The sequence below is a fragment of the Anoxybacillus sp. ST4 genome, assembly GCF_019448545.1.
GTDB lineage: Bacteria > Bacillota > Bacilli > Bacillales > Anoxybacillaceae > Anoxybacillus > Anoxybacillus pushchinoensis.
This window is the reverse complement of sequence record NZ_JAHZOE010000005.1, coordinates 1-112356: the sequence shown is the minus strand read 5'-3', so window position 1 is coordinate 112356 and position 112356 is coordinate 1. Positions and strand designations below refer to the sequence as shown.

The 112356-nt window shown below is 43.7% G+C and carries 125 protein-coding genes, 1 tRNA gene, 3 pseudogenes, 2 riboswitches and 1 other annotated feature (1 of these 132 only partly in view); of the genes and pseudogenes, 86 read left to right on the top strand and 43 right to left on the bottom strand.

The features are described 5' to 3' along the window. From K1I44_RS05895 to K1I44_RS05810, 18 genes are all read left to right on the top strand, one after another. On the top strand, window positions 1-488 hold the 3' portion of the coding sequence (locus K1I44_RS05895; RefSeq protein WP_219985584.1) for a CbiQ family ECF transporter T component. It extends 223 nt beyond the left edge of the window; 488 of the gene's 711 nt are visible here — the last part of the coding sequence; its start codon lies off the left edge, out of view; the stop codon is at window positions 486-488. Next, on the top strand, window positions 472-1236 hold the full coding sequence (locus K1I44_RS05890) for an energy-coupling factor ABC transporter ATP-binding protein (RefSeq protein WP_219985583.1): 765 nt from the start codon (window positions 472-474) through the stop codon (window positions 1234-1236). Before K1I44_RS05895 ends, K1I44_RS05890 begins: the two co-directional genes overlap by 17 nt. Window positions 1237-1240: 4 nt before the next feature. After that, the gene (cobJ, locus tag K1I44_RS05885) at window positions 1241-2749 is read left to right on the top strand and encodes a precorrin-3B C(17)-methyltransferase (protein ID WP_219985582.1); all 1509 of its coding nucleotides are present in this window, start codon (window positions 1241-1243) and stop codon (window positions 2747-2749) included. Window positions 2750-2754: 5 nt separating this feature from the next. Then, on the top strand, window positions 2755-3576 hold the full coding sequence (locus K1I44_RS05880; protein WP_219985581.1) for a sirohydrochlorin chelatase: 822 nt from the start codon (window positions 2755-2757) through the stop codon (window positions 3574-3576). 10 nt (window positions 3577-3586) lie between these two features. Continuing rightward, complete coding sequence (gene cobK, locus K1I44_RS05875) at window positions 3587-4363, top strand: precorrin-6A reductase (protein ID WP_219985580.1); 777 nt, start codon at window positions 3587-3589, stop codon at window positions 4361-4363. Beyond that, window positions 4364-5002, top strand: coding sequence for a precorrin-8X methylmutase (locus tag K1I44_RS05870; RefSeq protein WP_219985579.1), 639 nt, complete (start codon window positions 4364-4366; stop codon window positions 5000-5002). Next, on the top strand, window positions 4999-6111 hold the full coding sequence (locus tag K1I44_RS05865; protein ID WP_219985578.1) for a cobalt-precorrin-5B (C(1))-methyltransferase: 1113 nt from the start codon (window positions 4999-5001) through the stop codon (window positions 6109-6111). Before K1I44_RS05870 ends, K1I44_RS05865 begins: the two co-directional genes overlap by 4 nt. Beyond that, window positions 6077-7282 carry a precorrin-6y C5,15-methyltransferase (decarboxylating) subunit CbiE gene (gene cbiE / locus K1I44_RS05860; RefSeq protein ID WP_219985577.1) on the top strand — a complete coding sequence of 402 codons (1206 nt, stop codon included), beginning with the start codon at window positions 6077-6079 and terminating at the stop codon, window positions 7280-7282. Before K1I44_RS05865 ends, cbiE begins: the two co-directional genes overlap by 35 nt. After that, window positions 7279-7980, top strand: a complete 702-nt coding sequence (gene cobI, locus K1I44_RS05855) for a precorrin-2 C(20)-methyltransferase (RefSeq protein WP_219985576.1) — start codon at window positions 7279-7281, stop codon at window positions 7978-7980. Before cbiE ends, cobI begins: the two co-directional genes overlap by 4 nt. Beyond that, window positions 7977-8744 (top strand): precorrin-4 C(11)-methyltransferase, encoded by a 768-nt coding sequence (gene cobM, locus K1I44_RS05850; protein ID WP_219985575.1) that lies wholly within the window; start codon window positions 7977-7979, stop codon window positions 8742-8744. Before cobI ends, cobM begins: the two co-directional genes overlap by 4 nt. Before the next feature lies 1 nt (window position 8745). Then, window positions 8746-9825 (top strand): cobalt-precorrin 5A hydrolase, encoded by a 1080-nt coding sequence (locus K1I44_RS05845; RefSeq protein ID WP_219985574.1) that lies wholly within the window; start codon window positions 8746-8748, stop codon window positions 9823-9825. Further along, the gene (locus K1I44_RS05840; protein ID WP_219985573.1) at window positions 9822-11180 is read left to right on the top strand and encodes a cobyrinic acid a,c-diamide synthase CobB; all 1359 of its coding nucleotides are present in this window, start codon (window positions 9822-9824) and stop codon (window positions 11178-11180) included. The genes K1I44_RS05845 and K1I44_RS05840 overlap by 4 nt, the downstream gene beginning before the upstream one ends. After that, on the top strand, window positions 11173-12678 hold the full coding sequence (locus K1I44_RS05835) for a cobyric acid synthase (RefSeq protein ID WP_219985572.1): 1506 nt from the start codon (window positions 11173-11175) through the stop codon (window positions 12676-12678). Before K1I44_RS05840 ends, K1I44_RS05835 begins: the two co-directional genes overlap by 8 nt. Beyond that, window positions 12678-13703 carry a nicotinate-nucleotide--dimethylbenzimidazole phosphoribosyltransferase gene (cobT, locus tag K1I44_RS05830; RefSeq protein ID WP_219985571.1) on the top strand — a complete coding sequence of 342 codons (1026 nt, stop codon included), beginning with the start codon at window positions 12678-12680 and terminating at the stop codon, window positions 13701-13703. The genes K1I44_RS05835 and cobT overlap by 1 nt, the downstream gene beginning before the upstream one ends. After that, the gene (cobA, locus tag K1I44_RS05825) at window positions 13696-14445 is read left to right on the top strand and encodes a uroporphyrinogen-III C-methyltransferase (RefSeq protein WP_219985570.1); all 750 of its coding nucleotides are present in this window, start codon (window positions 13696-13698) and stop codon (window positions 14443-14445) included. Before cobT ends, cobA begins: the two co-directional genes overlap by 8 nt. Then, window positions 14439-14960 carry a cob(I)yrinic acid a,c-diamide adenosyltransferase gene (gene cobO, locus K1I44_RS05820; protein ID WP_219985569.1) on the top strand — a complete coding sequence of 174 codons (522 nt, stop codon included), beginning with the start codon at window positions 14439-14441 and terminating at the stop codon, window positions 14958-14960. Before cobA ends, cobO begins: the two co-directional genes overlap by 7 nt. A gap of 75 nt (window positions 14961-15035) precedes the next feature. Next, window positions 15036-15335 carry an AbrB/MazE/SpoVT family DNA-binding domain-containing protein gene (locus K1I44_RS05815; RefSeq protein ID WP_219985568.1) on the top strand — a complete coding sequence of 100 codons (300 nt, stop codon included), beginning with the start codon at window positions 15036-15038 and terminating at the stop codon, window positions 15333-15335. Next, on the top strand, window positions 15323-15742 hold the full coding sequence (locus tag K1I44_RS05810; protein WP_219985567.1) for a type II toxin-antitoxin system VapC family toxin: 420 nt from the start codon (window positions 15323-15325) through the stop codon (window positions 15740-15742). The genes K1I44_RS05815 and K1I44_RS05810 overlap by 13 nt, the downstream gene beginning before the upstream one ends. 24 nt (window positions 15743-15766) lie before the next feature. Here K1I44_RS05810 and metH read toward each other — a convergent pair whose 3' ends face one another. From metH to K1I44_RS05795, 3 genes are all read right to left on the bottom strand, one after another. Further along, window positions 15767-19156, bottom strand: coding sequence for a methionine synthase (gene metH, locus K1I44_RS05805; protein WP_219985566.1), 3390 nt, complete (start codon window positions 19154-19156; stop codon window positions 15767-15769). Then, a complete protein-coding gene (locus K1I44_RS05800; protein WP_219985565.1) occupies window positions 19149-20996 on the bottom strand; it encodes a bifunctional homocysteine S-methyltransferase/methylenetetrahydrofolate reductase in 1848 nt (615 codons plus the stop codon). Before K1I44_RS05800 ends, metH begins: the two co-directional genes overlap by 8 nt. A gap of 67 nt (window positions 20997-21063) precedes the next feature. Next, window positions 21064-21166, bottom strand: a riboswitch (SAM riboswitch). A gap of 93 nt (window positions 21167-21259) precedes the next feature. After that, window positions 21260-21751, bottom strand: a complete 492-nt coding sequence (locus tag K1I44_RS05795; protein WP_003395448.1) for a YajQ family cyclic di-GMP-binding protein — start codon at window positions 21749-21751, stop codon at window positions 21260-21262. Between the two features lie 167 nt (window positions 21752-21918). Between K1I44_RS05795 and K1I44_RS05790 the strand changes: the two genes are divergently transcribed. Together K1I44_RS05790 and K1I44_RS05785 are read left to right on the top strand one after the other, a co-directional pair. Then, on the top strand, window positions 21919-22884 hold the full coding sequence (locus tag K1I44_RS05790; protein WP_219985564.1) for a BMP family lipoprotein: 966 nt from the start codon (window positions 21919-21921) through the stop codon (window positions 22882-22884). A 12-nt stretch (window positions 22885-22896) separates the two neighbouring features. After that, window positions 22897-24549, top strand: a complete 1653-nt coding sequence (locus tag K1I44_RS05785; protein ID WP_219985563.1) for a methyl-accepting chemotaxis protein — start codon at window positions 22897-22899, stop codon at window positions 24547-24549. A 32-nt stretch (window positions 24550-24581) separates the two neighbouring features. Here the strand turns inward: K1I44_RS05785 and K1I44_RS05780 are convergent, their stop codons facing one another. Further along, window positions 24582-24707, bottom strand: coding sequence for a DUF3941 domain-containing protein (locus tag K1I44_RS05780; RefSeq protein WP_003395443.1), 126 nt, complete (start codon window positions 24705-24707; stop codon window positions 24582-24584). A gap of 31 nt (window positions 24708-24738) precedes the next feature. Further along, on the bottom strand, window positions 24739-25602 hold the full coding sequence (locus tag K1I44_RS05775) for a DegV family protein (RefSeq protein WP_219985562.1): 864 nt from the start codon (window positions 25600-25602) through the stop codon (window positions 24739-24741). Between the two features lie 87 nt (window positions 25603-25689). Here K1I44_RS05775 and K1I44_RS05770 point away from each other — a divergent pair, with 87 nt between their 5' ends. Continuing rightward, complete coding sequence (locus K1I44_RS05770; protein ID WP_219985561.1) at window positions 25690-26523, top strand: YitT family protein; 834 nt, start codon at window positions 25690-25692, stop codon at window positions 26521-26523. Window positions 26524-26546: 23 nt separating this feature from the next. On the opposite strand, the gene K1I44_RS05765 is transcribed toward K1I44_RS05770, so the two are convergent. From K1I44_RS05765 to K1I44_RS05755, 3 genes are all read right to left on the bottom strand, one after another. Next, window positions 26547-26720 carry a DUF3813 domain-containing protein gene (locus K1I44_RS05765; protein ID WP_219985560.1) on the bottom strand — a complete coding sequence of 58 codons (174 nt, stop codon included), beginning with the start codon at window positions 26718-26720 and terminating at the stop codon, window positions 26547-26549. Window position 26721: 1 nt separating this feature from the next. Beyond that, entirely contained in the window at window positions 26722-26874 is a 153-nt protein-coding gene (locus K1I44_RS05760; protein WP_219985559.1) for a hypothetical protein, read from the bottom strand. A gap of 89 nt (window positions 26875-26963) precedes the next feature. Next, window positions 26964-27770 carry a Cof-type HAD-IIB family hydrolase gene (locus tag K1I44_RS05755; RefSeq protein WP_219985558.1) on the bottom strand — a complete coding sequence of 269 codons (807 nt, stop codon included), beginning with the start codon at window positions 27768-27770 and terminating at the stop codon, window positions 26964-26966. A 109-nt stretch (window positions 27771-27879) separates the two neighbouring features. Here K1I44_RS05755 and K1I44_RS05750 point away from each other — a divergent pair, with 109 nt between their 5' ends. Continuing rightward, window positions 27880-28635 carry an alpha/beta fold hydrolase gene (locus K1I44_RS05750; RefSeq protein WP_219985557.1) on the top strand — a complete coding sequence of 252 codons (756 nt, stop codon included), beginning with the start codon at window positions 27880-27882 and terminating at the stop codon, window positions 28633-28635. 68 nt (window positions 28636-28703) lie between these two features. Further along, a complete protein-coding gene (locus K1I44_RS05745; RefSeq protein ID WP_219985556.1) occupies window positions 28704-29411 on the top strand; it encodes a YwiC-like family protein in 708 nt (235 codons plus the stop codon). 42 nt (window positions 29412-29453) lie between these two features. Here K1I44_RS05745 and K1I44_RS05740 read toward each other — a convergent pair whose 3' ends face one another. Both K1I44_RS05740 and K1I44_RS05735 read right to left on the bottom strand, forming a co-directional pair. Further along, window positions 29454-30137, bottom strand: a complete 684-nt coding sequence (locus K1I44_RS05740; RefSeq protein ID WP_219985555.1) for a Crp/Fnr family transcriptional regulator — start codon at window positions 30135-30137, stop codon at window positions 29454-29456. Window positions 30138-30288: 151 nt separating this feature from the next. Beyond that, window positions 30289-31407 carry an RNA-guided endonuclease InsQ/TnpB family protein gene (locus K1I44_RS05735; protein ID WP_219985554.1) on the bottom strand — a complete coding sequence of 373 codons (1119 nt, stop codon included), beginning with the start codon at window positions 31405-31407 and terminating at the stop codon, window positions 30289-30291. Window positions 31408-31726: 319 nt separating this feature from the next. Between K1I44_RS05735 and argC the strand changes: the two genes are divergently transcribed. The 9 genes from argC (at window position 31727) to clpB (ending at window position 44008) form a co-directional block, all read left to right on the top strand. Continuing rightward, on the top strand, window positions 31727-32752 hold the full coding sequence (gene argC / locus K1I44_RS05730; RefSeq protein ID WP_003395433.1) for an N-acetyl-gamma-glutamyl-phosphate reductase: 1026 nt from the start codon (window positions 31727-31729) through the stop codon (window positions 32750-32752). Window positions 32753-32766: 14 nt separating this feature from the next. Then, a complete protein-coding gene (argJ, locus tag K1I44_RS05725; protein WP_219985553.1) occupies window positions 32767-33993 on the top strand; it encodes a bifunctional ornithine acetyltransferase/N-acetylglutamate synthase in 1227 nt (408 codons plus the stop codon). A 6-nt stretch (window positions 33994-33999) separates the two neighbouring features. Next, window positions 34000-34764, top strand: a complete 765-nt coding sequence (argB, locus tag K1I44_RS05720) for an acetylglutamate kinase (protein ID WP_219985552.1) — start codon at window positions 34000-34002, stop codon at window positions 34762-34764. After that, window positions 34761-35918 carry an acetylornithine transaminase gene (locus tag K1I44_RS05715; RefSeq protein WP_219985551.1) on the top strand — a complete coding sequence of 386 codons (1158 nt, stop codon included), beginning with the start codon at window positions 34761-34763 and terminating at the stop codon, window positions 35916-35918. Before argB ends, K1I44_RS05715 begins: the two co-directional genes overlap by 4 nt. A 49-nt stretch (window positions 35919-35967) precedes the next feature. Continuing rightward, on the top strand, window positions 35968-37035 hold the full coding sequence (locus tag K1I44_RS05710; protein ID WP_219985550.1) for a carbamoyl phosphate synthase small subunit: 1068 nt from the start codon (window positions 35968-35970) through the stop codon (window positions 37033-37035). Next, a complete protein-coding gene (locus K1I44_RS05705; RefSeq protein WP_219985549.1) occupies window positions 37028-40132 on the top strand; it encodes a carbamoyl-phosphate synthase (glutamine-hydrolyzing) large subunit in 3105 nt (1034 codons plus the stop codon). Before K1I44_RS05710 ends, K1I44_RS05705 begins: the two co-directional genes overlap by 8 nt. Beyond that, entirely contained in the window at window positions 40129-41073 is a 945-nt protein-coding gene (gene argF / locus K1I44_RS05700) for an ornithine carbamoyltransferase (protein WP_219985548.1), read from the top strand. The genes K1I44_RS05705 and argF overlap by 4 nt, the downstream gene beginning before the upstream one ends. A gap of 87 nt (window positions 41074-41160) precedes the next feature. Further along, entirely contained in the window at window positions 41161-41340 is a 180-nt protein-coding gene (locus tag K1I44_RS05695) for a YjzC family protein (protein WP_003395421.1), read from the top strand. Between the two features lie 85 nt (window positions 41341-41425). Continuing rightward, window positions 41426-44008, top strand: a complete 2583-nt coding sequence (clpB, locus tag K1I44_RS05690) for an ATP-dependent chaperone ClpB (RefSeq protein WP_219985547.1) — start codon at window positions 41426-41428, stop codon at window positions 44006-44008. 25 nt (window positions 44009-44033) lie between these two features. Here clpB and K1I44_RS05685 read toward each other — a convergent pair whose 3' ends face one another. Continuing rightward, window positions 44034-44213 (bottom strand): YjzD family protein, encoded by a 180-nt coding sequence (locus K1I44_RS05685; protein ID WP_219985546.1) that lies wholly within the window; start codon window positions 44211-44213, stop codon window positions 44034-44036. Window positions 44214-44352: 139 nt separating this feature from the next. On the opposite strand from K1I44_RS05685, the gene K1I44_RS05680 reads away from it, so the two are divergent. The 7 genes from K1I44_RS05680 (at window position 44353) to K1I44_RS05650 (ending at window position 50287) form a co-directional block, all read left to right on the top strand. Continuing rightward, window positions 44353-45054, top strand: a complete 702-nt coding sequence (locus K1I44_RS05680) for a hypothetical protein (protein ID WP_219985545.1) — start codon at window positions 44353-44355, stop codon at window positions 45052-45054. An 84-nt stretch (window positions 45055-45138) separates the two neighbouring features. Next, window positions 45139-46098: a BMP family ABC transporter substrate-binding protein gene (locus tag K1I44_RS05675; RefSeq protein WP_304511208.1), complete on the top strand. Its 960-nt coding sequence runs from the start codon at window positions 45139-45141 to the stop codon at window positions 46096-46098. A gap of 107 nt (window positions 46099-46205) precedes the next feature. Beyond that, window positions 46206-47138: a beta-ketoacyl-ACP synthase III gene (locus K1I44_RS05670; RefSeq protein WP_219985544.1), complete on the top strand. Its 933-nt coding sequence runs from the start codon at window positions 46206-46208 to the stop codon at window positions 47136-47138. Between the two features lie 33 nt (window positions 47139-47171). Next, complete coding sequence (fabF, locus tag K1I44_RS05665; RefSeq protein ID WP_219985543.1) at window positions 47172-48413, top strand: beta-ketoacyl-ACP synthase II; 1242 nt, start codon at window positions 47172-47174, stop codon at window positions 48411-48413. A gap of 72 nt (window positions 48414-48485) precedes the next feature. Beyond that, window positions 48486-49208 carry a DUF2268 domain-containing putative Zn-dependent protease gene (locus K1I44_RS05660; RefSeq protein WP_003395402.1) on the top strand — a complete coding sequence of 241 codons (723 nt, stop codon included), beginning with the start codon at window positions 48486-48488 and terminating at the stop codon, window positions 49206-49208. A gap of 55 nt (window positions 49209-49263) precedes the next feature. After that, complete coding sequence (locus K1I44_RS05655; protein WP_003395399.1) at window positions 49264-49470, top strand: YuzI family membrane protein; 207 nt, start codon at window positions 49264-49266, stop codon at window positions 49468-49470. Between the two features lie 76 nt (window positions 49471-49546). Beyond that, window positions 49547-50287 carry a YjbA family protein gene (locus tag K1I44_RS05650; RefSeq protein WP_219985542.1) on the top strand — a complete coding sequence of 247 codons (741 nt, stop codon included), beginning with the start codon at window positions 49547-49549 and terminating at the stop codon, window positions 50285-50287. 31 nt (window positions 50288-50318) lie between these two features. Here K1I44_RS05650 and trpS read toward each other — a convergent pair whose 3' ends face one another. Together trpS and K1I44_RS05640 are read right to left on the bottom strand one after the other, a co-directional pair. Beyond that, window positions 50319-51308, bottom strand: a complete 990-nt coding sequence (gene trpS / locus K1I44_RS05645; RefSeq protein ID WP_219985541.1) for a tryptophan--tRNA ligase — start codon at window positions 51306-51308, stop codon at window positions 50319-50321. A 51-nt stretch (window positions 51309-51359) separates the two neighbouring features. Continuing rightward, window positions 51360-51588: a binding site (T-box leader), on the bottom strand. A gap of 35 nt (window positions 51589-51623) precedes the next feature. Beyond that, entirely contained in the window at window positions 51624-51953 is a 330-nt protein-coding gene (locus K1I44_RS05640; RefSeq protein ID WP_219985540.1) for a DUF3899 domain-containing protein, read from the bottom strand. A gap of 285 nt (window positions 51954-52238) precedes the next feature. Here K1I44_RS05640 and K1I44_RS05635 point away from each other — a divergent pair, with 285 nt between their 5' ends. The 5 genes from K1I44_RS05635 (at window position 52239) to K1I44_RS05615 (ending at window position 57933) form a co-directional block, all read left to right on the top strand. Then, on the top strand, window positions 52239-53891 hold the full coding sequence (locus K1I44_RS05635; protein WP_219985539.1) for a peptide ABC transporter substrate-binding protein: 1653 nt from the start codon (window positions 52239-52241) through the stop codon (window positions 53889-53891). A 104-nt stretch (window positions 53892-53995) separates the two neighbouring features. Next, complete coding sequence (gene opp3b, locus K1I44_RS05630; protein ID WP_003395390.1) at window positions 53996-54925, top strand: oligopeptide ABC transporter permease; 930 nt, start codon at window positions 53996-53998, stop codon at window positions 54923-54925. Then, window positions 54925-55935 (top strand): oligopeptide ABC transporter permease, encoded by a 1011-nt coding sequence (gene opp3C / locus K1I44_RS05625; protein WP_255573238.1) that lies wholly within the window; start codon window positions 54925-54927, stop codon window positions 55933-55935. Before opp3b ends, opp3C begins: the two co-directional genes overlap by 1 nt. Before the next feature lie 13 nt (window positions 55936-55948). After that, window positions 55949-57007, top strand: coding sequence for an ABC transporter ATP-binding protein (locus K1I44_RS05620; protein WP_219985538.1), 1059 nt, complete (start codon window positions 55949-55951; stop codon window positions 57005-57007). After that, on the top strand, window positions 57004-57933 hold the full coding sequence (locus K1I44_RS05615) for an ABC transporter ATP-binding protein (protein ID WP_219985537.1): 930 nt from the start codon (window positions 57004-57006) through the stop codon (window positions 57931-57933). The genes K1I44_RS05620 and K1I44_RS05615 overlap by 4 nt, the downstream gene beginning before the upstream one ends. Window positions 57934-58036: 103 nt before the next feature. Here the strand turns inward: K1I44_RS05615 and K1I44_RS05610 are convergent, their stop codons facing one another. Then, window positions 58037-58228: a hypothetical protein gene (locus K1I44_RS05610; RefSeq protein WP_042894256.1), complete on the bottom strand. Its 192-nt coding sequence runs from the start codon at window positions 58226-58228 to the stop codon at window positions 58037-58039. A gap of 250 nt (window positions 58229-58478) precedes the next feature. Here K1I44_RS05610 and spxA point away from each other — a divergent pair, with 250 nt between their 5' ends. Continuing rightward, window positions 58479-58889 carry a transcriptional regulator SpxA gene (gene spxA / locus K1I44_RS05605; protein WP_003395380.1) on the top strand — a complete coding sequence of 137 codons (411 nt, stop codon included), beginning with the start codon at window positions 58479-58481 and terminating at the stop codon, window positions 58887-58889. Between the two features lie 13 nt (window positions 58890-58902). On the opposite strand, the gene cls is transcribed toward spxA, so the two are convergent. Both cls and mecA read right to left on the bottom strand, forming a co-directional pair. After that, window positions 58903-60408 (bottom strand): cardiolipin synthase, encoded by a 1506-nt coding sequence (cls, locus tag K1I44_RS05600; RefSeq protein ID WP_219985536.1) that lies wholly within the window; start codon window positions 60406-60408, stop codon window positions 58903-58905. Window positions 60409-60468: 60 nt separating this feature from the next. Continuing rightward, entirely contained in the window at window positions 60469-61131 is a 663-nt protein-coding gene (gene mecA, locus K1I44_RS05595; RefSeq protein ID WP_003395376.1) for an adaptor protein MecA, read from the bottom strand. Between the two features lie 221 nt (window positions 61132-61352). Here mecA and K1I44_RS05590 point away from each other — a divergent pair, with 221 nt between their 5' ends. Both K1I44_RS05590 and pepF read left to right on the top strand, forming a co-directional pair. Further along, window positions 61353-62537 (top strand): competence protein CoiA, encoded by a 1185-nt coding sequence (locus K1I44_RS05590; protein WP_219985535.1) that lies wholly within the window; start codon window positions 61353-61355, stop codon window positions 62535-62537. A 38-nt stretch (window positions 62538-62575) separates the two neighbouring features. Further along, window positions 62576-64372 (top strand): oligoendopeptidase F, encoded by a 1797-nt coding sequence (pepF, locus tag K1I44_RS05585; RefSeq protein WP_003395372.1) that lies wholly within the window; start codon window positions 62576-62578, stop codon window positions 64370-64372. A gap of 81 nt (window positions 64373-64453) precedes the next feature. Here pepF and K1I44_RS05580 read toward each other — a convergent pair whose 3' ends face one another. From K1I44_RS05580 to K1I44_RS05560, 5 genes are all read right to left on the bottom strand, one after another. Further along, window positions 64454-64618 (bottom strand): hypothetical protein, encoded by a 165-nt coding sequence (locus K1I44_RS05580; RefSeq protein ID WP_003395371.1) that lies wholly within the window; start codon window positions 64616-64618, stop codon window positions 64454-64456. 217 nt (window positions 64619-64835) lie between these two features. Then, window positions 64836-65687 carry a ClpXP adapter SpxH family protein gene (locus K1I44_RS05575; RefSeq protein WP_219985534.1) on the bottom strand — a complete coding sequence of 284 codons (852 nt, stop codon included), beginning with the start codon at window positions 65685-65687 and terminating at the stop codon, window positions 64836-64838. Continuing rightward, complete coding sequence (locus K1I44_RS05570; protein WP_219985533.1) at window positions 65674-66075, bottom strand: globin domain-containing protein; 402 nt, start codon at window positions 66073-66075, stop codon at window positions 65674-65676. The genes K1I44_RS05575 and K1I44_RS05570 overlap by 14 nt, the downstream gene beginning before the upstream one ends. Window positions 66076-66131: 56 nt before the next feature. Beyond that, complete coding sequence (locus tag K1I44_RS05565) at window positions 66132-66737, bottom strand: lytic transglycosylase domain-containing protein (RefSeq protein WP_219985532.1); 606 nt, start codon at window positions 66735-66737, stop codon at window positions 66132-66134. Next, the gene (locus K1I44_RS05560; protein ID WP_219985531.1) at window positions 66734-67324 is read right to left on the bottom strand and encodes a CYTH domain-containing protein; all 591 of its coding nucleotides are present in this window, start codon (window positions 67322-67324) and stop codon (window positions 66734-66736) included. Before K1I44_RS05560 ends, K1I44_RS05565 begins: the two co-directional genes overlap by 4 nt. Window positions 67325-67457: 133 nt before the next feature. Between K1I44_RS05560 and K1I44_RS05555 the strand changes: the two genes are divergently transcribed. The 5 genes from K1I44_RS05555 to K1I44_RS05535 all read left to right on the top strand — a co-directional run bounded on the left by K1I44_RS05555 (window position 67458) and on the right by K1I44_RS05535 (window position 71529). Next, the gene (locus K1I44_RS05555) at window positions 67458-67814 is read left to right on the top strand and encodes a UPF0738 family protein (RefSeq protein ID WP_003395360.1); all 357 of its coding nucleotides are present in this window, start codon (window positions 67458-67460) and stop codon (window positions 67812-67814) included. A gap of 12 nt (window positions 67815-67826) precedes the next feature. After that, the gene (gene yjbM / locus K1I44_RS05550) at window positions 67827-68465 is read left to right on the top strand and encodes a GTP diphosphokinase (RefSeq protein ID WP_219985530.1); all 639 of its coding nucleotides are present in this window, start codon (window positions 67827-67829) and stop codon (window positions 68463-68465) included. Window positions 68466-68471: 6 nt separating this feature from the next. Continuing rightward, window positions 68472-69260, top strand: a complete 789-nt coding sequence (locus K1I44_RS05545) for an NAD kinase (protein ID WP_219985529.1) — start codon at window positions 68472-68474, stop codon at window positions 69258-69260. Between the two features lie 181 nt (window positions 69261-69441). Continuing rightward, on the top strand, window positions 69442-70596 hold the full coding sequence (gene tnpB / locus K1I44_RS05540) for an IS200/IS605 family element RNA-guided endonuclease TnpB (protein WP_219985528.1): 1155 nt from the start codon (window positions 69442-69444) through the stop codon (window positions 70594-70596). Between the two features lie 54 nt (window positions 70597-70650). Then, window positions 70651-71529: an RluA family pseudouridine synthase gene (locus K1I44_RS05535; RefSeq protein WP_091701701.1), complete on the top strand. Its 879-nt coding sequence runs from the start codon at window positions 70651-70653 to the stop codon at window positions 71527-71529. Here K1I44_RS05535 and prpE read toward each other — a convergent pair. The 4 genes from prpE to K1I44_RS05515 all read right to left on the bottom strand — a co-directional run bounded on the left by prpE (window position 71526) and on the right by K1I44_RS05515 (window position 75211). Then, complete coding sequence (gene prpE, locus K1I44_RS05530; protein ID WP_219985527.1) at window positions 71526-72263, bottom strand: bis(5'-nucleosyl)-tetraphosphatase PrpE; 738 nt, start codon at window positions 72261-72263, stop codon at window positions 71526-71528. The genes K1I44_RS05535 and prpE overlap by 4 nt on opposite strands. Before the next feature lie 67 nt (window positions 72264-72330). Continuing rightward, the gene (locus K1I44_RS05525; RefSeq protein WP_042894268.1) at window positions 72331-72717 is read right to left on the bottom strand and encodes a hypothetical protein; all 387 of its coding nucleotides are present in this window, start codon (window positions 72715-72717) and stop codon (window positions 72331-72333) included. A 25-nt stretch (window positions 72718-72742) separates the two neighbouring features. Further along, complete coding sequence (locus K1I44_RS05520; RefSeq protein ID WP_219985526.1) at window positions 72743-73843, bottom strand: amidase domain-containing protein; 1101 nt, start codon at window positions 73841-73843, stop codon at window positions 72743-72745. Between the two features lie 204 nt (window positions 73844-74047). Then, window positions 74048-75211: an FtsW/RodA/SpoVE family cell cycle protein gene (locus K1I44_RS05515; RefSeq protein WP_003395354.1), complete on the bottom strand. Its 1164-nt coding sequence runs from the start codon at window positions 75209-75211 to the stop codon at window positions 74048-74050. A gap of 112 nt (window positions 75212-75323) precedes the next feature. On the opposite strand from K1I44_RS05515, the gene mgtE reads away from it, so the two are divergent. The 3 genes from mgtE to K1I44_RS05500 all read left to right on the top strand — a co-directional run bounded on the left by mgtE (window position 75324) and on the right by K1I44_RS05500 (window position 77980). Then, window positions 75324-76655 carry a magnesium transporter gene (gene mgtE / locus K1I44_RS05510; RefSeq protein WP_003395353.1) on the top strand — a complete coding sequence of 444 codons (1332 nt, stop codon included), beginning with the start codon at window positions 75324-75326 and terminating at the stop codon, window positions 76653-76655. Window positions 76656-76746: 91 nt separating this feature from the next. Beyond that, window positions 76747-77523 (top strand): enoyl-ACP reductase FabI, encoded by a 777-nt coding sequence (fabI, locus tag K1I44_RS05505; protein ID WP_003395352.1) that lies wholly within the window; start codon window positions 76747-76749, stop codon window positions 77521-77523. Window positions 77524-77623: 100 nt separating this feature from the next. Beyond that, window positions 77624-77980: a CotO family spore coat protein gene (locus K1I44_RS05500; RefSeq protein WP_003395351.1), complete on the top strand. Its 357-nt coding sequence runs from the start codon at window positions 77624-77626 to the stop codon at window positions 77978-77980. On the opposite strand, the gene K1I44_RS05495 is transcribed toward K1I44_RS05500, so the two are convergent. Genes K1I44_RS05495 through K1I44_RS05480 form a run of 4 tightly spaced genes read right to left on the bottom strand, consistent with a single transcriptional unit; the run spans window position 77964 to window position 81661 of the window. Then, window positions 77964-79100, bottom strand: a complete 1137-nt coding sequence (locus tag K1I44_RS05495; protein ID WP_219985525.1) for a glycosyltransferase family 4 protein — start codon at window positions 79098-79100, stop codon at window positions 77964-77966. The genes K1I44_RS05500 and K1I44_RS05495 overlap by 17 nt on opposite strands. Then, window positions 79100-80044, bottom strand: coding sequence for an NAD-dependent epimerase/dehydratase family protein (locus tag K1I44_RS05490; protein ID WP_219985524.1), 945 nt, complete (start codon window positions 80042-80044; stop codon window positions 79100-79102). Before K1I44_RS05490 ends, K1I44_RS05495 begins: the two co-directional genes overlap by 1 nt. Next, entirely contained in the window at window positions 80041-81354 is a 1314-nt protein-coding gene (locus K1I44_RS05485; protein WP_219985523.1) for a UDP-glucose dehydrogenase family protein, read from the bottom strand. The genes K1I44_RS05490 and K1I44_RS05485 overlap by 4 nt, the downstream gene beginning before the upstream one ends. Continuing rightward, on the bottom strand, window positions 81329-81661 hold the full coding sequence (locus K1I44_RS05480; RefSeq protein ID WP_219985522.1) for a hypothetical protein: 333 nt from the start codon (window positions 81659-81661) through the stop codon (window positions 81329-81331). The genes K1I44_RS05485 and K1I44_RS05480 overlap by 26 nt, the downstream gene beginning before the upstream one ends. A 124-nt stretch (window positions 81662-81785) precedes the next feature. Here K1I44_RS05480 and K1I44_RS05475 point away from each other — a divergent pair, with 124 nt between their 5' ends. After that, window positions 81786-82118: a DUF1360 domain-containing protein gene (locus K1I44_RS05475; RefSeq protein WP_219985521.1), complete on the top strand. Its 333-nt coding sequence runs from the start codon at window positions 81786-81788 to the stop codon at window positions 82116-82118. A 20-nt stretch (window positions 82119-82138) separates the two neighbouring features. On the opposite strand, the gene K1I44_RS05470 is transcribed toward K1I44_RS05475, so the two are convergent. Continuing rightward, the gene (locus tag K1I44_RS05470; protein WP_219985520.1) at window positions 82139-82813 is read right to left on the bottom strand and encodes a hypothetical protein; all 675 of its coding nucleotides are present in this window, start codon (window positions 82811-82813) and stop codon (window positions 82139-82141) included. 490 nt (window positions 82814-83303) lie between these two features. Next, window positions 83304-84023, bottom strand: coding sequence for a BMQ_0737 family morphogenetic spore coat protein (locus K1I44_RS05465; protein WP_219985519.1), 720 nt, complete (start codon window positions 84021-84023; stop codon window positions 83304-83306). A 158-nt stretch (window positions 84024-84181) separates the two neighbouring features. Here K1I44_RS05465 and K1I44_RS05460 point away from each other — a divergent pair, with 158 nt between their 5' ends. The 16 genes from K1I44_RS05460 to K1I44_RS05390 all read left to right on the top strand — a co-directional run bounded on the left by K1I44_RS05460 (window position 84182) and on the right by K1I44_RS05390 (window position 93057). Next, on the top strand, window positions 84182-84439 hold the full coding sequence (locus K1I44_RS05460; protein ID WP_219985518.1) for a spore coat protein regulator protein YlbO: 258 nt from the start codon (window positions 84182-84184) through the stop codon (window positions 84437-84439). 72 nt (window positions 84440-84511) lie between these two features. Next, on the top strand, window positions 84512-84634 hold the full coding sequence (locus K1I44_RS15340; protein WP_004891743.1) for a hypothetical protein: 123 nt from the start codon (window positions 84512-84514) through the stop codon (window positions 84632-84634). Window positions 84635-84652: 18 nt separating this feature from the next. Next, a complete protein-coding gene (locus tag K1I44_RS05455) occupies window positions 84653-84844 on the top strand; it encodes a phage holin family protein (RefSeq protein WP_003395339.1) in 192 nt (63 codons plus the stop codon). An 84-nt stretch (window positions 84845-84928) separates the two neighbouring features. Then, window positions 84929-85132 (top strand): DUF1657 domain-containing protein, encoded by a 204-nt coding sequence (locus K1I44_RS05450; RefSeq protein ID WP_003395336.1) that lies wholly within the window; start codon window positions 84929-84931, stop codon window positions 85130-85132. A 58-nt stretch (window positions 85133-85190) separates the two neighbouring features. Then, window positions 85191-85646 carry a YhcN/YlaJ family sporulation lipoprotein gene (locus K1I44_RS05445; protein WP_171334693.1) on the top strand — a complete coding sequence of 152 codons (456 nt, stop codon included), beginning with the start codon at window positions 85191-85193 and terminating at the stop codon, window positions 85644-85646. Between the two features lie 12 nt (window positions 85647-85658). Beyond that, on the top strand, window positions 85659-86141 hold the full coding sequence (spoVAC, locus tag K1I44_RS05440; protein WP_003395332.1) for a stage V sporulation protein AC: 483 nt from the start codon (window positions 85659-85661) through the stop codon (window positions 86139-86141). Beyond that, the gene (spoVAD, locus tag K1I44_RS05435; RefSeq protein WP_219985517.1) at window positions 86138-87154 is read left to right on the top strand and encodes a stage V sporulation protein AD; all 1017 of its coding nucleotides are present in this window, start codon (window positions 86138-86140) and stop codon (window positions 87152-87154) included. The genes spoVAC and spoVAD overlap by 4 nt, the downstream gene beginning before the upstream one ends. Beyond that, a complete protein-coding gene (gene spoVAE / locus K1I44_RS05430; RefSeq protein WP_219985516.1) occupies window positions 87151-87507 on the top strand; it encodes a stage V sporulation protein AE in 357 nt (118 codons plus the stop codon). Before spoVAD ends, spoVAE begins: the two co-directional genes overlap by 4 nt. Window positions 87508-87513: 6 nt before the next feature. Beyond that, the gene (locus K1I44_RS05425) at window positions 87514-87720 is read left to right on the top strand and encodes a DUF1657 domain-containing protein (protein ID WP_219985515.1); all 207 of its coding nucleotides are present in this window, start codon (window positions 87514-87516) and stop codon (window positions 87718-87720) included. Between the two features lie 2 nt (window positions 87721-87722). Then, a complete protein-coding gene (locus tag K1I44_RS05420) occupies window positions 87723-88580 on the top strand; it encodes a DUF421 domain-containing protein (RefSeq protein ID WP_219985514.1) in 858 nt (285 codons plus the stop codon). A 295-nt stretch (window positions 88581-88875) separates the two neighbouring features. Beyond that, entirely contained in the window at window positions 88876-89103 is a 228-nt protein-coding gene (locus K1I44_RS05415; RefSeq protein WP_219985513.1) for a helix-turn-helix transcriptional regulator, read from the top strand. A 5-nt stretch (window positions 89104-89108) separates the two neighbouring features. Continuing rightward, entirely contained in the window at window positions 89109-89402 is a 294-nt protein-coding gene (locus K1I44_RS05410; protein WP_219985512.1) for a hypothetical protein, read from the top strand. Window positions 89403-89673: 271 nt separating this feature from the next. After that, window positions 89674-90009 (top strand): hypothetical protein, encoded by a 336-nt coding sequence (locus tag K1I44_RS05405; RefSeq protein WP_370627964.1) that lies wholly within the window; start codon window positions 89674-89676, stop codon window positions 90007-90009. Window positions 90010-90086: 77 nt separating this feature from the next. Beyond that, on the top strand, window positions 90087-90869 hold the full coding sequence (locus K1I44_RS05400) for an ABC transporter permease (RefSeq protein ID WP_219985510.1): 783 nt from the start codon (window positions 90087-90089) through the stop codon (window positions 90867-90869). A gap of 3 nt (window positions 90870-90872) precedes the next feature. Continuing rightward, window positions 90873-92372, top strand: coding sequence for a hypothetical protein (locus K1I44_RS05395; RefSeq protein WP_219985509.1), 1500 nt, complete (start codon window positions 90873-90875; stop codon window positions 92370-92372). A 25-nt stretch (window positions 92373-92397) separates the two neighbouring features. Then, entirely contained in the window at window positions 92398-93057 is a 660-nt protein-coding gene (locus K1I44_RS05390) for an ABC transporter ATP-binding protein (protein ID WP_219985508.1), read from the top strand. A 25-nt stretch (window positions 93058-93082) separates the two neighbouring features. On the opposite strand, the gene K1I44_RS05385 is transcribed toward K1I44_RS05390, so the two are convergent. Next, the gene (locus K1I44_RS05385) at window positions 93083-93403 is read right to left on the bottom strand and encodes a thioredoxin family protein (RefSeq protein WP_219985507.1); all 321 of its coding nucleotides are present in this window, start codon (window positions 93401-93403) and stop codon (window positions 93083-93085) included. 86 nt (window positions 93404-93489) lie between these two features. Here K1I44_RS05385 and K1I44_RS05380 point away from each other — a divergent pair, with 86 nt between their 5' ends. From K1I44_RS05380 to spoVIF, 3 genes are all read left to right on the top strand, one after another. Continuing rightward, window positions 93490-93732 carry a hypothetical protein gene (locus tag K1I44_RS05380; RefSeq protein ID WP_219985506.1) on the top strand — a complete coding sequence of 81 codons (243 nt, stop codon included), beginning with the start codon at window positions 93490-93492 and terminating at the stop codon, window positions 93730-93732. Window positions 93733-93800: 68 nt separating this feature from the next. Then, window positions 93801-93929 carry a YjcZ family sporulation protein gene (locus tag K1I44_RS05375; RefSeq protein WP_009362140.1) on the top strand — a complete coding sequence of 43 codons (129 nt, stop codon included), beginning with the start codon at window positions 93801-93803 and terminating at the stop codon, window positions 93927-93929. A gap of 89 nt (window positions 93930-94018) precedes the next feature. Then, window positions 94019-94273: a sporulation-specific transcription regulator SpoVIF gene (gene spoVIF, locus K1I44_RS05370; protein WP_006322845.1), complete on the top strand. Its 255-nt coding sequence runs from the start codon at window positions 94019-94021 to the stop codon at window positions 94271-94273. A gap of 277 nt (window positions 94274-94550) precedes the next feature. On the opposite strand, the gene K1I44_RS05365 is transcribed toward spoVIF, so the two are convergent. Next, a complete protein-coding gene (locus K1I44_RS05365) occupies window positions 94551-96677 on the bottom strand; it encodes an ATP-dependent helicase (protein ID WP_219985505.1) in 2127 nt (708 codons plus the stop codon). Window positions 96678-96778: 101 nt separating this feature from the next. On the opposite strand from K1I44_RS05365, the gene K1I44_RS05360 reads away from it, so the two are divergent. Next, on the top strand, window positions 96779-96928 hold the full coding sequence (locus tag K1I44_RS05360; RefSeq protein WP_219985619.1) for a hypothetical protein: 150 nt from the start codon (window positions 96779-96781) through the stop codon (window positions 96926-96928). Here K1I44_RS05360 and K1I44_RS05355 read toward each other — a convergent pair. The 4 genes from K1I44_RS05355 to K1I44_RS05340 all read right to left on the bottom strand — a co-directional run bounded on the left by K1I44_RS05355 (window position 96925) and on the right by K1I44_RS05340 (window position 99369). Beyond that, window positions 96925-97602 (bottom strand): DUF421 domain-containing protein, encoded by a 678-nt coding sequence (locus tag K1I44_RS05355; RefSeq protein WP_219985504.1) that lies wholly within the window; start codon window positions 97600-97602, stop codon window positions 96925-96927. The two genes, K1I44_RS05360 and K1I44_RS05355, sit on opposite strands and share 4 nt — an antisense overlap. 65 nt (window positions 97603-97667) lie before the next feature. Then, window positions 97668-98099: a GNAT family N-acetyltransferase gene (locus K1I44_RS05350; protein WP_219985503.1), complete on the bottom strand. Its 432-nt coding sequence runs from the start codon at window positions 98097-98099 to the stop codon at window positions 97668-97670. A gap of 4 nt (window positions 98100-98103) precedes the next feature. Continuing rightward, complete coding sequence (locus tag K1I44_RS05345; protein WP_219985502.1) at window positions 98104-98616, bottom strand: YjcG family protein; 513 nt, start codon at window positions 98614-98616, stop codon at window positions 98104-98106. Window positions 98617-98676: 60 nt separating this feature from the next. Continuing rightward, window positions 98677-99369, bottom strand: a complete 693-nt coding sequence (locus tag K1I44_RS05340; protein WP_219985501.1) for an alpha/beta hydrolase — start codon at window positions 99367-99369, stop codon at window positions 98677-98679. A gap of 102 nt (window positions 99370-99471) precedes the next feature. On the opposite strand from K1I44_RS05340, the gene K1I44_RS05335 reads away from it, so the two are divergent. From K1I44_RS05335 to K1I44_RS05320, 4 genes and pseudogenes are all read left to right on the top strand, one after another. Continuing rightward, the gene (locus tag K1I44_RS05335) at window positions 99472-99987 is read left to right on the top strand and encodes a phosphatidylglycerophosphatase A family protein (protein WP_219985500.1); all 516 of its coding nucleotides are present in this window, start codon (window positions 99472-99474) and stop codon (window positions 99985-99987) included. A 361-nt stretch (window positions 99988-100348) separates the two neighbouring features. Further along, the gene (locus tag K1I44_RS05330) at window positions 100349-100810 is read left to right on the top strand and encodes a cupin domain-containing protein (RefSeq protein ID WP_255573247.1); all 462 of its coding nucleotides are present in this window, start codon (window positions 100349-100351) and stop codon (window positions 100808-100810) included. Between the two features lie 347 nt (window positions 100811-101157). Continuing rightward, window positions 101158-102834, top strand: coding sequence for an RNA-binding domain-containing protein (locus tag K1I44_RS05325; RefSeq protein WP_219985498.1), 1677 nt, complete (start codon window positions 101158-101160; stop codon window positions 102832-102834). Window positions 102835-103200: 366 nt separating this feature from the next. Further along, window positions 103201-103410, top strand: a pseudogene (locus K1I44_RS05320) (cupin domain-containing protein); the annotation flags it as partial. 86 nt (window positions 103411-103496) lie between these two features. On the opposite strand, the gene mscL reads toward K1I44_RS05320, so the two are convergent. From mscL to K1I44_RS05305, 3 genes and pseudogenes are all read right to left on the bottom strand, one after another. Continuing rightward, window positions 103497-103892 (bottom strand): large conductance mechanosensitive channel protein MscL, encoded by a 396-nt coding sequence (mscL, locus tag K1I44_RS05315; RefSeq protein ID WP_219985497.1) that lies wholly within the window; start codon window positions 103890-103892, stop codon window positions 103497-103499. 13 nt (window positions 103893-103905) lie between these two features. Then, window positions 103906-104664: a DODA-type extradiol aromatic ring-opening family dioxygenase gene (locus tag K1I44_RS05310; RefSeq protein ID WP_219985496.1), complete on the bottom strand. Its 759-nt coding sequence runs from the start codon at window positions 104662-104664 to the stop codon at window positions 103906-103908. 170 nt (window positions 104665-104834) lie between these two features. Beyond that, window positions 104835-105371 (bottom strand): annotated as a pseudogene (locus tag K1I44_RS05305) (RNA-guided endonuclease InsQ/TnpB family protein); the annotation flags it as partial. Between the two features lie 316 nt (window positions 105372-105687). Further along, window positions 105688-105795: riboswitch (SAM riboswitch) on the top strand. 72 nt (window positions 105796-105867) lie between these two features. Here K1I44_RS05305 and K1I44_RS05300 point away from each other — a divergent pair. Further along, window positions 105868-106971 carry a methionine biosynthesis PLP-dependent protein gene (locus K1I44_RS05300; protein ID WP_219985495.1) on the top strand — a complete coding sequence of 368 codons (1104 nt, stop codon included), beginning with the start codon at window positions 105868-105870 and terminating at the stop codon, window positions 106969-106971. Window positions 106972-106974: 3 nt separating this feature from the next. Then, window positions 106975-108114, top strand: a complete 1140-nt coding sequence (metC, locus tag K1I44_RS05295) for a cystathionine beta-lyase (RefSeq protein ID WP_219985494.1) — start codon at window positions 106975-106977, stop codon at window positions 108112-108114. A 20-nt stretch (window positions 108115-108134) separates the two neighbouring features. On the opposite strand, the gene K1I44_RS05290 is transcribed toward metC, so the two are convergent. Next, entirely contained in the window at window positions 108135-108671 is a 537-nt protein-coding gene (locus K1I44_RS05290; RefSeq protein ID WP_219985493.1) for an HD domain-containing protein, read from the bottom strand. 121 nt (window positions 108672-108792) lie between these two features. Here K1I44_RS05290 and K1I44_RS05285 point away from each other — a divergent pair, with 121 nt between their 5' ends. The 3 genes from K1I44_RS05285 to K1I44_RS05275 all read left to right on the top strand — a co-directional run bounded on the left by K1I44_RS05285 (window position 108793) and on the right by K1I44_RS05275 (window position 110632). Beyond that, window positions 108793-109425: a hypothetical protein gene (locus K1I44_RS05285; RefSeq protein ID WP_219985492.1), complete on the top strand. Its 633-nt coding sequence runs from the start codon at window positions 108793-108795 to the stop codon at window positions 109423-109425. 101 nt (window positions 109426-109526) lie between these two features. Further along, window positions 109527-109599, top strand: a tRNA-Val gene (locus tag K1I44_RS05280). Window positions 109600-109762: 163 nt separating this feature from the next. Beyond that, window positions 109763-110632 carry an Rpn family recombination-promoting nuclease/putative transposase gene (locus K1I44_RS05275; RefSeq protein WP_219985491.1) on the top strand — a complete coding sequence of 290 codons (870 nt, stop codon included), beginning with the start codon at window positions 109763-109765 and terminating at the stop codon, window positions 110630-110632. Between the two features lie 304 nt (window positions 110633-110936). Here K1I44_RS05275 and tnpA read toward each other — a convergent pair whose 3' ends face one another. After that, window positions 110937-111335, bottom strand: a complete 399-nt coding sequence (tnpA, locus tag K1I44_RS05270) for an IS200/IS605 family transposase (protein WP_219985490.1) — start codon at window positions 111333-111335, stop codon at window positions 110937-110939. Next, window positions 111335-111472, bottom strand: coding sequence for a hypothetical protein (locus K1I44_RS05265; RefSeq protein WP_219985618.1), 138 nt, complete (start codon window positions 111470-111472; stop codon window positions 111335-111337). The genes tnpA and K1I44_RS05265 overlap by 1 nt, the downstream gene beginning before the upstream one ends. A gap of 87 nt (window positions 111473-111559) precedes the next feature. Between K1I44_RS05265 and K1I44_RS05260 the strand changes: the two are divergent. Further along, a pseudogene (locus K1I44_RS05260) lies at window positions 111560-112234 on the top strand (RNA-guided endonuclease TnpB family protein); the annotation flags it as partial. Window positions 112235-112356: the final 122 nt, after the last annotated feature.

The following is a 112356-nucleotide window of genomic DNA, read 5'->3' as shown; positions in this document are numbered from 1 at the left end:
TTTGGAGTAGCGCACCGCTCCTTTTTTCACTTGATGGTGCTGTTGTGGACGTTTCATATGTAGGTACGATTTGGTTACGAGCGTTTACATGCTCGCTCGTTCTCTTTTTTCTTGCCGCAACAACGCCATTTTTTCGCTTGGCATGCGCACTACAAACATTGCGCATCCCGCGTGTACTAATAGAGCTTCTATTGTTAACGTATCGTTTCATTTTCATGTTGGAAAAGGCAGCAAGAGAGCTGTTTGTGACGGTGCGCGTGAGACAAGGGGAACGAAATTGGCGGATCGCTTCACTTGCTGTTGCACAATTGTTACGCCACACATTGCATCAATATGAGGCGATGGTCATTGCGCAACGAGCGCGCCACGTCTCTTTTACAGTTCCGCGGTGCACGGACGAGCAATTGCCAAAAAGGTATGTCATTGAAGCATCGCTTGGCATCGTTGTTTTGTTTATCGTGGAGGGGTTATATGCTGCAGTTTCATGATGTTCACTATACGTACCGAAATGGTGCGCACGTCTTAAAAGGAGTATCGCTTACGATCGAACGTGGAAAAAAATATGCATTGATCGGAAAAAACGGTTGTGGAAAAACAACATGGTTGCTTCATACAAACGGCATTTATCGCCCAACAAAAGGGGAGGTGTATTGGGAAGGAAAACGTGTAAAGGAACATTTACGCCAACATGTCGGCGTCGTTTTTCAAAATCCAGAACATCAATTTTTAGCACCAACGATTGAGGAAGAGCTTGCGCTTAGTCTAAACGGGAATAGTGAACGGCTCGAACGAGCGATAAAAACATTTTCGCTTGCTGAATGGCGAGACGTGCCCATTCACCATCTCAGTCTCGGACAAAAAAAGTGGTTGTCGCTCGCTGTTGCGATGGCCTCTCAACCGGAGTTGCTTATTGTCGATGAGCCAGCTGCTTATTTAGATGCTGCACAGAGCGAGCGCCTCATCATGAAACTAAATGAGTGGCACGAAGCAGGCACGACGCTCGTTGTCATCACCCATGATTTTGATTTCGTATGGCAATGGGCAGACGAAGTGTTTGTCATGCATGATGGACGCATCGTTTTGCATGGCACACCTGCGTTTATATTTTCACAAGCGGATATTTTTCACCAGCTTCGTTTGCCGCTTCCTCTTCTTTTACGCATATGGATGAAGGAAAACCGGACTTGTACAGAACAACAACTGTTTGAATGGATCGAACGATGGAAAAAGGGGTGAAAACATGGTGGGAAAATTGTTTGTCGTTGGTTTTGGCCCAGGAAGTGTTGACCATATGACGAAACGGGCGCGTGAAGCGATTGAAGAAAGCGATGTTATCGTTGGTTATAAAACGTATGTCGATTTAATTAAAGACATCATTCGTGGAAAAGAAGTGATTAGCACAGGGATGACGGAAGAAGTGAGTCGAGCACAAGAAGCTGTAAAGCAGGCAGAACGCGGAAAAAACGTCGCTGTCATCTCGAGCGGGGATGCCGGACTGTACGGTATGGCTGGGCTTGTTTATGAGGTGCTAATCGAAAAAGGGTGGCATAAGGAAACAGGAGTTGAAGTGGAAGTCATTCCAGGCATTTCAGCCATTCATTCTTGTGCCGCTTTGTTAGGGGCGCCGATCATGCATGACGCATGCACGATTAGTTTAAGCGACCATTTAACGCCATGGCATGTGATCGCAAAAAGAATTGAAGCGGCAGCTGCGGCAGATTTTGTCATTGCGCTATACAATCCAAAAAGCGGCCGCCGCACGCAACAAATTGTCGAAGCGCAGCGCATTTTATTGACGTATCGTTCGCCACATACACCAGTTGGTCTTGTAAAAAGCGCGTATCGTGAGCGGCAACATGTCGTGTTAACGAATATAGGCGATATGTTAGAGCACGACATCGGCATGTTAACGACAGTCATTATTGGAAACTCCTCTACGTTCGTTCATGACGGTCTTATGATTACACCGCGTGGCTATGAACGGAAATATAACTTATCTAGTGCCGTCCAGCCGTTAAAACCGCACGAGCGATTGTGTCCAGAAGCAGAGCCGTGGGCGTTGACGCATGTGCGCTCACTAGCGGAAGAGGCGTATGCAAAAGTAAATGTAGAACGATTGGAAGTAGCAGTCAGTCCGGGAATTGCAAAGAAAACGTGGGAGCCTGAACAAATGGTGCAACTTGCCCGCATCGTTGGCGAGCAAGGAACGATCACGTATACACCTGATCACTACTTTAAAGTGACGATGGAAACGGATTGCGCAGATGAAGTTGTACGAGCGCTCGTACAAGCTGGGTTGACCGTCGCACCTGTTGGAGATGTGTTTGTCATGAAAGCTTGTGACTTTTGTGATGGGGAGAAAAAAGATGCGATTCCTTATGCAGAGCAGCTATATAAGCAGTTTGGTGGCATGGAGTTGCCAAAGGAATTGCGTGTAGGATTTAACGGATGCGGTATGGCATGTTATGGAGCCGTTCATGAAGATATTGGAATTGTTTATCGCAAAGGGGCGTTTGACTTATTTTTAGGTGGAAAAACGGTAGGAAGAAACGCTCATCCTGGACAGCTTGTTGCTGAAGGCATTCAGCCGAATGACCTCGTTGAAACGATTGCTCGGATCATTGCGCAATACAAAGAAGAAGGATATGCAAACGAACGATTTCATAAGTTTTTTGAACGAAAAAAAGAAGTCGGTGGCTTCGTTTACGGACAGACGAAGAACGTTGAGCCAGCGGCATGTGGGGAGTGATACGTGTGAAAGCAATTTTGTTTGTTGGACATGGGAGCCGTGATGAAGAAGGAAACGAGCAAGTACGGCAGTTTGTTCAAACGATTCGTCCGCACATTGACGCGACGTTTTATGTGCATACATGTTTTTTAGAATTTGGTATTCCGTCTGTAACAGATGGTATCGTCCATTGTGTCGAACGAGGAGCAACGGAAATAATTGTTATCCCTATTATTTTACTTCCCGCTGGACATTCGAAGTTACATATTCCAGCAGCGATTGATGAGGCAAAAGAACGTTATCCGTACGTCTCATTTACGTACGGACGGCCGCTTGGCATCCACGATGCAACGTTTACGATTTTACAAGATCGTTTGAAAGAGGCAGAGATTGTTTTAGATGAGCATACAGCGGTCATTTTGCTTGGGCGCGGAGGGAGTGATCCAGACGCCAATAGTGATTTGTATAAAATTGCCCGTTTGTTTTGGGAGCGAAATAAACAGGTCATTGTTGAACCAGCGTTTATGGGGGTGACGAATCCGTCATTAGATGAGGCAGTCGTAAAATGTGTCAAGCTCGGAGCGAAAAAAATTGTCGTTTTACCTTACTTTTTATTTACAGGTGTGCTCATTAAACGGTTAGAAAAGCGAGTGTTCGAGTTTCAGAGCATATATCCGCACATGTCGTTTGTGCTAGCGCATTATTTTGGATTCCATCCTTCGCTCCAGACGATTGTACTTGATCGGTTACACGAAGCACTTAGCGACTCGGTGCAAATGAATTGCGATACGTGTCAATATCGGCTTCATGTCGCTGAGCATCACCATCATCACCATCACGATCATTGAGGTGAAACACATGATTATGATGTTATCTGGAACGAGTGATGCACGTCAATTGGCGTTAGCGATTCGCGATGTTGGATACGATGTGTTTGCAACAGTTGTGACAGAGCATGCGGCAGAACAAATGGCACATGTTGGATTGCATGCGCATGTCGGGCGTTTAACAGCGCATGAGATGGTTCAGCTTATCCAGCAACATGGAGTGACAGCAATTGTTGATGCGAGCCATCCGTTTGCAGAAGAAGCGTCGCGTCAAGCGATGAAAGCAGCAGAAGAAGCAAATGTCCCGTACCTTCGTTACGAACGAAAAGAAAGCGTCATTACGTACGAGCGCGTCACATTTGTTGATAGCTATGAAGCAGCAGCGGAGTACGCAGCAAATAAAAAAGGCGTTGTGATGCTGACGACTGGTAGTAAAACGTTACACATTTTTGCAGAGAAGTTGCTTTCGCTTCCTGATGTTCGCCTCATTGCCCGTATGTTACCGCGGAAAGACAATATGGAAAAGTGCGAACAATTGGGTTTTCCACAAGAAAATATTATTGCGATGCAAGGTCCGTTTACGAAACAATTAGATATCGCTTTGATGCGACATTTCGGTGTGACGCTTCTTGTGACGAAAGAAAGTGGGCGAGTTGGTTTCGTCGACGAAAAAATTGCTGCGGCGCAAGAGCTTAGTATCGAAACGGTTGTTATTCGCCGCCCAAAACTTGCTTATCCAAACGTGTACAATGAGTTTTCCGACATCATTCGCGCACTTGAGCGCGAGATAAAAAAGGAGGAAAAGTAAATGTTTCGTCCAATAACTGTGCAACCAGAACAAATTGAGCAAAAAAGCTTTCAAATCATTGATGAAGAAATAGGAGAACACTCGTTTACAAACGAACAATATGCGGTTGTTCAGCGCGTCATTCATGCGAGCGCCGATTTTGAATTAGGGAAAAGTCTTTTATTTCATCCGCGAGCGATTGAAGCGGGAGTGGCTGCGATTCGTGCCGGGAAAAAGATCGTGGCTGACGTCCAGATGGTACAAGTAGGGATCAATAAAGCGCGCATTGAAAAATATGGTGGAAGTATCCACGTGTATATTTCTGATGATGATGTCATGAAAGAGGCGAAGCGATTAAACACGACGCGGGCGATTGTTGCGATGCGCAAAGCAGTAAAGGAGGCGGATGGAGGAATATTTGCGATCGGAAATGCGCCGACAGCGCTTCTTGAGCTTATTCGCCTCGTGAAAGAAGGTGAAGCGCGCCCCGGCTTAATTATCGGTCTTCCTGTTGGGTTCGTTTCTGCAGCAGAGTCAAAAGAAGAATTAGCAAAATTAGACGTTCCGTTTATTACGAACATCGGAAGAAAAGGAGGGAGTACAGTTACTGTCGCCGCATTGAACGCCTTGTCTATTTTGGCGGAGCGAGAATCAGTATGAAGAAGGAAAATTTGCGTGAAGGATATACGACCGGAGCGTGTGCAACGGCCGCGACAAAAGCGGCGTTGCTTGCGCTCATTACAGGCATGAAGCAAACGGAAGCAACGATCATGCTTCCAATCGGTCGCGAGGTCACGTTTCCAGTCGCTGCTTGTGAAATACATCCACATGCAGCAAGCGCCACAGTCATAAAAGACGGTGGAGACGACCCTGACGTGACGCACGGTGCTTCGATCGTTGCAACAGTAAGCTGGACGGAAGAGGGTATTCATATTGATGGAGGAGAAGGGGTCGGAAGGGTAACAAAGCCCGGCCTTCCTGTTCCGATTGGGGAGGCAGCGATCAATCCTGTTCCTCGTCAAATGATGACGGACGTTGCTCGGCAATTGCTTACAAAATACGGTGTGACAAGCGGCGTGAGCATCGTCATTTCCGTTCCGAACGGAGAAGAAATGGCGAAAAAAACGTTAAACGGACGGCTCGGAATTATAGGTGGCATTTCTATTTTAGGAACGCGTGGCATCGTCGTTCCGTTCTCTACGTCCGCGTATCGAGCAAGTATTGTACGCGCGCTCGAAGTGGCGGTTGCTTGCGGCTGTGACCACGTTGTTGTCACGACAGGTGGAAGAAGCGAAACATATGCGATGAAGCAATATCCTCATTTGAAAGAAGAAGCATTTATTGAAATGGGCGATTTTGTCGGTTTTACGTTGAAACAGTGCAAACGGCTTGGGATTCAAACGGTGTCACTCGTTGGAATGATGGGCAAGTTTTCAAAAGTGGCGCAAGGGATCATGATGGTACATTCGAAAAGTGCTCCTGTCGATTTTCATTTTTTAGCTCGTATCGCTGAACAATGCGGTGCTCCAACACATATGATTGAAGCTGTTAAACAGGCGAATACAGCGTCACAAGTCGGCGATATAATGTACGAGGCAGGATATATGTCGTTTTTCGATTTGTTATGTGACTATTGTTGCCAACATGCGTTACGCGAAGTAGGTGGAGGAATGACGGTTGAAACGACAATGTATACGCTGAAAGGACAGTTGCTAGGAAAGGCGGTGCGAAACGGTGGAGCGAATGAAATTAATCGGAATAGGAGCTGATGGAACAGATTCTCTTCCTTTGTTGTATGAACGATGGATTCATGAAAGTGAGCGGCTCGTTGGTGGAGAAAGGCAACTATCTTTTTTTCCGCACTACAAAGGGGAAAAAATCGTCATTCGAAGCAACTTATCATCGCTTTTAGCAACACTTGTAAACGAGCCGAAAAAAACGGTCATTTTAGCATCCGGTGATCCGCTATTTTACGGGATCGGTAGTTATTTAGCGAAAAAAGTTCCGATTGAAGTATATCCCTCTGTCAGTTCGCTCCAATGGGCGTTCGCGAAAATGGGAGAAAGTTGGCACGATGCGTACGTCGTTAGTTTGCATGGACGTTCGATGAAAGGGCTTGCTCAGCGCATAGATGGAAAAGAAAAAGTAGCCATTTTAACAGATGAAACGAACGATCCGCGTGCGATTGCTTCATATCTTTTAGAATATGGGATGACAGAATATGAGGCGTTTGTTGGGGAGAACCTTGGGGGAGAAAACGAACGCTGTCGCTTTTTTACGTTGGAAGAGATGAAAGACGCTTCGTTCGCTCCATTAAATATTGTCGTTTTGCGAAGAAAAACAGATGGGACGAAGTGGATGTTTGGGATCGACGATGCTGAATTTTTTCAGCGCAAGCCAGAAAAAGGGTTAATTACGAAAAAAGAAGTGCGCGTACTAAGTGTACAAGCTCTCCGTCTTCATGAAAAAAGCATTGTATGGGACATTGGGACATGCACAGGATCGGTAGCGATTGAAGCGGCAAAAATGGCTCGGGAAGGGGCGGTGTTTGCGATTGAAAAAAATGCTTTAGATATAGAAATATGTCAGAAAAATATGAAAAAATTCCGCGCAGACTTTACACTTGTGCACGGGCGGGCGCCTGAAGGATTAGCGCAATTTCCTGACCCGGATGCGATTTTCATTGGTGGAACGTCAGGAAGTTTACACGACATTATCGATGTATGTTGTACGCGTTTAAAAAAAGGTGGGCGCATCGTCATGAATGCCGTCACAATCGAAACGTTATATGAAGCGACAGAGGCATTGCGAACGCACGGTTACGCTGTCGATATTTTGCTCGCCCAATTTGCACGAAGCAAACCGATTTTACAATTGACACGTTTTGATGCGTTAAATCCGATATACATTATTTCAGCACGAAAGGATGAAAGCGAATGATCGGTACGTTATATGGTATTGGCGTCGGTCCGGGAGACCCGGAGTTGCTGACAGTGAAAGCTTTTCGCCGTCTAAAAGAAGCGCATGTCATCGCCTATCCAAAAAAAGCGAACGGGAGTAAAGGCTACGCCCAACACATTGTTGAAGCGTATTTTTCCAAAACGGAAAAACAGATGATTGGTCTCGTGTTTCCGATGACGAAAGATGAACGTGTGTTGCGAGAAAAGTGGAGTGAAACAGTGGAAACGGTGTGGGCTTACTTACGTGAAGGGAAACATGTCGCATTCGTAACGGAAGGAGACCCGCTCTTATATAGCACATGTATTCATTTTATGCGCACGATGCGAACATATCATCCAAACGTGCCGATGGAAATCATCCCAGGCATTTCATCAATGAATGGGGCAGCAGCTCGCTTGCAGTTGCCGCTAGCTGATGGCGATGAGACAATCGCCATCGTCCCAGCCCGAGATGATTATGACGCGATGAAAAAAGCGTTGCAAAATCACGATTGCGTCGTGTTTTTGAAAGTGGCGAAAGTGATGCCGCTCCTTCTCTCGCTTTTAAAAGAGATGAATTTAATCAATGAAGCGGCGGTTGTAACAAAAGTCACATCCCATGAAGAAGTGATATGGGATGTGACGAAGCTCGAACACACATCTTTACCATATTTGACGTTAATGGTGGTGAGAAAGTGAAAATATACATTGTCGGGGCTGGACCTGGGTCGCCGGAACTCATTACTGTAAAAGGAATGAAATTGTTGCAGCAAGCGGACGCCATCTTTTACACCGATTCGCTTGTCAATGATGAACTGCTTACATATGCAAAAGAAAGCGCGCGCATTTTTTGTACATCGGGTATGCATTTAAAGCAAATGGTTGCCATGATGTGCGAAGAAGTGAAAAACGGACGTATCGTCGTTCGTCTTCACACTGGTGATCCATCCATTTATGGGGCGACGATGGAACAAATCGTACTTTTGCGAAAAGAAGGAATTGACGTTGACATTGTGCCGGGAGTTAGTTCAGTATTTGCTGCCGCCGCTGCGGCACAAGTAGAATTGACCGTACCGAATTTAACGCAAACGGTCATTTTAACGCGAGCAGAAGGAAGAACCCCAGTTCCTGAAAAAGAACAGCTCGCTTCGTTGGCGCAACATCATTGTACAATCGCTCTTTTTTTAAGTGCCACGCTAACGAAAAAAGTGACAGCTGCGTTTCTTGAAGCAGGATGGAGCGAGCATACGCCTGTCGTTGTTGTGTATAAGGCGACGTGGCCGGACGAAAAAATTGTGCGCACAACGGTTGGCATGCTTCATGAAGATATGCAGCGCCACGGCATTCGTCAACATGCCCTTATTTTAGCAGGATGGGCGTTTTCGAATGAACTAGATGAATCGTATCGCTCAAAATTATATGATGAAACATTTACTCACGGATATCGCAAGGGAGGGAAGTGAGATGTATGCTGTTGTCGCCATTACAAAACACGGGGTACATATTGCGAGAAAGCTATACGATCAACTTCCGCATGTGCACATTTATTATACGGATAAATTTGCGAAAGGGGACGAACACGAGAAAGGCATTCATTTATTTTCAGGAAATGTTCGATTGTTGTTGCCGCAGTTGTTTTCAACGTATCGCGGGTTGATCCTCATCATTTCGCTCGGTGCCGTCGTACGAATGATTGCTCCGTTGCTAAAAGATAAAAAAACAGATCCTGCTGTTGTTGTAATTGATGATAAAGCGGAGCATGTCATTAGTGTATTATCTGGTCATTTAGGAGGAGCCAATGAGCTGACAAGAAAAGTGGCGAATTTGCTTGACGCTCGTCCGGTCATTACGACAGCATCCGATGTGCAGCAAACGATTGCGGTTGATTTATTTGGTCGCTCGTTCGGATGGGAATGGGAAAATGAAAACAAATTGACGCCTGTGAGTGCTGCGGTTGTCAATGAGCAACATGTCGCGATTGTACAGGAATCAGGCGAGCGCAATTGGTGGACGTATGATGCACCGCTGCCAGCGAACATTCGGTCATATGCTTCGATTGCTGAGGCGCTTGAAGCGAAGCCGGATGCGGCGCTTATTGTTACGCATCGCTTGCTTGAAAAAGAGGAAGAAGCGATTTTACAAAACGGGGTGTTATATCGTCCGAAAGTGATTGTTATTGGCATCGGGTGCAATCGTGGAACAAGCGCACAAGAAATTGAACAAGTCATTTGCGATACGTTGCAACAACTTCGTTTTTCGATCAAAAGCGTGAAAGCGTTATGTACGATTGATTTGAAAAAGGATGAAGAAGGTTTATTCGCTGTCGCAAACAAATATGGGTGGCCGCTTATTTTTTATACGCCCGAACAATTAAACGACGTTCCGATCGATGAACCGTCGGAAACAGTGTTTCGTTACACGGGGGCATATGGGGTAAGCGAACCTGCCGCGAAGCGATATAGCGGACAACAACAGCTCGTTTTAACAAAGAAAAAAAGCGGAAACGTCACGATTTCCGTTGCGCTATGGGAGGGAGAGCGATGAGGCGGATTGTCGTGGCTGGCACGGGGAGCGGAGTTGGAAAAACGACGGTGACGCTCGGTTTAATGAGCGCGTTCAAACAGCGGGGATACGTTGTTCAAGGATTTAAATGTGGGCCGGATTACATTGATCCGACGTATCATACGGCGGTGACGGGAAGGCGCTCCCGCAATTTAGATAGTTGGATGGGAAATGAACAAATTGTGCGCCACGTATGTAGCCGTGGGAGCGAAGGAGCGCATTTGTCAATTATTGAAGGGGTGATGGGGTTATTCGACGGGAAGCAAGCAACGACAAATGAAGGATCCACTGCAGAAATTAGCATTATCACCGAAAGCCCTGTCTTGTTAGTTGTCGACTGTTCAGGCATGGCGCGTAGCGCTGCGGCAGTTGTGCGCGGATTTCAACTGTTTGATAAACGAGTTCGCATTGTGGGAGTTATTGCGAATCGCGTTGGGAGCGAAGGGCATTTTCGTCTCGTCAAAGAAGCGATTGAACAACAATGCGGTATTCCTGTCGTTGGCTATTTGTTAAAAGAAAGCGATTTGACGATTCCAGAGCGTCATTTAGGGCTTGTTCCATCTGTGGAACGTGGAGAGCTTCAACCGTTTTTTGAGGGGCTTGGTGAGCGCATCGCTCAAACGGTCGATTTAGATGCTATATGGAAAATAGCGGAAACGACCGTTCTTCATAGCGAGCCGTTTTTTACACCAAAACAAACGTACGATGTGCGCGTGGCTGTCGCAAAAGATGCAGCGTTTCATTTTTATTACGAAGAAAATTTAGAAATGCTTCAGGCGTATGGGGCGACGCTCGTTTATTTCTCGCCACTTGCAGGTGAACGTGTTCCACATGACGTTCACGGTTTATATATTGGAGGAGGATTTCCAGAGGAATTTGCATCAGAATTGGCACGCCATGAGGAAGTAAAACGGTCAGTTGCTGAAGCAATTCATCGTGGGGTGCCCACCCTTGCAGAGTGCGGGGGTTTTATGTATTTAACAGAAGGCATCGAAACGACTGACGGACAATATTACGAGATGGCCGGCGTCATTCCGGGGCACGTGCGTATGCAGCGAACGCTTGCAGCGCTCGGATATCGCGAAGTGACAGGAACGGAAGGGAACTTTTTATTTGAACAAGATCAAGCGAAAGGACATGAATTTCATTATTCAACGTTTATTCGACGCGAAGAAGAAAAATTTTCATATGAAGCGAAAGGGCTGCGCGGATGCAAACGAGACGGATATATGGATCAGCGGTTAGTCGCTGGTTACATTCATTTTTATTTTCCGTCGAACCCTTTGCTTGTTGAGCGGTGGTTGAAGGCGTGCAGCGAGGTGAAGGAGAATGCGTAAGGCGCTGCCGATTATGTTTCAAGGAACGCATTCCGATGCTGGAAAGAGCGTCATTGCGACCGCTTTTTGCCGCATCTTTGCCCGCAACGGTTGGAAGACGGCGCCGTTTAAGTCGCAAAATATGTCGCTTAATTCATATGTGACGATTGACGGAAAAGAAATCGGACGCGCGCAAGGAGTTCAAGCGGAAGCAGCAGGCGTGTTGGCGACGACGCATATGAATCCGATTTTAATTAAACCGAGCCGCGATCAAGAAGCGCAAATTGTCGTACATGGAAAACCGTACAAAAACATGCAAGCGAGCGCTTATCGAACCGAATTTTTTCATACGGGACTGAACATTATTCAACAGTCGCTCGATGTATTAATGAAACAATACGACCGACTAGTCATTGAAGGAGCGGGAAGCCCTGCGGAAGTAAATTTGAACGATCGTGAGCTTGTAAATATGCGCGTGGCACGCATGGCGAATGCCCCCGTTGTCTTAATTGGTGATATTGAGCGCGGAGGAGTGTTTGCGAGTTTAGTTGGCACATTGCAGTTGTTAGATGAATGTGATCGGAAACGTGTCATCGGGGTGATCATCAATAAATTTCGTGGCGATCTTTCGCTTCTTCAGCCGGGATTGCGTTGGTTCGAGCAATATACAGGCGTGCCGGTGCTTGGCGTCGTTCCGTATATGCATTTGCACATCGATGCGGAAGATTCTGTGACACTTTCTCGTTATGCGACGAAAAAAGATGATACGAAGGCAATTGATATCGCAGTTATTCAATATCCACGCATGTCTAACTTTACTGATATCGATCCGTTTTTTTCTGAATCAGATTGTTCCGTGCGGCTCGTGAACGATTATGCTATGTTAGGTGAGCCTGATATACTCGTTTTGCCTGGGAGTAAAAATACGATCGAAGACGTTTGTTTTTTAAAAGAAGCAGGTTTGTTTTCTGCCATCCGCCGCTTATACGAACAAACGGATGTAACGATCATCGGTATTTGTGGAGGGTATCAAATGCTTGGCGAGCGCATCAAAGACCCTTGCCATGTCGAAACACCGCTTGACGAGGTAGAAGGATTAAGTTTGTTGCCGATGGAGACGACGCTTGCTCGCGAAAAAACAACAGTGTTATGTGAAGGGATATTAACGTTTAAAGGCGAAACGTTCCACGTAAAAGGGTATGAAATTCATATGGGACGTTCAAATGTGAAACGGGGTGAACCGCTCATTTTTATGGATGGGAAAACAGATGGATGCAAAACGAAAGATGAACGTGTCATCGGAACGTATATGCATGACTTATTTCATAACGATGCGTTTCGTCATTATTTGTTAAATGATGTACGGCGAAAAAAGCATGATTCATCACCTATCGAGCGACCGTTTTATCGGCAATTGCGAAACGAAGCGTTTGACGAACTAGCAGATTGTGTGGAAAAACATGTCGCTGTGAGAACGATTGAACGAAAAATGATTGAATTTCAAAGGGGGAAAATATAATGCTTTATGAACAAATCGGAGAAGAAGTGCGCCAATATATCGATCAATTAACAAAGCCGCGCGGTAGTCTCGGAAAGCTAGAGGAACTAGCCATCGAGATTGCGAAAATGACTGGGGAGCGGTTTCCACGTGTGACACCGCCGGGCGTGCTCGTATTTGCAGCCGACCACGGCGTCGCGAAAGAAGGGGTGTCTGCATATCCACAAGAAGTAACGGCGCAGATGGTGCTCAATTTCGTGCGTGGTGGGGCGGCAATTAACGTATTTAGCAAACAAATTGGCGCTATGTTTGCAGTCGTCGATGTTGGCGTTGCGGTTGATATACATGAAGAAAACGTCATCAATGAAAAAGTGGCGTATGGAACGAACAATTTTGCTTATAAACAAGCGATGGCAAAAGAAGAAGCAGAGCAAGCCGTACAAGCAGGATACCGCCAAGCGAATGCCATGATCGATCGCGGCATTCGCTGTCTCATCGTTGGAGAGATGGGAATCGGCAATACGACAACGGCAAGTGCATTGTTAGCAGCGATGAGCGGGCGAAGCGTCGCTGAGCTTGTCGGCAGAGGAACAGGCATTCATGATGAGATGTTCAAGCATAAACAAAGAGTTATTGAACGAGCACTTATGCTTCATCAACCAAATCCATCTGATCCAATAGATTTATTGACAAAAATCGGAGGGTTTGAAATTGCGGCGATGGCAGGGGCGATGATGGCGGCAGCAGAGCGACGCGTTCCGATTTTGCTTGACGGTTTTATTTGTACGGTTGCCGCGTTGATTGCTGAACGACTGGACGAGCGTGTCGTTCATTATATGATTGCGGGGCATCGGTCGCAAGAGCCGGGGCATCGCATCGCTCTTGAGCTGTTGAATAAAGAGCCGCTTCTTGATTTGCGTATGCGCCTTGGAGAAGGAAGCGGAGCGGTGGTGGCGTTTCCGATTGTCAATATGGCGCTGGCGATGCTTCATATGGCGACATTTTCATCAGCGAACGTATCAACTGGGAGCGATCATCATGAATAAAGGGAAAGTATATATTGTTGGAGCAGGTCCTGGGAATGCGAAGCTCATTACGGTATATGGACGCGAATGTATAGAAAAGGCGGATGTCGTTATTTATGATCGTCTTGTAAGTTCACAGCTGTTGACTTACGCGAAAGAAGGAACAGAGCTTTTATATTGCGGCAAAGAGCCGAGAAAGCATGGAAACATTCAACAACAAATTCATGATTGGCTTGTGGAACATGCGTTGCAAGGAAAGACGGTCGTTCGATTAAAAGGTGGCGATCCGTTTATGTTCGGTCGCGGTGGGGAAGAGGCGGAACATCTACGGGCACACGGCATTCCATATGAAATTGTCCCCGGGGTGACAGCTGGTGTGGCTGCGCCAGCATACGCTGGCATTCCTGTGACGCATCGCAATTACGCTGGCGGGGTGACGTTTATCGCTGGACATCAAAGCGGAGAGCGCGATCGCATTCGCTGGGATGCATTAAGTCAAGCGACAGATACGATCGTATTTTATATGGGGATGGCAAATATCGCTTACATTTGTGAACAACTGCAACGTCATGGTAAAGATGGACAGACGCCTGTGGCAGTCATCGAATGGGCAACGACGACAAGGCAACGAACGGTTGTTGGTACGTTGCAAACGATCGTCCATCTCGTGCAGGAGAACAACTTTTCTTCCCCGGCCATCATTGTCGTTGGCGATGTTGTACAATTACATGACAAGTTAAAGTGGGTGGAAGAAATATGGTGATCGTCTACACAGGGGATGGAAAAGGAAAAACAACTGCAGCGGTCGGCCTTGCTGTTCGCGCTGCAGGCCACGGAAAAAAAGTTATCGTCATTCAATTCATTAAGTCACCGCACCGTCCATATGGCGAGGCGAAAACGTTACAGCGACTCGGTATTGACGTACATCAAACAGGTGTTGGATTTACGTGGACGAAAACGCCAGAGGAGCATCGCGAAGCGTTACAAAAAGGATGGGAGCTTGCGAAAAAGCACATCGTTTCCGGACGATATGATGTGATCATTTTAGACGAATTAAATGTAGCGTTAGCGATTACGTCGTTTCCGATCGATGATGTGTTGCCGCTTCAAGATGTTGTGCATACGTTGGCAAATAAGCCAGCGCATACGCATGTCGTTGTGACAGGAAGAGGGGCAAAAGAAGAAATCATTCAACTTGCTGATTTAGTGACGGAAATGAAAGAAGTGAAACATTATTATGGAAAGGGCGTTCATGCGATCAAAGGGATTGATTTGTAGATGATTCGTTATTTCATCTTTACCCTCGAATAATGTAAAGATAAAATAAAAGTAAAGAATATTTGGGGGGATACGATGGAAAATAACACATATGTTTATGCGTCGACGCTTTCTTCGAAACATCAAGTGACGATTCCGACGAAGGTGAGAGAATGGCTTGGAGCAGAACCGGGCGATCAAGTTGTGTTTGTTTATGGTGAAAATCAAGAAGTAACGTTGAAAGTAAGAAAGAAAGATTCGTTGCTATCGCTATTTGGAAGCATGCCACCAAAGCGAGAACAAGGAGAGATGAATTGGGAGGACATTCGAAAAGAAGCTAAAGAACAATGGCTCGCTAGCAAGCAGAAGAAAGAAGATGAACGATGTACATTTTAGATGCAAATGTAATTGTTCGCTTTTTAACTAACGATGATAAAATCCAATCACCAATTGCTTATCGATTATTCGAAAAGGCGGTAAACGGAGAACTGTCGTTTGTACTACATCCGTTAGTGATTGCAGAATGTTGTTGGGTTCTTGAGTCAAAACGTTACGGTTATCGGAAAGAAGAAATAGCTGAACGCTTAACACAGCTTGTTGAGGCCCCATGTATAAAAACGATCGATAAAGAAGTTGTGCTGCAAGCGATAGCGAGTTATGGAAAGTATCGTGTTGACTTTGCGGATGCTTATCTTAGTTCACTTATGAAACATTCTCCTACCGTACAAGCGGTCGTCACATGGAATGAAAGAGATTTTAAAAAGCTAGCATGTGAATATTATTTGCCCGATCGTATTGTGTGAAAAAGCTGATCAAAGTCAGCTTTTTCACAACACGTTAAAATATCTCGCTTCCGGATGGGCGAAGACGATGGCGGATACGGATGCTTCCGGCTCCATCATATATCCTTCTGTTAAATGAATGCCAATGTCCTCCGGTCGTAAAAGGCGGAATAGCTTTTCTTGGTCTTCGAGATTCGGACAAGCAGGGTAGCCGAACGAGAAACGTTGTCCTTGATATTTCGCCGCAAACCGTTCTTCCATTGTAAAATCAGGCGAATCAGGAAAGCCCCAACGGTCGCGCATAATTTGATGAACGCGTTCCGCTAATCCTTCCGCTAGTTCAAGCGCTAACGCTTGAATCGCATGGCTTTTTAAAAACTGTCCTTCTCGTTTAAAACGTTGAGCGAGATCGCGCACACCTGCCCCCGCCGTCACAGCAAATAGCCCGACGTAGTCGACTTGTTCGTCAGAAAGGTAATCCGCTAAACATAAATATGGCGCTTTCGTTTGTCTCGGGAACGTAAACGTTTCAATGACCGTTTGTTGATCGCGCGGATCGTAAATGATCACCGTATCGCCATCGCTTCTGGCTGGGAAAAATTGATATACCGCTTTCGGTGAAAGCGACTTTGTTTGTTTCGCTTCAGCGAGCAGTTCATCGATTAACGCTTTTAACATGATCGCTTTTTCGTTTCCTTCCGCCAACAGCTTTTTTACATTTCCTTTTAAACCGAGATGGTGCCCGAGAAGCATTTGCCAATTGACGTACGGTTCAATATGTGAAAGCGGAATGTCTTTTAATATATGTTTTTCTGTATCGGTCGGAACGTAAATCGGTGCCCGCTTCACATTTGACTTTGTCATGACAGCGACTGCGCTTTGCCGTTCGATTGTTTGTTTCGTTTTTTCTTTTTTCTCATAAGAAATGTCTTGCTGAACGATGCGGTTGGCGAGCGTCAATCCTTCCATCGCATCTTTGGCGTATAAAACGATGCCGTCATATTCGGGTGCAATTTTTGTATCGGTAAACTTGCGCGATAAAGCGGCGCCGCCGACTAAAATCGGCAACGAAATGCCAGCTTGCTTTAAGTCTTGTGCGGTAAGCACCATTTGTTGTGCTGATTTCACGAGCAACCCAGATAATCCGATCATACTCGGCTTCTCGCGTCGCACCGCTTCGATGAGCTGTTGCGGTGTCACTTTAATGCCTAAATCGACGACATGAAAGCCGTTGTTGCTTAAAATGATATCGACTAAATTTTTGCCGATGTCATGCACATCGCCTTTGACGGTCGCAAGAAGCACCTTTCCTTTTACGCTCGTTTCGTTTTTCTCCATATACGGCTCTAAAAAGGCGACCGCCGCCTTCATCACTTCCGCGCTTTGCAACACTTCCGCAACGATGAGCTGGTTGTCGTTAAATAGACGGCCGACTTCATCCATGCCGTTCATAAGCGGACCGTTAATAATGTCGAGCGGACTGTACGATTGCAAGGCGAGCGTTAAGTCTTCCATGAGCCCGTCTTTCGTTCCTTCAATGACGTATGTCGCAAGCCGCTCTTCTAGCGTCATATTCGTATTCGTCTGTTTCGGCTGCTTCGTTTTATCGCGATAAAATTGAATAAATGCGTTTAATGTCTCATCGTTTGTGTTAAATAACAACGCCTCCGCTAAGCGCACTTCTTCTTCTGGAATGGAAGCGAACCGCTCTAATTTTTCCGTATTCACGATCGCATAATCGAGCCCTGCTTGCGTGCAATAGTATAAAAAGACGGAGTTTAACACTTCGCGTCCGACAGGTGGCAAGCCGAACGAGACGTTGCTAATGCCGAGCATCGTTAAGCAGTTAGGTAAATGTTGTTTAATGAGGCGAATGCCCTCAATCGTTTCTTTTGCTGCGCCAATATATTGCTCATCTCCCGTACCGATCGGAAATACGAGCGGATCGAAAATAATGTCGTGCGGGGAAAGCTGATATTTGTTGACGAGCAAATCGTACGAGCGAAGGGCGATGTCAAGCTTTCGTTTCGCATCAATGGCCATTCCTTGTTCGTCAATTGTGCCGACAACAACAGCCGCCCCATATTGATGGAGAAGGGGAACAATTTTTTCAAATCGTTCTTCGCCATCTTCTAAGTTAATGGAGTTAATAATTGCTTTTCCTTGTGAATACGATAAAGCGCAGGCGATGACGTCTTCGTCTGTCGAGTCGATGACGAGCGGCACTTTCACTTTTTTCACGACTTGTTGAATAAATTGTTCCATATCTTTCTTTTCGTCGCGATCTGGGTCGGCTAAACAAATGTCGATGACGTGTGCCCCGTTTTTCACTTGAGCGCGGGCAATTTCTGCCGCTTCTTCATATTTTCCTTCCGCAATGAGCCGCTTAAATTTGCGCGAGCCGATGACGTTTGTTCGCTCGCCGACGAAAAGCGGGCGCATCGTTTCATCGTAAACGAGCGCATCAATGCCAGAGACGGCATGCAGCGGAAACTGTTTCGGAATGACGCGCGGTGGCACGTCGCGAACGGCTTCAGCGATGGCGCGAATATGTTCAGGCGTCGTACCGCAACAGCCGCCGACAATGTTTAACCATCCTTTTTCGGCAAATTGGCGAATTTTTTTCGCGAGCATGTCTGGCGTTTCGTGATAACATCCTTCTTCGTCCGGAAGACCGGCGTTTGGATAACAGCTGACGGCTGTATTGGCGAGGGAAGCGAGCGAGCGCAAATGATCGGTCATAAATTCTGGACCGGTTGCACAGTTTAAGCCGACGGCAAATGGTTTCATATGTTGAATCGAAATAAAAAACGATTCGATCGTCTGTCCGGCAAGCGTTGTGCCCATCGGCTCAATCGTTCCTGAAATCATGAGCGGCACTTGTTTTCCGACCGTTTTAAACGCTTCGGTTATGCCTAGAAAAGCGGCTTTGACGTTTAACGTATCTTGGCACGTTTCTAATAAAAGAAGATCGACGCCGCCAAGTAATAGTCCGCGAGCTTGCTGTTCGTATGCGGCGACAAGTTCAGAAAACGTCGTTCCGCCTGTGACAGATAACGTTTTCGTCGTCGGTCCCATCGAGCCAGCAACGAAGCGTGGCCAATCGCTCGTTGAATATTGCTCCGCGATTCGCTTAGCGAGCTTTGCCGCTTCGATATTTAACTCAAGGGCGATATGTCCGAGATTGTATTCATCTAATACGATGCTCGTTGCGCCAAACGTATTCGTTTCGACGATGTCCGCACCCGCTTCAAAATAAGCTTCATGAATGTGGGCGATGACTTCTGGAGCGGTGATCGTCAAATATTCATTGCATCCTTCGTACGCTTCACCGCCAAAGTCATCCGCTGTTAAGTTGGCGGCTTGAATCATCGTTCCCATTGCCCCGTCAATAATTAAAATTTTCTTTTCGAGCTGTTCGAGTAAACTAGCCATGGTAAACCGTCCTTTCTTTTTTGAGCCGCTCTTTTTCGTGCGTGTAGCGAACGAGTTCGACCGTCATATCGTAACGTAAAAATGGTGTGATGAAATATATGCCTTGGAATAAATCGAACGCCGCATCGATGAGCGCTTTTGCAATCGCTAACCCTTCTTTTGTCGATTGGACAGGGTCGTTTGCGCAAGCAGCCATGCGCGCACGAATGTGATCGGAAAGGGTAATGCCCGGCACTTCATGGTGCAAAAAGTCGGCGTTTCTAGCGCTTGTAAGCGGCATAATGCCGATGTAAATTGGCGTCGATAAATGTTTTGTCGCCTCGTATACGTCTTCAATTTGTTTTTCGCTATATAGCGGCTGCGTTAAAAAATAGTGCGCTCCGCATTCAATTTTTTTCTCTAGCCGTTTCACCGCTTTATCTAAATGGCGTACGTTCGGATTAAAGGCCGCAGCGATGGAAAAGTTCGTTTTTTGTCCGAGCGGTTTTCCAGAATACGAAAGCCCTTCGTTAAATTGACGAATTAACGAAATTAAGTCAAACGATGATAAATCGTAGACGGATGTCGCCCCCGGAAAGTCGCCTACTTTAGACGGATCGCCTGTTAAAGCGAGCACATCGGTCATGCCGAGCGTATGAAGGCCCATTAAGTGCGACTGTAAGCCAATTAAATTGCGGTCGCGGCATGTGATGTGAATAAGCGGCCGCATGCCGAGCTGTTGTTTGACGATCGTTCCGACAGCGACGTTGCTAATGCGCGGTGTTGCTAGCGAATTGTCGGCAAGCGTTAACGCATCAATATGTGCTTCTTTCAACGCTTTGGCGCCTTCTAAAAATGTTGTTAAGCCGAGCTTTTTTGGTGGATCGAGCTCGACGATGATCGAACGGCGCGTGCGGGCAATGTCGTCTAAGGAAGGTTCTTTCGCCTGTTCCGCTTCTTGCACGACGACTGTATGCCGTTGTTTCACTTTTTTTTCATATACAGGTGTGCGGTCGGACAGGGCGCGAGCGATGGCGGAAATATGTTTCGGCGTCGTTCCACAACATCCGCCGATGAGTCGAACTCCTTGATCGCGAAAGGCGCGCGCTGTTTCTTCAAAATATTGTTCGCTCGTTTCATAAACGAATCGTCCGTCGCGATATTGCGGCAAGCTTGCGTTTGGGTACACCGATAAAAAGGCGCGCGTCGGAATCGGCACTTCTTCAAGCGAGCGCAACATATGATACGGACCGAGATGGCAGTTTAAGCCAACGACATCGGCGCCAAGTTGCTCTAATTGATGAAGCGCATCGGCAAGCGAGATTCCATGTTGCAAGACGCCAATGTCATGCAAGGTGACGTGGGCGATGAGTGGCAACGTCGTTTCTTTACGAGCGATGGAAAGAACGGTTTGCAGTTCTTCAAAATCGTAATACGTCTCAAGCAGCAGGCCATCGACGCCTTCGTTTAACAGCGCGTACAGCTGCTCGCGAAACGTTCGTTTCACTTCTTCGAGCGAAATGGTGCTTTTATTTGTGCTGCGGAGTCCCCCGATTGTGCCGAGCACATAGGCGCGTCCTCGCGCCGCTTGCTTGGCGAGCCGAACGGCTGCTTCGTTTATTTGTTTGACGTCATCTTGTAAGCCGTAGCGGGCGAGCTTTACATAGTTCGCTCCGTACGTATTCGTCTGGATGACTTCAGCTCCGGCATCGATATACGCTTCGTGAATGTGAACGATTTCCTCAGGCTTTGTCACATTTAATTCTTCAAAACAGCGATCGATGCCGTGCGCATATAATAACGTTCCCATCGCTCCATCGGCGATGACGATGCGTTCTTTTAAATCATCTAGCAATCCCACGTCCATTCCTCCGTTTCTTTTTCAAATAAAAAAGCCTTCTCCATAAGAAGAAGACGTTGCACGCTCCTTCTTATCTTCCAAGCGAATCGCTTGTCTGGACTTAGCACCTTGACGATCGTCAGGTTGCTGAAGGTTCATCGGGCCAGTCCCTCCCCTTCTCTCGATAAGATGATGTGTATGAAGTTACTCATAAATGTAACTGATTTTTTAGAAATATTCAACTATTTTATTTAAGAAAAGAAAAAAGAAGGCGCATAGCCTTCTTAACGGTAGTTGACGAATTGGACGTCGATCGGTAAGTCTGCTTCGCGAATGGCGGCGATGACTTTTTGTAAATCGTCTTTACTTTTGCCGCTGACGCGAATTTGGTCTTCTTGAATTTGACTTTTCACTTTTAAACCTGTATTTTTAATGATTGTGTTAATTTTTTTCGCGTTGTCTTTGTCGATGCCTTGGACGAGTTTCGCGCGTTGGCGTACCGTTCCGCCTGAAGCAGGTTCTACTTTTCCGTATTGAATGTTTTTCGTTGGTACACCTCGTTTAATAAGCTTTCCGATAAGCACATCTTTCAGTTGTTCTAGTTTGAACTCGTCGTCGGAAATAAGAATAAGCTCGTCTTTTTCAAGCGAAATGTCGCTTTTGCTCCCTTTAAAGTCGTAGCGATTTTGAATTTCTTTTAGTGCGATGTTGACGGCGTTCGTCACTTCCGACAAATCGACTTTCGACACGATATCAAATGAACTTTCTTTTGACATATAGATCACCTCAACATGAATTCGTTGTGCTTCCATTATAGTCGATTGTTGACATATGAACAACTTTACAAAATCTTTATATATAAAAAGTAAACAAAATGTCGATTGTTGTCGATATAATAAACGAAGTGGGATTTGAATGAAAGATAAGGAGATGAGGAAATTTTATGAAAAAAATAATTTCACTCATGATGGCATTCGTGTTATTGCTTGCCGCTGGGTGTTCACAAACGAGTTCATTTCAACCGAAAGAACGTGTCAAAATCGGTATTATGTTGTCAGATGTCGGACTAGGGGATCAATCGTTTAGCGATTCAGCGTTTAAAGGGCTTATGAAAGCGCGCGATGAGCTTGGCATTTTTTTTGATTATCGTGAGTTAAAAGAGACGGGGACGTATGAAAAAGGGCTAACCGAGCTTGTTGAAGCAGGGAACGATCTCGTTATCGGTCTCGGCTTTATGGTACAACAAGATTTAGAAAAGGTAGCGAAAACATATCCGAAACAGCAATTTATATTAATTGATGCCGTATCGGATTTACCAAACATTACATCGATTACGTTTAAAGAAGATGAAGGTAGCTTTTTAGCAGGTGTCGTTGCTGGTATGTTGACGAAAACGAACAACGTCGGCTTTGTCGGAGGGGCAGATGTTCCTCTTATTCGCAAATTTGCAAACGGCTTTATAAAAGGGGTAAAAGCGGTTAGACCGGAAGCGAATGTGCAAGAAGTGTATGCAGGCAACTTCGGTGATGATAAGCTTGGGGCAAAAATTGCAAAACAAATGATCGCAAACGGGGCAGACGTGCTGTATGCCGCCGCCGGATTTACAGGTGTTGGCGTATTGCGCGAAGCAGAGATGAACGGAAAATATGCGATTGGTGTCGATAGCGACCAATATTTTTATGCGGAAAAAGCAGTCGTCACATCGATGTTAAAAAATGTCGATGTCGCGTTATATACGGTCATTAAACAATATGTCGGAAAGAAAGACGTGCCAAAAGGGACGGTTGAACTAGGGTTAAAAGAAAACGGCGTCGATTTAGCGCCTATTCGTGTCGTGACGTTTAGTCCAGAGCAACAAGCAACGTTAGAAAAATGGAAAGAACAAGCGGCAAACGGCATCGCGAAATAAAGGAGGGATACGATGTCTATTCAACAACGACTATTATTTCACTCATTAGCAACGCCAATTATTGCTGGCGCCATTATCGTATTTATTATTATGAATATGCTTTCTATTCAATCGTCGAATCAAGATTTCGTTCCGCTCATGATGAAAGCACAACATTTGCAGGCAGAACTAAAAGCGACGAAGCAAAGTTTAAGCAATTACGCCTACAGCCCGACAGAAGGAAATAAGCAAGAAGTGCTCGTTCATTTGGAAGAATCAGAAAAGTTGTTTAGCGCATTAAACAAAGGATTGACTGCACCGTATGTTCGCTCTTCTCTCGAACGAGCAAACAACAAATTTGCCGCGCTAGCAAATGAATCAAAAGCGGCTCTGGATGCGCAAAATGTGGCGGAAATTCGCCGCCAGTCGATGCGCGCGGAAGGGGTATTAAACGATGTGCATGTCGTAAATACGTATGTAAACGAGTATTACGAACATATGCAAAAGCAATTGCAAAGTCAAATACAACAAGTCATTACGATTTCGCTCATTGCGATCGCGATCGTGCTATTGTTTGCTGGATTTAGCGGTTTTCGCTTAACAAAAAAAATTACGGCACCTCTTCGCAACATTGCGGAAAATGCGAAACAAATTGCGCGCGGCAATTTGCGTATCGAGCCTGTTGTGTATAACGGGAAAGATGAGTTAGCGGATTTAAATGAAGCTTTTACAACGATGGCCAACCAGCTTAACGGATTGCTTCAGTCGGTCGATACGGCAAGCAAGCAAGTCGAGATGTTTGCGAAAGACATTGATGATGAAACGAAAATGTTGACGGAAATTAATAACCAAGTTGCTGTATCAACGAACGAATTGTCGGCAGGGGCACAAAGTATTTCGGAAGACTTGCAAAGCGCGGTGCAGCTCATTGAGCGAATGGAACAAACGGTGCAACAAAATGTCGCACGCACCGAACAAACAGCTCGATATAGCGATGAGGCGGTGGAAGCGATCACGCATGGTCAAGCTGCGCTAGCCGAACAAAAATCGTTTATTGATGAAAATGCGAAAGCGACCGCTTCGATTGAACAATCAACGAAGCAGTTTGCAGCGTATGCAAGCAAAATTGAAGATATGGCTAAAGCTGTATCGGACATTGCTACGCAGACGAACTTGCTCGCGTTAAATGCGGCGATTGAAGCAGCGCGCGCAGGAGAAGCAGGGAAAGGATTTGCCGTCGTTGCGGAAGAAGTGCGCAAGCTTGCAGAAGAATCATCGAAAGCGACAAGCCAAATTTTTGAAATGGTACAACTCATTCAATCTGGTTTAACGAATGTGACAGAAGCGGTTCGTCGTGGGGTCGACATTGCCGAAGCGCAGGCGAAAGCGATTGAAACGACGACGGAGGCGTTTGCACAAATTGAAAATAAAGTGCATCATATTACGACAGATATTCAAACGCTTGTTATCGGCATGAACGAATCAAAAGAACTTGGCAAAAACGTTTTACAAAACGTTGAAAGCATTAGCGCGGTCGTTGAGCAATCCGCAGCAGGAAGCGAACAAATTGCTGCGTCAATGGTTGAACAGTTAGAAGCGTTCAAAAAAATGGGTGAAAAAGTGACGACATTGCGCCAACTGACAGACGACTTACAACAAATGATGGCGAAGTTTCAAATGAAGTAAAAAAGATGCTCCGCGCGAGCATCTTTTTTTGTTTACAAATGATTCGTTTCTTTTGAGTAGGCGCGTTTGCCAGCTTGGCGGTTTTTTTCGCGCTCCATATTTTTTTCGTGTCGTTTCGCGTTATTGTCTTTTGCTTTTTTATCGTTGTCGCTTGTCATCGCTTCGTCACCCCTTTATCGGGTAGTGTAATCAATGCTCAAGCTGTTTATTCAAGAAAAAGAGGGCGATCGTTCCCGGTCCGGCATGCGCTCCGATGGCGCCGCCGATGTCAGAAATGAAAAACTGTTTGCAACCGAACGTTTCTTCAATCATCGCTTTTAATTCGAGCGCCGTTTGTTCATCATCGCCGTGGCTAATGCCGATCAGTTGGTTTTGAACGTCCGCTCCGCGCTCTTGCATTAACTCGACCATTCGTTTCAACACTTTTTTCCGTCCACGCACTTTTTCAATCGGGATTAATTTTCCATCCTCGACGTGAAGAAGTGGTTTAATGTTTAATACTCCGCCGACAAACGCTGCCGTTTTGCTGACGCGCCCGCCGCGCGCCAAATATTGCAAGTCATCGACAGTAAAAATATGTTCCATATGACGGCAATACGTCTCAATCGTCGCTACGACGTCTTCGTACGCCGTGCCGCTTTCAGCGAGCTCAACTGCTTTTTTGACGACAAGCCCTAGCCCGAGCGATGCGCATTTCGAGTCGATGACGGTTAGTTTCGCGTCCGGATATTGTTCAAGCACTTCGTTTCGAATCATGACCGCCGTTTGATATGTGCCTGACAAGGCGGAAGAGAAGGCGATATAAATGGCAGGTACGCGCTCTTTCGCTAGCGTCGTAAATAGCTCTTCCATTTGTGAAGGTTTCGCTTGCGATGTTTTCGGTACATCGCCTGCGCGCATCGCATCGTACACTTGTTTTGGTCGGATGGTCAGTTGATCATCGTAGTCGTTGTCGTTTATATGAACAGCTAACGGCAAAAAAGCAATTTGTTTTTCTTGTATAAAAGAAAGTGGCAAATCGCACCCGCTATCCGCTATAATTTTAATATTCATTTCAATCACCCCTATGTATGTACTTATTTTAAGTGTAGCGATTATTATGAAAAAAAACAATCTTATCGCTTTGTAGGAGGATGTGTTGTGGACGTAAAAAAATTGTTTGTCGTCATTATCGGTGGCTTATTAAACGCGATCGGCATGAATTTATTTTTAATTCCAGCAAACGTATATACGAGCGGATTCGCTGGGGCTGCCCAGCTCATTTCTAAAGTCGTTGGCGACTATACACCGTATGCGATTTCGACAGGTTTATTGCTCTTTTTGTTTAACATTCCTGTCGCCATTTTAGGATGGAAAAAGGTCGGGAAGTCGTTTACGTTTTATAGCTTTTTAAGCGTTGTATTTATGTCGCTATTTCTTGAAATCATTCCTGTTCGTTCGCTTTCTGAAGACATTTTGTTGAACGCGGTGTTCGGTGGGGTGATTGCGGCCGTCGGAACAGGCTGGACGTTGAAATGGGGGGCGTCAACAGGAGGATTAGACATTATCGCGCTCGTATTGTCTCGCGTCAATGATCGTTCGGTCGGGACGTACATTTTTGCGTTAAACTCCATTATTATTTTAACGGCTGGATATATGTATGGGTGGGAAAAGGCGCTCTATACGCTCGTGACGTTATATGTGACGACGCGCGTCATCGATGCGATTCATACGCGCCATCAAAAATTAACTGCGCTCATTATTACGACAAAAGGGGAAGAGATGAAGCAAGCAATTAAGTCGCAAATGATTCGCGGCATTACAGTTATTCCGGCGAAAGGGGCATTTTTAAACGAAGATAAAGATATGCTTATGATCGTCATTACGCGCTATGAGTTGTTCGATTTAAAGCGGATCATTAAAGAAGTCGATCCGAAAGCGTTCACGAACATTATGCAAACGACAGAAGTCGTCGGGTTTTTCCGAAAAGAGTAAAGCTGCGCACACGGCGCAGCTTTTTACAATGCATGAAGTTCATCTTGCAAAGCGTGCAACTGTTTTCGTTCGGCGTCGTTGGCGTTAGCGAAAGCGGATGAGAGCGCATTTTTGGCGACAGCGATGGCGCGTTCCGTGCGCTCTTCTTTTGCTTTAGCGACCGCTTTTTTCGCTTGTTGAAATAACGGATTGCCCATATTAAAATCCCCCAAGGTTTGCATGATCCGCTTTTTCTGCTTTGCGTTGTTCCGCTTCTTCATACGTCATATGATACGGAATGCGCTCATCATGTTTATAAACAGCGTCAGCACCTTGTTGAATAAACCGTTTCGATTTGTTTCGTTTGCCCACACGACATTCCCCCTTGTTTGCCGCTTATGACGCATATGGCGTCGATGATAGTTTGTTCATGTTTGCTCGACAATACGTGAGGGAATTTTTTATAACTTTAATAACGATTGCAAATAAACGGCGATACCGTCTTCTTCATTCGTTTTTGTGACATCATCTGCGACTGCTTTGAGCTGCTCGATCGCATTGCCCATCGCTACGCCTAATCCAGCCCATTTTAACATCTCGATATCGTTATCTTCATCGCCAAAAGCAATCACTCGCTCGCGCGGAATGCCATAGAAAGAGGCGACTTTTTCAAGCCCAAACGCTTTATGGACGCCAGTACGGACGATTTCAATGACGTGCCATGGGGCTGTCCAACTGCGATGGTCGATGACGTTGGCATGCACTTCCGACAAATATGTGCGAATGCGTGCAACGTTTTGTTCATCCGATAAAATTAAAATGCTCGTCGGGTCTTTCCGTAAAATATCGTGCAAATTTCCGACATATACGTTTGGATCTCCTAAATTAAATAAGTCAAGTAGCTGTTCGTCATGTTCGTGAAAATATACATCGTCCATCACTTCCGCTAAAATGTTGCGCACGTTATATTTTCTGCTGACGTCAATAATTTCTTTCACCGTTTCAAGCTGAAGCGGAGTATGATACATCCCCCAGCTATCATCTTTCGGATGATGGACGAACGCTCCGTTAAAATTGACGATCGGCGTTGTTAGTTCCAATTGTTCGTAATACATTTTGCTTGCGCGGTACGGACGTCCTGTCGCGATGACGACGATATGTCCGGCTTGTTTTGCTTTTTGAATCACATCGTATGTACGTTCGGAAATGGTTTTATTGTCTTTTAATAACGTGCCGTCTAAATCAAGCGCAATTAAATGTTTGTCCATAATTGTTCCCCTTTTCGTTAAAATGTTCTACTCTTGTAGTGTATCGTTTTTCCAAAAAACTTGTCTATATGGTAATATAATGTTAAAAGATAACAAGGGAGATGAGAAGATGGTAACGATTATTCGCGAGACAATCGCAAACGTTCCTTGTTTGCACGTTGTAAAAGGTGATGATATTCATCATATGCGACCGCTTGTCATGTTTATTCATGGATTTACGAGCGCAAAAGAACATAATCTTCATTTCGGCTATTTGCTTGCCGAAGCCGGATATCGCGTCATTTTGCCGGATGCGCTGTATCATGGGGAACGTCCGAATCAGCTCTCTGACGATGAGCTTCATTTATCATTTTGGGATATTGTATTAACGACCATTCGCGAGCTAGATGATATAAAAAATGAACTCGTCGAACGAAAGCTTGTTGATCCGAATCGTATTGGCGTCGTTGGGACATCGATGGGAGGCGTCGTGACGTTTGGGGCGTTAACGCAATATGAGTGGATTCGCGTCGCTGGTTCGCTCATGGGGAGTCCGTGCTATCGAACGTTTTTTGACTTGCAGCTGCAATTTGCCGAGCGAAAAGGGATGACATTGCCACTTTCAAACGAGCAGCTCGCTGCGTTGCGCAACACATTAACAACATATGATTTATCGCTGCAGCCGGAAAAATTAAACGGCCGTCCCCTTTTCATTTGGCACGGAAAGCAAGATGATGTCGTCCCGTTTGATTATACATACGCGTTTTACAAACAAATTGAGCCGTTCCATCAGCCGCTCCGTATGTTAGTCGATGAACGAGCAGGTCATAAAGTGACGCGCGAAGCATGTTTACAAACGGTTCAATGGTTTGTCACACATTTATAAAAACATGTGACATCGATCACAAAAAAGAGAAGGGGAGGATGGTACAATGAGACGTGAGGAGGGATAGTATGGTTATTCCGAAACAACATGGCGCATGGGCGATGTTAATCATTCCATTTTTATTCGGCATCGACATCGGTCAAGCGACGTGGCTTCATTTTCCGTTATTTGTCGCATGGTTTTTTCTTTATTTAGCCACATATATATGGATGCTCGTTGTAAAAAAGCAGGCGACCGCTCATCATAAAAAATGGCTTGCCATCTATACGTTTGTTGCCCTCATTTTCGTCGCTATTCCGCTTGCTTACAAGCCGACGCTCGTTTATTTTGGATTAGCTATGGTTCCGTTTTTTGTTGTGAATATATATTTTGCGAAAAAGAAAAAAGAGCGGTCGTTTACGAACGATGTGGCGGCGATTATGAACTTTTCGCTTGGCGGTGTAGGAAGCTATTATCTCGGAACGGGAGCAATCGATGAAAAAGCATTCTTTTTATTTGCTGCCTCCGTTTTCTTCTTCGTCGGAAGCACATTTTATGTGAAAACGATGATTCGTGAAAAAAACAATCCGCGGTATAAATGGGCATCTTGGGGATTTCACATCGGGCTTATTGTCGCATGCATCGCCGCGCGACATGGCTGGTTGGCACTCGCTTACGTGCCGAGCGGCTTGCGTGCGATGTACTTTTATGGGAAAGCGATGTCAATTAAAAAAGTAGGGATTTATGAAATCGTCAACGCTGTTTATTTTGCACTTGTCATCGTTATGTTTTATTAGCGGTTGGGAGGAGAAAATTTCTCCTCTTATTTTGTCTGATCTTTATTTCATATTGCATACGTCAATGGGGCAACCTTCGCAACGAATTTCATCTTTTAAAAACTGCACATCGTGAATCGTTATTTTTCCTTTCTCGACAGAAATGATGCCGAGTTCTTTTAATTCTTTTAATAGACGGCTGACGACTTCGCGTGCGCTGCCGCAAAAGTTGGCAAGCTCTTGATTGGTCATCGGAACATTGATGAGGATGCCGTTTTCTGTTTGAACGCCGTAACTGTTTGCGAGGCGAATGAGCGTCGAATAGAGCGCTCCTTTTTTTCCGTGCAAAATTAAATCGCGTATTTTCGTTTGCATTCGTTGCAATTGCAAATGAACCCATTGCATAAACTGTAACGAAAACGCATGATCCGTCAACAGCTTTTCTTCAAGTTGCTGTTTGTGAATGACAGCTAACGTTCCTCCTTCCATCATTTTTGCACTTACCGTACAGATGCACGTCAATTGAAACGGAACGATCTCCCCAAACGCATCTCCTTGCTCGCAAATGCGAAGCGATAGTTCGCGCCCTTCATCTGTCGTTTTGCTCAACTGCACTTTTCCTGTACATACGACATATAGTTCGCTCGCCACTTCTCCTTCCCGAAACACATATTCTCCTTTTTGCATATCGATCATATGATGAGGGAGGGAAAGAAGGTCGGATAAGGAGATCGGTTGAATAGTCATACAATAACCACCTTTACTGTTCTCTAGTTTCAGTGAACTACCCTCCACTTACCACCCTTTCGAGTTGCTTGAAGTGGGGGCTTCTCGGGTAATCCTGTCTCATGACAGAAAATTGACCGAGCTAACCCTCCTGTTCCAGGAGTTTGTATTTTCATGCTAATGCTAACAAGCACAATCCTTCTTTTTTGATATTAATTGCTGAATTATAATCACGGTCTAATACTAAGCCACAAATACATTTATATACACGTTCGGACAATGGCATTTCTTTTTCGTTTCCACAACGGGAACATTTTTTTGTCGAGGGAAACCATTTGCTTATTTTTACAAGCTGTTTTCCTTGTTCTTTTAACTTGTATTCCAAGAAAGTGGTGAACATACCCCAGCCGTTATCATGAACGCTTTTTCCAAAGTTGAGGGCTTGAGACATGCTTTTCATGTCTAAGTCCTCAACAATCACAGCGTCATAGTTTGCGGCTAATTCTTTTGACTTGTGATGAAGAAAGTTTCTGCGCTGATTAGCTGTCTTTTCATACAGCTTAGCTACTTTCAGACGTTGTTTTTCCCATCTTGTAGAACCTTTCTTTCTTCGGGAAAGTATTCGTTGTGCTTTTGCTAATTTGTCTAAAGCTTGACGATAGTAACGTGGGTAATTGGCTTTCTCACCTCGTTCACTATCGACATATAGACCATCCATCACAAAATCTAAACCAACTACTTTCTGAATCTTTACTGTACTGATATTTTTCTCATATTCTGTCAAAATCGAAATATAATATTTACCTGTCTTTGTTTTAGAAATTGTACAAGATTTGATTTTGTAATCAGCAGGTATTTCTCTATGCTGTTTCACTCTTATTGGCTTTTTGATTTTTGGCAGTTTGATATAACCATTCTCTAGCTTAATATTGTCGTTGACCATGTTGGTTGTGTAAGATTGTTTCTTTTTCTTGGTCTTGAATTTAGGGAACTCTGCACGACCTTCAAAAAAGTTCTCATAAGCATTTTGTAAATGGATTTGTGCATTGGCTAAAGCTAAAGAATCCACTTCTTTTAGGAACGGAAATTCATTCTTATACTTCGCTGGGGTGGGAAACTTTTGTTCTTTAAGCGCCTCTTTGTCGTCTTTGAACTTTTCATATATTTCTTTACGTTCTGCCAGCATCTTGTTGTAGATAAAACGAACGCAGCCAAACGTTTTTGCCAATAACTCTTCCTGTTCTTTATTTGGATATAAGCGAAATTTGAATGCTTTGTTTTGCTTGGTCATACCAATTCACCTCACTTCAGCCCTTGACTTTCAATATTAATAATATCAACTCTCTTATATATCTAATACTGATTATGCCAAAATCTTTGGCTAACGCCAACCGAAATTCATCTCCCCACTTATCGTTGGGCTATCGCCCTTCACACGCTTGAAGTTGGGGACTTCTTTCGGAAATGATGTTAAAAAGAAAAAAAAAGATGACGTCAATATATGGAACAGAAAAATAAAAAATATTTAAATATACATTTGATTTTATTTTTATGCAGTATTATAATGATAACTAAATTTACAACATATATAGAAAGTGGGGAACGGGGAAATGAAAGTCTCCATTATTGGAGCGACAGGCTATGGAGGAGTTGAGCTCATTCGCTTATTGCAACATCATCCGTACATGCGCGTCGTTTCCGTTCATTCATCTTCACAAGCAGGTGTTTCGCTTCGTGATGTGTATCCGCATATGGAAGGTTCATTTGTTTTGCGCGATCTTCGTATGGATGATATGGAGGGCGATCTCGTTTTTTTAGCGACGCCGCCCGGTGTATCGAGCGAATGGACGCCAAAGTTGCTTGCGGCAGGGTATAAAGTCATTGATTTATCTGGAGACTTTCGTTTGCGTGACGGGAGCGTCTATGCGAAGTGGTATAAAAGGCAGGCGCCGAACGAGGAGCTACTAAAAGAGGCGGTGTACGGGCTGACCGAGTGGAATCGCGACCGCATTGCGACGGCGAGCTTAATCGCCAATCCAGGCTGCTATCCGACAGCGACGTTGCTCGGGTTAGCACCGCTCGTCATTGAAAAATGGATCGTGCCGCATCGCGTCATTATAGATGCGAAATCGGGCGTGTCCGGCGCAGGACGAGGAGTATCGCTTGGCGTTCATTTTTCGGAAACGAATGAAAACGTAAAAATATACAAAGTGAATACACATCAACATATTCCTGAAATTGAACAAATGTTATGCGACTGGAATGAACAAATGGAGCCGGTGACGTTTAGCACCCATTTAATTCCGATGACGCGCGGCATTATGGCGACGATGTATGCGGAAGCCGCGCGCCCATTGTCGCTTGAAAGAATAATAGAATTATATAAAGAAACGTATAAACATTGCCCGTTCGTACGCGTTCGGGAGGCAGGATCTTTTCCGTGTACGAAAGACGTGTACGGTTCGAACTATTGCGATATTGGGCTTGCTTACGATGAACGAACAAATCGCATTACTGTTGTGAGCGTAATCGATAATTTAGTGAAAGGGGCGGCAGGGCAGGCCGTTCAAAACGCCAACGTCATGTGTGGATGGGACGAACAAACCGGGTTGACATCGATGCCGATGTATCCGTAAAAGGGGTGGAGAATATGAAGTTGATCGAAGAAAAGGTGAAATATGTAGCAGACGGAACAATTGTAACGCCAAAAGGCTTTCGGGCAGCTGGCATTCATGCAGGATTGCGTTATACGAAAAAAGATTTAGGTGTGATCGTTTGCGACGTGCCAGCCTCATGTGCAGCTGTATACACTCAAAACGTGTTTCAAGCTGCCCCGTTACAAGTGACGAAAGAGAGCATCGCAGTTGAAAATAAGTTGCAAGCCGTTATCGTCAATAGCGCCTATGCTAACGCATGTACGGGCGAACAAGGGCTAAAAGATGCGTACGACATGCGCAAATGGTGTGCAGAAGCGTTTGGACTTCATGAACACCTCGTCGCTGTCGCATCGACGGGAGTGATCGGCGAACGGTTACCGATCGAAAAAATTCGCGCGAGCATTCCGAAGCTTGAACCGACGGCACAATGGAGCGGGGCGGTCGATTTTCAAACAGCCATTTTAACGACCGATCTTGTCATGAAAAAAACGTGTTATGAAACGGTGATCGACGGCCAAGTTGTGACGGTTGCGGGAGCGGCGAAAGGATCGGGGATGATTCATCCGAATATGGCGACGATGCTTGCTTTCATTACGACCGATGCGAACGTTCCGTCAGACGTGCTACAACATGCGCTTCGCTCGATTACAAATGTGTCGTTTAACCAAATTACCGTCGATGGCGAAACGTCAACGAACGATATGGTGATCGTCATGGCGAGCGGATTAGCGGGCAACGAGCCGCTTTCTCCTCAGCATCCCGATTGGGCGAATTTTTATGAGGCGCTTCGTAAAACGTGCGAACATTTAGCAAAACAAATTGCTCGCGACGGAGAAGGGGCGACGAAGTTAATTGAAGCGCGCGTCAAAGGAGCGCGGACAGACGAAGAAGCGAAATGGGCCGCGAAACATATTGTCGGTTCCAACTTAGTGAAAACAGCAGTGTATGGGGCGGACGCAAACTGGGGGCGCATTATTGGGGCGATTGGACATAGCGGAGCATTCATAAACCCGGATTGTGTAGACGTATGGATCGGTTCGATTCAAATGTTAAAACAAAGTCAACCGGTGCCGTTTTGTGAAGAAGAAGCGAAAGCAGCTCTAATGGAAGACGTTGTCGTCATTACGGTAGATTTGCATGTCGGTGACGGGGAAGGCGTCGCGTGGGGCTGTGATTTAACGTACGACTACATTAAAATTAACGCAAGCTATCGGACGTAAGGGGGAATGAATGTGATTGTGATCAAATGCGGCGGTAGCGTGCTTCATGAATTATCCCCAGCATTTTTTACGAGCGTGCGACAGTTAAGAAGAAGCGGAATAGATGTTGTCATCGTCCATGGAGGTGGTCCGGATATCGGGCAGCTCCTTCACGCGTTGAACATTCCGTCCGAATTTGTTAACGGATTGCGGAAAACGACAAAAGAAGTGTTGCACGTTGTAGAAATGGTGTTAAATGGAAAGGTGAACAAAACGCTCGTCTCTCTTTTACAAACAAATGACATTCGCGCGGTAGGGTTATCGGGTGTCGATGACAAGTTGTTGCAAGCAAACCCGATCGATGTACAAACGCTCGGTTATGTTGGGGAAGTTGTACACGTTCGCGCGCACATTATCCATACGTTGTTGCGCCACGCATACGTTCCTGTCATCGCGCCGATCGGTGTAGATGAGCATGGTCAAACGTATAACATTAATGCAGATACGGCGGCAGCGGCAGTAGCGCAGGCGCTTTCGGCTGACAAACTCGTTTTTGTAACGGATGTCGCCGGCATTTTAAACAATGGCGAAGTCGTCAAAGAAGCGACAGCCCAAATGGTTGAAGCGATGATTGCCGATGGGACGATTTCAGGAGGGATGATTCCGAAAGTGAAAGCTGCCCTTCATGCGCTTCACTCGGTCAATGAAGTGGCCATTGTAAGCGGAAAAGTTCCATTTTATGAACATGGTACGTGGCATGGAACGATGATGAAGAAAGAGGTGTATGTATGATTTTTCCAACATATCAACGATTTCCGATTACCGTTGCAAAAGCGGAAGGAACGAAAATCATCGCAACGGACGGAAAACAGTATATCGATTTTATTGCCGGCATTGCGGTATGCAATCTCGGCCATCGCCATCCCGCTGTTCAGCAAGCGCTAGCGGAGCAGCTAAATGAAGTATGGCACGTGTCCAATTTGTTTCATCTTCCGCTTCAAGAAGAAGTTGCCTCCCTTCTCGTCCAACATTCCGTCGGGGATGCGGTGTTTTTTTGCAATAGCGGGGCAGAGGCGAACGAAGCGGCGATCAAGCTAGCACGTAAACATACTGGACGCTCAAAAATCATTACGTGTGAACAGTCTTTTCACGGGCGCACGTTTGCGACGATGTCGGCGACAGGGCAGGCGAAAATTCATGACGGATTCGGTCCGTTGTTACCGACGTTCGCTTATGTGCCGTTTAACGATATCGATGCGCTTGAGAAGGAAATGGATGAAACGGTGGCGGCTGTCATGGTGGAAGTCGTGCAAGGAGAAGGCGGCGTCGTCGTCGGTGAAAAGTCGTTTTTGCAGGCGGCAGAGCAGCTTTGCCAAACATATGGCGCATTGCTTATTGTTGATGAAGTGCAAACAGGGATCGGGCGAATGGGAACGTTGTTCGCTTACGAGCAGTTTCATATTTCGCCGGATGTCATTACCGTTGCGAAAGGATTAGGAAGCGGTTTTCCTGTCGGAGCGATGATCGGGAAAAAACATGTCATTCCGACGTTTAGCGCAGGTGTGCACGGCTCGACGTTTGGCGGAAACGCCTTAGCGATGGCAGCAGCGAAAGCGACGCTTGACATCGTCACACAGCCTTCATTTTTACAAGACGTGCGTGAAAAAGGAACGTATTTTCACGAGCAATTAAAAAAGGCGCTTGAACATATCCATATCGTTACGCATGTGCGCGGATTAGGGCTTATGGCCGGCATAGCGTGCAACGAACAAGTGGCAAACATATTGCCGCATATTCATGAAAGAGGACTGCTCGTTTTAGCGGCGGGACCGAACGTCATTCGTTTATTGCCACCGCTCACCGTAACGAAAGAAGAGATCGATGAAGCAGTCAACATATTACAAGAGGCGTTAACATCGTATGAACGTGATTTTTTATACGTATAAATGAATAAAAATTCTTTTCGTTTAATAAACATTCGTTTGGGGTGTGAACATGGAAGCGTATGTACATTTGCAAAACGGCAAAACGTTTGCTGGGAAACTAGAAACGGCGTGGACGGGGGATGTTTCTGGCGAAGTCGTCTTTTTTACAGGAATGACAGGGTATCAAGAAGTGTTGACTGATCCATCGTATAAAAACCAAATCATCGTGTTTACGTATCCGTTGATCGGCAATTACGGAGTGAACGAAGTTGATTTTGAAAGCAAACAGCCGCATGTGAAGGCGGTGATCGTCTATGAAGCGGAGGAAACAGGCTATCATTACGAAGCGGCATATAGTCTCAAACAATATTTGCAAAAATGGAACGTTCCGCTCGTTAGCCACGTCGATACGCGAGCATTAGTAAAACAAATTCGAGAACATGGGGCGATGCCTGCTGTTATTTCGTTACGCGAAACGGCAGTTGTGCAAATGGAAGAACAACATCCTGTTCCGCTCGTCAGTACATCGGACGTCGAAACGTACGGAAGTGGCGACATGCACGTTGTTTTATTTGATTTCGGATATAAAAAGTCCATCGTTCATTCGTTAATGGAGCATGGCTGTCGTGTAACCGTCGTTCCGTACAACACGACGTTACAAACGGTAGAGCAGCTCGATCCTGATGGCGTCTTGTTATCAAATGGACCCGGAGACCCGAAACAATTGTCGCCTTATTTGCCGAATGTGTTGGCGGTCATCGAACGTTATCCGACGCTTGCAATTTGCCTTGGGCATCAACTCGTTTCGCTCGCTTATGGGGGAGATACGGAAAAATTGAAGTTTGGGCATCGCGGGGCCAATCAGCCAGTATATGATGTGAAAACGAAAAGAGTATGGATGACATCGCAAAATCATGGCTATGTTGTCAAGGCAGAAAGTTTAGCGCATACGCCGCTTTCCGTTCGCTTTGTAAACGTCAATGACGGCTCTGTCGAAGGGGTGGCTCATGAAACGAAGCCGATTTTATGCGTGCAATACCATCCAGAGGCACATCCTGGTCCAAACGATACACAATTTATTTTTGCCGAATTTGTCGACATGATGAAAGCAGCAAGAAAGGAGAAAGTATATGCCTAAAGATTGTACGCTACGTTCCATTCTTGTCATCGGTTCTGGTCCGATCGTCATCGGTCAAGCAGCGGAGTTTGACTACTCGGGAACGCAAGGGTGTTTAGCGTTAAAAGAGGAAGGGTATCGCGTCATTTTAGCGAACAACAATCCGGCGACGATTATGACTGATGAAGTGCATGCCGATGCCGTCTATTTTGAGCCACTTACTGTCGAGAGCATGGAAAAAATTATCGCGAAAGAGCGACCCGATGGGCTATTGGCCACGCTTGGCGGCCAGACGGGGCTGAATTTAGCGTTTGCTTTACACGAACGAGGCATTTTGCAAAAATATAACGTCCGCTTGCTCGGTACGCCGATTGAGTCGATTAAGCGCGGGGAAGATCGTGAAGCGTTTCGCGCTTTAATGTATGAATTAAATGAACCTGTGCCAGAAAGTGAAATTGTAACAACGGTAGAAGAAGCGGTGCAGTTTGCTGAGCAAATCGGATTTCCAATTATCGTTCGTCCAGCGTATACGCTCGGTGGAACGGGGGGCGGCATCGCACAGACGATGGAGGAGCTTGTCGACATCGTCACAAAAGGATTGCAAGAAAGCCCGATCACGCAATGTTTAGTCGAACGGAGTGTCGCGGGATTTAAAGAAATTGAGTATGAAGTGATGCGCGACTATACGAATACGTGCATTACGATTTGTAATATGGAAAATATTGATCCGGTTGGCATTCATACCGGTGATTCGATTGTCGTTGCTCCGTCGCAAACGTTGACAGATGTCGAATATCATATGTTGCGCTCAGCTGCCATTAAAATTATTTCCGCGCTCGGTGTTGTCGGAGGATGCAATATTCAATTTGCGCTCGATCCAAAAAGTAAAAAGTATTATTTAATTGAAGTGAATCCGCGCGTCAGCCGATCATCCGCCCTTGCATCAAAAGCGACAGGTTATCCGATCGCAAGAATGGCGGCAAAATTAGCGGTCGGTTATACGCTTGCGGAACTAGTGAATCCAGTGACAGGGCATACGTATGCGAGCTTTGAACCTGCACTCGATTATGTTGTCGTGAAATTCCCGCGCTTTCCGTTTGACAAATTTTCGTTTGCCGATCGCCGCCTCGGCACGCAAATGAAAGCGACAGGAGAAGTGATGGCGATCGATCGTAATTTTGAACGGGCGTTACAAAAGGCGCTTCATTCGCTTGAGTTAGATCATATCGGTTTATATTCTCCAGCGCTTGCGAAACAGCCGACGAAGGTGTTAGTAGATATCGTCAAAACGGGAGACGATCGCCGCTTTTTCGCTATACTCGAGCTGCTTCGCCGCGGTATAGCGACAGAACAAATATATGAATGGACGAAAATGGACTTATATTTTTTAAATCGTTTTGCTCAGCTTATTGTGCTTGAACAACAAGCGAAAGAAACGACGCTTCATTCGATTGATGAACAAACGTTTCGTACGCTAAAAGAAAAAGGATTTTCCGATGCGTATTTAGCTTATATATGGAACGTGGATGAAAAAGATGTGCGAGAAAAAAGAAAAGCATATGGCATCGTTCCATCTTATAAAATGGTCGATACGTGTGCCGCTGAATTTTCGGCTGAAACGTCGTATTATTATTCGACATATTTTGGCGAAAGTGAAATACAAACGAGCGATCAGCCGAAAATACTTATTCTCGGCTCAGGTCCGATTCGCATTGGGCAAGGGGTTGAATTTGACTATAGCTCGGTTCATTGCGTATACGCTCTGCAACAAGCGGGATATGAAGCCGTTTTAATGAACAATAACCCTGAAACAGTCAGCACCGACTTTACCGTTGCGGATCGTTTATATTTTGAGCCGCTCACGGTAGAAGATGTGTTAAATGTCGTGGAAGCGGAAAACGTCGAAGCGGTCATCGTGCAGTTTGGTGGTCAAACAGCCATTAACTTAGCAAACAAGCTTGAATCGTACGGCGTGTCAATGATTGGCATGAATAGTGACATTATTGACCAACTAGAAGATCGGGAACGTTTTTATGCGCTCCTTCAGTCGCTTGACATTCCACATGTGAAAGGAACGACGGCAAATGACAAAGCGGAATTAATAGAAAAAGTAGAACGTATCGGTTATCCGCTTTTGCTTCGTCCATCGTACGTCATTGGCGGACGTGGAATGCATATCGTTTATGATGAACAACAGCTTGTTTCACTTATACAACAAGAAATGGTATATCCGGTGTTAATTGATGAATATGTACGCGCAAAAGAAGGAGAGCTTGATGCCATTTGTGACGGATATGACGTGTTCGTTCCGACAATTATTGAACATGTTGAAAAAACAGGTGTCCATTCTGGCGATAGTTATGCGTTATTGCCTGCTCAATCGTTTACGGAAGAAGAAAAAGCGAAAATGATCGATTATACGAAGCGAATAACAAATAAACTTCATTTCAAAGGGTTAATGAACGTGCAGTTTATCGTGCAAGATGGGGAAGTGTACGTCTTAGAAGTCAACCCGCGCGCAAGCCGCACCGTTCCGATCGTCAGTAAAGTGACAGGTGTGCCGATGGTTCAACTCGCAACAAACGTATTGCTTGGGAAATATTTGTCGGAAGACGTCAAACAATCGGTTTCTATTCCATATGTTGTCTTAAAGTATCCGGTGTTTTCGACATATAAGTTGCCGGGTGTCGATCCGCTTGTCGGTCCGGAAATGAAGTCGACAGGGGAAGGAATTAGCATTGCAAAAACGGTGCAAGAAGCGGCATATAAAGCGTTTTATCCATATATCGTAAAGAAAAAAGAAGCGTATGAAATATATGTCGATGCACCAGCTGAGGCGAAAGCGTTGGGCGAGCAAGCAAAACAACAAGGGTTAACGATCATAACAGATGAGCCGTTCGAACAATGGATCGAGAAAAAAGAAGCGCTTGCCTTTGTAAGCTTTATGCGTGATGAACAAAGTGCATGGCGAAGAAAACAGGCGCTCGCTCGTCATATGCTCGTATTGACGGAGGAAGAAACGGCGCGTTTGTTTTTCCAAGCGTTGTCGACAAAACATTTTTCCGTTTGTTCGATTCAAGATTGGTTAAAAAATTTACGTGAAGTGGTGAGAAAATGAATATGACAGCAACGATTCAATTAAAAGGGAAAGATTTTTTAACGTTAGCGGACTATTCGAAGGAAGAAATTGAATATTTACTTTATTTAGCACTTGAATTAAAAGAAAAGCAACAAAACGGCGAACGATACACGCCGCTAAGCGGCAAAACGTTGGCGATGATTTTTGAAAAGCCGTCAACGAGAACGCGCGTCTCATTTGAAGTCGGCATGGTGCAATTAGGGGGGCATGCACTTCATTTAAGCAGCCGCGATTTGCAAATTGGACGTGGAGAAACGATTGCAGATACGGCGCGCGTATTATCGGAATATGTCGATGCAATTATGATTCGCACATTCGAGCATGAAAAAGTAGAGGAGCTTGCCCATTATGCAACGATCCCTGTCATTAATGGGTTGACTGATGACGACCATCCGTGCCAAGCGCTTGCCGACCTATTGACGATTTATGAGGTGAAAGGAAAACTTCAAGGGCTGAAGCTTGCCTACATTGGTGACGGAAACAATATGGCGCATGCGTTAATGTTAGCTACGGCAAAAGTCGGCATGCATTGTGCAGTCGCTTCACCGAAAGGATATGAACCGAAAGAAGCGGTCGTCAACGAAGCGAAAAACATCGCAAACGAAAGCGGTGCAACGATTGTTGTAACAAACGATCCGTATGAGGCGATAGCAGATGCAGACGTTGTATACACAGACGTATGGGCAAGCATGGGGCAAGAGGCGGAAGCAAGCGAACGCATGCACATCTTTGCGCCGTTTCAAGTGAATGAAACGCTCGTCCAACAAGCGAAAAGCGATTTTATGTTTTTACATTGCTTGCCCGCTCACCGCGGCGAAGAAGTGACAGAAGGTGTAATTGATGGAGTGCATTCATACATTTTTCAACAAGCTGGAAATCGCCTTCACGCACAAAAAGCATTGCTCGTTTCGTTGCTGTAATTTGTAGTGTTTGCCGTTATTTCTCATCATCGTTTTGTCGGGGAGAGGATATATTATAAAATGAGCAAATGATGAGGAGGGATACGGATGGGACAAAGCCGGCATTTTCGCCCCGGACAAAAAGCGCCAAACAACGGGATATATATTGAAATAGGCGAGACAGGCGATCAAGTGAAAAATCCGAAAAAATTAAAACTAAAAGCAGGTGACCGTTTCCCTGAAACGTCGAATCATAACCGTATATGGACGTACTTTCCAAAACCGTAAGCCATCCTTGCATAAGGGTGGCTTTCTCGCTATAATACGTAATAGATAAAGGTCAAAAAAAGTCAAAGTCAAAGGGGTGAGCGCGATGAATATGCAACAAATGACGGAAAAAGTGCAAGAGGCGTTTATGCGAGCACAATCGTTAGCAACAGAGAAACAACATCAAGAAGTGGACGTTGAACACGTTTGTGTAGCGCTTTTCGAGCAAGAAGATGGGCTTGCACGGCGCATTTATGAAAAAATGTCTGTTCCCGTTTCAAATTTGTTAGACGAATGGAGCAAACAGCTCAACAAAAAACCGCAAGTGATTTCTAGTTCGGAAGCCGGGAAAATATACGTCACGAGCCGTTTGCAACAATGGCTTCTTCGGGCGGAACAAGAAGCGAAACAAATGAAAGATGAATATATATCCGTTGAGCACTTGTTGCTTGCGCTCGTTGACGACAAAGAAGCGAAACATATATTGTCACGCCATGGGGTCGAGCGAGAAAAACTATTGCAAACGATTATGGAAATAAGGGGGAATCAACGCGTGGTTAGTCCAAATCCGGAAGCGACATATGAAGCTTTGCAAAAATACGGCCGCGATTTAGTCGCGGAAGTGAAAGCCGGAAAAATTGATCCAGTCATCGGCCGAGATAGCGAAATTCGCCGCGTCATTCGCATTTTATCGCGCAAAACGAAAAACAATCCTGTTTTAATTGGAGAGCCGGGCGTTGGAAAAACGGCGATCGTTGAGGGGCTTGCCCAACGTATCGTGCGCAAAGATGTGCCAGAAGGGTTAAAAGATAAAACAATTTTTGCGCTAGATATGAGCGCCCTTATTGCAGGGGCGAAGTTTCGCGGAGAGTTTGAGGAACGGTTAAAAGCCGTATTAAATGAAGTGAAAAAAAGCGAAGGGAGAATCATTTTATTTATTGACGAGCTACATACGATCGTCGGCGCGGGACGGACGGATGGGGCGCTTGATGCAGGCAATATGTTAAAGCCGATGCTTGCGCGCGGAGAATTGCATTGCATTGGGGCAACGACGCTTGATGAATATCGTCAATATATTGAAAAAGACCCCGCGCTCGAACGCCGTTTCCAACAAGTGCTCGTTCAAGAGCCGACGGTCGAAGATACGATTTCGATTTTGCGCGGCTTAAAAGAGCGGTTCGAAATTCATCACGGCGTGAACATTCATGATGGGGCGCTCGTTGCGGCGGCGACGTTATCCGATCGGTACATTTCTGATCGCTTTTTGCCTGATAAAGCGATTGACTTAGTCGATGAAGCGTGCGCGATGATTCGTACGGAAATCGATTCGATGCCGACAGAGTTAGATGAAGTGATGCGAAAAATGATGCAGCTTGAAATTGAAGAAGCGGCGTTGAAAAAAGAGCAAGATGAAGCGAGCAAACAGCGCTTGCAAGCGTTGTCGCAAGAACTTGCGAATTTGCGCGAAAAAGCGAACGCGATGAAAGCGCAATGGGAAAAAGAAAAAGAAGCGATTCAACACGTGCGCGCGCTCCGTGAACAGTTAGAAAAAGCAAAGCGCGAACTAGAAGAAGCGGAAAACAACTACGATTTAAATAAAGCGGCAGAATTGCGCCACGGCCGCATTCCGCAACTTGAAAAGGAATTAAAACAACTTGAACAAAGCGAAAAAGAAAGACGATTGTTGCGTGAAGAAGTGACCGAAGAAGAAATTGCGGCAATCGTATCCAAATGGACGGGCATTCCGATGACAAAACTTGTTGAAGGCGAGCGCGAAAAGTTGTTGCGGTTAACTGACATTTTACATGAGCGCGTCATCGGACAAGACGAGGCGGTGGAACTTGTGAGCGATGCGGTGTTGCGCGCACGCGCAGGCATGAAAGATCCGAATCGTCCGATTGGTTCATTTCTTTTCCTCGGTCCGACAGGTGTCGGAAAAACAGAATTGGCGAAGGCATTAGCGGAAGCGCTTTTCGATAGCGAAGAACAGATTATTCGCATCGATATGTCGGAATATATGGAAAAACACGCCGTTTCTCGTTTAATCGGGGCGCCTCCAGGATACGTTGGCTATGAAGAAGGTGGACAGCTGACGGAAGCGGTGCGCAGAAAGCCGTATGCTGTCATTTTGCTTGATGAAATCGAAAAAGCGCATCCAGAAGTGTTTAACATTTTACTGCAAATGTTAGATGACGGTCGCATGACGGATTCGCAAGGAAGAACGGTCGATTTTAAAAATACGGTCGTCATTATGACGTCAAATATTGGCTCGCATACGTTGTTAGAAGCGGTCGATGCGCACGGAGACATAAACGAAGAATCGCGTGAACAAGTGTTGAAACAATTGCGAGCGCATTTTAGACCAGAGTTTTTAAACCGGGTGGACGATATTGTACTATTTAAACCGCTAACCGCACGCGAAGTGAAAAGCATTGTGGATAAGTTTATGAAACAATTAGAGGAGCGATTAGCAGAGCGGCATATGACGGTCACGTTAACGGACGAAGCAAAAACGTATATTGCGACGCACGGGTTTGATCCGATATACGGCGCCCGTCCGCTCAAACGGTTTATTCAAAAACATATTGAAACGAAGCTTGCGCGTGAAATCATTGCCGGACGTATTGGAGATTACAGCACCGTTACAATCGATATCGAAGGCGACGAATTCGTCGTAAAAAAAGGATAAACGGACGTATGCCGTTTATCCTTTTTTAATGATGCACAGGGTCGTTCGGAATGAGTTGGGCGATCAATAAAATGAGAACGGTTGCAATGACGGCGAGCGTCGTGCCTGTTTCGAAATGGTACGCAACGCCGATCATCGAGCTGACGACGTATGTCACCATATTTACTAATAAAAACGTCCAGAAAAACGTCCAAAAAATACGCATGTAACTCCCTCCTTTACGCTCTTTTTTTATCTTAACATAAATGGTGAATAGACGAAAATGAAAAATTGCAACGCCTAGTACACGCAAAAGAAAATCGCATACGATATATTGTACAATGATGTGCGTAAGGTGGACGATGATGACAGAGAAGCAACGATTTTTCCAATTTAGCGAGCAATGGTGTGCGATTCATATTCCAGATCGGCCAAACGGATTTGGTTTACTTATTTTAGGAGATGTCTCCCACTTCGTCGATGAAAAAACGAGTTTATGGATGCAACATGTTGGAAAAAATAAGCTGTTAAACGATTTGTTACAACATGGGTATACGATTTTCTACTCGCATTTGTACGGAGCGAATTGGGGAAGTCCAAAAGCCGTCAAACTAGCGAAACAGCTCATTTATTATGTGCTGAAAACGGAAATTTTAAATGAGCGCATTTATGTGTTGGCAGAAGGAATGGGGGCGCTTGTCGCCTTGCAGTTGATGAACGATTTACACCGTCAAATACGGGCAATTGCCCTATTAAATCCTTGTTTACATTTACAGGCGCAAATCCAACATGAAAAAGAGCATAAATTTTTTTATAAGCGGATGTTGCGTCAATTAAAACAAGCGTATGGAACAACCGAAGAGGAACCGAACATTCCTCCGCTTTCCGCACCGATTGTGCCGATAAAAATTTGGCAAGTGTCAGGAGTGAATCCATATCCTCCAACGCTTCATGCAAGAGCGTATGCGCAAACGTTTGGCGTGCCTGTTTCATATCATTTGCCTGAAAAAACATATACGTTTGCGCAAGCCATTCATGCGTTTTATGAACAATATAGCGATGTATAGTCCCCATAGCTGTGGGGATTTTTTCTTTACCGATAGGAAAGGAAGCAAGTAAAATAAAAAATGAGACAGAAAAAGGAGTGTTCCATGTTGATGAGGCGATATACGTATTTTATTTTTGCACTACTTTTTATTTTATCTTCTTGCGCTCCTGCAAAATTATCATCGGGAAATGTACAAAAAGTTGGTTTGCTCGTTTCAGATACAATTGATGATCAAGTGTGGGGAACGAAAGGGTATAAAGGATTGCTTCGTATTCAAGCGAAGTTTGATGCCGAAGTGTTTTATCGCGAAGGGGTAAACTCAAAAGCAGCGACGGCACAGGCGGTGAAACAATTTCACCAAAAAGGAGTCCATTTAATTTTTGGACATGGAAGCGAGTATGGGGAGTATTTCGATGACATCGCAGATCAATATCCGAACATTCATTTTGTGTTTTTTAACGGAGAGGCGAAAAAGAAAAATGTAACGAGCTTCAATTTCGCAGGACATGCGATGGGTTTTTTTGGCGGCATGGTGGCGGGGCATATGACGAAGACGAACAAAATTGGCGTCATTGCCGCATTTGAATGGCAGCCGGAAGTGGACGGTTTTTTTGAAGGGGCTTTACATGAGAACGAAAATGCGAATGTCGACGTGGAATATGTACAACATTGGGACGACGTCGATACGGCCATAGCCATTGCCGAACGAATGATTGCCGAAGGGGTGGATGTCATATATCCAGCCGGCGATAAATTTAGTGTACCGGTTATTGAAAAAATGAAAGAACACGGTCTTTATGCGATTGGTTACGTAACGGATCAAGCAGATTTAGGGGAACGAACGGTACTAACGAGCACCGTCCAACATGTCGATGCGCTATATGAACTTGTGGCGAAAAAGTTCATCGATGGGGAATTAACGTCTGGAACGACATATGTCGATTTTCAAGACGGTGTCGTCGAACTCGGAACGTTTAGCCCGCTTGTCGATAAGCCTTTCCAACAAAAAATAACAAAAGCAATTAAACGATATAAAGCAACAGAAAAATTGCCGAATGAGTAAATGAGGTGTCGAGTAAGCGCCTCATTTTTTTATTGCATGAAAAGAAAAAAGAAAGTAAAATTAGTACCAAGTAATAAAGTTTGATAATAAAAGGAGACGATATTTCCGTGAGTGCAGGAATTATTGGAATTGGACGATATTTGCCGGAACGTATTGTGACGAATAAAGAATTAGAACAACGAATGGATACGTCAGATGAATGGATTCGGACGCGCACAGGGATTGAAGAGCGTCGTATTGCTTCAGACGATATAGATACGTCCGATATGGGTTATATCGCAGCGAAGCGCGCTCTTGATGATGCTGGCATTTCCCCTGAACAAATTGATCTCATTTTAGTGGCGACGGTGACGCCAGATCGCCCTTTTCCGTCCGTTGCATGTATGTTGCAAGAAAAGCTTGGGGCGATGCATGCAGCCGCGCTTGACGTAAGCGCGGCATGTGCAGGGTTTATGTATGCGATGGTGACCGCGAAGCAGTTTATTGAAACAAATACGTATAAATACGTGCTTGTCGTCGGTGTAGAGAAATTATCAAAAATCGTCGATTGGAGCGATCGAAATACAGCGGTGCTGTTTGGAGACGGTGCAGGAGCAGTTGTCATGGGGAAAGTTTCAGAAGGTCGCGGCATCGTATCGTTTGAACTTGGGGCAGACGGTACGGGGGGAAAATATTTATATCAAGACGATCATATTGTCATGAACGGACGGGAAGTGTTTAAGTTTGCGGTGCGCCAAATGGGCGAGTCATGCATTCGCGTATTAGAAAAAGCAGGATTGACGAAAGCGGACGTCGATTTTTTAATTCCGCATCAAGCGAACATTCGCATTATGGAGGCGGCGCGGGAACGGCTCGAACTTCCTGTGGAGCGCATGTCGATTACAGTGAATAAATACGGAAATACATCCGCTGCTTCCATTCCGATTTCACTTGTAGAAGAAGTGGAAGCTGGACGCATTCAAGATGGTGATCTCATCATTATGGTTGGATTTGGCGGTGGATTAACGTGGGGCGCGATTGCATTGCGCTGGGGCAAATAACGATGGTATGATGAAACAAAGGAGTGATGAGTGGTGAAAAAAAGACGAGTCGTCGTCACGGGATTAGGGGCTGTCACACCGTTAGGAAATGATGTTGAAACGACATGGAAAAACATCGTTGCTGGACAATCCGGCATCGGTCCGCTCACACGGTTGAATGCGGACGATTTTCCTGCGAAAGTAGCAGCGGAAGTGAAAGATTTTCAAGTGGAACAATTTATCGATAAAAAAGAAGCGCGCAAAATGGACCGATTTACGCAATATGCGGTCGCTGCATCGATGATGGCAGTCAAAGATGCGAGTTTACAAATTACAGAGGAAAATGCGACGCGCGTTGGCGTCTGGATCGGTTCAGGCATCGGCGGGATGGAAACGTACGAAGAACAGCTGAAGACGTTTTTAGAAAAAGGATATCGCCGCGTGAGCCCGTTTTTCGTTCCGATGATGATTCCTGATATGGCGGCAGGGCAAGTGTCGATTATGCTTGGGGCAAAAGGAATAAACTCATGTACCGTCACCGCTTGTGCGACAGGAACGAACTCGATTGGCGATGCGTTTAAAGTCATTGAGCGTGGCGATGCCGATGTGATGATTACAGGCGGAACAGAAGCGCCAATTACACATATGGCGTTTGCCGGGTTTAGCGCAGCGAAAGCGCTCTCGTTTAACCCCGACCCAAAAACGGCGTGCCGTCCGTTTGATCAACACCGCGACGGATTTATTATGGGCGAAGGGGCTGGCATTATTATTTTAGAAGAACTAGAACATGCGTTAAAACGCGGTGCGCGCATTTATGCTGAAATTGTGGGCTACGGTGCGACAGGCGATGCGTATCATATTACCGCTCCAGCGCCGGGGGGAGAAGGCGGCGTGCGTGCGATGCGCCAAGCGCTTCATGATGCGAATATGCAGCCAGAGGACATCGACTACATTAATGCGCACGGCACGAGCACGGAATATAACGATAAATATGAAACGATGGCGATTAAAGAAGTATTTGGCGAACACGCATACAAACTAGCTGTCAGCTCGACGAAATCGATGACGGGCCATTTGCTTGGAGCAGCGGGTGCTGTTGAAGCAATTTTCTCTGTTTTATCCATTTACGATAACATCATTCCGCCGACGATCAACTACGAAACGCCAGACCCAGAATGCGACTTAGATTACGTGCCAAACGTGGCGCGTAAACAACATGTGCGTGCGGTATTAAGCAACTCGCTCGGCTTTGGTGGACATAATGCAACAATTATTTTTAAAGCGTACGAAGGATGAGGACACCCTCATCCTTTTTTCACGTTTTCTTTTCGCTTGTCGTACAATGCAATGACGAAAGGAGGAAAAATCATGGGGGTTGTAAATACGAAACATTGGTTTGAACGCGATTTATGGCGCGAAAAAATAAAAGAGGACGTGCAACGTCATTTATTTACGCACGGCATGGCGCGGCGCAATCAACGCGAGATCATGAAACAGCTAGAACAAAAAAACGTTTGGGCGTTTGTTGCGAAAAAGTTTGCGGAGCTAAAAAAAGAGTGGAACGGCCCAGATGTGCCGATTTATATTTTCCCTGCAGATGCAACGAATCGTACACTTCAACACGAGTTTGGCGGAAAATCAGGCGTCGCTTTTCGCGATCAGCTATTTTTATTTTTACTCCCTCATCTGTCCAACGAACATATTTATGCCCTCCTCATTCACGAATATCATCACGTTTGTCGTCTACACGTTGATCCGAAAGATGAACGAGAATATACGCTCATTGACCGTATCGTTATGGAAGGATTGGCAGAACATGCGGTATACGAACGGCTTGGGAGCGAATATGTCGCTAAATGGACGACATATTACACAGAAGAGCAACTGAAGCAGTTTACGAAAAAATGGATCGTTCCAAACATGTCGCTTCGCCCTAATGATGCGCGCTATCGTGCCATTTTATACGGGTTATCATTTTATCCGCGCATGCTTGGCTATGCAGTCGGGTATGAAATTGTGAAGCGGGCGTTGACAAAAAAGACGATGATTGAGCTATTTGCTATGCCGTCGGAAGAAATTTTTTTGTTGTAACGCATCGTTCGTCCTATTGTTCATACATATAGTAGTGGACAAGGGGGACTTATATATGCGTTTCTTTTTTTATTTGCTCGGGTTTGGCATGTCGGTCGTCGGTGGAACGACGATGATTGCATATTTAAATATCATCGCCTCACGTTCAGACTGGAAAGAATACGTTATATTTATTAGCACAAAAGTAGAATGTTATTTTCTTCCGATCGGGTTGTTCATTACGTGGTTAAGCATTTTTTTTCCTTCACATGATGATGGTTAAATTTAGGGTGAAATGGAATAAAATGAGCAACCTCTGACCATACTGTGAACAAATCGTTCGAAGTGAGGGGTTATGCATGTTATATCTTCACGATGTTTGGGTGAATTGGTTTGAAGGAGAAGAAAACGGATATAACGTTTGCCATTTTTACGAATGGAGAAAAGATGATGCGATTGAGTTGTTAGATCAAGTGCCCGTGTTAAAAGTGAGCACGCAACTGTTTCACTACTTGGAAAATAGTTTGTCTGAAATTCCGAAGGCGCTGCTTGAAGATGTGCATCAAAAAGCGTACGTACGTAAAAATCATGAGCGTATTCAGCTTGAATATTGTTTTATCGCTACAGATGGTTATGAAATTATTGCAATTGATACGATTGGCTATCATATTCCGATTCGCAAAAGCCGACTGATTCCGCGCCAAGAACAACTCGTGTACGACATGGTGAAAGAGCAAGATGTGCGTCTATATCCGTTTGAACAAAGTGAAAGAGAGTATCATATTTTATCGCCGCATCCGGCGCTTATGAGCGGATTGACACGGAAAGAGCGGCAATTGAAGCAGCTGTTATTTATGGCGCTCGACCAGCTGTATGGAATGAAAAATGCGGCAGAAGTGCGCTATTGGTATACGGAATGGGCGCCGGAGAAGTATGCGTATATTCAGCAAATGTCATTTGAAGAAGCGTGGAATGGCTTGTATGAAGAAGCGAAATACGGTTGGTCCGAACGACACGCTCATTTATGCGAGCGGCTCGTGAAAGGGCAACCGTTTTTCGAAAAACTATGGGAAATGGAACAAGAACCGAAAGTCAATTAAAAAAACTCAGCCCTACACGGAGCTGAGTTTTTTATTTTCTTTTTCTACCTAAGCCGATGGCGTTTTCCATTTTCTTTAACATTTTGCTTGCGACGCGATTTGCTTTTTCGGCACCTTCGTCTAAAATATCGTCTAATTTTGTGCTTTCCATGAGCTCATAATATTTTTCTTGAATTGGTGTTAAGGTGTTAATAATCGCTTCTGCGACATCTGCTTTAAACTCCCCATATCCTTTTCCAGCATAGCGCGCTTCTAGCTGTTCGATCGGTTCGTTCGCCAAAATGGAGTAAATCGTTAATAAGTTCGATACGCCCGGTTTATTTTCTTTATCGTAACGAATGACGCCTTCTGAGTCGGTAACAGCACTTTTTACTTTTTTCTCGATCGTTTTCGCATCATCAAGCAGCGTAATGTACGATTTTTGATTCGGATCGGATTTGCTCATTTTTTTCATCGGATCGGTGAGCGACATAATGCGTGCTCCGATTTTCGGAATGCGCGCTTCTGGGATCGTGAAAATGTCGCCGTATCGTTTATTGAATCGCTCCGCTAAATCGCGTGTCAACTCAATATGTTGTTTTTGATCTTCACCAACAGGAACGATGTCTGTCGAGTAAAGTAAAATGTCCGCTGCCATAAGTGGTGGGTACGTTAACAATCCGGCGCTGACCGCTTCTTTTCCTGCTGATTTATCTTTAAATTGCGTCATGCGCTCCAATTCGCCGATGTAGGCGATGCATTGTAAAATCCAACCTGCTTGTGCATGCGCAGGAACTTCTGACTGGATAAACAACGTTGATTTGTTCGGATCAATGCCGACCGCTAAATAAAATGCAGCTAAACTGCGAATGTTTTTACGGAGCGCTAGCCGATCTTGCGGAACGGTAATCGCATGTTGATCGACGATGCAAAAGTAGCAGTTGTAGTCGTGTTGCAGTTCAACAAATTGTTTCATCGCTCCGATATAGTTCCCGAGCGTAATGACGCCGCTCGGCTGAATGCCAGAAAAAATCGTTTTCATCGAATCACTCCTTTTTATTTTCTAAATCTAAATAAAAAAGGTTCTATCATCTGTAGGGACGATAGAACCGTGGTGCCACCCTAGTTATTGTCATGTCGACAATCACTTTGCCCATGCTTTACGCATGGCGCCTTTGTAACGGAAGGCAACCGTCCAAGCCTACTTTTTGTTCAGCTTGAATGCTCGAAAGCCCATTCCATACAACTAGCGGCTTGTTCGCACCGTCCACAAGCTCTCTGAACGCCTCGTCATATGTACTATTCTTCGTCATCGCATCGGTTTTTTAAAACATTATATGGTGTTCGTTTTTTTATGTCAATAAACGTATGACAAAATGAGCGTCATGAACGTTACGAATAGTCCAGCGAAAAAAAAGGGAGCACCCCACTGCGTTTTTGTTTCATCATCATGTTCGTCTTGGGCATAATAACGCTCGACAGGTGAGCGAAACAACCGCTTAAAACTCGCGATCGTTACATCGAAAAATCCTCGTTCATAAATGAACCGTAAGCCACCGATGATGATGAGCGGTTGAGCGAGGAGAAACGAAACGTTAATAAAAGTAAGCCATCTATGTGCAGAAAAAAGTGCAACTGTTAGCGCAATAAAAAAGACGAGAAAGCTTGTCACGACTAGCTTTTTCACAACTCATCCACCTTTCGTACTTAATCGCTGTAAAGTATTATACTAAAAAAAGTGTAAATTTTCTATTTACAAATGACAATAAAACGAATAAAATAGTCATCAAGCTGATTTCACTTAAATGTAAACAAACCTGACATTCCTCCAAAATGTTAGAAAATTTAAAAAAAGTTTTTAAAAAATCTTTTCAAATATATTAATTCGTTATATAATGTCCTTGTGTTTCAAATCTTCTGATAAATCAGAAGATGGAAATAAATACAATAAACAGATGAGGGGGAAACTCGCATGAAGAAAAAGTTATCCATCTTTTTCGCTCTTCTTCTTGCTCTGTCCACGTTTTTAGCAGCGTGTGGCGGCAAAAAAGAAGAAGACAAGACTGCCAATGAAGGCGAAAAGCCAGCTCAAGAAGAGCCGGCAAAAGAGCAAGTATTGAACTTGTTAGAAACTTCTGAAATTCCTTCATTAGACTCTACGTTAGCGACGGACAGCGTGTCATTCCGCGTCATGAACAACGTATTTGAAGGGTTATACCGTTTAGACCAAAACAACGAGCCTACGCCAGGAATGGCTGAAAGCTATGAAGTAAGCGAAGATGGAAAAGTGTACACATTCAAACTTCGCGATGCAAAATGGTCAAACGGCGAGCCTGTAACGGCAAACGATTTCGTATATGCTTGGAGAAAAGCGCTTGATCCGAACACAGGTGCTGAGTATGCGTACATTATGTACGATATTAAAAACGCTGAAGAAGTCAATACAGGAAAAGTGCCTGTTGACCAATTAGGCGTCAAAGCAGTTGACGAAAAAACGTTACAAGTTGAATTGAAAAACCCAATTCCATACTTCTTAAGCTTATTAGCATTCCCTACGTTCTATCCACAAAACGAAAAGTATGTGAAAGAGCAAGGGGACAAATACGGTCTTGAAGCAAACACAACAATTTACAACGGTCCGTTCGTATTAAGCGAGTGGAAACATGAACAAAGCTTCCAATTAAAGAAAAACGAGCAATATTGGGATGCACAAACAGTTAAACTTGAAACAATTAACTTCAACATCGTAAAAGATGTAGCAACAGGTGTAAACTTGTATGAAACAAACAAAGCAGACCGCGTCGGTTTAAGTGCAGAGTTTGTTGACAAATATAGCAGCGACAAAAACTTTAAAACAAAATCTGAACCAGTATTATTCTTCATTCGTATGAACCAAAAGAATGAAGTGTTGAAAAACGTAAATGCTCGCAAAGCGATTGCGATGGGCTTCGATAAAGAAGCGATGGTTGCGACGATTTTAAACAACGGTTCTAAAGCAGCGAACTACTTCGTTCCAGAAGGATTCGTTACAGGTCCGAACGGAAAAGACTTCCGTGAAGAAAATGGCGACTTAGTGAAATTCAACGCTGAAGAAGCGAAAAAATATTGGGAACAAGCGAAAAAAGAGCTTGGCAAAGACAAAGTTACGCTTGAATTGTTAAACTACGACTCTGAAAGCGCGAAGAAAATCGGTGAATTTTTGAAAGAGCAACTTGAGACAAACTTACCAGGCTTAACAATTAACATTAAACAACAACCATTTAAACAAAAACTTGATCTTGAAAGCAAAATGCAATATGAGCTTTCATTTGCTGGTTGGGGTCCAGACTATCAAGATCCAATGACATTCATCGATATGTTTGTCACAAACGGTGCTCACAACCAAACTGGTTGGTCAAATGCGGAGTACGACCAACTTGTAAAAGATGCGAAAACAACGCTTCTTTCTGACTTGCAAGCTCGTTGGGATGCGATGGTAAAAGCTGAGAAAATCTTGTTAGATGAGGCAGTTATCGCGCCAATGTACCAACGTGGTGCAGCGTACTTAGAGCGTGAATACGTGAAAGGTATCGTTGATCATCCATTTGGTCCAGACAATAGCTATAAGTGGGCTTATATCGAGTAATCGAAAAAGAAAGGAGAGTATATGTGCGAAAGCATATACTCTCCTTTTGCCTGCTAATCAGTAAAATTTCAAAAAGTTTTTAATTTTGTAAGGAGGTGTGCGATATGGCACGATATACGTTGCAACGTCTTATTTATATGATTATTACGCTATTTATTATTGCAACAGCCACGTTCTTTTTAATGAAGCTTCTCCCAGGTTCCCCCCTCCAAAATCAAGAGAAGCTATCACCAGAACAACAAAAAATCATTTTAGAAAAGTATGGTTTAAATGATCCAGTTCCTGTTCAATACGTTCGTTATTTAGGCAATTTAGTAAAAGGTGATTTAGGAGTTTCCTTCCAATATGATAACCGCCCAGTCACACAGCTTATTGGTGATCGCATTGGGCCATCGGCACAACTCGGTTTTCAAGCGCTCGTATTCGGGACAATTGTTGGTATTTTGCTCGGTGTGATCGCTGCTGTTCGTCACAACACAGCGGTTGACTATGGAGCAACGGTGTTAGCTGTTTTAGGTATTTCCATTCCATCATTTGTATTCGGTGGATTGTTGCAATATTACATCGGTGTAAAATTAAAATTACTTCCTGTTGCGTTTTGGGATGGTTTTGAGTACACGATCATGCCAACGCTAGCGTTATCCGTATTCGTTATCGCGAGCATCGCGCGCTTTATGCGTACAGAAATGTTAGAAGTGCTCGGTTCGGACTATATTTTAACAGCGCGTGCAAAAGGAATTAGCGGCTTTGGCGTCATTTTTAAACACGGATTGCGAAATGCAATGATTCCAATTATTACAATTCTTGGTCCGATGGCTGTTAACTTAATGACAGGAACACTTGTCATTGAGCAAATTTTTGCTGTCCCTGGTTTAGGGGAACAGTTCGTTCGTTCCATTAACTTAAATGACTATCCGGTCATTATGGGAACGACTATTTTCTATAGTGCGTTATTTATTTTTGTTATTTTTATTGTGGACGTGCTTTACGGCTTAATTGATCCGCGAATTCGTTTGGCGGGAGGGAAAAAATAATGACAGAAAAGCAACTATCTCCTGAGTTGTTTGAGCTAGCGACAGAGCGTCAAGGTGATATGGAAAAAATTAATCGTCCAAGCTTAACGTTTTTACAAGACGCTTGGCTTCGATTAAGAAAAAATAAAGGTGCTGTTTTCGGACTAATCATGATTATTGCCATTACGTTGATGGCTATTTTTGCACCGATCATGAGCGATCGTACGTACAAACAACAAAATTTAAGTCATGCGAAATTACCACCGCGTATCCCGGTGTTAGAACATATTGATTGGCTTCCATTTAACGGAAAAGATATGAACGGCATTAACGTATATGAAAAGCGTGGTGTAAAAGAGTACTATTGGTTTGGAACCGATGACCTCGGTCGCGATTTATGGACACGTACGTGGTATGGTGCCCGTATTTCGTTATATATCGGGGTGTTAGCTGCAACCATTGACTTGTTAATTGGAATTATTTACGGTGGTGTGTCCGGTTTTTACGGAGGACGCGTCGACAATATTATGCAGCGCATTATTGAAGTATTAGTCGGTATCCCGAACTTAATTGTCGTTATTTTATTTATTCTCGTATTTGAGCCGGGAATTATTTCGATTACGATGGCGATGGTTATTACCGGTTGGGTGACGATGGCGCGCATTGTGCGTGGACAAATTTTAAAGTTGAAAAATATGGAATACGTACTAGCAGCACGTACGCTCGGAGCGTCAGATGCGCGCATTATCGGCAAACATTTGCTTCCGAACGTCGTTGGTCCAATTATTATTACGACGATGTTTACAATTCCGAGCGCCATTTTCACAGAAGCGTTTTTAAGCTTTATTGGACTCGGTATTCGTCCACCAGAAGCGTCGCTCGGTTCCCTTGTAAATGACGGTTATAAGTCGATCCAAACGTTCCCGCATTTAATGATGATTCCAGCGTTTGTCATTAGCTTGCTTATTTTAAGCTTTAACTTATTAGCAGATGGTTTGCGCGATGCGCTTGATCCGAAAATGCGTAAATAGAGGAGGTGGAACAATGGAGAAGGTACTTGAGGTAAAAGATTTGCATATTTCGTTTGATGTGTACGGTGGAGAAGTACAAGCTGTACGCGGTGTATCGTTTGACTTGTACAAAGGAGAAACGCTTGCGATCGTTGGGGAGTCTGGTTCAGGAAAATCGGTGACATCGAAAGCGCTCATGCGTCTACTTCCGATGCCGCCAGCAAAAATTAAGCAAGGTCAAATTTTATTAGAAGGCCGCGATTTGACAAAGCTGTCTGAAAAAGAAATGCAACGTGTGCGCGGAGCAGAAATTTCAATGATTTTCCAAGATCCGATGACAGCGTTAAACCCGACGATGACGATCGGAAAACAAATTACAGAAGTATTGTTAAAACATCAACAAATGACAAAAGCAGAAGCGAAAGCGCGCGCCATTGAATTGCTTGACCTTGTCGGCATTAAAGAGCCAGCGCTTCGTTTTAAACAATATCCGCATCAATTATCAGGCGGTATGCGCCAACGGATCGTCATTGCGATCGCGCTTGCTTGCAATCCGAAAGTGTTAATTGCGGACGAACCGACAACTGCGCTAGACGTGACGATTCAAGCACAAATTTTAGAGCTCATTAAAGACATTCAGAAAAAGACAGGAACATCGATTATTTTCATTACGCACGATTTAGGTGTTGTCGCAAATGTGGCGGATCGTGTGGCGGTCATGTATGCGGGAAAAATTGTTGAAAAAGGAACAGTCGATGAAATTTTCTACAATCCGAAACATCCGTATACGTGGGGGCTACTTGCGTCGATGCCAAGCTTAGAGCACGGAGATGAAGAATTGTACTCTATTCCAGGAACGCCACCAGACTTATTAAATCCGCCAAAAGGCGATGCGTTCGCGCCTCGTAATGCATATGCGCTAAAAATTGATTACGAAATGGAGCCGCCGATGTTTCAAGTGTCTGATACGCACTATGCCGCAACATGGTTGCTTCACCCAAACGCACCGAAAGTCGAACCTCCGAAGGTCGTTCGTGAACGGATGAAAAAGTTCGAAGCATTAACGAAAGATCGAGGAGGGGAGAAGCGATGAACAAACTCGTTGAAGTGAAAAACTTAAAACAATATTTTAAAGTCGGTAAAGGTCAAGTCGTTAAAGCGGTTGACGATGTGACGTTTGATATTTATAAAGGAGAAACGCTCGGTCTCGTTGGCGAATCGGGTTGCGGAAAGTCAACGACAGGACGCACGATTATTGGGCTATATGAGGCAACAGGCGGAGAAGTGTTGTTTAACGGGTTAAGTGTGCATCGGAAAAAATCATCGAAAGAAGCGAAAGAATTAAAACGAAAAATGCAAATGATTTTCCAAGATCCGTATGCGTCATTAAACCCGCGAATGACTGTTGCGGATATTATTGCAGAAGGAATCGATATTCACGGCTTAGCATCGTCGAAAGAAGAGCGCATGAACCGCGTATATGAACTGCTTGAGACGGTCGGATTGAACCGTGAACATGCGAACCGTTATCCGCATGAGTTTTCAGGTGGTCAGCGTCAACGGATCGGCATTGCGCGCGCGCTTGCGGTTGAGCCAGAGTTTATTATTGCCGATGAGCCCATTTCGGCGTTAGACGTATCGATTCAAGCGCAAGTTGTCAACTTAATGAAAAAGTTGCAACGCGAAAAAGGATTGACGTATTTATTTATCGCCCACGACTTGTCGATGGTGAAATACATTAGCGATCGCATCGGTGTTATGTATTTCGGAAAAATGGTTGAGCTTGCCGATGCAGAAGAACTGTATCGCAATCCGATTCATCCGTATACAAAATCGCTCCTTTCTGCGATTCCACATCCAGATCCAGAAACAGAGCGGACGCGAAAACGGATTATTTACGACCCGTCACAACATAACTATAAAGAAGGCGAAGATGTGCGCATGCGCGAAATTACGCCAGGCCATTTCGTTTACTGCTCTGAAGCAGAGTACGAAACATATAAGGCGATGTACAGCTAATCTCTCGGCTTTCGAGAGATTAGCTTTTTTCGTTTGATGCACTAAAGTATTATACAATATTTTGATTCATTTGACTATTTCGTTTTTAAAAAAAGCTCCGAGATTATCTCGAAGCTTTTTTGCCGCCGACCATTTTCCATCCTGTTTGCACATGTTCGCTCATCGCTGTATGTAGTCGCTTTTTTCGTCCGCCAAATACGTTTTCTCCGATGCCGTTTAAAATGACGCCCATAAGCGCTGTGATACCGATAACTAAAATGGCAACAATCGTAAAGTCAATAAAAAATTGCGCCATGTCATTTCCCCCTTTGTTTGCCATGTCTATTTTTATTGTAGAGAAAATTTCAAATGAACGCAACGAAAAATGAAACCGTTCGTATTGGACAACCGTATAAATATGTGTGGAAGCTAAAAAAGGTGTATCTTTCTAAACTTTTTTGTTGTATAATGTACGTTGTAGAGTTTTTTAAAGTCATTTTAAAATAAGATGTGTTTTAATACAGAAATGTATTCCAGCAACCCATTTTTAAGGGAGTGATTTATATATGGTGATCGTGTATTCATCGCCAAGTTGTACGTCTTGCCGAAAAGCAAAAGCGTGGTTAGAAGAGCATAACATTCCGTATAAAGAGCGTAACATTTTCGCGGAACCGTTAACGATTGAAGAAATTAAAGGCATTTTGCGCATGACCGAAAACGGGACAGACGAAATTATTTCGACGAGATCGAAAATTTTTCAAAAGCTAAACATCCAAGTCGATTCATTGCCGCTACAAGATTTATATGAAATTATTCGCCAACATCCAGGACTGTTGCGCCGTCCGATTATCATGGACGAGAAGCGCCTGCAAGTTGGTTACAACGAAGATGAAATTCGCCGCTTTTTACCGAGAAAAGTGCGGACGTATCAATTGCGTCAGGCACAACAGCTCGTCAACAGTAAAGGCTTAGCATAAACGCTAAGCCTTTTTACAATAGCGGCGAAAGGAGGCGAGCAGTCGACTCGGCGAGCCGCATCCAAAGCGGGCGATGTTGAAATTGTTTTTTATCGATTTGCGTTGAATCGCGAAAGTCGTTTAAAAAGTCATCGACTAACGTTTGGACGCTCGGTGTTTGATATAAAAACGCATTCACTTCAAAGTTTAAATGGAAGCTGCGCATATCCATATTCGCTGTGCCGATCGACGCGAGTTCGCCGTCAACAACGATAATTTTGCTGTGCATAAATCCTTTTTCGTATTCATAAATGGTCGCTCCCGCTTCTAGCAGTTCAGGGAAATACGAGCGAGAAGCGTAAAAAACGATTTTTTTATCAGGGCGCTTCGGAACGAGAAGCCGCACATCAATTCCGCTTAATGCCGCTACTTTTAACGCCGTCAAAATATCTTCATCCGGAATGAAGTATGGGGAGGCGATCCAAATGGAGCGCTGTGCTGATGTAATCATCGCAAAAAATAAATGTTTCAGCACTTCCCATTTCGTATCTGGTCCGCCTGCTACAAGTTGAACGCCGCCAAGATGATGATCATGCACTGTAGGCGCATGTAAATAGTTCATCGTCAACAACGTTTGCCCAGTCATGTAATACCAATCTTGCAAGAAGATGAGCTGCAACGTGCGAACCGCTTCTCCGTAAACGAATAAATGCGTATCGCGCCAAAACCCGAAATATTCGTTTTTTCCTAAATATTCGTCCCCGATATTTAAGCCGCCGACAAAGCCGACTTTTCCATCAATGACGATAATTTTTCGATGGTTGCGGAAGTTAATCGTATTGTTTAAAAACGGCAGGCGAACAGGGGAGAACGGAACGATGTCCACGCCAGCCTCGCGCAAGTCGTGTATGTATGTTTTCGATAGTTTCCAGCTTCCAACCGCATCGTATAAAAAGCGGACGTGCACCCCTTTTTTCGCCTTGTTCATTAATATTTGTTTTAAGCGCTGACCGATGTCGTCATCGCGGACAATATAATATTCAAGATGAATATGATGTTCTGCTTTTTCCAATTCGGCAAAAATAGCGGCAAACGTTTCTTCTCCGTTCGTTAAGACGCGCGTTTGCGTAGCGGTTGAAATCGTCTCTTTCGTCAGCCGTTTCGCAAGCTGCAACAACGGTTGTTGGTGAGGCTTCATATATAGCTTTCGGTCGTGATGTCGATTCGTTTCCATTTTGCGAAACGTTTGTTCATCGAGCAACGCTTTTTTTCGAAATAGCCGCTTTTTCCGATAGTTTTGACCGAACAACAAATAAAAAATGAAGCCGACGAGCGGAAAGCTGCCAAATACAACGAGCCATGTGAGCGTCTTCGTCGGATGACGATTTTCTAAAAAGATGACAAACGAAATGAAAATGACCGACAAGGTGACGAATAAGCTGAACGTCCCGAGCAGCCAGCCTTCCCAATGATCTTTTGTCACAGCTAATATCCCGATGAAAGCAAGCAAAAAGATTGCAACTTTTAAGGCGTTTCTCATTTGTCGTTCACCTAACCCTTGCGAAAAAAAAGCCGATTTCAATCGATTGAAATCGGCGTATTAGTTTGGAAAATGTTTAGCGATCATCGTTAGCGCCTGTTCGGCAATAATCGTTTTTCCGTATTCTTCGAGACGATGAATCGTCATTTGGGAATCTTGCCCGTATTCAAGCAATATGCTTAGCATATTATCAATGTCGTGGTCATGATCATCTTCCGTAAATTCGACGTATAAATAATATTTGTTTTCTAGCGCGAATAGCCGGTTGTTTAACGTTGAAAAATCGCGACGATGCGCTAACGAGATGACGTCCTCGATCGTTTTAAAGCGAATGACGAACTGAAGTGGATTTTCGGGCGCTGTCGATGCGGCTTTAATCATGTTAAAATGTTGGTCTAATATTTGCTCGATTTTTTCATCGACAGGCAAGTCTTTAAACCGTTCATCGAGAATAGGCAATTCGAGCTTTGTTCCGTCTTTTGAAATTTGCGCTTTCGTAACAAATACTTCTATCCCTTTTTCCACTGCATGCACTTGAATCCAGAGCGGGCCTTCTAAATAAAGTTCCACTTCTTGATGAATTTCATCCATCATCTCCCAAAATAATTCTTCGCTTCGCTCGCGATTAAACCAAATTTCTTCGCGATCAAATCCGCGCTCTTCAATGTCGCCGTACGATATATATAACTTTAACGTATATTCGTTGATGCGTTCGATTTCCATGTTCCTCAGCTCCCTTCTACAATGATCCAATCAGGAAGGGAATTCACCCCCGAGCATTCGCCCTCATTCCACATCTTGTACTTCTATTGTATGACAAAATGTGAAAGAAGGGAAATAAAAAACGCCTAATTCAATAAATTTAGTTGTTCCCCTATTTTTGTTTTCTTTGCAGGAGAAAAGGAACATTTGGTGAAAAAAATGTAGGAGAAAGGGGAGATGATATGTTTATTGCGTTATTCGAAAATGGAGAAGTATGTTCGCTATTGGACGGCTGGACGGTCGAGCAGCTCCAACGATGGCGTGAGACAAAGTCGTTTATTTGTCCCGTTTGTTTTGGGCGCGTGCAATTGAAAATTGGAAAAAAACGAATGCCGCATTTTGCCCACGAAACGAGATGCGTCATTGAAACGGAGCGGGAAACCGCTGCCCATTTACAAGGGAAACAACAGCTGTACGAATGGGTGAAAGGCGGACCGTTGAAAGCGGAAGTAGAAAAATATTTGCCGCATATTCAACAGCGTCCAGATGTGTTTGTATCGTATAAGGAAAAGATGTATGCGCTCGAATATCAATGTTCACTCATCCCGATGTCGTCGTTTATGAAACGAACGAAAGCGTATATGTGTGCAAACATCGTTCCGGTTTGGATTCTTCACCGATCCTACCTTCAGCGCCGCGGTTTGCTGTTTCAGTTATCTTCTTTTTCATGGCTTTTTTTCAATGACAACGGGACGATCACGTTTTATTGCCCGATCCGTAAACAATTTTCATTTCTTCATCATCTCATTCCGCTATCAGCAACGCTCGCATACGGCCAATGGACGACCGTTCCGCTTCATGCGATGTCATTTACTTTCCTTCACATGACGCCCCGACCACAAGCTGACACGCTTTTTTACGCTTGGAACATGAAAAAGAAACAATGGCGGCTATCTCCTCTATATTACCGAACGAACCGTACATTTTGCCACATCGTGTACAATGCCCATATGACGCCATCGTTGTTTCCGCACGAGGCGGGCATTCCGCTTCGCCATTCGTATTGGTTTGAAACCCCTCCGTTTATTTGGCAGACGTATATGTTAATGGAGATGATGGCCGTTCCACTTCATGTGACGTTTTCGTTTCATCAATTATATGAACAATTGCAACGTTTCATTCGTCAAAATATCGTTCGCGTTCGCCAACTGCCGCTCGTGACAACAAGTCATTATTCCTATGCGCTCATGGACTATTTGCATGCGCTCGTGTCGCTTCGCTTTTTAAAAAAAGTTGGAAAAAGCTCGTTTCAACGCATTCGCTCATGGTCGCTGCCAAGCACGATCGAAGAAGCGATGAAGGGAGATGAAGACGTGTTGCGACGAATTGTAAGCAAAAAAGAGGATTTTTTTATAAAACGAGAATAATATATAAGTAAACATTTTTAAGGCAAGAGGTGAGAAATATGGCAAAAACATTGCCGACACGCAAAGACGTTCCCGTACAGTATACGTGGCGTTTAGAAGATATTTTCGCAACAGATGAACAGTGGGAAGAGGAGTTTCAAGCGATTGCAGCGCTTCTTCCGAAATTTTCGGAGTATAAAGGGAAGCTTGGAGAGAGCGCGCAAACGTTATATGAAGCGCTTCAATATCGCGATCACGTATTGTTTCGTTTAGGAAAGTTATACGCATATGCGCATATGCGCCATGATGAAGATACGGCCAATTCGTTTTATCAAGCGTTTGAAACGAGAGCGGAAAGTTTGTATGCTGAAGCAGGCAATGTGATGGCGTTTATCGTGCCGGAAATTTTAGCGTTAGATGAAGACGTGTTGCGCACGTTTTTACAACAATATGAACCGCTCCGGTTGTATGAACATGAGTTAGATGAAATGAATCGCCAACGCCCGCACGTGTTATCGGAAAAAGAGGAGGCGTTGCTTGCGCAGGCAGCGGAAGTGATGAACGCGCCAAGCAATACGTTTGGGGCGTTGAACAATGCCGATTTACGTTTTCCGACGATTAAAGATGAAAACGGGGAAGAAGTGGAAGTGACGCACGGCCGTTACATTCGTTTTCTTGAAAGCGAAGATCGCCGCGTCCGTCACGATGCGTTTAAAGCGGTATATGATACATATCGCAAATATGAAAATACGTTTGCGAGCACGTTAAGCGGGGCGGTAAAGCGAAATAACTTTTTTGCGCGCGTGCGCAACTACCGTTCAGCGCGCGAGGCGGCATTAAGCAAAAATCAAATTCCAGAGACGGTGTACGATAACTTAATTGAAACGATTCACCGATATTTGCCGCTTTTACATCGTTACGTTCATTTGCGTAAGCGCGTGCTCGGATTAGACGAGTTGCACATGTATGACTTATATACACCGCTTGTGAAACAAGTCGATATGAAAGTGACGTACGAAGAAGCAAAAGAGATATTGTTAAAAGGACTTTCGCCGCTCGGGGACGAGTATATTGCGATCGTCAAAGAAGGGTTTGACAACCGATGGGTCGATGTGCAAGAAACGCGCGGCAAGCGGAGCGGAGCGTATTCGTCGGGCGCATATGGAACGAACCCGTACATTTTAATGAACTGGCAAGATAATGTAAACAACTTATTTACGTTGGCGCATGAATTCGGACATTCCGTGCATAGTTACTATACGCGCAAATTCCAACCGTATCCGTACGGAAACTATTCCATTTTCGTTGCGGAAGTGGCGTCAACGTGCAACGAGGCGCTATTGAACGACTATTTATTAAAAACGATCGATGATGAGAAAAAACGGTTGTATTTATTAAATCATTATTTAGAGACGTTCCGCGGCACCGTTTTCCGCCAGACGATGTTTGCTGAGTTTGAACATATGATTCACCAAATGGTACAAAACGGTGAGGCGCTGACAGCGCAAGTGTTGACGGAAAAATATTACGAGCTAAACAAAACGTACTTTGGAGATGGCGTCGTCATCGACGAAGAAATCGGATTAGAATGGGCGCGCATTCCGCATTTTTATTACAATTATTACGTGTACCAATATGCGACAGGTTTTAGCGCGGCAACAGCGTTAAGTAAACAAATTTTAGAAGAAGGCGAGCGAGCAGTTGGGCGATATATTGAATTTTTAAAAGCTGGAAGCTCGGACTATCCGATTGAAGTGTTGAAAAAAGCGGGAGTCGACATGACGTCTCCACATCCAATTGAACAAGCTTGCTACGTGTTTGAACAAAAACTGCAAGAACTTGAACAGCTATTATAAAAGCTGTCTAAATACGTCAAAACAAAAACCGAAAGAATGTTGTACATACAGCGTTCTTTCGGTTTTTACGTTTCGTCTTTTTCAATGAAATCCGCGAAAGCGGTGGCGGTTGTTAAGATACGTAAAAAACGAAAAGAGAGAAAGAAATAAAAACGGAGTTGAGATGAGCAGCGGAAATAAGCGCATTAATGCAAAAAAATGAATGATCCATGCGACGATGATCCAGACGATATGCAACGCGAACATGCTGATCCCCCCTTACTTATTCATAATAAGCAAGCGCGAAAATAATTATGACAAATGTGTGAACAAGCAAACAAAACACTTGTCAAGACATAAAAGAGTTTGTTAATATATAAACGTGAAGTGAATCACAATCAAACAAACTTATACCCCTTTGTTTGACCGTGAAAAATTTCTCCCATCCCCTTTGTTGTCTTTATGACAAAGAAAAAGGACTCGGCTAAATGCCGGGTCCTTTTTCTTTGTCAACCCACTTCCAAAACGAGCCGACTTTTTCTACTTTTCGTTTCAGGCGCAACTTTTTTAACTCGCATTCTGCTTTACAATGTGGCATGTTGTACACCATCGCAATGTCATCCGTTGTGACGAACTGGGCATGATGCAAAAACTGTTCCATCGGTGGAAGCGGAGACGGTTGAGGATGAAATCCGAGCATTTCATGGATTAAATCGACGTATACATCGTACGGATAACAGCCTGAAATTTTAATGCCTTCCTCTTCAATGTTTTCATTAAAAAAGACGAGCGTTGGAACTTCGCGAACGTCCATTTCCGCACTAATTTTTAAATCGCATTGAAACGCCTTGACCGCACTCGGTGAAGATAAGTCTTTTATAAATTCTTGTACGTCTAAGCCGGCGTCAATCGCGCATTGAATGAGCGTACCTGTGTTTGTGATCGTTTTCCCTTGAAGAAATACAATTTCTTGCAGTTGTCGTAAAAAGCGAATGCTCGCTTGCCTTCCTTGCAGTTCTGCTGCCTTGACGGCAAGCGAGGCGACGTATGGAATCGGCAATGGTGCTTGCAGGGAAATGCGATCGTCACAGGCGATGCCGATGCGCGTCGCATGCCGGTCAATTCGTTTATAATTTGCGCCGTTCAGTCTATCTAGCTGTCCTGTTAATACGTGGCGCAACGTAAAATATTGCCCGTATTCGATCCACAGTTTTTTCAACACAGGTTCAAGCGCCCAACAGTCCGGGCAAAGAGGATCGACAAATAAGTAAATTTCTAATTGTTTTTGCTTTGTCGTTCCTTCTTGCGTAGCGACTACTTTTTCATTCACCGTCATGCTCCTTTCGCTCGTCTTCTGGCGTATTAATCATATGTTGGGCAGTTAAAATAAGCCGTTGATACAATTCATCTCGCACCGGCCCTTGCAAGCCGATCGCGTCCATCGCTTCATGCATGCAAGCAAGCCACGCTTTTGCGCGCGTCGGCGTAATCGGAAATGGCAAGTGGCGAGCGCGCAACATCGGATGTCCATGTTCAGCTGTATAAAGCGGAGGCCCGCCTAAATATTGCGTTAAAAATTGTTTTTGTTTTCGCGCTGTTTCTGTTAAGTCTGTCGGGAAAATAGGCGCTAAGTCGGGATGTTTCGCCACTCGTTCGTAAAATGCATCAACGAGTTTTGAGATAACTTGTTCGCCTCCAAGCGCTTCATAAGGGGATTGAAACATATTGAAAACTCCTTTGCCGAAATATATCAATATTGTAACAACGACGTTCTTTCATCTCAAACGATGCGACTTGCGGAGTAATACGTTTGCATGACTTTTTTGACGTAGCTCATCGTTTCACGAAAAGGCGGAATGCCGCCGTACTTATCGACGTTGCCCGGCCCTGCGTTATATGCTGCAAGGGCAAGCGCAATGTTGCCGTCATAACGGTCAAGAAGTTGGCGTATATATTTCGTGCCCCCTTCAATGTTTTGCTGCGGGTCAAACGCATCAGTTACGCCTAACATGCGCGCCGTGCTCGGCATTAACTGCATGAGCCCCATCGCACCAGCCCGGCTTTTTGCTTGTGGATGAAAGTTTGATTCATGGCGAATGATCGCATAAACGAGATTCGGATCGACATCGTATTTTGTTGCCGCCTCGTCAATCCATTGATGAATCGCCTGTTTTTGAAGCGGCTTTTCTTCGTATGTCGGCGCTTTCGTTTCAGCGCTTGTCATCATTGGAAGTGATGGACGTATCGTTTCTGTTTCTCCGTCTGTTTCGGTTGTTAACAACTCGCGAAAAAGATCGTGAAACGATGTCGTTGGCGCTTCTTTTTTTCCTTGTAAATGTTGCAACGCTTGTAGCTCTAAAAGCAATTTAATTTGTTGCACGTTCATGACGATCGCTCCGTTTCGTATTTTGCTTCGTAAAATCGTTCAATTTTATTTTTCGTTTGCCGCTTTGGAATATGAAACGACTGTAATAGCTCCATAAATGTGTTTTCGCCTTGTACGCGATCATTTGCTTCATATTCGATTTCATAGTCAGACACGTTCATATATTCACTGTAATCGAACACGAGCGTGCCGTTTTTGTACGCCCGTTCGACGCGGTGAGTAGTGAGTGCGCCAAAGCAAACGACAGCTGCCGGGTCAATGTGAAGCGATTGTAGCGTGCGCGCCATATCGCCCGCAAGCGGTTGCTCTCCTGCAATAAGCGACGTCGCCATTTGTGCGGTGAGAGGCTCATGCGTCTCTAATAACCCGTCTTCATGTGGTTGTTTTAATGTTAATGTATATGTCCCATTTTTAAAACGAATGCGTAATGCGCTTTTTTGTTGTTTTAATTGAAAGTCGGGCGTATCAAAATAATAATTTTGTTGCACGCTCCATTCTTCATCGCGCACGCAAAATGCGTTCGTTAAGCGGGAAAATTCTTCAGCCGTCAACACGTTTTTAAATTCAATTTCTAATTCCCGTTTCATCTTTCTTTTTGCTCCCTTGCGTCATGTCTATCTTTTATTATCGACATATATGCGAAAAAGTGCAACTAGTGAACATCGTTAGGCGAAATGTGGTAAAATAAAGGCGGACATCATAGATGATGGAGGAAAGGAAATGAAAATATATGTACATGCAGCAGAAAGACAAGAACGTGGTTGGATGATGATGTGCGATGCGTCGCTTCAAGGTCTTCAGCCGAGACAGCATATGCTTGTTGATTCAGACGAATGTGCGTTCATATACATATTAGAGGCAGAAGATGCGTTCGTTTATGTCGTCATGCCAAAAAACGTTTGGGGGGCGCTGAAGGAGGTGCTCGCGACAAAAGAGCCCGTATTTCTTGTCGGGAGCGATACGACGATCGCATTAGATGGAATTCATGAAGAAATGGCATATTTAATTGAAAACATTAAAGGAAATGCAAACTACGGTGACGAAATGGAACAGGCGGTAACGGCATTTTTCGCATAAGTAGGTGGTTGAATGGAGAAACATTGGGAGTTTTTTTTAGCACCGTATAAACAGGCGGTGGAAGAGCTGAAAGTGAAGCTAAAAGGGATGCGCGCCCAATTTGAAATGCAAGGTGTTCATTCCCCGATCGAGTTTGTGACAGGAAGAGTGAAACCGATCGCTAGCATTTTAGATAAAGCGCAAAAGAAAAATATTCCACTCGATCAACTTGAACAACAAATGCAAGATATTGCTGGTTTGCGCATGATGTGTCAATTTGTTGATGACATTAAGACGGTCGTTCAATTGCTTCGGAAGCGAAACGATTTTACGATCGTTGAAGAGCGCGATTACATTACGCAAAAAAAAGAGAGCGGGTATCGTTCGTATCATGTCGTCATTCGTTATCCGGTGCAAATGATTTACGGTGAAAAAAACATTTTAGTGGAAATTCAAATTCGAACGCTTGCGATGAATTTTTGGGCGACGATCGAACATTCTTTAAACTATAAGTATAGCGGGAATTTCCCAGAAGACATTAAACTGCGCTTACAGCGCGCAGCGGAAGCGGCGTATTTGCTTGATGAAGAAATGTCAAAAATTCGCTTTGAAATTCAAGAAGCGCAAGCGGTGTTTTCGCGCAAACAAGAGTTAAAAGAGAGCGAGGAGTGAAGGCGCGTGAAATTTGCGGTCATATCGAAAGGGGACGCGATATCAAACGAATGTATGCATAAAATTCGTACATATTTAACGGATTTTCGCTTAACGTATGACGAAGATCAGCCGGATATTGTCATTTCAGTTGGGGGGGATGGGACGCTTTTGTATGCGTTTCATCGTTATCGAAGCCGGCTCGAACATACGGCGTTTGTCGGCGTGCATACAGGGCATTTAGGGTTTTATGCCGACTGGGTGCCCGACGAAATAGAAAAGCTCGTTATCGCTATCGCTAAAACGCCGTATCAAGTGATCGAATATCCGCTTCTTGAAGTGACGATTCGCTACGTCGGTGGTGGGCGTGAAGTGAAATATTTAGCGCTCAATGAATGTACTGTAAAAAGTGTAAGCGGGACGCTCGTGATGGATGTCGAAATTCGCGGCGATTTATTTGAAACGTTTCGCGGGGATGGGTTATGCATTTCTACTCCTTCAGGAAGCACCGCATACAATAAGGCGCTCGGCGGTGCGATTTTACATCCATCGTTAGAGGCCATTCAAGTCGCGGAAATGGCGTCGATTAACAATCGCGTCTTCCGCACGATCGGCTCGCCGCTCGTTTTGCCGAAGCATCATACGTGCATGTTAAAGCCGGTCAACAACGTTGATTTTCAAATTACGATCGACCATTTATCGTTATTGCATAAAGATGTAAAATCGATTCAATGCCGCGTCGCTGATGAAAAAATTCGCTTTGCCCGCTTCCGTCCGTTTCCATTTTGGAAGCGTGTGCGCGAATCATTTATATGATTGGGCGTAAAACCCCTATGTCTTTAGGCTAGGGGATGTAAGCCCTAGTCGCCTTGTGTTTCAATGTATGGATGTATTTCATTGCTTTTTCAAGCCTTTACGGATCAGTTCATAAACTGCACCTGCAAAACTATAATACACTAGATGTATAATAAACATATACCTAAAGGAGGTGAAGTCAATGCTGGTCAACAAAGCATATAAATTTCGCATCTATCCAAATAAAGAACAAGAAATCCTGATTGCTAAAACTTTTGGTTGTAGTCGATTTGTGTTTAACCACTTTTTAGCAAAATGGAATGAAACCTATCAAGAAACAGGTAAAGGATTAACCTACAACGCTTGTTCTTCTCAATTGACGCAATTAAAAAAAGAATTCACTTGGTTAAAAGAAGTGGATAGCATCGCACTTCAATCTTCACTCAAGCATCTGGATGATGCGTACGATCGCTTTTTTAAAAAGCAAAACGACAAACCGCGTTTCAAGTCTAAAAAGAATCCTGTGCAATCCTATACGACTAAATACACAAATGGAAATATTGCTGTGCTAGATAAGCACATCAAGTTACCTAAACTTGGTCTTGTTCGTTTTGCAAAAAGTCGTGAAGTAGAAGGGCGTATCTTGTCTGCTACGATTAGACGAAATCCGAGCGGGAAATACTTTGTGTCCATTTTGGTTGAAACTGACGTGCAAGCGTTGCCTAAAACGGGTTCAGCCGTTGGCATTGATGTCGGCTTGAAAGAATTTGCTATTCTTTCAGATGGAACAAAGTACGCCAACCCGAAATGGCTTCATAAGCTAGAAGAACAGCTAGCAAAAGCACAGCGTATTCTTTCCAGACGAAAAAAAGGTGGCTCGAATTGGAATAAGCAACGAATAAAAGTTGCACGATTGCACGAAAAAATGACAAATGCACGACATGATTACTTGCACAAAATTTCCACCGAGATTGTCAAAAACCACGACATCATCGGGATGGAAGATTTGTCGGTAAGCCATATGCTAAAAAATCACAACCTTGCAAAAGCGATTCAAGAAGTATCTTGGTCAATGTTTAAAGCCATGATCGAATACAAAGCTAGATGGTATGGGAAACAAGTTGTCACCGTAGCAAAAAACTTTCCATCTAGCCAGCTTTGTTCGTGCTGTGGCTATCAAAACAAAGATGTGAAACATCTTGCTTTGCGTGAATGGGAATGTCCTGTGTGCCATACTCATCACGACCGAGATGTGAACGCAAGTATCAATATTAAAAACGAAGCGATTAGGCTTCTTAACCGCAGGAACTGTGGGGATCGCCTACTAAATAACCGAAAAAACTTTCGGTGTTCGTAGGAATCCGTTATGGCTTTAGCCTAGCGGTAGTTCAATCAGTAGAAAGGGATTCGTATGTTTCAACTTCGTTGGATTGTGACAAAGCAACAAGATGGAATGGCTGTAAGGGAATTTTTAAAAGAAAAGCATATTTCGAAAACAGCGTTGACAGACATTAAGTTTAAAGGGGGAAATATTGAAGTAAACGGTCAGCGCGTCACCGTTCGCTACGTGCTAAAAGAGGGGGATGAAGTGTGCGTATCGTTTCCGCCCGAGAAAAGAAGCGCCGACATGCTTCCAGAGCCGATTCCGCTTTCAATTGTGTATGAAGACGATGATGTTGTCGTCATCAATAAACCGCCCGGTATGTCAACGATTCCGTCCCGTGAACATCCGCGCGGCACGTTAGCGAACGCCCTGTTGTTTCATTACGAACAGCAAAACTTGCAAACGACTGTGCATGTCGTCACAAGATTAGACCGTGATACGTCCGGGCTTGTGCTTGTCGCCAAACATCGCCACGTGCATCATATATTGAGTGAACAACAAAAACAAGGGCGGGTAAAGCGTCGGTATGAAGCGATTTGCCACGGGTACGTCACCCCGTCTGTCGGGACGATTGATGCTCCTATTGGGAGAAAAAGCGACAGCATCATCGAACGGGAAGTGCGAGCGGATGGTCAGCGTGCGGTGACGCATTATGAAGTATTGCAATATAAAAACGATATGACGCACGTGTCGATTCAATTAGAAACGGGGCGGACGCATCAAATTCGCGTCCATTTTTCGTACATTGGCCATCCGCTCGTTGGCGATGATTTGTACGGCGGCTTGCGCAAGCGCATGCAAAGGCAAGCGTTGCATAGCTGTGAGCTGACGTTTGTTCATCCTTTTCTTGAAAAGACAATGACGTTTCACGCGCCGCTTCCAGACGATATGGCGAGCTTGCTTTAGTCAAATGAACGAATTTTTTCAGCGACATATGGCATCGTCGATGAAACAGAGACCGTTTCCATTTCTGGATAGCGAAGCGCTGTTAGCTGTCCGCCGAATACGCAGCCGGTGTCGATGTTGACGGTGTTGTTGAGCCAGCGCGGTTTTTTCACAGGTGTATGCCCATATACGATAAGCGCGTCGCCGCGGTAATGTTTTGCCCAATCGCGTCGAACGGGGGAGCCGTCTGAATGTTTTTCGCCTGTAATGTCGCCGTATAAAACGAACGTTTTTACTTTTTGATGGAATTTTCCGATGTAATCTGCGCGAATGCCAGCATGGGCAACGATTAGTTTTCCACCATCTAAGACGGCATAAAGGGGCGCTTGTTCGTACAGTGTCATAAACTGCGTACGAAGGCGCTCTTTCGTTTTCTCATCTGCTTGTTCCCACTCCGCTACCGTCGTTTCAAGCCCGTGCGTAATTTGTACGTTTCGACCGAGAAAAAAACGATATAGCTTGTCGCAGTGGTTGCCCGGAACGTACACCGCTTTATTTTGTTGAACGAGCGCAATGACGGTGTCAATCACTCGTAATGACTGCGGACCGCGATCGGCTAAATCGCCGACGAACGCAAGCTTTCGTCCGTTCGGATGAATCGGGACATCATTTTCCCATACGTAGCCAAGCTTTTTTGTTAATAACATGAATTCGTGAAAACAGCCGTGAATATCTCCGATAATGTCGTATATCATCTATTGATCTTCCCTTTTTTACTATTCATTATGTACAACAAATCCCCAGGGCAATACGCGCTGGGGACTACTCATTTTTTTGCCAAAAGATTTTTGGATCATATTCCGTAATTGTCATTTTATCGTTATAAATACTTACTTGAATAAGTCGATCATCCTTACTAAACATATAACGATTTTCACCAATCTTCTTTATCGCTTCTTCATCTTTCCAACCCTCATTCACAATTATCTGATAGAAAGGATGAGACGGTATTAAGTCAGGTGACATAGGCTCTTTTAATTGGAACATAGCTTGTTCGATAAAGACAGGATGTACCTTACTTTTATCGCTATCTATTTTTATAACTTTTGCTCCTTCAGGAATTGGAAATCCATTATACATAGGGATTTCTTTTTTATTGCATCCTATCAACAAACTTAACAAGATAAATAACAGTATACACTTCTTCAATGTTTTCTCCTCACTTTAAACTTCACTAATTAGAATACCAGTAATCATTTGTTTGAATAAAGTAATGTTTTGCTAATGAATTGACTGATTTCCAAGGGCGGTTATAGTCACTTGGAGTATGTTGAGCAGTCAAAGGTTCTCCGTTGCTATCATAATTCACTACAATAGAAAGGTGATCGAAATAACCATCGTTGTCAAAGTCATATCCAACAAGACTACCTATTTTCAAATCTTTTACGTTACTTATATAATAAGCACCAAGCCCACCTGCATCATTGTTTCTTCTTGCATAATAAACATAATCATGAGCAACAGACCAACTTGTAGTGTTTTGGTTACCTTGATACCACCACCGCAAATCGCCCCACCAATCCATATTTACTCCACCACCGCGGTTAATTGCTTGTGAAATAAAGTTTGTACAATTATTTGAGAAAACTCTAAAGTCAGGGTTGTTTTTGTTATACCAATTGTATGCATATGATCTAGCTCCTGATCGATTGTACAAGTGTTGTGTGGACATTATGCTTATGTCGTTCGTTGCTTCAATAACTTGTTGTCTATTCATTTCTTCAATTGGAGGTAAGTTGCTATTTGATGCCTGTTCACTAGTGTAATCCATTTCATCTTCAAATTTGTAATCAACTAATGCATATAACTTGCTTCTTTTGTTTTCGCTGGACGTGAAAATAAACTCATGTGTTCTTGTTTCAAGCCATGGATGTTCTTCCATCTGCTTTTTGTTTTTGTACTGGTAGTATTTAGCTACCTCCACTTTCAAACTTAACTTAATTGTTTCATTTACCTGATTTATTTGTATGTCGTCTACGTTCAAAATTTCTATTTTCTTGTACGATGCACCTAATTTATTTATATAATCTTGGTCTCTTTTTATAATATTCTCTAATCTGAGTTGCGACTTAGTATTTTTTATTTGAATTTCTACATTTTCTTCACTATTTTGGGGGAGAAGGGAGGTGTACCTTTTTTCGATGATCTTTAAAGCTTCTTGAACAATTTTATTTTTCTCCTGTTCACTTATACTATCGTAGGCTAAAGCATTCGATGGAGAAAAAGTAAAAAACAAAGCAAAAAGGGAAAGAAAAGTGAGAACGACGTTTCTCATAGAACACTCCTCCTTATGAAAATAAATGTAACTCACCAATCATATTAACACTTATGTAAAATAATTTCAAATATATGAATCCGATTAGGTGTTTAACAGTATGATTTCATTAGGAGAACGTACGTATGACTTTATAATGTAGGAAACATATTATTGATCAAACAAGGAATTAGTATATGAACAAACAATAGGGGAAATGTTCCCCTATTGTTCCGTTGAAAACATAAATTTTTGTGTGCGAGAACGGACGTTTAGGACGAGACCAATCGCAAGCATGTATGTTGCGAGCGAGCTTCCACCGTAGCTGACGAACGGAAGCGGAAGTCCGGTAATTGGAAGCAATCCGATCGTCATACCGACGTTTTGGAACACTTGGAACGTGATCATGCCGATGACGCCGGCGCATAAATAGCTTCCGAACGGATCGTGGCACTCTAATGCGATTTGAATCATACGATAAATAAGCAAGAAAAAGAGGGAGACGACGAGGCTCGCTCCGATAAAGCCGAACTGTTCCCCGATAATGCTAAAAATGAAGTCGGTATGTGACTCAGGTAAGTACACGTCTAAGTTTTTATATCCTTTCCCATACAACTCTCCCGAGCCGATCGCAAGAAGCGATTTTATGAGCTGAAATCCTTGTTCGCTCGCATATTCATACGGATTAAGCCAACCGTAAAAACGGTTTAACTGGTATTGCTTGATTTTTAACACATCAGGGAAATATAAAAACGCTACGATAAAAGCTGTTGCCCCAAGTATAGCTACACCAGCGATTGACGCAATAATGCGCAAGCGAATACCTGAAACGAGAATGAGCGAGCCAGCAATCGCCATAAACACCATCGACATTCCCATATCTGGCTGACGGGCAAGCAAAAATAGCGGCGGCAGTAGCGCTAAGCCGATTTTTCCGAGCAACTTAAAGTCGTCTTGCACCGTTGGGTCGCTGTATTTTTCGCGATGGTTGACGATAATGCGGCTAATGACGATAATCATAAAAATTTTCATTAGCTCAGAAGGTTGGAAGTTACCTCCGGGAAGGCTGTACCAACTCGTTGCTCCTTTAATCGTTAATGTACCCGGAACGTTTAATTCTAATCCGAGCAAAAGGATGATGCCAAAGCCATACAAATACCAAGCGATTTTAAACAACCGGTCATAATCGACAAGCATCGTCACCGCGATGACGACAACACCGACGCCGTACCACATGAGCTGCTTTTGGGCGAAGTTAATATGTTGAAGTTTAGCAGGAAGCGTCTCTCGCGCACTTTCGATAGCGATGGCGCTCACGATCGCGATTAAAAATAAAATAAACAATAAGTGATAATCTATTTTCGTTTGTATTGTTTTTTCATTTTCCATTGCCGTTCCCCCTGTTTGGTGATGCACTATCATTTTACATGGTTGCTTGCAAGATGGCAAAGATTCACGCATAATAAAAAAAGCGACTTTTGTCGAAAGGAGGCGGGATCATATGGAACATATTGTACAAGCGTTGTACGATGAGCAGATGGAGTTATTTCGCCGACAGTTTTTAAAACTGCATCCGTACGATCGGGCTAAGTTTTACATTGAGCAAAGCCCGGAAGTAAGAAAGCGAATGTACGAATATTTATCGCCGGCTGAGATGGCAGAAATATTTGATCATCTTGACATTGAAGAAGAGGAATATAAAACGTATTTATCCGAAATGGATCCGCTTTTTGTTGCGCAAATGCTCGCGCACATGTACGCCGATAATGCTGCCGATATATTAAATGAACTTGATAAAAAAGAAGTCGCAAACTATTTAACGATTATGGACGATGAAGCAGCGAAAGATATTCAAGGGTTGCTTCATTATAAAGAATATACGGCCGGAAGCATTATGACAACGGAATATATCGCCATCCATGCGAATCAAACGGTGCGTTCGGCGATGCAAATTTTAAAAAAAGAAGCGGCGCATGCGGAAACGATTTATTACATTTATGTCGTCAATGAACAGCACCAGCTCGTCGGCGTGTTATCGTTGCGCGAATTGTTGACGTCTGACGACGATGCGATGATTGCCGACATGATGAACGATCGCGTCGTTTCGGTGTTCGTCGACGAAGACCAAGAGGAAGTTGCTAGAAAAATGCAAAATTACGACTTTTTAGCTCTTCCTGTCGTTGATGCAAACAATCATTTGCTCGGGATTATTACCGTTGATGATATCGTAGACGTCATTTCTGAGGAAGCGACAGACGACTATTCAAAGCTAGCAGGGGTTCCGGATGTCGACATTCAGTACAATCCGTTTGAAGCGGCGAAAAAGCGGTTGCCGTGGCTCATTATTTTATTGTTTTTAGGCATGATGACGGCCAATTTAATTAGCCGTTTTGAAGATACGCTAGAAAAAGTGGCGATTTTAGCTGTCTTTATTCCGCTCATTGCCGGTATGTCGGGAAATACAGGAACGCAGTCGTTAGCCGTTGCTGTGCGCCGCCTTGCGATGGGGGATTTAGAAAAAGAAGGAAAATGGAGTATGTTAGGGCGCGAAGCATTGACAGGTTTGTTGATCGGCTTATCGTGCGGCGTTGTGATTACCGTCGTCGTGTACGTATGGAAGCAACAGTTTTTTTTAGGGGTTCTCGTCGGATTAGCTTTATTTGCGACGTTAACGGTCGCGACAGTCGCCGGGGCGCTTATTCCGCTTTTTATGCATAAATTGCGCATCGATCCAGCGGTCGCTTCTGGGCCGTTTATTACGACGATTAACGATTTAATTAGCATTCTTATTTATTTCGGATTAGCGACAATGTTCATGGACTATTTATTATAAATTCCCTATTTCAAAGTAGGGAATTTTTTGTTATAATGATATTAATACTAGGTTCTAATAACAAATCACAAAAATAAGGGGATGAACGAATATGCAATTATCGTTACAAGGGAAAACGTACGTCGTCATGGGTGTCGCAAATAAACGAAGCATCGCTTGGGGCATTGCGCGTGCGCTTCATGCAGCCGGAGCGCGATTAATTTTTACATATGCAGGCGAGCGTTTTGAAAATGAAGTGAAAAAATTAGTCGCGACGTTAGAAGATGACAGAGCGCTTGTGCTACCGTGCGATGTGACGAAAGATGAAGAAATTGAAGCGTGCTTCGCGCAAATAAAAGAACAAGTAGGCGTCATTCACGGCGTTGCGCATTGTATCGCGTTTGCGAATAAAGAGCATTTAGAAGGCGAATATATGAACGTGGATCGCGAAGGATTTTTGCTGGCGCACAACATTAGCGCATATTCATTAACAGCTGTGGCGAAAGCGGCGAAAGAGTTAATGACGGAAGGCGGAAGCATCGTCACGTTAACGTATTTAGGAGGCGAGCGCGTCGTACAAAACTATAACGTCATGGGTGTAGCGAAAGCGTCGCTGGAAGCGAGCGTCAAATATTTAGCAAACGACTTAGGCAAATACGGCATTCGCGTCAACGCCATTTCCGCCGGTCCGATTCGCACATTATCTGCCAAAGGCGTCGGCGACTTTAACTCGATTTTAAAAGAAATTGAAGAACGCGCACCGTTACGCCGTACAACGACACAAGAAGAAGTAGGCGATACAGCTCTATTTTTATTTAGCGACTTATCGCGCGGCGTCACAGGCGAAACGATTCACGTCGACTCAGGTTATCATATTTTAGCGCGGTAATGAAAAAGCTGTTTGGTCGATGCCAAACAGCTTTTTACGTATGATGGCATGCCCGTTTCTTTTTGCGCATATAGTAGTCGTAAAAAGGAGGGGTGTGGGAATGAAAAAGCATGTGGAAAATGCACCGTTGTTGTATATCGTTCAGCCGAATTTAGGGCCGAAAACGTGCTATATGCAACAGACGTTTCGGACAAAAAAAGAAAAGCCGTCGTATCCACCGCCATCGTTTGCGAACTTTCGCGACATGGATACGATCGAGCGCATTGAGTTTTTAGCGACGCTGCCAAATGAGCTTCGGCCGGTGACGTGCGAATTAAAAACGAAAAATCGAACGTATGAAGGGATCATTCAAAAATGTGATAGTAAAAAAGTGTTTTTTACATTCAGCGGGGAGGAAAAGACGATTACGATCCCGCTAGAACATATCGTATCCGTATCGCTTATTGGCAAATCGTAACGTACAAACGTTCAAGCTGCTCGGCTGTGTTTGCGAATGAAAACGTCGTTTCTGCCCGTTTTCGTCCTTCGCGAGCAAGTGCGAGCGCTTTTTCTTTATCGTGCAATAATTCGCTAATGGCGCGTGCGAACGCTTTCGGTGATGAGTAGTCGTCAATGACGATTCCGTTGACGTCCTGCTCAATGACTTCACCATTTCCCCCGCGATTTGTCGTAATGATCGGAACGCCAGCAGCCATCGCTTCGTAATGGACGCGAGCGAGCGGCTCATGCCATTGCGAACTACAGACGAACAGATCGCCCATCGCCAATATGCGCGGGATGTGTTCGGAAGGGATGTAGTTTGTAAATAAAATGCGGTCTTTGTAAGGGTGAGCGAGCTTGTGCAGGAAGTGCACGTAACCGTTCGGGCGGTTGTCGCTAAACCATTTTCCTCCGACGATGACGAGTTTCGCACGCGGATGGTCGGCTAGCACGTCATTCATGCTTTCTATTAATACGTGCACCCCTTTTGCTCGACTTAATCGGCCGATAAATAAAATGACGTCATCTTTTTCAACAAAAAACCGTTGGCGCATGTTGGTGCGCAGTTGTTTTCCTTCGTCTGTCCATGGCGGCGTGTAGCGTGTCGCATCGACACCTGAGTAGACGATGTGAATGAGATCGTCTCGGACATCGTATCGTTTTGTGACGGTTCGTTTCATATATTCACTTACCGTTGTGATCGCATCTACTTCCGCAATCACTCGTTCGGCAACGTCACGTTTCATTTTCATCGGTGAAAACATATCGTTATGCAAGCTCGTGACGAAGCGGCTTGCGTGGGCCACTTGTTTGTACTGTAAAACGTTTGCTGGGCGGTTAAACACATGAACGACGTCAAACGTTCGTTTGCTTAATTCGTTTGCGACATCGTGTTCGTACCGTTCGTTTGGCACGCGTACGTATTCGATGCCGTGACGTCGTTCGTATGTGGGAAGCGACGGGTCTGTAATCGAAAAAATAGTAAGATCATGTTTGGCGGCAAGAAATGGGGCGATGCCATCAATCATCAGTTGAATGGCTCCCCCTTTCACCGCTGGGGACGGTAGCTTTTCTGTACAAATGAATGCGATACGCATTATGACCTCCCGTAAAGCGAGCGAATGTATTGGACTTCATGACGCAATCCTTCTTGCAATGGCGTCGCTGGATTGTATGAAAGCAGGCGTTCGGCTTTTGAAATGTCCGCCCACGTATGTTTCGGCTCGCCGATCGCTTTATTCATATATCGTTTGTTCGCTCGTTTTCCGATCATCTCTTCGAGCATAGCGATGACGTCGTTTAGCGAAGCTCGTTCTTTCCCGCCGATATTGAACGTTTCCCCGATCGCTTTTTCGTTGCCAAGCACGGCGAGCGTGCCGTTGACACAGTCGGAAATGTACGTAAAATCGCGCGTTTGCGTGCCATCGCCAAAAATAGTGATCGGCTCATCGAACAACATATGGCGAATGAAGCGATGAAAGGCCATATCTGGCCGTTGGCGCGGACCGTACACCGTAAAGTAGCGCAAAATGGTCGTCGGCACATGAAACTCCGAATGATATACGCGGCATAAATGTTCCCCAGCTAATTTCGTAATGCCGTATGGCGAAAGAGGGGTCGGGGTCATATGTTCGGCGACGCGCCCGTCTTTTTCACCGTAAACGGACGATGTGGACGTATAAATAAACTGTTTTGGTCGGTGTTGTTTGCACGCCTCAAGCAAACGTTGCGTCGCTACGATGTTGTTTGTCGTGTACAAATCAAACGTCGTTCCCCAGCTCGTGCGCACGCCTGGCATGCCAGCAAAATGATAAATGACATCGACTTGTTTTATGATGTCAACGAGCGGCAACGATAAAAGATCGCCTTCGATCCATGTAAAACGGTCGTGTTTGTTTAACGTGTCGATCGTTTTTTCTTTCCATTGTTTTGGCGTTGGACCGATGAACGAATCGACGCCGATGACGTGATGATGCGGCAGCAGCGCTTCGCATACGTGCGAGCCGATAAAGCCAGCCGCCCCTGTGACAAGTATATTCATCCGCGTCCCACCCCCACATAGTTCAGTCCTGCTTGAATAACATCGTTGCGCGGTAAGCTATTTCGCCCGTCGACGACGACGTTTCCGCTCATCGTTTGTTTCACTTGTTTCCAGTTTAATTGTTTATACTCATCCCAATCGGTCGCGACGATGACCGCATCCGCTTGTTGGAGCGCTTCATCGATCGTTTTTGCTTGCTTGACGTCCATGCCGTTTGGGAGGACGGCTTTTGGGTCGTGCGCCACGACATGAGCGCCAAGGTTGTGCAATGCTTTGATGAGCGATACGGCAGGCGACTCGCGAATATCGTCTGTATTCGGTTTAAAGGCGATGCCAAGGACGGCTATACGTTTATTGGAAAGCGTGCCTAACGTCCGCTTTATTTTTTGAACGTACCAATAAAGCTGCGTGTCGTTAATCGTTTTTGTTGCTTCTATCATGTACGGGCGCACCGCTTTTTCATACGCCATTTGTTGCAGGGCGGCGACATCTTTCGGAAAACAAGATCCGCCATATCCGATGCCGGCTTGTAAAAAGTGAGGGCCGATTCGTCCATCAAGTCCGATGCCTTTCGCGACGTGAGCGACATCGACGCCGTACGCTTCGCAAAGGCGCGCCATTTCGTTTATGAACGAAATTTTCGTCGCTAAAAAGGCGTTGGCGGCGTATTTAATCATTTCCGCACCGCTTAAACTTGTCACGACGTATGGGGCATGAATACGTGCGTATAACGTCTGCATAACAGAAAGGGAACGATCATCATCGTCACGTAAACCGACGACGATCCGGTCGGGATAGAGAGAATCGAAAATGGCTGACCCTTCCCGTAAAAATTCGGGGTTAGAGACGACGCGTACGTTTTTTCCTTCTTTTGTTAGCCGCTCGTATATGCGTTCGTTCGTGCCGATCGGAACGGTGCTTTTGATAACGAGCGTTTGTTGGTCGCGTAAATGAGGAAGAAGCGCAGCGACGGCACGGTTGACGTATGACACGTCCGGTTTTCCGTTGTTGTCGGGCGGTGTGCCGACGCAAATAAATATGACATCGGCTTCGTGTATATATTTTTGTCCGTCACGATGAAAAAAAAGCCGACTTTTATGGTCGGTGAGCAGCTCGGCTAAACCAGGTTCATAAATAGGAACGTCTCCACGTGTTAAGGCGGCAATTTTTTGTTCATTTTCATCTACGCAATGGACGGTATGCCCAAGTTTGGCAAGCACTGCAGCTGTCGTTAGTCCAACATAGCCAGCGCCGATAATTAAAACGTTCATATGTTCACTTCCTTTATTCGTCGTCCTCTTCTTTTTCATTTGTTCCGATTGTCATTGTCGTTTGTTCGCTCGCTGCGACGAGAGCATCGGAAGGAAACTCGATCGCTACAATATTGCGGCAATGAATCGTTATCGTTTCACCACCGTGTTCGTAAAAGCGGTCGATGTGGAGCGTCACTTCATTTGTCATTTTGTTTACTGCAGCGAGCTGGGCGTGATAATACGTTTGATTGTTCGTATGCACGTGCAGCTCTGTTCCTTCGGCAAGGGAAAGCAATGTCGAGCATATGTCGTTTATTTGTTTTCTTTTTGCTAAAAAGTCTTTGCTGAAAAAAATGCGATACATTCGTTCCACTCCTTTCTTCGTCTATCTCATTGCATTATATGTACAGAAAGGAAAAGGGGAATGGGCGGTTTGCCGACATTTTTTCATCGTATCTCACATACAGTAGAGCGAGGAGGCGAGAAAGATGGATGCGTTTCATTTTTTTCTTTTATGTATTGCTTCGTTTCGCTTGACGCGCCTCATTGTATATGACCGTATTACGTCGTTTTTGCGCGCGCCATTTCATGATGAAGTCGAACAAGATGGAGAAACGTATATCGTCATAAAAGGAAAAGGAATACGGAAATGGATCGGAGAACTGTTAAGCTGTCATTGGTGTACAGGGGTATGGTGCGCAGCGGCGTTGTACGTTGGCGTGATGTTCGCCCCGTACATTGTCATGCCGTTTGTGTGGATATTAGCGATTGCGGGAGGTGCTTCGCTCATCGAAATCGTTGTCCAACAATGGAGCAAATAAAAAAGCGGGCGAACGCCTGCTTATTTATTGACAACAATATAATTAGAAGATGATACCCCTTGTTTCAGTTGGCGAAAATATACGAATGCTTCAACGACAACGGTTTGGATGATGCGCAGTTCAAATGACGGAAAGCGCAGTTGTTCGTTCGGTAAAAGCGTTGTTTCATCAATTGGTTTTAGCCAATATTCCCCTTCTTTCATTTTTTCACGCCAATTTTCGACCGCAAATGTCCAGCCTCCTTCTTCTTGCATTTGGCGGAATGAAAATTTTCCACTTAGTTGGGCGTGATCGGGAGGGCGGAGGCGAAGGCAAATGATCGGGTCATTTAGCGGTGTATTGCCGCTATTTTCGACGATGAGATCGCCGATAATTATCGCATCTTCCTCTTTTTGTTCTGGCATCATGACAGCGTACGTGAAATAAGCATAGGTGCGCACAACATCTTGTTTTATTTCTTTTTTCCGCCGTTTTTCTTCCTCAAGCGCCACTTCGTAAAAAAGAAGTTGTTGTTTTAACCGTTCAATCGTTTGTTCATATTCGTCTAGTTGCTCAAGTTTTTTTTGCACATATTGATTGCGCAATTGCTCGCGCTTTAACTCCGTTTCGACAAGTTGCAATAGCTGTTTATATTTTGCCACTTCCGAGCGGTAATGAATCACTTTTTGTTGGAGTTGAATATGTTGGTTGTTCATTATGTTCCTCCTATAAACATTCTGGACATCCTTGCCAGCCATTTGGAGCGATATGAATCGGTTGAACGATAAACATCGAGCAAATGAAAAATACGACCAATATTTTTCTTATCATTTCAATCCACCTTCTCTTTCCGTTGTTTCAATATTCATTTTATTTTATAATGTGTCATATATACCAAAATAAAGGTGTGATCGAATGCAGAGATGGCTTTCTTTGCTGGGGACGATGTTATTTTTGTTTTTTGTTCCATATGCAGCAAGCCAAAAAACAGGTGTTCCATATATGGAATGGACGTTTCTTGTCGGACTGGTCGCCACAAGCTTTCTTTTTTATATACATGGTAGCGGATATATGTGGAATAGATCTTCAGAAGAAATGAAAAATACGTGCTATCGTTCTTATTCTTTTTGGATGGCTTGCATATATACGATGATAAGCTATATGTTCATATAAAAAAGCAGGCTATATGTGAGCCTGCTTTACTTATTAATGTGCCGGGAATACTTCTGGGCATTGCGGTGGGAATTTGTCTGTTGGGCAAAGTGTTGCTTCTAAAATTTCTTCGCGCGGTTGGCAGTAGCGTGCTTCGACTTCAAGTTTTACGTCGGCTTCCATTTGCACTTCTAAGCATAATGTAATCGATACATCGAGCTGTGAGAAGTTGTCAGTGCAAATTAAGCTGGCGTCACATTCGAAAAATGAAATGTGGCAATCGAGCGTCGTTCCTTCTGGTGCGCATAAAATAAATGTTTGTGCTGTCGCAAATGGAATTGGGTTTGACTCGCAAACGACGTGGCCGTTTGCGTTTACGACTTGCACAACGACGTGACCTTTCACAAGCACTTTTACTTTTTGCAATGTGACTGTATCGCCTGATGGGAGCGTGACGTGAACAGGTTGGCGTCCGTTTGGTTGCAAAATTTCTTGGCAAATAAGAGCATTGTTATCTACTGTTTGATCGATGCGGTTTCCTTCATCGTCTGTTAAAAAGCAGCGAATCGAGAAATCGCCAGCGCTTAAGCCGTTAGACGCGAAAAAGTCACAAACCGTTTGCCCGTGGCGCGGACATTTGTTTTCAGGAAAGATCGCTTCCAAATCCCCATTTGAAAAACTACGCAACGGCACATCGACTTGACGAGTAACCCAGTCATACACTTTGCGTGTTTTAATACACACTTTTTCTTTACGCTCTTTATGATGCGTCATGCCTCGTTCCTCCTAATTTCAGTTTTTCCCGTCGCATGTATCGGGACTACTGTATAGTATGAGAAAGGTAGGTAAGTGTGCAGGGATAAGTGCGGAATTTTTTTTGTCATAAATAGGCGTGCGATTGAATTGTTATGTAGTAGAGAGGGGGGAGGCATATGCAAAACGAGTTAGACGTCTTGCGGGCGGAAAATGTGTTGTTAAAAGAATTGGCGGCGTTAAGTGAACAACGGTACGAGGAAGTGAAGCGGTTAAAAAAAGAGAATGAGGAGTTAAAAAAACAAATTGAGCAATTAACGAAACAGTTATTTCATCAACGGCCAGATTCGTGGTTCATGCATACGCTCCAACGGCAACAAGCGCTAAAACACTTGCCGCTGTCGACTCCGTTTTCGTTTGCGGAAAAAGAGAAATAGGAAAAAGGCATAGTCACTCGCTCCATCTTTTTCATATGCTATTGTATCTTACATGTTGTGGAGGGTTACGAAATGGAAAAGAAAAAGACGATGGCGCTTCACGGAACACAGTCGGCAAAAGTATATACGTCTTCCCCAGCACCTGTCAAAAAAACGGGTGGCTGCGGATGTGGAAAAAAAATAAAAAAACAATAAGCATGGGGTGAGAAGAAGATGGAGCGCTTTAAAAACTATGGGCTATGGCTCGCGATCGGCGCTTTTATACCGCTTTTCTTGCAAACGTTTGGAGTCGATATTGATTTAGGAAAATATGAGCAATTATGGAACGCCTTTTTAAGTATTTTAGTCATGGCTGGAATCATCAATAACCCGTCGCTCGGAAACGGATTTCGCGATAAACGTTAGCGCCTTCGGGGGCTATTTTTTTTGTATAACTTTACGAGATGTGCGCACGCTATGAGATGAAAAAGAAAAAGGAGGTTTTTCAATATGACTGTCGCAAGTTCTGTGAAACAAACGTTAGCTGGATTAAAATCGGCGCAAGCAAGTTTTGAAACGTTCGCTCTGCAAACGGAAAATGAAAAGGCGAAACAATTGTATCAACAAGCGGCACAACAGACGCAAGCGATCGTTGATTTGTTGTCCCCGCGCCTGCAAGAAATTGAACAAGAAGAGCCACAATATAAACAGTAAGTGAGTCGGGTGTCCAATCGGGGCGCCCTTTCGTTACATGAATAGAAAGGTGAATGTGATGAGACAATTGCTCGTAATGATCCTCTTTTTTTTCATCATAAGTTGTGCACATGAGCCAAAAGAACAAAAACAGTCGCTGCAAAACGGAAACATCACGAACGTAAGCCATGACGGGAGCGCAAGTCGAAGCGACCAACGGCACGCAAAAAAAGCGGTCGAGATGTTAAAAGCACGACGCGATGTGAAAGATGCGGTGGCGGTCGAAGCGAACGGACGGCTGCTTGTTGCGTATCAAGTGAAGCATATGCAACGATTTCGTATGAAAGCTATTGAAAAAAATATAGCGCGCACGTTAAACGATACGTTCGATAAACAAGTGATCGCTTCACACGATTTAAAAATTTTTTGGAAAACGAAAGCGTTAAAAGAGAAAATGGAAACGAAACGAATGAGTGAAAAAGAGATTGAAAAAGAGATGACGGTCATTCAAAAATTGAGCGAAGAACAGACGTAGCGAGGTGGGACGATGGCGAACGAAAAACGAAAAAATTTAACGCCTGTACAACAACAATATCATCAGTTTGAACAAGCGCGCGAAACGAAGCGTCCGGTGTTGAAAAATTGCGTGCGCGCCTTTTTTGTCGGCGGTTTGATTTGCGTCATCGGACAAGCCATTTCTTATTTTTACATGTACTTTTTCGACTTCACAGAAAAAACAGTCGGCAATCCGACCGTCGCGACGATGGTGTTTTTAGCGATGCTTTTGACCGGCTTTGGCGTATATGATCGATTGGCGCAGTTTGCCGGGGCAGGAAGCGCGGTGCCTGTCACCGGATTTGGCAACGCCGTCATTTCGGCTGCGATTGAGCATCGGACGGAAGGGTTTGTGCTCGGTGTCGGCGGGAATATGTTTAAACTTGCCGGTTCAGTTATTTTGTTCGGCACGTTTTCCGCATTCGTCGTGGCGCTCATTAAAACGATTGCGGTGAAATGGGGTGGTCTCGGATGATGAAAGGGCATCGCACGTGGGTGTTTGAAAACCGTCCCGTCATTGTCGCCACCGCCACAGTCGGCGGACCGTTTGAGGCGAACGGAAACATTGCTGATGATTTTGACTTATTGCACGAAGACCTTTGGCTTGGGGAAGATTCGTATGAAAAAGCGCATAAAGTGTTGTTTGAAGAAGCGTTTTTTCAAGCGATGAAAAAGGCGCGCATCGAAAAGGAACAAGTGCAGTTTATTATTTGTGGCGATTTAATTAATCAAATGACCCCTTCAAGCTTTGCAGCGCGCACGCTTAGCACCCCGTATCTCGGCGTATTTGGCGCATGTTCAACGTCGATGGAGGCGCTAGCACTAAGCGCGTTTATCGTCAATTACGGCGGGGCGAAGTACATATTGACAGGAGCGGCAAGCCATAATGCAGCGGTCGAAAAACAGTTTCGCTATCCGACCGAATACGGAGGGCAAAAGCCGCCGACGGCACAATGGACGGTGACAGGCGCTGGTGTGGCGTTAGTTGGCAGCGAAGGTGATGGACCTCGCATTACGTCCGCAACGATCGGGCGCGTCGTCGATATGGGATTGACCGATCCGTTCAATATGGGGGGAGCGATGGCACCAGCGGCTGTTGATACAATTGAGGCGCATTTGCGCGATATGCAAGTCGATGCGTCGCATTATGACTTAATCGTCACAGGTGATTTAGGAAAAATTGGCCGCACCGTCTCGCTCGATTTATTGCGGAAAAACGGAATGGAGCTAGAAGAAGAACGATATGAAGACTGCGGATTAATCATTTACCGCGAAGGGCAGCCGGTGTTGTCGGGCGGAAGCGGGGCAGGATGTTCTGCGACGGTCGTGTACGGGCATTTACTTAACCGAATGAAGCGTGGGGAAATAAAGCGCATGCTTGTCGTTGCGACAGGTGCGCTTTTGTCGCCGCTCACGTTTCAACAAGGGGAGACGATTCCGTGCATCGCCCATGCGGTGGCGATTGAATATGGAGGCGATCATGGATGATGGCGATGTTTTTTTGGGCGTTTGTTGTTGGTGGGCTTATTTGCGTCATCGGGCAAGTAATGTTTGATGTGTTTAAGTTAACGCCTGCGCATACGTTAAGCGCGCTCGTTGTTGTCGGAGCGATTTTAGACGGATTTGGGTTGTACGAGCCGCTTATTGATTTTGCAGGCGCAGGGGCAACGATTCCGATTACAAGCTTCGGGAATGCGCTCGTGCACGGGGCGATGCAAGAAGCGGAAAAGCATGGCATCGTCGGGGTGTTAACCGGCATGTTTGAAGTGACGAGCGCCGGCATTTCAGCGGCGATCGTGTTCGGTTTTATTGGCGCATTATTATTTAAACCGAAAGGATAGAGGAAGATGACGATTGGTTCACAAGTAAAGCAAAGTTTAGCGAACATGAAGGCCATTCATGCGACGTTGCAACAGTTGGCGATCACTTCGACAAACGAAGAAGCGCAGCGGGCGTTTCATGAAGCGATGCTTGAAACGGAACAAATGATTGCGGCGCTGAAAGGGCGAATATCGACGCTTGAACGCGAGGAGCCGCAATATAAGGGGATGTAAATATGCCAGCATGGTTAGAAGTTGCGATTCGCTCAATTTGCATTTTAATCGGACTGTTCATCATTACGAAATTGTTAGGAAAAAAACAGTTGTCAAAGCTGTCATTTTTCGAATATATCGTCGGCATTACGATCGGGGATATTGCTGGCTCGATGTCAATGGATTTAGATATTCGGTTAACGGAAGGGATTACGAGCATTTTAATTTGGTCGCTTTTCCCCGTCGTCATCTCGATCATTTCGTTACGAAGCAAAAAATTTCGCGATTTTGTCGAAGGAAATTCAACTGTATTTATTAAAGACGGAAAAATTTTAGAAGATAATTTGAAAAAAGAGAAATATACGGCGGACGAATTGCTTGAACAGTTGCGGAAAAAAGATGTGTTTCGCGTCGCCGACGTGGAATTTGCGACGCTTGAAGCAAACGGCGACTTAAGCATTTTATTAAAGCGCGACAAGCAGCCGCTAATGATCGGGGACGTCGCGCCGTACGTTCCGCGCGAAAAAGAGCCACAAACCGTCATTATGGACGGCAAAATTTTAGATGAGCCGCTCGCGACCGCCCGTTTAAGCCGCGGCTGGTTGAAGCAGCAACTCGATCAAATGGGCGTCGCCGTTGAAAACGTCTTTTTAGCTCAAGTCGATTCGTACGGCCAATTGACCGTCGATCTATACGACGACCGCATTCAACTACCAGAGCCGCAACAAAAGCAACTATTGCTTGCATCAATGAAAAAAGCAGAATCCGATTTCGAGCTGTTCTCCTTACAAACAAACGATGCAGAAGCGAAACAAATGTACGAACAACAAGCGAAACAAATGCAGCAGCTTATTCAAAAACTGCAGCCGTTTCTTATGTGAAAGATAAACACCGCTCTCATGCGAATAGGCATAGGGGCGGTATTTTTGTTTTCCTAAGGGTAAATGGTTCATCTTACAATAGAAAGCAAAGTGGACGATGGCCCATTGTCGTATGTAGTGGTTAAGCGATTTAACGTTGACACATGCGAACATTTCATTCTGCCAAGTTGTGTCGGATAATATAACGAGTTCTAGATGAAAAACGTAATGTTTTTATGTAAAATAAACTTTACATTTTGTAAAAAATACTTTACTATGTGTATATAGAAATCTTTACATAATGGAGGTGTGATAAATGGCAAAGAACAACGGCTCTTTATCCAATCGAATCAACGTTTTAAGAGCCGAAAGGAAAATGACCCAAAAAGATTTAGCTGAAAAAGTAGGGGTTAGTAGACAAACGATTATTTCAATTGAAAAAGGAAACTACACACCCTCGTTAGTATTAGCGTTTGAAATCGCAAATGCTTTTGGAGTGGACATTAATGATGTATTCCAGTTAAAGAAAAATGAGGAGGTTTGATAATAATGGGTACTTTTGTTCATTTTACGAATGGTTTAACAGTATTAGCGCTGGCTGCTTTTTTAGTTTTAATTTTTTTGATCAAGCGAGAAGGTAACGATGAAAGAACACAATATATGGTTTATAAATTGTTTAGTTTTCTGTTTACTTTCCTGCTGATCGGACTATCTTTAATTATAATTGTGACAGGGTGGAAAACTATAGATTATACTTTGCTTAGAGTTAGCATCACTACTTTAATGTCATTGAACATTTTTGTTGGACTCGTTTATTGGATATATCTTAGTAAAACAGCTTAGTAAAAATAAAAGTTGTACACCATTTTTTACAACATGTTGTACTGACATTTATAAGAAAGAATAAGCAAATGAATGATGTTTTCACATTCTTGTTCAGGAGAGATTATCATTTGTCAAATACATGTTGTGATAATGAACCAAAATATTCTATTAAATCCTTGAAAAAAAAAAAATAAAAATATATAATAAAAATGTAATAAATTTTAATTATGGGAGGTAATTGGATTTGAAGAGAAAATTAACCCTACTTAGTTTGTCAGTCGGTTTAGTGGTGTTCGGTGGAGTAGTGCAGGCAGGTACTAGCTGGTCAAACTATGATACAACCGTTCCAAGATTCAATGGTAGCGGTTATACTGGTTATCAGACAAAAGATTCGTCTGGAACGTATGGGGAGTTATATTCGGCGATCGTTGGAGGATCGTATACTGTTGATGCGAGAATGGTGGCGAGCTCTGGTACAGGATCATGGGTGCGTAGCATAACGGATGATGACTATCGCAATCTACCAAACTCTGTTCCGAAAGGATTGAGCACGCGAGTTGAGTTCAGTAATGATATAACGACGCCAGTAAATGTTCAAGTATCGGGAAGATGGAGAAGTAATTAAAAAATATTTATCGTGATCGTTTAGGATGAACGTCCGACGATCACGATTCATTTTTCGCGAATGAGAGGGTGAAAGAAATGTTGAGCAACCAATTGGTAGTCGAATTGAAAAGAGCAATTACAAAAAAAAATTTATTTTTTTGGATAAGTATTATTGTTTTGTTACCAACGGTTAGATTTTATATGGTAAAAGAAGGATATCAGTTTTATGAACCGATTGAAGTATTTCACGAAACAGTGTCAGGCATTATTCCGTTGCTCTTTCCTGTTATCGCCATCATCATTTATTTACCTTCTTTTTTACAGGAACAAAGAAACAAGTTTATTACGTATACTCGTACTAGAGTTCCACTACATATTTACATCATTAGTAAAGGATTGGTGAATGCTCTGCTAACGGGAATTGTTACGTTTTTGCTCATTTTTCTCCCGTTTCTTTTTATCGTATATTTTGAACAAAAATTAGGTATTATTCATTATAGCCCTTCTAATGAACATATGCGTATACCTGCTGTAACTTTTTCACAGTTTTTATCGCATGGAGCGTTAACATATGGGTTTATTTATTCTTCGTGGGTTGCCGTAAATGGCATAGTGTATTCTACCATTGCTTTTTTTCTATTGCTAAATGTCAGTAATCCATTCATCGCTTTGTCGATCCCGTTTCTTTTTTATCATATTTTAAACTTTGTGACCGGTTTGTTTCATGTGGCCATTTTTTCACCACTTAGTACGATTTTTCCGTTCAATATTGAACAGCAACCTCTATGGACTGTGCTTGTTCCGTTTTCATTTTTACTAATTGTTTTAGCTATCGTTTTTGTATTTTCGATACGAAATGAGAATGAATGGATGATATAGACTATGAAACGAGAGAGTGTTGAGAATATCTTTAGTATAAAGTGGATTATTGTAGGGGCTGTTTTTTACTTTTATGGCGCAATGCTTAAAAGTGAGATCGTTCAAGTTGCACATCAACAGCGATTACACTTCAACAACTGGGATGTGTCTTTGCGCCTGTTAACTGATCCGTATCTCATTCTTTATTTCGTTGTTCCTATTGTGTTATTGCTTTTAATAAAGTCTATTTTGGTCGAATTTGATTATCAAATTTTAGTTCGCTTAGGATCGTTTAAGAAATGGATATATTATTCCTTTAAAAATTTCTGGGAAATCGCCTTTCCGCTACTATGCCTATGGGTGTTTATGTCGTTATTTATGGCAATTGGGTTTCCCTATTCATGGAGTTGGAGCGAGTTTAGTAAGACAGCACATTCTACTAATACACTTGATCAGCTTGTATATTTCTTTAACAAACCTGCATCTGTCTTCGTGGCGCAATTATTCTTGTTGCTCTGTATTTTTTCATTGTTACACATCGTTTTCGCAGTCACGTACGTGGTAACTAAAAGTAAGAATTTCATGCTTTTTATTAGCGTTTTCTTTTTCCTTTTCAGTATTATAGGATTCAAGCTATTTCCAAATGAGTTCGCTTTCTTGTCGCCGCTTTCCTTTTTTTCAATCACTAATGGCGTAGATGCTTTTCATTCTCCTATCCCTGTTTATATTGTAGTCATCACCTTTTTTTGTGTTTGTATATGGTTTTTACAATTTTTAGATTTAAATAAAAAAGTGTACGTTCATTCAATAAAATCACATATACCTATTTTCACTTATTTTTCTCTTTGTGTCATGGGGATAGGAGCAACAGCTCGATCATTAGTTCAATCCCCTGATGTGACAGTTTGGGATGTTTTCGTTATGTCTTTTGCTGGGGTTAGTGCCGATCGTTTTGCTTATATTCCGTTTTTCTTTTATTCAGTCGTATTTTTTGGATTTGTTTATTTAATTCAACTGCTTTTTCTAAGTAATGAGATTGAGCAGTTAGGATACTATAAAATCATTCGTTTCAAGAGTTTAAGTAAATGGTTTTGGAGCTGGATGACGAAGTTAATGGGGGTAACCGTTTTCTTTTTGTTCATGTTGATTATTCTTTCACTCGTATTGGCTGTTTGTTTTGGAGCACATGTTAGTTTTTACATGACTTTGCTTTCCAATCCGCTACATGAAGTAATTTATCACTTTTTTGTTAACGGTTTTTTGCAAATCGTTTTTTATATAAGCCTTGTCTTTATATTTTCTTGGACAAGCAAGGAATCAATATATGGTGTTGTTTTGACTAGTATGTTGATGCTTTTCATGTTGCCTAGTGTGAATTCAAAAGGGATCATACCTGTAGGGTTAAATGGAATTGTTTATTTAGCGGATTATTCTCCTTATTACTTAACATTTATTTTAGTTACGATGAATATCGTTTCATATTTTATAATTCGTTATTTATTGAAACAAAGATTAAAAATATAAAAAATGAACACGGGTGGGATGGAAAATGTCGATTGTTATTTCCTTGAAAAATGTGAGTAAATCTTATAAAGGATTAACACTTTTTCAAAATGTTAATTTAGATATAGAAAAAGGAAGTATATGTGGTATCGTAGGTCCGAACGGTTCCGGTAAATCTGTTTTATTTAAAATGATATGCGGATTCGTATTTCCAGATGAAGGGAGTATTGTTGTCGACGGGGTAGAAATCGGGAGAAGTAAAAGATTTCCGGATAATATCGGAATCATTATAGATCGTCCTGGTTATATAGCTAATAAAACAGGTTTTCAAAATTTGAAGGAATTAGCAATGATTAGAGGGAAGATTAGTGATGAAAAAATAGCAGAAACAATGGAAAAAGTCGGATTACAACCGCAAGCTAAGCAAAAAGTGAAACATTACTCTTTAGGTATGAAGCAGAAGCTAGCGATTGCCCAAGCAATTATGGAAGACCAACAAATACTTATATTAGACGAACCATTCAATGCGCTAGATGCTGAAAGTGTAAATAACATTCGTCATTTGTTATTATCTTTCAAAAGTGAAGGGCGTACAATTTTATTGACAAGTCATAATCAAGAAGATATAGATATTTTGTGTGACCGAGTTTTTCGCATTAATAAATACCAACTAGAGCCCGTTGCTTTGGTAAAGAATGAATCATGAAATGTCATGAGGCTGACATCATTTGTCAGCCTTTAATCGTTTGAAGAAACTCCTCGACTTGTTCGCGTGTTTTTGCATTGGCGCTATGCAAGTGGGCGATTTTTTCGCCGTTTTGGAATACAAGTAAGCTCGGAATGCCCATAACGTTGTATGTTTCGGCGATGTCTGGCACATCGTCGCGGTTGATGTCATACCATGTGAATTGCGGGTAAGCGGCAATGACTTCATCCATAAATTGATCCATTCGTACGCAATCTGGGCACCATGTTGTAAAAAATTTAACGACAACCGGCGTGCTTGAGGCGATCGCTTGTTTAAATTGTTGTGCGTCTTGTAGTCGTTCCATATGACACGTCCTTTCTTTTGATTTCGTCTTTTATTTTAGCACATGTTTTCGTTTTTAACGTATGAAAAAGCAAGGGGGGAAAAACGATGGATCGATTGGAAAAAGAACTGCAATCGTATGCGCGCGCAAAACATCAAAAACACGATGCGTTTATGAAGGCGTTTGATGCATGGGGAAAAGAGATGGAGATGACGCTAAACCAACTTGAAAAAATAAATGAAATGCTATTTCAACAGTTTCAAGCAAACATGAGCGATGCGGAATCGTTTTTTGCGAAAAAAGAAAAACAGTTCGCCCGCATGTTTCGGCAAGGAGGAGAATTTTTATAGGAGCGCCCATACCAAATTCATTTATATGCATATGATGTAAGCGACAACGTTCAAGGAGGTGGAGTCTCATGGGCTTCGGATATTGCGGATATGGTTACGGTGGCTACGGCTACGGCGGTGGATACGGTTCAACATTTGTGTTAATCGTCGTGTTGTTCATCTTGTTAATTATCGTTGGTGCAGCGTTCGTTCACTAAAAAGAGACGTTCCAAAGGGTCACGCCTTTGGAACGTTTTTTTTGTTTTTTCATATGCTGAAAAAGAAAAGTGAAGGAGGCGGGAGAAAGATGGATCAACATTTTTTTAAAAATATCGAAAAGAAAACGGGCGTCAATATGCAAGACATTTTTGCGCTTGCGAACTCGTTGCAACATGCGAATTTCAAAGATGAAAAAACGGTGCGCGGCATCGTGAAGCGCGTGGCGCAAATCGCTAATCGCAACGTGCCGAAAGAATTGGAAGATAAAATTGTGCAATCGATCGTCAACAACGGAAAACAAATCGATTTCAATACGATCGCGAACATGTTAAATAAAAAATAACGAAAAAGCGAAAAGTCTTAGACGAGGCTTTTCGCTTTTGTTTCGAGAAAAGAAAGCATACGCATTTGGGTCCTAAGAGCTGTCTAGCTCCAAGCGCCATCGGTGTGATGCGCTCCGCCCCTTCTTTTGGCGGCGACACATTGAGACACTTCAGTGATGTTCCCCACGCAGAACCAAGCGACCGCTTGGTTCGAGCTCTCCTCGGTGGGGCTTGTGCGCTCTTCGCGGAGCCAAGGATGGCGACATTTCGCCGTTGCCCGCAGGACGCGGGCTGCCTTTAGGCGAAATGGGGGCGCTTTTCGCTTTTCTTAAAAGAAAGCAAGCGCGAGGCGTTTGCTTTTTTTAAACGGCGCATGGACGGAACGGAAATAAAGAGACGCTCTTTGGCGCGCGTGACGGCGACGTAAAGAAGGCGGCGCTCTTCTTCAAGCGGTGCGACATCTCCATTTCGGTACGCTTCAAGCGCGTAGTCGTGCGGCAATAGTCCGTCCACTGCCCCGATGATATATACGATCGGAAACTCTAACCCTTTCGAACGATGAATCGTCATCAGTTGAATGCCGTCATCGCATGTCGTGTTGGCGTACGCTTTGGTGCGCGCGACGTGGGCAAGAAACGCGGGAATCGTTTTAAATTTGCGCGCGACAACTTTTACATCGCGTACGTCATCGGATCCTTTTTCTATCGTATTTCCTTCGTTGCCGCGCTTTTTTAAAAAGTCGCCAAACCCCATTTCTTTTTCAATGAAATCGATCGCCTCAAGCGGCTTCATTTCTTTCACTTTCGCAAATAGCGGAACGATCGTGCGCAATTTTTGTTGTTGAAACGGTGCGATACGATCGAGTTTAGCGAGCGCCTCCACGAGCGAACAGTCTTGTAAAATCGAGATCGCCTTTAAGTCGTTCATGACCGTTTGTTTTAAAAACAACACCGTCGCCACATCGGTAAGCGCTTGTTCGTTGTTCGGATCAATGCTTAACTGAAGAAAGCTTAATACATAGCGCACGATGCGCCGGTTGTAAAATGATTCTCCGTCCGTCGTCACCGGGAGGCGCAGTTGAGCGAGCCGTTCAAAGACGGCGCGCGACGCGGCGTTTGTGCGACATAAAATGGCGATATCGCTCGGTTTCGCGCCTTGTTTCATTCGCTCTTGTATGTCGCATACGATCATCGTCGCTTCTTCTTCCTCATCGTACGGAAAGAAACATGTCGGCATATGTGCGCTATCCGTTTGGGCGTTCATGTGTTTCGGAATGCGCGTGCGACTTTTAGAAATAATGCTGTTGGCAAGCGAGACGATCGGATGCGGCGAACGATAATTTTCCGTCAACTTTACGATTTTTGTATGTGGAAAATCATGTTGAAATTGATAAATAAACGATGAATCCGAGCCGCGAAACGCATAAATCGCTTGGTCGTCATCCCCAACCGCGCATATATGATGCGTATGTGACGCAAGCAGCTTCATCGTTTCATATTGCACATGGTTAATGTCTTGAAATTCATCGATAAGAAAATAATGAAACCGTTCGTGATATTGTTTCAGCCGTTTTTCATCCGTTCGCAACATGTCATAGCACGCATATAACATGTCATCAAAATCAAATAAATCGTGTTGCCGCTTTTTTTCTTCATATTGCACGTACAACTGTACGACGCGCTCGTCCCATTCGTTTTCAATCGCGATGTCATCGCGCGCGGTGAGCGTATTTTTCCAATACGACATGCGCTGCATCGCTTGATCATACGGAAAATCGCGCTCGTCGATGCCGATGTCGCGCCCGATTTCTTTTATCATCCGCTCTTTTTGCCAGTCGCGAATGAGCCGTTCATGCCGCCAGCGAAACGGATCGGCATGTTGTAACATGCGATAAAATAAGCTATGAAACGTGCCGATTGTCGGCAGGACATCAAGGCTGTATGCATGCAGTCGTTCCGCTAGCTCTTTTGCCGCTTTTGTCGTAAAGGTGACGATCATCATGTTTGAAGCTTTCACGTGATGATTTGTCATCATTGCGGCAGCGCGCGTCGTTAACGTGCGCGTTTTGCCGCTTCCCGCACCGGCGAGGACGAGAAGCGGCCCTTCGATGTGGCGGACGGCTTCATATTGATCTGCATCGAGCGACACGCCACATACGGTCGTTTGTTTTTTTTCTTTCGCTTGAAACGGTTGCTGCGGCGGGATGGCAACTGCGCTTCCGCGTTGTCGTTCTTCTTTTATGCACGGATTCGAAACATGATAAAAGTGCGGGGCATGTTCAATCGCTAAATGCAAGCGAACGATTCCACCGCACATCGGGCACGTCCATTTATTGCGTAAACTTTGTTCGTAAACGAGCTCGTATTTTTCTCGTGGCAATGTATGAAGGTCAAACAATTTGCCTTTATATTGCGCTTTGTTCATCGTAAAAACTCCTTCATGTAACGTCAACGTCTATGTTAACAAAACATACAATAAGAGAAAAGGAGTTTTTCGTTAGATGGCGAATGATATAACAAAGGAGGTTGGAAACAGTGCATATCCCGCCAATTCGTTCGAATCCATTCATTGTCCCGCGCGCAACAAGCGTACAACGCACAACGAATGAAAAAAAAGAAAGTTTCGCTGAAAAGAAAAAACGCCCGAAAGATCGGTCGTCTGAGAAAAAACGTTAATATGCCTGCACGTGCATTCCTTTTCCTTCTTGCCATTCGGCGTATAAAATGTCGCTGTAGTTTTCAAACCCCGCATGGCGAATATGTTTTTGAAGCCATTGTTCGTCCCACCCATTTTCTCGTATATTGTCCCAAATGACTTCTCCATCGATAATGACGGTGACGGGCAATGTCGCTTGAGATGCGGATATGTTATGGTCTTGACGCGTCGGTTGTTCATACGGCGCTTTTTTCATGACGCTTACTGTGCCGTCCGTTTCTAAAATGGCGTATTCGACTTCGCGAATCGAAAAGACGTTGCGAGCGCGAAGCAAATGTTGGAGCTGATTTAAGTCGAGTTTCGTTTGTTTTAATGCGTTATATAAAATTTTTCCTTTTGAAATGACGATCACCGGTTTTCCTTCTAGCAGTTCCCTCAGTTCTTTTTTCTTTTGCGTCACCATTTCTGTAGCGTAAATAAGCAGTCCCCAAATGGCGATCGCAAACAATATTTTAGAAAGCCCGACATTTGCATCGTATAGCCCGTTTCCGACAAGCTCGCCGAGAACGAGGGCGGAAATGAAGTCAAACGGTGTAATTTGGGTAATTTGTGTTCGTCCGAGTATTTTCGCCATCATAAATAAAGCGACATAACCGACAACTAACTCAAGTGCGATTTGTCCAAATTCGTTCATAACGATATCCTTTCGTATGTAGCTTTTTCCTTAGTATGCCAAGCGAAAAAGAAAACATGCGACCGTTATGATCGCATGTTGATCGTTTTGACCATTGTCACATGTGGAATACCAGCGTCAAGGAAGACGTCTGATACCGTTTCATAGCCGAGCTGTTTGTAAAACGGTTCGGCATGCGTTTGCGCGTTTAGTTTCACTTTTGTGACGTGTTGTGAAGCGTATTGTTCGATCGCTTCCATCATTTGTTTCCCGATTCCGCGTCCGCGATAAGCAGGAAGGACGCAAATGCGTTCAATTTTACCGATACCGTCTATTGTGCGAAAGCGACCAGCGGCGATCGGTTTGTCGTTGTCGTATAAAACGAAATGAACGGACTCGCTTTCGAATGCGTCAATTTCTTCTTCCTCTGATACGCCTTGTTCGTCGATAAAGACGGTGCGGCGAACGAACAACGCATCACGCCAAAGCGCTTCGTCTTGTCCTCGTTTTACATGCATATAGTTATTCCTTTCCGAGGTGAAATGTTTCATATGCTGACCACGATCCATTTTCAAGTTGATATAAAAGATGGAATCGGTCAACTTGTTCTTCAAAGTAGACGGACTGCATTTTAAAGCGGCCGAATACGTCCGAATATTCGTCGTTTGACAAATCGCGCGCGATTGTAATGTGCGGTACGAACGCATAGTCTGTTTGTTCGACGAACGGCGGACGATGCAATGTTTCGTGTAGCTGAACGAGCGGTTCCGTTTTCTCTACTTTTAAATAAATGACGTTATTGACCGGATAAAACGAACTGAATTTCGTGATGCGCATCGTAAATGGCTCCGTTTCGCGCGCAACGCGATGCAGTTGTTGGACGAGTTCGGCGAGCTTGTCTTCTTCCACATCAAACGCATATTTGAGCGTAATATGAGGTGGGATGAGCGCGTAATGCGTGTCATATCGTTTGCGATACGAATTAGCGAAATCTTGTACTTTTTTCGATGGAAAAATCGCGATGCCACATTTCATGCGACCTTCCTCCTTTCGTCATTATACTTATATATTATAACAAATTTTCGGAAAATACTGTTACATTTCGATAACTTTTTTTAATGCGGCCGGCAAATCTCGTTGCCAGTATGTCCACGAATGGTCGCCGTCAAACTCGTGGTAGTGATAGCGAGCTTGTTTTGCTTGAAGGATGGTACATAGCGCACGATTCGGTTCAATAAAGTTGCGGACAGCCTCATCTGTCGTTTTCACTTCCGTTTCTTGCGTGCCGATCGAGTGATAAAGCGCAAGCAAATGCCAGTCCGTAAATGATTGCACGTGCGCCATCACATCGTCGTTCACATATGGCGACTGCATGACGACTTTTCCGAACGTATGCGGATATGTCATCGCAGTAAGGAGAGAAACGGTTCCTGCGAGCGAATCGCCAATGAGAATGCGGCTCGAGCCGATTTGATATGTCGAAAACTGTTCATCGACAAGCGGCGCAAGTTCGTTTGCTAGAAAGCGCATGTACGCTTCTCGTTTTTTTCCGTTCGGGTGATATTTGTCATAGCGATCTGAAACGTTGCGGTATGGCACGCCGATGACGACAGCGCGCACCCCAAGCTCATCGATCACGCGGGCAATTTTTCCAAACATAAAATAATCTTGTCCATCTTGTGCGATGAGGACGAGATGTTTATAAAGCGGTGTGACAGGTTTTGAGCAGTATACGGGCAACGATAGTTTTTCGTCTAAATGTTCGCTGTGAAGTTTTAACTCTTGCATGTTCTCCCATCCTTTTTCGACGTTGTTCTTTCTTATCGTACCACATTTCTGCATTTTTTGTCGTTGCGTGATATAATGATAGAACGAGAGGAGGAATGAAGCATGAAGCGTGTGACAAGCAAAGAAGTGTACGAAAGAACGTTGCAGTTATTGACGGAACGTGGGGTGACGATTCCAGCAATTGCTGAGATTGTATATGAAATGCAAAGTCCTTACAACAAAGAGCTAACGATGGCGGAATGTATTGAGAGCGTCGAAAAAGTGCTGCAAAAACGCGAAGTACAGCATGCGATTTTAGTTGGCATCGAGCTCGATAAACTGGCCGAACGAGGCATGCTGTCCGAGCCGCTTCAAACGATTGTCGAGACGGACGAAGGACTGTTTGGCGTCGATGAAACGTTGGCGCTCGGCGCAGTGCTCGGGTACGGAAGCATCGCGGTAACAACGTTTGGTCATTTAGATAAAAATAAAGTCGGGATTATTAAGCAGCTTGACACGAAGCGCGGCAAAGGCGTGCATACGTTTTTAGACGACTTAGTTGCCAGCGTTGCCGCTAGCGCATCCGGTCGCCTTGCCCACAATTTGCGCGACGAGGAAGAAGCTGCGTTGAATGCATAAACGTTTGAAGCTGCCCAAAAAGTCAGTTACGCTGACTTTTTGGACAGCCCCTTCTTGAAAACATGTCGAAGCTAATCTCCTAACCACTCCCGTATTTCCTTCTTCTCGACGTTGTTCTAAGCTTTTTTCAATCCTTCTTTCAGTACTTAACCAATTTCTTTCATTTTACCATAAATTGTAACAAGTCGAGTATATGAAATTGTTAAATCGAGGTATTGCATACAGATCATCGTTCATTTCAATGGGTGAAAGCAGTATAAATTGTTTTTGACATAGGGGACGTTGTTCAAGCACGGCGCATAACATAGCGATTGATGATATTGAAAGAGGTGGGAATGTGTATTATTACTATCCGAGCTATATGTATATGCCGATGTATCCATATCCGATGATGGGGTATCCGCTTCCGCGCGCAACCGCGAAAGATTACGGGCCGAATCCATTTGTTGTTCAAATAGAAGAAGCGACGAAACAAAACAATATGTTTCGTACGGTGCTATGGACAGGGCCGCATTTGCAAGTGACGTTAATGAGCCTTCAAGTTGGAGAAGATATCGGATTAGAAATTCATAATCATCTCGACCAATTTTTACGTATCGAACAAGGGGAAGGCATTGTGCGCATGGGGAAAAGGAAAGATCAGCTCACGTTTGAAAGAAAGGTAGCGGACGGATCGGCTATTTTCGTGCCAGCGGGAACGTGGCATAACTTGATTAACACGGGCAACGTTCCACTTAAACTGTACTCGATTTATGCCCCACCACAACACCCAGCTGGAACGGTGCATCCGACAAAAGCAGATGCCCTTGCGGCAGAACGATAAGAGACTTGGGGCGATGCCTCAAGTCTCTTACTTGTATTGTCCAATAAGCTCTTGATAGGATGACATGCGACTTTTCGGACAGCCCTTTACGACATTTATTAATGATGAAAGTAGTTAATGGAATTTTTAACAATGGGAAGCAAGGAAATAAATCAAGAAGAGGCTATTTATATAATGGAAGATTGAAAATGGGAGAATCACTCTGTTTTTAATTTTTTATAGACGTTGTCTTTTGCAGAAAGGACAAAATAGGATATGTGTTGAATGTATAATATATAGTAAATAAGGAAAAATTGCGATATGTTATACATAAAGTAAATTCTACTGCTATAATCGTATTTGCGGAGGTGACGATATTGAATGAAATAGAACTAAAAAAATTATTGGATAAATTTAGAAGCCTTCCCTCCGAAAATGAATGGGTAGAGTTTAAAGAAGCCAAAAATAATTTTGGTTTTGATGATTTAGGTGAATACTTTTCAGCGTTAAGCAATGAGGCTAACTTAAAAAATCAGCCTTATGGGTGGCTTATTTTTGGAGTAAAAGATAAAAATAAAGAAATTGTTGGAACACAATACAGAGAAAATAGAGCCGATTTAGATAGCCTTAAACATGAGATATCGAGGCATACAAACGGTGGGCTGTCGTTTGTTGAGATTTATGAACTTTTTTATCCAGAGGGCAGGGTGATTATGTTTCAAATTCCTGCTGCGCTGAAGGGAATGCCAACATCTTGGAAAGGTCATTATTTTGGCCGAAATGGTGAGTCGAAGGTTCCACTCAGCATACAAGAAATCGAAAGTATTCGCAACCAACGTATGAAAGAAGATTGGTCGGCCGTGATTTGTCCCGGTGCTACGATTGATGACTTAGATAAAACGGCCATTGAGAAGGCAAGAGAAGAGTATAAAAAGAAAAATCCACGTTTAGCCGAAGATGTCGATAAATGGGATGATATAACGTTTCTGAATAAAGCAAGGGTAACGATTAACGGACAAATTACGAGAGCAGCCATTATATTGCTTGGTAAACCTGAATCCGAACACTTTTTGGCGCCGGCTGTTGCAAAAATGACATGGATTTTGAAAGACGAACATAATATTGAGAGGGATTATGAGCATTTTGGACCGCCATTTATTTTAAACACAAATGAACTTTTTGCAAAAATCCGCAATTTAAAATATCGCTATATGCCGGACCAAAGTTTGTTCCCAATTGAAGTGAATCAGTATGATCCTTACGTCATTCGTGAAGCATTGCATAACTGTATTGCTCATCAAGATTACACTCTTCAAGGACGAATTAATGTTGTTGAAAAACCAGAGGAATTAATTTTTACAAATCTTGGTGAATTTATTCCTGAAACGATTGAGAATGTGATTGAACGTGATGCACCTCAAGAATATTATCGAAATCGCTTTTTAGCCGAAGCAATGGTCAATCTGAATATGATTGATACAATTGGTTCGGGAATTAAGAAAATGTTTTTAGAGCAACGAAAAAGATTCTTTCCAATGCCGGATTATGATTTAAGTGAACCGAATAAAGTAAAAGTGACCATTTACGGCAAAATATTGGATTATAACTATACTCGTATGCTTATCAGCCATACAGATCTAGATTTGAGTGTAGTGATTGCGTTAGATAAGGTGCAAAAAAAGCAACGCATCACACAAGAAGAAGCAAAAAAATTAAGGGCATTAAAATTAGTGGAAGGCAGATATCCAAACCTATATGTTTCCGCTAAAATCGCTGAAATTACAGGAGATAAAACTACCTATATTAAAAACAGGGCCTTTGATAAAGAGCATTATAAGCAACTGATTATTTCATTTTTGCGTCAGTATAAAGTGGCAAGTAGGAAAGATATTGATGATTTGTTGCTAGATAAACTATCTGATGCTCTCAATGAAAAGCAAAAAAAGAGGTACATCGGAAACCTGCTTCAAGAAATGTCTAAGAAGGATAGAACTATTGTAAATCAAGGTTCTGCCCGCTATCCAAAATGGGCATTAACTAATTAGTTAAACTTAGTTTTAAATTAGTTATAGGTTTAGTTAATAAAATTAGTTATAAAAATTGCTCGAATATTGATTTTACGCGGTTTTTCCATTAACTAATTAGTTATAGGAATAGTTATTGTTAGTTGTAGGATTTAGTTAAAGACATCGGTTAGATTTAAACCGATGTCTTTTTAATATTTACGAAAGAGTGCAACTGGCTTATGTGTACAGTATGTTCGAGGCGAACTGTCACGTCTCTACCGGACTTGACCTTCTTCAAACGAAGAAAGCCAACAGCCTTGTCGAATTTATCCATGGCGCATAACATAGCGATTGATGATATTGAAAGAGGTGGGAATGTGTATTATTACTATCCGAGCTATATGCATGGTGCGCATGGGAAAAAGGAAAGATCAGCTCACGTTTGAAAGAAAGGTAGCGGACGGATCGGCTATTTTCGTGCCAGCGGGAACGTGGCATAACTTGATTAACACGGGCAACGTTCCACTTAAACTGTACTCGATTTATGCCCCACCACAACACCCAGCTGGAACGGTGCATCCGACAAAAGCGGATGCCCTTGCGGCGGAACGATAAGAGACTTGGGGCGATGCCTCAAGTCTCTTACTTGTATTGTCCAATAAGCTCTTGATAGGATGACATGCGACTTTTCGGACAGCCCTTTACGACATTTCTTTTTGTTGTTTCAATAAATCGCGAATTTCTGTGAGCAGTTGTTGTTCTTTTGTAATCGTTGGTGCGGTTTGTTTCGTCTCTTCTTGTTTTTTCATTCGTTCGTGCAAGTTGTTTAACAGCTTAATAAATATAAAAATGGAAAAGGCGATGAGAAAAAAGTCAACGACAGTTTGAATAAAAGCCCCATATTTCACTTCTGCTTCTCCGACTTTCCAAGATAACTTGCTGAAATCAATTCCCCCTAAAATGAGACCGACAAGGGGCATAATAATGTCATTGACGAGGGAAGAAACAATTTTTCCAAATGCCCCACCAATAATCACTCCGACAGCTAAGTCGATGACGTTGCCTCGTATAGCGAATTTCTTAAACTCGTTCCACATCGGAATCCCTCCATTAAAATGATACAGCTAAAAGGCTTAAGTTTCCGTACTCGTATTCTCGGAATAAAACATGTGGCGAGCGATTGCCGGCTCCGTAAGCAATCCAGTACGGTGCTAAATGTTCTTGAGTCGGGACGGCTTGTTTAGCATAAGGGGCTTTTTCTTCATAGTGAAACACATCTTCACTATGGGCAGATGACTGAGCAAGCAACCAATCATCAAAGGCGACAGCCCAACAATCTGCTTTCGTTTGTTCATCCCAGCGAAGCGCCATTAAATTGTGCACTGTGCCACCACTACCGATGATCATGACACCTTCGTCACGCAACGGGCGTAACGCTTTACCAAGTTGAAATAGCTGCTTTGGTGTCCACGAAGGAACAACGGATGCCTGAATAATTGGAACGTTTGCTTTTGGAAATAGTCGGCTTAACAATACCCATGAGCCGTGGTCAAGTCCGCGCTTCTCGTCGATATTGACGATGGGGGAGACGTGCTTCAGATGATGTTGGACGCGTTTTGCCCATTCGACTGAACCTTGTGCAGCATAAGTTACTTCATACAATTCACGTGGGAAACCGGAAAAATCATAAATCATCTCATACGTTCCGTCAATTGATGAAACGGTCGGTTGACGCGTCGTCCAATGTGCAGTAAATAAAACGATTGCTTTTGCATCTATGCGTTTACCGAAATTGGTTAAAAACGATGCATATGCGCTATCTTCAATAGCTAACATTGGTGATCCGTGCGCGAGAAATAAAGCAGTCATTATATTCCGTTACAGAAAACTTATAAGGCTTTATAAGATAGCTAAAAATCTTATAAAGACCTATGTTTCTTTCCTTGTTCATCGCGCCCGATTTCGCCAAAACTACTCTCGTTTGATATGGCGCTTCGAAGGCTTAAACTCCCCACTAACGAATGGGTACATATCAATTGCTAGGCTATTGATTTGCCATAATTTTTTAGGTTTATACTTGCGTTTACATCCCTGTCTATTTTGTTTCCACATTCATCGCATACAAACGTTCTTTCTGATAAAGAAAGTTTATCTTTTACAGCACCACAATGACTGCAAGTTTTAGACGAAGGGAAGAATCGATCTGCAACTATAAACTTGATCCCATTCCAAGCACATTTATATTCCATTTGCCTTTTAAACTCGCGGAATGTTTGTTCTTGTACAGCTTTCGATAGCTTTCTGTTCTTTAACATTCCATGAGTATGTAAGCTCTCCATCACAACATACTCTGGCTTGGTTTTCACCAAAGATGCAGTGATTTGATGAATATAATCGTGCCTGATATGTTTCAGCCTTCGATACGTTTTTAAAACAAGGAATTCCAACTTCTTTATATTGTTTGTTTTTCTGTAACGGAATTCACCTCCTTCTGTTTTTATTTTATTTTCCTCATATTTTTTCGCTAGTTTACGTTGTAGCCTTTTAAGTCTTTTCTCCAACTTCTTCACTTTTTTTGGTTTGGCAAAAGCATGACCTTATAAGTCTTTATCATCTTTTACCAACCCCTGAATCATTTTGTAAGTTGTATATAGAGTTTGGCTAAATTTTATAAATTTATTTTAACTGTTTCCAACCTCCTTCACTTTTGCCCCCACTTTACCATATATCGATTTGATTTGTCTATTTTTACATGTGAAGTGCAAATATATGTGCCATATCTTTGATGGGATGCATGCTGTTTGTTGTTGAAAGGGGAATAAAAAACAGTTGCAATTTTGTTGTAAATGATGTACATTAATTTAAAATCAGAAAATTCGATATTGTTTTGCGTTCTTATCGAGAGAAGCGGAGGGACTGGCCCGATGAAGCTTCAGCAACCAGCCAGAAACGGTCAGGTGCTAAATCCAGCGAATTGGCGTTCAATTCGGAAGATAAGAAGAAGCGATTGTCTATGGACAAAAAAGCCTTCTTCTTTGAAGGCTTTTATTTTTTTAGAAAGGAAGAGAGCGAATGAGTCATATTGAAACGCGGTTAGCGCAAATTGGCAATCGGAGCGAGAGAGCGACGGGAACGGTCAATCCACCAGTATATTTTTCAACGGCGTATCGGCATGAAGGCATCGGGCAGTCGACAGGGTATGATTACATTCGGACGGGAAACCCGACAAGGCATATTGTCGAAGAAGCGATTGCACAGCTAGAAGAAGGAGATCAAGGTTTCGCATGTAGTTCAGGCATGGCGGCGATTCAAACGGTGTTTGCGCTGTTTGAAAGCGGCGACCATTTTCTCGTTTCGGCCGATTTATATGGCGGAACGTATCGTTTGTTTGAAAAAGGATGGAAGAAATACGGGCTGTCGTTTACATACGTCGATTTTCGCGATGTTGATGCGGTAAAGGCATATGTGACGGACAAAACAAAAGCGATTTTTTTAGAGACGCCAACGAATCCTTTAATGCAAGAAGCGGACATCGAAGCGGTCGCGGCGTTTGCGAAACAACATGGGCTGCTTCTTATCGTCGATAATACGTTTTACACCCCTGTACTGCAAAAGCCGCTCACAAAAGGAGCCGACATCGTCGTTCATAGCGCGACAAAATATTTAGGCGGACATAACGATGTGCTAGCCGGGCTCATTGTCGCCAAAGGAAAACAATTGTGCGAACAGCTAGCGATGTATCATAACGCCATCGGTGCAGTGTTGTCGCCGTTTGATTCATGGCTGTTAATTCGCGGCATGAAGACGCTTGCGCTTCGCATGCGCCAGCACGAACAAAACGCAAAGGCGATATATGAATTTTTAGTCGAACATGAAGATGTGACGGACGTATTGTATCCGGGAAGAGGAGGAATGTTGTCGTTTCGCGTGCGCGATGAAAAATGGGTGGATGCCTTTTTGCGAAGTTTAAAGCTCATTACGTTTGCGGAAAGTTTAGGCGGTGTCGAAAGTTTTATTACGTATCCAGCGACGCAAACGCATATGGATATTCCAGAGGATGTTCGCATCGCAAACGGGGTGTGTAATCGCCTATTGCGTTTTTCTGTCGGCATTGAACATGCGGACGATTTAATTGCCGATTTAACTCAAGCGTTTCAACGCATGAAAGAGGTGTAAAAGATGGATTTGCAAACGCAACTCGTTCACAATAAATGGCGGATCGATGCGCAAACAGGGGCCGTTAGCGTTCCGATTCATCATGCGTCAACGTTTCATCAGTTTGATTTCGATACGTTTGGCAAATACGATTATAGCCGTTCGGGCAATCCGACGCGCGAGGCGTTAGAGGAGACGATTGCGGAATTAGAAGGTGGAGCGAGCGGTTTTGCGTTCGCATCGGGCATGGCTGCCATTTCAACAGCCTTTTTATTGTTATCAAAAGGGGATCACGTATTAATTACCGATGATGTGTATGGTGGAACGTATCGCATCCTCACCGATGTATTGAGCCGATTTGGCATCGAGCATACGTTTGTCGATATGACTGATTTAGATGCGGTAGCGCGCCACATTCGCCCAAACACGAAAGTCATTTATATGGAAACGCCATCGAATCCGCTATTGAAAATTACGGATATTCGTGGGGTTGTGAAGCTCGCTAAGGCGCACGGGTGTTTAACGTTTTTAGATAATACGTTTGCGACGCCTGTGTTACAGCGTCCGCTTGATCTCGGCGTCGATGTCGTTTTGCATAGCGCGACGAAATTTTTAGCTGGCCATAGCGACGTTGTAGCTGGACTTGCGGTTGTAAAAGATGCGCGCTTGGCGCGAGAGCTGCGCAAACTGCAATATTCGTTCGGTGCGGTGCTTGGCGTGCAAGATGCGTGGCTTGTGTTGCGCGGGTTAAAAACGCTTCACGTTCGGTTAGATTACGCTTCACGTTCGGCGTTGCAGCTGGCGCAGTTTTTACATCGTCATCCGAAAGTGGCGCACGTATATTATCCAGGGCTTTCTTTTCATGAAGGGCACGTCATTCATCGCGATCAAGCGCGCGGGTTTGGCGCGGTGCTGTCGTTTGAATTGGAGGACGAACAAGCGGTGCGGACGTTTGTGAAACATGCGCGCATCCCTGTGTTTGCGGTCAGTCTCGGGGCGGTCGAGTCGATTTTATCGTATCCAGCGAAAATGTCGCATGCCGCTATGCCGAAAGCGGAGCGCCATCGCCGCGGCATTACGGACGGCTTGTTGCGCCTAAGTGTTGGATTAGAGGCGACCGATGATTTGCTTGCTGATGTGGAACAGGCGTTATCATATGTATAGGCTAGGCACATCGCCTAGCCTTAGCTAATTTGGTCGAGCGCATCACGCTTCATTTGCTGTTCGACCATGCGATCAAGTTGTTGAATTTTTTTCAAGGCGAGTTCGTCATCGATTTGGCGATAATGATGTTTACCGCCCGGTTCTTCATCCGCTTCATCCGCAAGTTTGACGATCGTCTGGAGCGGCTTTCGTTTTAATTCTCCTTCTGGAAGATACGAATCGGTGTGAAGCAAAATGGCGAGGGCAATTTCTTTCGCATGTTGAGGGTGTTCGCCGAGTCGAATAAGCAACTTATGCGCTCGCTCTGCCCCTTTAATCGCATGAATATCGTTTTGTTTATATGTTTCATAGTCCCACGTTCCGTTTGAGTACCATTCATAATGACCGATATCGTGAAGCAAAGCAGCTTTTGTTGCTAAATCGACGTTCACTCCATAAAGCAAGGCGAGGCGATATGCGTGGTATGCGGTAGCGATGGCGTGCGCGACGCCTGAACGTTTCAAATATTTTTGAGTGATGGGGTGAAGGAAGATGTCAGTTAATGTGACACGTCTCATAGCTCACCATCCCTTTCGAATGTTTTTCTAATTATCATATCATGTCTTTTTTAGAAAAGGCAATACATATTTTTTCTGTTTTTTCTTCATACTAAGTGAAAAAAAGGTTTGGAGGACGCGTATGTTTTTATCCTTATTATTATCAGTTATGACGGTCGTGTCGGCTCAAGGGGACGTGTGTACGAAAAAATTGGACGAAGCGAACGTGCAGCTATGTGGCAAAGAAGATGGAGAGTGGCTTCGCAACTTAACGCTACATGTCGGAAAAGAGACGTATACGTTTCCAGAATGGGAACATGTAAACGATCCGAAAGCACTTCCGCAATTATATTCCGTGGACGTTACGGAAGATGGAAAGGAAGATATTGTTGTTTTTCTCGTAAAATCGCGCGGAAACGGAACGTATAAAAACGAGGTGCATGTGTTATCCCATCAACGAAACGGCATTGAAGAAGTCCTTGTCGAAGATCCGCGTCCGATCATTTTAAAGAGCGTCAAAATGAACGAGACGGACGAAGGGACAGAGTTGATCATCGATCATGTCCACGCGCTTATTCCGCACAATCGCGAAGGCGGGAAGGGGATAAAGACAACATTCAATCGCTTTTTAAAATACGCCGTCGATAAACAAAAATTGAAGGCCGTTTTATTGTTGGAAAGAAAAAGGGGCGAATATATCGGCAGTTTAATTGTCTCATACGAATATAAAGACGGGCTCTTTCAAGCAACCCATATCGATTTCATCCGCCATTAGCCGTTGCATACGCAATGGCTAAAAATTTTTTAAAAAAGTATTTGACAAAGTAGTGTACAGTACGTATAATGAAAAATGTGTTCGATAACACAACAACATACGATTCCGTAGCTCAGCTGGGAGAGCGCCACCTTGACAGGGTGGAGGTCGCTGGTTCGAGCCCAGTCGGAATCATCGCAAAACCCGAGTTCGATGAAAGAGCTCGGGTTTTTTTTGTTGTTTCTCCCCTCCTCCTGACTGCCGAGCATGTTCGAGAATTCACCCACATTTTGTATGCAGGAAAATCGCCGATGTTGTCGAATAAAAACGTCGAAATCATTGTATGCGAGGTGACTATATGTCCATTGATCATGACCGTCTGTTTAAAGAGCTGATTCAAACGTTTTTTGAGGAATTTATTGTTCTCTTTTTTCCGGCGATGCATGAGCATATCGACTTTCGGCATTTGTCGTTTTTATCAGAGGAGTTGTTCACCGATGTGACAGCAGGAGAAAAGTACCGTGTCGATGTGCTTGTCGAAACGAAGTTAAAAGGCGAAGATGGGCTTGTCATTGTGCATATCGAAAACCAAAGCTATGTGCAACCATCATTTCCTGAACGGATGTTTATTTATTTTAGCCGTTTGTTTGAAAAGTACCGTAAAAACATTGTACCAATTGCTGTATTTAGCTACGATACGATCCGCGACGAACCATCGACATTTACCCTCCAATTTCCTTTTGGCAACGTGCTTGACTTTCGTTTTTTTACTGTCGAATTGCGCAAACAAAACTGGCGAAACTACATTCGTCAAGACAATCCAATCGCCGCTGCATTGTTAAGCAAAATGGGATATACTGAAAGTGAACGAGTAGAACTGAAAAAACAATTCTTACGTATGCTTGTACGGATGGAATTGGACGAAGCGAAACAACGATTGCTGTTTGGTTTTTTTGAAACATATATGAAACTATCCGATGAAGAAGAACGAAGACTACGAAGCGAGGTGAATGAAATGGAGACGAAAGAAAAAGAACAAGTGATGGAATTGATTATTTCTTATGAACAAAAGGCGTTAGAAAAAGGAAGAGAAGAAGGGGTGAAGCAAGGAATAAAGCAAGGAATGAAGCGTCTTGTACAAACGATGGCGAAAAAAGGGATGAGTGTAAAAGACATTGCGAACGTCACGGACCTTTCGGAAGAAGAAGTGGAGCGGTTGTTGGAGTAGGGGGGACTGTCGTCGACCTTTTTGGAGACGGCAGTTTTTTGTTTTACAATGAGTAGGTGCCAATATGATGTTCGTTTGCCGTTTAAAACGCTTTCTTCTAACGTTGCAAATTATCACGAATATTTCTTAAGATGTTCTCATTTTGTTGTCATTGTGCGTGTGTCCGTAAGTATGAGGGTGATAAAAATTTTCATTGACAAACATTTAAAAATCATCAATCCTTCTAAATAAGAGCGTCATTAGTACTATCGTTTATAGAGATGGGCGTAAAACCCCTACGCCTTTAGGCTAGGGGATGTAAGCCCTAACGACCTTGTTCTTGAATATATTTTAGGATAATCTCTTTGCTTACATTTCCAATACTGCAAGAAAAATATCCATCACTCCAAAAGGTTCGTTCTTTCCAAAAATGCTGAGAAAGATATTTGTTATGCTGTTGCCACATTCGATAAGTTGTGAGTTGCTTCAATAATCTAACGATTTCAAGAATACTCCATTTCGTGGAATACCTGATTAAGATATGAATATGGTCTTGGTCTATTTCTTGCTCAATAATTTGCCAACCGTAATGATTAGCTATTGATTCGATTTCAGTTTTAATATCATCACCGACTTTTAATAATAACTTTTTTCGATATTTGCAAACAAATATTAAATGGCATATAAGCAAATGTTTACTATGATTTTCAGAGATATATTCCATTACTTTTCCAAGCCTTTGCGAATCAGCTCATAAACCGCACCTGCAAAAGTTGAAATGTTATTTTTCTTTCGATATTCCTCAATTCGAAAGACTAAATCGACAGGAAACTTAATTAATTTTGGTACACGTTCCATCATTTCACCCTCCTAATATATATATATTCTTGACATATGCTGGTAATAAAATATATACTTATAGTATATATACAAAAGGAGGTGAAGTCAATGTTAGTCAACAAAGCGTACAAATTTCGCATCTATCCAAACAAAGAACAAGAAATATTAATTAATAAGACATTTGGTTGTTCTCGATTTGTATTTAATCATTTTTTAGCAAAATGGGATAATGCTTACAAAGAAACAGGAAAAGGATTAACTTATAATTCTTGTTCTGCTCAGTTAACACAACTAAAAAAAGAGTTAACTTGGCTAAAAGAAGTAGATAGTATTGCGATTCAATCGTCATTAAAAAATCTCGCTGATGCTTATTCTCGTTTCTTCAAGAAACAAAACAATAAACCACGTTTTAAGTCCAAGAAAAATCCTGTTCAGTCTTACACGACAAAACATACAAATGGCAATATTGCTATTGATGGTAATAAAATCAAATTGCCTAAACTTGGATGGATTCGTTTTGCAAAGAGTCGTGAAGTAGAAGGTCGTATTCTCAATGCAACAATTAGACGAAATCCAAGTGGAAAACATTTTGTATCCATTCTTGTAGAAACAGAAGTACAACCGTTAGAAAAAACAGATTCTTCTGTGGGCATAGATGTCGGCTTGAAAGATTTTGCTATTCTTTCAGATGGAACTGTCTACTCTAATCCTAAGTTTTTTCGAAGATTAGAAGAAAAGTTGGTAAAAGAACAACGGATTCTATCAAGACGTAAAAAAGGAGCATTCCTGTTAGAAAGGTTTTCGGGGACTTGAAAGAAAAAAGCCCTCTTGGTATGATGCAGGGGTGTCAACACCTAAAATCAGACCAAGGAGGACTATACAGTGAATTGTACACGAAATCTCAA

Bases quoted from the DNA above. Each gene is read 5' to 3' on its own strand.
- cls (WP_219985536.1), bottom strand. From the start codon at position 60,408: ATGAGAAACGCCTTAAAAGTTGCAATCTTTTTGCTTGCTTTCATCGGG.
- K1I44_RS05465 (WP_219985519.1), bottom strand. From the start codon at position 84,023: ATGACGCATCATAAAGAGCGTAAAGAAAAAGTGTGTATTAAAACACGC.
- K1I44_RS05475 (WP_219985521.1), top strand. From the start codon at position 81,786: ATGGATGCGTTTCATTTTTTTCTTTTATGTATTGCTTCGTTTCGCTTG.
- K1I44_RS05365 (WP_219985505.1), bottom strand. From the start codon at position 96,677: ATGAACAAAGCGCAATATAAAGGCAAATTGTTTGACCTTCATACATTG.
- K1I44_RS05390 (WP_219985508.1), top strand. From the start codon at position 92,398: ATGTCGATTGTTATTTCCTTGAAAAATGTGAGTAAATCTTATAAAGGA.
- K1I44_RS05715 (WP_219985551.1), top strand. From the start codon at position 34,761: ATGATTTTTCCAACATATCAACGATTTCCGATTACCGTTGCAAAAGCG.
- metC (WP_219985494.1), top strand. From the start codon at position 106,975: ATGGATTTGCAAACGCAACTCGTTCACAATAAATGGCGGATCGATGCG.
- K1I44_RS05675 (WP_304511208.1), top strand. From the start codon at position 45,139: ATGTTGATGAGGCGATATACGTATTTTATTTTTGCACTACTTTTTATT.
- K1I44_RS05635 (WP_219985539.1), top strand. From the start codon at position 52,239: ATGAAGAAAAAGTTATCCATCTTTTTCGCTCTTCTTCTTGCTCTGTCC.
- K1I44_RS05345 (WP_219985502.1), bottom strand. From the start codon at position 98,616: ATGAAATGTGGCATCGCGATTTTTCCATCGAAAAAAGTACAAGATTTC.
- K1I44_RS05745 (WP_219985556.1), top strand. From the start codon at position 28,704: ATGGTTATTCCGAAACAACATGGCGCATGGGCGATGTTAATCATTCCA.
- argF (WP_219985548.1), top strand. From the start codon at position 40,129: ATGAATATGACAGCAACGATTCAATTAAAAGGGAAAGATTTTTTAACG.
- K1I44_RS05795 (WP_003395448.1), bottom strand. From the start codon at position 21,751: ATGTCAAAAGAAAGTTCATTTGATATCGTGTCGAAAGTCGATTTGTCG.
- prpE (WP_219985527.1), bottom strand. From the start codon at position 72,263: ATGATATACGACATTATCGGAGATATTCACGGCTGTTTTCACGAATTC.
- K1I44_RS05705 (WP_219985549.1), top strand. From the start codon at position 37,028: ATGCCTAAAGATTGTACGCTACGTTCCATTCTTGTCATCGGTTCTGGT.
- argC (WP_003395433.1), top strand. From the start codon at position 31,727: ATGAAAGTCTCCATTATTGGAGCGACAGGCTATGGAGGAGTTGAGCTC.
- K1I44_RS05620 (WP_219985538.1), top strand. From the start codon at position 55,949: ATGGAGAAGGTACTTGAGGTAAAAGATTTGCATATTTCGTTTGATGTG.
- K1I44_RS05330 (WP_255573247.1), top strand. From the start codon at position 100,349: ATGTATATGCCGATGTATCCATATCCGATGATGGGGTATCCGCTTCCG.
- K1I44_RS05815 (WP_219985568.1), top strand. From the start codon at position 15,036: ATGGAAAATAACACATATGTTTATGCGTCGACGCTTTCTTCGAAACAT.
- mgtE (WP_003395353.1), top strand. From the start codon at position 75,324: ATGGAACATATTGTACAAGCGTTGTACGATGAGCAGATGGAGTTATTT.
- K1I44_RS05495 (WP_219985525.1), bottom strand. From the start codon at position 79,100: ATGCGTATCGCATTCATTTGTACAGAAAAGCTACCGTCCCCAGCGGTG.
- K1I44_RS05650 (WP_219985542.1), top strand. From the start codon at position 49,547: ATGTTATATCTTCACGATGTTTGGGTGAATTGGTTTGAAGGAGAAGAA.
- cobK (WP_219985580.1), top strand. From the start codon at position 3,587: ATGATTATGATGTTATCTGGAACGAGTGATGCACGTCAATTGGCGTTA.
- K1I44_RS05695 (WP_003395421.1), top strand. From the start codon at position 41,161: ATGGGACAAAGCCGGCATTTTCGCCCCGGACAAAAAGCGCCAAACAAC.
- argB (WP_219985552.1), top strand. From the start codon at position 34,000: ATGAATGTGATTGTGATCAAATGCGGCGGTAGCGTGCTTCATGAATTA.
- K1I44_RS05425 (WP_219985515.1), top strand. From the start codon at position 87,514: ATGACGATTGGTTCACAAGTAAAGCAAAGTTTAGCGAACATGAAGGCC.
- K1I44_RS05865 (WP_219985578.1), top strand. From the start codon at position 4,999: ATGAAGAAGGAAAATTTGCGTGAAGGATATACGACCGGAGCGTGTGCA.
- K1I44_RS05565 (WP_219985532.1), bottom strand. From the start codon at position 66,737: ATGAACGTGCAACAAATTAAATTGCTTTTAGAGCTACAAGCGTTGCAA.
- K1I44_RS05470 (WP_219985520.1), bottom strand. From the start codon at position 82,813: ATGAACAACCAACATATTCAACTCCAACAAAAAGTGATTCATTACCGC.
- K1I44_RS05570 (WP_219985533.1), bottom strand. From the start codon at position 66,075: ATGTTTCAATCCCCTTATGAAGCGCTTGGAGGCGAACAAGTTATCTCA.
- K1I44_RS05450 (WP_003395336.1), top strand. From the start codon at position 84,929: ATGACTGTCGCAAGTTCTGTGAAACAAACGTTAGCTGGATTAAAATCG.
- cobO (WP_219985569.1), top strand. From the start codon at position 14,439: ATGGTGATCGTCTACACAGGGGATGGAAAAGGAAAAACAACTGCAGCG.
- K1I44_RS05480 (WP_219985522.1), bottom strand. From the start codon at position 81,661: ATGTATCGCATTTTTTTCAGCAAAGACTTTTTAGCAAAAAGAAAACAA.
- K1I44_RS05840 (WP_219985573.1), top strand. From the start codon at position 9,822: ATGAGGCGGATTGTCGTGGCTGGCACGGGGAGCGGAGTTGGAAAAACG.
- K1I44_RS05710 (WP_219985550.1), top strand. From the start codon at position 35,968: ATGGAAGCGTATGTACATTTGCAAAACGGCAAAACGTTTGCTGGGAAA.
- K1I44_RS05310 (WP_219985496.1), bottom strand. From the start codon at position 104,664: ATGACTGCTTTATTTCTCGCGCACGGATCACCAATGTTAGCTATTGAA.
- K1I44_RS05560 (WP_219985531.1), bottom strand. From the start codon at position 67,324: ATGAAACGGGAATTAGAAATTGAATTTAAAAACGTGTTGACGGCTGAA.
- spoVAD (WP_219985517.1), top strand. From the start codon at position 86,138: ATGATGAAAGGGCATCGCACGTGGGTGTTTGAAAACCGTCCCGTCATT.
- spxA (WP_003395380.1), top strand. From the start codon at position 58,479: ATGGTGATCGTGTATTCATCGCCAAGTTGTACGTCTTGCCGAAAAGCA.
- K1I44_RS05655 (WP_003395399.1), top strand. From the start codon at position 49,264: ATGCGTTTCTTTTTTTATTTGCTCGGGTTTGGCATGTCGGTCGTCGGT.
- pepF (WP_003395372.1), top strand. From the start codon at position 62,576: ATGGCAAAAACATTGCCGACACGCAAAGACGTTCCCGTACAGTATACG.
- K1I44_RS05350 (WP_219985503.1), bottom strand. From the start codon at position 98,099: ATGCATGTAAAACGAGGACAAGACGAAGCGCTTTGGCGTGATGCGTTG.
- K1I44_RS05265 (WP_219985618.1), bottom strand. From the start codon at position 111,472: ATGATGGAACGTGTACCAAAATTAATTAAGTTTCCTGTCGATTTAGTC.
- clpB (WP_219985547.1), top strand. From the start codon at position 41,426: ATGAATATGCAACAAATGACGGAAAAAGTGCAAGAGGCGTTTATGCGA.
- spoVAC (WP_003395332.1), top strand. From the start codon at position 85,659: ATGGCGAACGAAAAACGAAAAAATTTAACGCCTGTACAACAACAATAT.
- K1I44_RS05415 (WP_219985513.1), top strand. From the start codon at position 88,876: ATGGCAAAGAACAACGGCTCTTTATCCAATCGAATCAACGTTTTAAGA.
- K1I44_RS05755 (WP_219985558.1), bottom strand. From the start codon at position 27,770: ATGGACAAACATTTAATTGCGCTTGATTTAGACGGCACGTTATTAAAA.
- K1I44_RS05420 (WP_219985514.1), top strand. From the start codon at position 87,723: ATGCCAGCATGGTTAGAAGTTGCGATTCGCTCAATTTGCATTTTAATC.
- K1I44_RS05750 (WP_219985557.1), top strand. From the start codon at position 27,880: ATGGTAACGATTATTCGCGAGACAATCGCAAACGTTCCTTGTTTGCAC.
- K1I44_RS05615 (WP_219985537.1), top strand. From the start codon at position 57,004: ATGAACAAACTCGTTGAAGTGAAAAACTTAAAACAATATTTTAAAGTC.
- opp3C (WP_255573238.1), top strand. From the start codon at position 54,925: ATGACAGAAAAGCAACTATCTCCTGAGTTGTTTGAGCTAGCGACAGAG.
- K1I44_RS15340 (WP_004891743.1), top strand. From the start codon at position 84,512: ATGGAAAAGAAAAAGACGATGGCGCTTCACGGAACACAGTCGGCAAAA.
- K1I44_RS05575 (WP_219985534.1), bottom strand. From the start codon at position 65,687: ATGACGGTGAATGAAAAAGTAGTCGCTACGCAAGAAGGAACGACAAAG.
- K1I44_RS05300 (WP_219985495.1), top strand. From the start codon at position 105,868: ATGAGTCATATTGAAACGCGGTTAGCGCAAATTGGCAATCGGAGCGAG.
- K1I44_RS05410 (WP_219985512.1), top strand. From the start codon at position 89,109: ATGGGTACTTTTGTTCATTTTACGAATGGTTTAACAGTATTAGCGCTG.
- K1I44_RS05275 (WP_219985491.1), top strand. From the start codon at position 109,763: ATGTCCATTGATCATGACCGTCTGTTTAAAGAGCTGATTCAAACGTTT.
- K1I44_RS05290 (WP_219985493.1), bottom strand. From the start codon at position 108,671: ATGAGACGTGTCACATTAACTGACATCTTCCTTCACCCCATCACTCAA.
- K1I44_RS05845 (WP_219985574.1), top strand. From the start codon at position 8,746: ATGTATGCTGTTGTCGCCATTACAAAACACGGGGTACATATTGCGAGA.
- cobA (WP_219985570.1), top strand. From the start codon at position 13,696: ATGAATAAAGGGAAAGTATATATTGTTGGAGCAGGTCCTGGGAATGCG.
- K1I44_RS05790 (WP_219985564.1), top strand. From the start codon at position 21,919: ATGAAAAAAATAATTTCACTCATGATGGCATTCGTGTTATTGCTTGCC.
- K1I44_RS05460 (WP_219985518.1), top strand. From the start codon at position 84,182: ATGCAAAACGAGTTAGACGTCTTGCGGGCGGAAAATGTGTTGTTAAAA.
- K1I44_RS05740 (WP_219985555.1), bottom strand. From the start codon at position 30,137: ATGACTATTCAACCGATCTCCTTATCCGACCTTCTTTCCCTCCCTCAT.
- K1I44_RS05785 (WP_219985563.1), top strand. From the start codon at position 22,897: ATGTCTATTCAACAACGACTATTATTTCACTCATTAGCAACGCCAATT.
- trpS (WP_219985541.1), bottom strand. From the start codon at position 51,308: ATGAAAACGATTTTTTCTGGCATTCAGCCGAGCGGCGTCATTACGCTC.
- K1I44_RS05610 (WP_042894256.1), bottom strand. From the start codon at position 58,228: ATGGCGCAATTTTTTATTGACTTTACGATTGTTGCCATTTTAGTTATC.
- K1I44_RS05835 (WP_219985572.1), top strand. From the start codon at position 11,173: ATGCGTAAGGCGCTGCCGATTATGTTTCAAGGAACGCATTCCGATGCT.
- K1I44_RS05685 (WP_219985546.1), bottom strand. From the start codon at position 44,213: ATGCGTATTTTTTGGACGTTTTTCTGGACGTTTTTATTAGTAAATATG.
- K1I44_RS05765 (WP_219985560.1), bottom strand. From the start codon at position 26,720: ATGGGCAATCCGTTATTTCAACAAGCGAAAAAAGCGGTCGCTAAAGCA.
- tnpB (WP_219985528.1), top strand. From the start codon at position 69,442: ATGCTGGTCAACAAAGCATATAAATTTCGCATCTATCCAAATAAAGAA.
- K1I44_RS05555 (WP_003395360.1), top strand. From the start codon at position 67,458: ATGAAAATATATGTACATGCAGCAGAAAGACAAGAACGTGGTTGGATG.
- K1I44_RS05485 (WP_219985523.1), bottom strand. From the start codon at position 81,354: ATGAAAAAGAAGAGGACGACGAATAAAGGAAGTGAACATATGAACGTT.
- K1I44_RS05780 (WP_003395443.1), bottom strand. From the start codon at position 24,707: ATGACAAGCGACAACGATAAAAAAGCAAAAGACAATAACGCGAAACGA.
- spoVIF (WP_006322845.1), top strand. From the start codon at position 94,019: ATGGATCAACATTTTTTTAAAAATATCGAAAAGAAAACGGGCGTCAAT.
- K1I44_RS05810 (WP_219985567.1), top strand. From the start codon at position 15,323: ATGTACATTTTAGATGCAAATGTAATTGTTCGCTTTTTAACTAACGAT.
- K1I44_RS05535 (WP_091701701.1), top strand. From the start codon at position 70,651: ATGTTTCAACTTCGTTGGATTGTGACAAAGCAACAAGATGGAATGGCT.
- K1I44_RS05380 (WP_219985506.1), top strand. From the start codon at position 93,490: ATGGATCGATTGGAAAAAGAACTGCAATCGTATGCGCGCGCAAAACAT.
- spoVAE (WP_219985516.1), top strand. From the start codon at position 87,151: ATGATGGCGATGTTTTTTTGGGCGTTTGTTGTTGGTGGGCTTATTTGC.
- K1I44_RS05580 (WP_003395371.1), bottom strand. From the start codon at position 64,618: ATGTTCGCGTTGCATATCGTCTGGATCATCGTCGCATGGATCATTCAT.
- K1I44_RS05870 (WP_219985579.1), top strand. From the start codon at position 4,364: ATGTTTCGTCCAATAACTGTGCAACCAGAACAAATTGAGCAAAAAAGC.
- K1I44_RS05590 (WP_219985535.1), top strand. From the start codon at position 61,353: ATGTTTATTGCGTTATTCGAAAATGGAGAAGTATGTTCGCTATTGGAC.
- K1I44_RS05375 (WP_009362140.1), top strand. From the start codon at position 93,801: ATGGGCTTCGGATATTGCGGATATGGTTACGGTGGCTACGGCTACGGC.
- K1I44_RS05340 (WP_219985501.1), bottom strand. From the start codon at position 99,369: ATGCAAGAGTTAAAACTTCACAGCGAACATTTAGACGAAAAACTATCG.
- metH (WP_219985566.1), bottom strand. From the start codon at position 19,156: ATGGCTAGTTTACTCGAACAGCTCGAAAAGAAAATTTTAATTATTGAC.
- fabI (WP_003395352.1), top strand. From the start codon at position 76,747: ATGCAATTATCGTTACAAGGGAAAACGTACGTCGTCATGGGTGTCGCA.
- K1I44_RS05335 (WP_219985500.1), top strand. From the start codon at position 99,472: ATGAAGCGTGTGACAAGCAAAGAAGTGTACGAAAGAACGTTGCAGTTA.
- K1I44_RS05285 (WP_219985492.1), top strand. From the start codon at position 108,793: ATGTTTTTATCCTTATTATTATCAGTTATGACGGTCGTGTCGGCTCAA.
- K1I44_RS05500 (WP_003395351.1), top strand. From the start codon at position 77,624: ATGAAAAAGCATGTGGAAAATGCACCGTTGTTGTATATCGTTCAGCCG.
- K1I44_RS05775 (WP_219985562.1), bottom strand. From the start codon at position 25,602: ATGAATATTAAAATTATAGCGGATAGCGGGTGCGATTTGCCACTTTCT.
- K1I44_RS05400 (WP_219985510.1), top strand. From the start codon at position 90,087: ATGTTGAGCAACCAATTGGTAGTCGAATTGAAAAGAGCAATTACAAAA.
- argJ (WP_219985553.1), top strand. From the start codon at position 32,767: ATGAAGTTGATCGAAGAAAAGGTGAAATATGTAGCAGACGGAACAATT.
- cobI (WP_219985576.1), top strand. From the start codon at position 7,279: ATGATCGGTACGTTATATGGTATTGGCGTCGGTCCGGGAGACCCGGAG.
- K1I44_RS05490 (WP_219985524.1), bottom strand. From the start codon at position 80,044: ATGAATATACTTGTCACAGGGGCGGCTGGCTTTATCGGCTCGCACGTA.
- K1I44_RS05520 (WP_219985526.1), bottom strand. From the start codon at position 73,843: ATGAGAAACGTCGTTCTCACTTTTCTTTCCCTTTTTGCTTTGTTTTTT.
- cobJ (WP_219985582.1), top strand. From the start codon at position 1,241: ATGGTGGGAAAATTGTTTGTCGTTGGTTTTGGCCCAGGAAGTGTTGAC.
- K1I44_RS05680 (WP_219985545.1), top strand. From the start codon at position 44,353: ATGACAGAGAAGCAACGATTTTTCCAATTTAGCGAGCAATGGTGTGCG.
- K1I44_RS05515 (WP_003395354.1), bottom strand. From the start codon at position 75,211: ATGGAAAATGAAAAAACAATACAAACGAAAATAGATTATCACTTATTG.
- K1I44_RS05455 (WP_003395339.1), top strand. From the start codon at position 84,653: ATGGAGCGCTTTAAAAACTATGGGCTATGGCTCGCGATCGGCGCTTTT.
- mecA (WP_003395376.1), bottom strand. From the start codon at position 61,131: ATGGAAATCGAACGCATCAACGAATATACGTTAAAGTTATATATATCG.
- mscL (WP_219985497.1), bottom strand. From the start codon at position 103,892: ATGTGGAACGAGTTTAAGAAATTCGCTATACGAGGCAACGTCATCGAC.
- K1I44_RS05385 (WP_219985507.1), bottom strand. From the start codon at position 93,403: ATGGAACGACTACAAGACGCACAACAATTTAAACAAGCGATCGCCTCA.
- opp3b (WP_003395390.1), top strand. From the start codon at position 53,996: ATGGCACGATATACGTTGCAACGTCTTATTTATATGATTATTACGCTA.
- cobT (WP_219985571.1), top strand. From the start codon at position 12,678: ATGCTTTATGAACAAATCGGAGAAGAAGTGCGCCAATATATCGATCAA.
- K1I44_RS05660 (WP_003395402.1), top strand. From the start codon at position 48,486: ATGGGGGTTGTAAATACGAAACATTGGTTTGAACGCGATTTATGGCGC.
- K1I44_RS05890 (WP_219985583.1), top strand. From the start codon at position 472: ATGCTGCAGTTTCATGATGTTCACTATACGTACCGAAATGGTGCGCAC.
- K1I44_RS05395 (WP_219985509.1), top strand. From the start codon at position 90,873: ATGAAACGAGAGAGTGTTGAGAATATCTTTAGTATAAAGTGGATTATT.
- K1I44_RS05735 (WP_219985554.1), bottom strand. From the start codon at position 31,407: ATGACCAAGCAAAACAAAGCATTCAAATTTCGCTTATATCCAAATAAA.
- K1I44_RS05445 (WP_171334693.1), top strand. From the start codon at position 85,191: ATGAGACAATTGCTCGTAATGATCCTCTTTTTTTTCATCATAAGTTGT.
- K1I44_RS05355 (WP_219985504.1), bottom strand. From the start codon at position 97,602: ATGAACGAATTTGGACAAATCGCACTTGAGTTAGTTGTCGGTTATGTC.
- yjbM (WP_219985530.1), top strand. From the start codon at position 67,827: ATGGAGAAACATTGGGAGTTTTTTTTAGCACCGTATAAACAGGCGGTG.
- tnpA (WP_219985490.1), bottom strand. From the start codon at position 111,335: ATGGAATATATCTCTGAAAATCATAGTAAACATTTGCTTATATGCCAT.